At 59.3% G+C, this 115,343-nt stretch carries 91 protein-coding genes, 1 tRNA gene and 1 pseudogene (2 of these 93 running past the window's edge); 46 read left to right on the forward strand and 47 right to left on the reverse strand.

Going from position 1 to position 115,343, the window contains the following annotated elements; all coding sequences use genetic code 11:
- Positions 1–235 carry the 5' portion of an OsmC family protein gene (locus tag HDF12_RS02465; RefSeq protein WP_179580966.1) on the reverse strand. The gene continues 188 nt to the left of window position 1, outside the view, so only the first 235 of its 423 coding nucleotides appear in the window; the start codon lies at positions 233–235; its stop codon lies beyond the left edge, outside the window.
- Positions 236–343: 108 nt separating this feature from the next.
- On the opposite strand from HDF12_RS02465, the gene HDF12_RS02470 reads away from it, so the two are divergent.
- The gene (locus HDF12_RS02470) at positions 344–526 is read left to right on the forward strand and encodes a hypothetical protein (RefSeq protein ID WP_179580969.1); all 183 of its coding nucleotides are present in this window, start codon (positions 344–346) and stop codon (positions 524–526) included.
- Positions 527–564: 38 nt separating this feature from the next.
- Here HDF12_RS02470 and HDF12_RS02475 read toward each other — a convergent pair whose 3' ends face one another.
- Positions 565–2,253 (reverse strand): M28 family peptidase, encoded by a 1,689-nt coding sequence (locus tag HDF12_RS02475; protein WP_179580971.1) that lies wholly within the window; start codon positions 2,251–2,253, stop codon positions 565–567.
- Positions 2,254–2,391: 138 nt separating this feature from the next.
- Here HDF12_RS02475 and HDF12_RS02480 point away from each other — a divergent pair, with 138 nt between their 5' ends.
- Positions 2,392–3,756 (forward strand): glycoside hydrolase family 27 protein, encoded by a 1,365-nt coding sequence (locus tag HDF12_RS02480; RefSeq protein ID WP_179580974.1) that lies wholly within the window; start codon positions 2,392–2,394, stop codon positions 3,754–3,756.
- 268 nt (positions 3,757–4,024) lie between these two features.
- Entirely contained in the window at positions 4,025–4,396 is a 372-nt protein-coding gene (locus HDF12_RS22745; RefSeq protein ID WP_218892284.1) for a nuclear transport factor 2 family protein, read from the forward strand.
- 226 nt (positions 4,397–4,622) lie between these two features.
- On the opposite strand, the gene HDF12_RS02490 is transcribed toward HDF12_RS22745, so the two are convergent.
- On the reverse strand, positions 4,623–4,994 hold the full coding sequence (locus tag HDF12_RS02490) for a hypothetical protein (protein ID WP_179580979.1): 372 nt from the start codon (positions 4,992–4,994) through the stop codon (positions 4,623–4,625).
- Positions 4,995–5,089: 95 nt separating this feature from the next.
- Between HDF12_RS02490 and ruvB the strand changes: the two genes are divergently transcribed.
- On the forward strand, positions 5,090–6,139 hold the full coding sequence (ruvB, locus tag HDF12_RS02495; RefSeq protein WP_179580982.1) for a Holliday junction branch migration DNA helicase RuvB: 1,050 nt from the start codon (positions 5,090–5,092) through the stop codon (positions 6,137–6,139).
- A 318-nt stretch (positions 6,140–6,457) separates the two neighbouring features.
- Here ruvB and HDF12_RS02500 read toward each other — a convergent pair whose 3' ends face one another.
- From HDF12_RS02500 to HDF12_RS02520, 5 genes are all read right to left on the reverse strand, one after another.
- Positions 6,458–7,624 (reverse strand): glycerophosphodiester phosphodiesterase family protein, encoded by a 1,167-nt coding sequence (locus HDF12_RS02500; RefSeq protein ID WP_179580985.1) that lies wholly within the window; start codon positions 7,622–7,624, stop codon positions 6,458–6,460.
- 58 nt (positions 7,625–7,682) lie between these two features.
- On the reverse strand, positions 7,683–8,048 hold the full coding sequence (locus HDF12_RS02505; protein WP_179580987.1) for a DUF4440 domain-containing protein: 366 nt from the start codon (positions 8,046–8,048) through the stop codon (positions 7,683–7,685).
- An 81-nt stretch (positions 8,049–8,129) separates the two neighbouring features.
- Positions 8,130–8,615 carry a Holliday junction resolvase RuvX gene (gene ruvX, locus HDF12_RS02510; protein ID WP_179580989.1) on the reverse strand — a complete coding sequence of 162 codons (486 nt, stop codon included), beginning with the start codon at positions 8,613–8,615 and terminating at the stop codon, positions 8,130–8,132.
- Between the two features lie 42 nt (positions 8,616–8,657).
- Positions 8,658–9,566 carry an N-acetylmuramic acid 6-phosphate etherase gene (gene murQ, locus HDF12_RS02515; RefSeq protein WP_179580991.1) on the reverse strand — a complete coding sequence of 303 codons (909 nt, stop codon included), beginning with the start codon at positions 9,564–9,566 and terminating at the stop codon, positions 8,658–8,660.
- 150 nt (positions 9,567–9,716) lie between these two features.
- A complete protein-coding gene (locus HDF12_RS02520; RefSeq protein WP_373563834.1) occupies positions 9,717–10,697 on the reverse strand; it encodes a zinc-dependent alcohol dehydrogenase family protein in 981 nt (326 codons plus the stop codon).
- Positions 10,698–10,906: 209 nt separating this feature from the next.
- Between HDF12_RS02520 and HDF12_RS02525 the strand changes: the two genes are divergently transcribed.
- Positions 10,907–11,542, forward strand: a complete 636-nt coding sequence (locus HDF12_RS02525; protein ID WP_246373684.1) for a hypothetical protein — start codon at positions 10,907–10,909, stop codon at positions 11,540–11,542.
- A 116-nt stretch (positions 11,543–11,658) separates the two neighbouring features.
- Here the strand turns inward: HDF12_RS02525 and HDF12_RS02530 are convergent, their stop codons facing one another.
- Positions 11,659–12,342 (reverse strand): PEP-CTERM sorting domain-containing protein, encoded by a 684-nt coding sequence (locus HDF12_RS02530; RefSeq protein WP_246373683.1) that lies wholly within the window; start codon positions 12,340–12,342, stop codon positions 11,659–11,661.
- Positions 12,343–12,679: 337 nt separating this feature from the next.
- On the opposite strand from HDF12_RS02530, the gene HDF12_RS02535 reads away from it, so the two are divergent.
- The gene (locus HDF12_RS02535) at positions 12,680–13,660 is read left to right on the forward strand and encodes a hypothetical protein (RefSeq protein ID WP_306457989.1); all 981 of its coding nucleotides are present in this window, start codon (positions 12,680–12,682) and stop codon (positions 13,658–13,660) included.
- 116 nt (positions 13,661–13,776) lie between these two features.
- Positions 13,777–14,103 carry a hypothetical protein gene (locus HDF12_RS02540; RefSeq protein WP_179580992.1) on the forward strand — a complete coding sequence of 109 codons (327 nt, stop codon included), beginning with the start codon at positions 13,777–13,779 and terminating at the stop codon, positions 14,101–14,103.
- A gap of 100 nt (positions 14,104–14,203) precedes the next feature.
- Here HDF12_RS02540 and HDF12_RS02545 read toward each other — a convergent pair whose 3' ends face one another.
- The 7 genes from HDF12_RS02545 to dnaG form a co-directional block, all read right to left on the reverse strand.
- Positions 14,204–14,650: an NINE protein gene (locus tag HDF12_RS02545; protein ID WP_179580993.1), complete on the reverse strand. Its 447-nt coding sequence runs from the start codon at positions 14,648–14,650 to the stop codon at positions 14,204–14,206.
- Between the two features lie 499 nt (positions 14,651–15,149).
- The gene (locus HDF12_RS02550; protein WP_218892285.1) at positions 15,150–16,301 is read right to left on the reverse strand and encodes a glycosyltransferase family 2 protein; all 1,152 of its coding nucleotides are present in this window, start codon (positions 16,299–16,301) and stop codon (positions 15,150–15,152) included.
- 41 nt (positions 16,302–16,342) lie between these two features.
- Positions 16,343–18,166 (reverse strand): glycosyltransferase family protein, encoded by a 1,824-nt coding sequence (locus HDF12_RS02555; RefSeq protein ID WP_179580995.1) that lies wholly within the window; start codon positions 18,164–18,166, stop codon positions 16,343–16,345.
- A gap of 242 nt (positions 18,167–18,408) precedes the next feature.
- The gene (rpoD, locus tag HDF12_RS22625) at positions 18,409–20,118 is read right to left on the reverse strand and encodes an RNA polymerase sigma factor RpoD (RefSeq protein ID WP_179580996.1); all 1,710 of its coding nucleotides are present in this window, start codon (positions 20,116–20,118) and stop codon (positions 18,409–18,411) included.
- Positions 20,119–20,325: 207 nt separating this feature from the next.
- Positions 20,326–20,580 (reverse strand): hypothetical protein, encoded by a 255-nt coding sequence (locus HDF12_RS02565; protein ID WP_179580997.1) that lies wholly within the window; start codon positions 20,578–20,580, stop codon positions 20,326–20,328.
- A 91-nt stretch (positions 20,581–20,671) separates the two neighbouring features.
- Positions 20,672–22,072, reverse strand: a complete 1,401-nt coding sequence (locus HDF12_RS02570; protein WP_179580999.1) for a lipopolysaccharide biosynthesis protein — start codon at positions 22,070–22,072, stop codon at positions 20,672–20,674.
- A gap of 104 nt (positions 22,073–22,176) precedes the next feature.
- On the reverse strand, positions 22,177–23,970 hold the full coding sequence (gene dnaG / locus HDF12_RS02575) for a DNA primase (RefSeq protein WP_179581001.1): 1,794 nt from the start codon (positions 23,968–23,970) through the stop codon (positions 22,177–22,179).
- Positions 23,971–24,457: 487 nt separating this feature from the next.
- On the opposite strand from dnaG, the gene HDF12_RS02580 reads away from it, so the two are divergent.
- The 3 genes from HDF12_RS02580 (at position 24,458) to HDF12_RS02590 (ending at position 29,331) form a co-directional block, all read left to right on the forward strand.
- Entirely contained in the window at positions 24,458–25,414 is a 957-nt protein-coding gene (locus HDF12_RS02580; RefSeq protein WP_179581003.1) for a YXWGXW repeat-containing protein, read from the forward strand.
- Positions 25,415–25,818: 404 nt separating this feature from the next.
- Positions 25,819–26,616, forward strand: coding sequence for an RNA methyltransferase (locus HDF12_RS02585; RefSeq protein WP_179581005.1), 798 nt, complete (start codon positions 25,819–25,821; stop codon positions 26,614–26,616).
- Positions 26,617–26,919: 303 nt separating this feature from the next.
- On the forward strand, positions 26,920–29,331 hold the full coding sequence (locus HDF12_RS02590; RefSeq protein ID WP_257025316.1) for a S9 family peptidase: 2,412 nt from the start codon (positions 26,920–26,922) through the stop codon (positions 29,329–29,331).
- 161 nt (positions 29,332–29,492) lie between these two features.
- Here the strand turns inward: HDF12_RS02590 and HDF12_RS02595 are convergent, their stop codons facing one another.
- From HDF12_RS02595 to HDF12_RS02620, 6 genes are all read right to left on the reverse strand, one after another.
- Positions 29,493–30,140 carry a hypothetical protein gene (locus HDF12_RS02595; RefSeq protein ID WP_257025317.1) on the reverse strand — a complete coding sequence of 216 codons (648 nt, stop codon included), beginning with the start codon at positions 30,138–30,140 and terminating at the stop codon, positions 29,493–29,495.
- Positions 30,141–30,392: 252 nt separating this feature from the next.
- Positions 30,393–31,007: a response regulator transcription factor gene (locus tag HDF12_RS02600; RefSeq protein WP_179581007.1), complete on the reverse strand. Its 615-nt coding sequence runs from the start codon at positions 31,005–31,007 to the stop codon at positions 30,393–30,395.
- Positions 31,004–32,173, reverse strand: a complete 1,170-nt coding sequence (locus HDF12_RS02605) for a sensor histidine kinase (protein ID WP_179581009.1) — start codon at positions 32,171–32,173, stop codon at positions 31,004–31,006. Before HDF12_RS02605 ends, HDF12_RS02600 begins: the two co-directional genes overlap by 4 nt.
- A 156-nt stretch (positions 32,174–32,329) precedes the next feature.
- Positions 32,330–32,698, reverse strand: coding sequence for a VOC family protein (locus HDF12_RS02610; protein WP_257025318.1), 369 nt, complete (start codon positions 32,696–32,698; stop codon positions 32,330–32,332).
- A 103-nt stretch (positions 32,699–32,801) separates the two neighbouring features.
- The gene (locus HDF12_RS02615; protein WP_179581011.1) at positions 32,802–33,605 is read right to left on the reverse strand and encodes an ABC transporter permease; all 804 of its coding nucleotides are present in this window, start codon (positions 33,603–33,605) and stop codon (positions 32,802–32,804) included.
- A 76-nt stretch (positions 33,606–33,681) separates the two neighbouring features.
- A complete protein-coding gene (locus HDF12_RS02620; RefSeq protein WP_179581013.1) occupies positions 33,682–34,638 on the reverse strand; it encodes an ABC transporter ATP-binding protein in 957 nt (318 codons plus the stop codon).
- A gap of 178 nt (positions 34,639–34,816) precedes the next feature.
- Between HDF12_RS02620 and HDF12_RS02625 the strand changes: the two genes are divergently transcribed.
- A complete protein-coding gene (locus HDF12_RS02625; RefSeq protein WP_179581015.1) occupies positions 34,817–35,740 on the forward strand; it encodes an EamA family transporter in 924 nt (307 codons plus the stop codon).
- A gap of 83 nt (positions 35,741–35,823) precedes the next feature.
- Here the strand turns inward: HDF12_RS02625 and HDF12_RS02630 are convergent, their stop codons facing one another.
- Both HDF12_RS02630 and HDF12_RS02635 read right to left on the reverse strand, forming a co-directional pair.
- Entirely contained in the window at positions 35,824–37,158 is a 1,335-nt protein-coding gene (locus HDF12_RS02630) for a Y-family DNA polymerase (RefSeq protein WP_179581018.1), read from the reverse strand.
- A gap of 44 nt (positions 37,159–37,202) precedes the next feature.
- A complete protein-coding gene (locus HDF12_RS02635; RefSeq protein ID WP_179581020.1) occupies positions 37,203–37,517 on the reverse strand; it encodes a VOC family protein in 315 nt (104 codons plus the stop codon).
- Between the two features lie 116 nt (positions 37,518–37,633).
- Here HDF12_RS02635 and HDF12_RS02640 point away from each other — a divergent pair, with 116 nt between their 5' ends.
- Positions 37,634–39,295: an acyl-CoA carboxylase subunit beta gene (locus HDF12_RS02640; RefSeq protein ID WP_179581022.1), complete on the forward strand. Its 1,662-nt coding sequence runs from the start codon at positions 37,634–37,636 to the stop codon at positions 39,293–39,295.
- 28 nt (positions 39,296–39,323) lie between these two features.
- Here HDF12_RS02640 and HDF12_RS02645 read toward each other — a convergent pair whose 3' ends face one another.
- Positions 39,324–39,845, reverse strand: a complete 522-nt coding sequence (locus tag HDF12_RS02645; protein ID WP_179581026.1) for a hypothetical protein — start codon at positions 39,843–39,845, stop codon at positions 39,324–39,326.
- A gap of 98 nt (positions 39,846–39,943) precedes the next feature.
- Complete coding sequence (locus tag HDF12_RS02650; RefSeq protein ID WP_179581029.1) at positions 39,944–41,608, reverse strand: hypothetical protein; 1,665 nt, start codon at positions 41,606–41,608, stop codon at positions 39,944–39,946.
- A 111-nt stretch (positions 41,609–41,719) separates the two neighbouring features.
- Between HDF12_RS02650 and HDF12_RS02655 the strand changes: the two genes are divergently transcribed.
- Complete coding sequence (locus HDF12_RS02655; RefSeq protein WP_179583275.1) at positions 41,720–42,532, forward strand: ATP-binding cassette domain-containing protein; 813 nt, start codon at positions 41,720–41,722, stop codon at positions 42,530–42,532.
- Between the two features lie 88 nt (positions 42,533–42,620).
- A complete protein-coding gene (locus HDF12_RS02660; protein ID WP_179583277.1) occupies positions 42,621–43,373 on the forward strand; it encodes a metallophosphoesterase family protein in 753 nt (250 codons plus the stop codon).
- A gap of 175 nt (positions 43,374–43,548) precedes the next feature.
- Here the strand turns inward: HDF12_RS02660 and HDF12_RS02665 are convergent, their stop codons facing one another.
- The 5 genes from HDF12_RS02665 to HDF12_RS02685 all read right to left on the reverse strand — a co-directional run bounded on the left by HDF12_RS02665 (position 43,549) and on the right by HDF12_RS02685 (position 51,154).
- Entirely contained in the window at positions 43,549–44,199 is a 651-nt protein-coding gene (locus HDF12_RS02665) for a DUF3313 domain-containing protein (protein ID WP_373563905.1), read from the reverse strand.
- 545 nt (positions 44,200–44,744) lie between these two features.
- Positions 44,745–45,938 carry a glycoside hydrolase family 27 protein gene (locus tag HDF12_RS02670; protein WP_179581032.1) on the reverse strand — a complete coding sequence of 398 codons (1,194 nt, stop codon included), beginning with the start codon at positions 45,936–45,938 and terminating at the stop codon, positions 44,745–44,747.
- Between the two features lie 125 nt (positions 45,939–46,063).
- Positions 46,064–46,771, reverse strand: a complete 708-nt coding sequence (locus tag HDF12_RS02675; protein ID WP_179581034.1) for an NF038129 family PEP-CTERM protein — start codon at positions 46,769–46,771, stop codon at positions 46,064–46,066.
- Position 46,772: 1 nt separating this feature from the next.
- The gene (locus HDF12_RS02680) at positions 46,773–48,899 is read right to left on the reverse strand and encodes an FG-GAP repeat domain-containing protein (protein WP_179581036.1); all 2,127 of its coding nucleotides are present in this window, start codon (positions 48,897–48,899) and stop codon (positions 46,773–46,775) included.
- Positions 48,900–49,183: 284 nt separating this feature from the next.
- Positions 49,184–51,154 carry an ABC-F family ATP-binding cassette domain-containing protein gene (locus HDF12_RS02685; protein WP_179581038.1) on the reverse strand — a complete coding sequence of 657 codons (1,971 nt, stop codon included), beginning with the start codon at positions 51,152–51,154 and terminating at the stop codon, positions 49,184–49,186.
- Positions 51,155–51,475: 321 nt separating this feature from the next.
- Between HDF12_RS02685 and HDF12_RS02690 the strand changes: the two genes are divergently transcribed.
- The 7 genes from HDF12_RS02690 (at position 51,476) to HDF12_RS02720 (ending at position 60,166) form a co-directional block, all read left to right on the forward strand.
- Positions 51,476–52,987 (forward strand): DUF4139 domain-containing protein, encoded by a 1,512-nt coding sequence (locus tag HDF12_RS02690; protein ID WP_257025319.1) that lies wholly within the window; start codon positions 51,476–51,478, stop codon positions 52,985–52,987.
- A gap of 116 nt (positions 52,988–53,103) precedes the next feature.
- On the forward strand, positions 53,104–54,897 hold the full coding sequence (locus HDF12_RS02695; protein WP_179581040.1) for a DUF255 domain-containing protein: 1,794 nt from the start codon (positions 53,104–53,106) through the stop codon (positions 54,895–54,897).
- A 298-nt stretch (positions 54,898–55,195) separates the two neighbouring features.
- Positions 55,196–55,651 (forward strand): recombinase family protein, encoded by a 456-nt coding sequence (locus HDF12_RS02700; RefSeq protein WP_179581042.1) that lies wholly within the window; start codon positions 55,196–55,198, stop codon positions 55,649–55,651.
- 133 nt (positions 55,652–55,784) lie between these two features.
- Positions 55,785–56,879: a hypothetical protein gene (locus tag HDF12_RS02705; protein ID WP_179581044.1), complete on the forward strand. Its 1,095-nt coding sequence runs from the start codon at positions 55,785–55,787 to the stop codon at positions 56,877–56,879.
- Positions 56,880–57,034: 155 nt separating this feature from the next.
- Positions 57,035–58,696, forward strand: a complete 1,662-nt coding sequence (locus tag HDF12_RS02710; protein WP_179581046.1) for an AsmA family protein — start codon at positions 57,035–57,037, stop codon at positions 58,694–58,696.
- Positions 58,697–58,819: 123 nt separating this feature from the next.
- The gene (locus HDF12_RS02715; protein ID WP_179581048.1) at positions 58,820–59,155 is read left to right on the forward strand and encodes a hypothetical protein; all 336 of its coding nucleotides are present in this window, start codon (positions 58,820–58,822) and stop codon (positions 59,153–59,155) included.
- Positions 59,156–59,179: 24 nt separating this feature from the next.
- Positions 59,180–60,166, forward strand: a complete 987-nt coding sequence (locus HDF12_RS02720; protein ID WP_179581050.1) for an LOG family protein — start codon at positions 59,180–59,182, stop codon at positions 60,164–60,166.
- Positions 60,167–60,203: 37 nt separating this feature from the next.
- On the opposite strand, the gene HDF12_RS02725 is transcribed toward HDF12_RS02720, so the two are convergent.
- Together HDF12_RS02725 and HDF12_RS02730 are read right to left on the reverse strand one after the other, a co-directional pair.
- On the reverse strand, positions 60,204–61,121 hold the full coding sequence (locus HDF12_RS02725) for an alpha/beta fold hydrolase (RefSeq protein WP_218892286.1): 918 nt from the start codon (positions 61,119–61,121) through the stop codon (positions 60,204–60,206).
- Between the two features lie 119 nt (positions 61,122–61,240).
- Positions 61,241–62,113: a helix-turn-helix domain-containing protein gene (locus tag HDF12_RS02730; RefSeq protein ID WP_179581052.1), complete on the reverse strand. Its 873-nt coding sequence runs from the start codon at positions 62,111–62,113 to the stop codon at positions 61,241–61,243.
- Positions 62,114–62,351: 238 nt separating this feature from the next.
- On the opposite strand from HDF12_RS02730, the gene HDF12_RS02735 reads away from it, so the two are divergent.
- The 3 genes from HDF12_RS02735 (at position 62,352) to HDF12_RS02745 (ending at position 65,961) form a co-directional block, all read left to right on the forward strand.
- Positions 62,352–63,524 carry a hypothetical protein gene (locus HDF12_RS02735; protein ID WP_246373679.1) on the forward strand — a complete coding sequence of 391 codons (1,173 nt, stop codon included), beginning with the start codon at positions 62,352–62,354 and terminating at the stop codon, positions 63,522–63,524.
- 203 nt (positions 63,525–63,727) lie between these two features.
- Complete coding sequence (locus HDF12_RS02740) at positions 63,728–64,930, forward strand: glycosyltransferase (RefSeq protein WP_179581054.1); 1,203 nt, start codon at positions 63,728–63,730, stop codon at positions 64,928–64,930.
- A 137-nt stretch (positions 64,931–65,067) separates the two neighbouring features.
- Entirely contained in the window at positions 65,068–65,961 is an 894-nt protein-coding gene (locus tag HDF12_RS02745) for a DUF4097 family beta strand repeat-containing protein (RefSeq protein ID WP_179581056.1), read from the forward strand.
- Here HDF12_RS02745 and HDF12_RS02750 read toward each other — a convergent pair.
- Entirely contained in the window at positions 65,958–67,442 is a 1,485-nt protein-coding gene (locus tag HDF12_RS02750; protein ID WP_179581058.1) for an alpha-amylase family glycosyl hydrolase, read from the reverse strand. The two genes, HDF12_RS02745 and HDF12_RS02750, sit on opposite strands and share 4 nt — an antisense overlap.
- Positions 67,443–67,608: 166 nt before the next feature.
- Here HDF12_RS02750 and HDF12_RS02755 point away from each other — a divergent pair, with 166 nt between their 5' ends.
- The gene (locus HDF12_RS02755) at positions 67,609–69,099 is read left to right on the forward strand and encodes a M20/M25/M40 family metallo-hydrolase (RefSeq protein WP_179581060.1); all 1,491 of its coding nucleotides are present in this window, start codon (positions 67,609–67,611) and stop codon (positions 69,097–69,099) included.
- Between the two features lie 56 nt (positions 69,100–69,155).
- Here HDF12_RS02755 and HDF12_RS02760 read toward each other — a convergent pair whose 3' ends face one another.
- Positions 69,156–70,103: a VOC family protein gene (locus HDF12_RS02760; RefSeq protein WP_179581062.1), complete on the reverse strand. Its 948-nt coding sequence runs from the start codon at positions 70,101–70,103 to the stop codon at positions 69,156–69,158.
- 223 nt (positions 70,104–70,326) lie between these two features.
- On the opposite strand from HDF12_RS02760, the gene HDF12_RS02765 reads away from it, so the two are divergent.
- Positions 70,327–70,806, forward strand: coding sequence for a hypothetical protein (locus HDF12_RS02765; protein WP_179581064.1), 480 nt, complete (start codon positions 70,327–70,329; stop codon positions 70,804–70,806).
- A gap of 21 nt (positions 70,807–70,827) precedes the next feature.
- Here the strand turns inward: HDF12_RS02765 and amaB are convergent, their stop codons facing one another.
- The 3 genes from amaB to HDF12_RS02780 form a co-directional block, all read right to left on the reverse strand.
- Positions 70,828–72,342: an L-piperidine-6-carboxylate dehydrogenase gene (amaB, locus tag HDF12_RS02770; RefSeq protein ID WP_179581066.1), complete on the reverse strand. Its 1,515-nt coding sequence runs from the start codon at positions 72,340–72,342 to the stop codon at positions 70,828–70,830.
- A gap of 356 nt (positions 72,343–72,698) precedes the next feature.
- Entirely contained in the window at positions 72,699–73,877 is a 1,179-nt protein-coding gene (locus HDF12_RS02775; RefSeq protein WP_179581068.1) for a vWA domain-containing protein, read from the reverse strand.
- A gap of 83 nt (positions 73,878–73,960) precedes the next feature.
- Positions 73,961–74,632 (reverse strand): hypothetical protein, encoded by a 672-nt coding sequence (locus HDF12_RS02780; protein ID WP_373563835.1) that lies wholly within the window; start codon positions 74,630–74,632, stop codon positions 73,961–73,963.
- 259 nt (positions 74,633–74,891) lie between these two features.
- On the opposite strand from HDF12_RS02780, the gene HDF12_RS02785 reads away from it, so the two are divergent.
- Positions 74,892–75,332, forward strand: coding sequence for a hypothetical protein (locus HDF12_RS02785; protein WP_179581070.1), 441 nt, complete (start codon positions 74,892–74,894; stop codon positions 75,330–75,332).
- A gap of 11 nt (positions 75,333–75,343) precedes the next feature.
- Here HDF12_RS02785 and HDF12_RS02790 read toward each other — a convergent pair whose 3' ends face one another.
- Complete coding sequence (locus HDF12_RS02790; RefSeq protein WP_179583287.1) at positions 75,344–78,298, reverse strand: FAD-binding and (Fe-S)-binding domain-containing protein; 2,955 nt, start codon at positions 78,296–78,298, stop codon at positions 75,344–75,346.
- A 135-nt stretch (positions 78,299–78,433) separates the two neighbouring features.
- Between HDF12_RS02790 and HDF12_RS02795 the strand changes: the two genes are divergently transcribed.
- On the forward strand, positions 78,434–78,847 hold the full coding sequence (locus tag HDF12_RS02795; protein ID WP_179581072.1) for a nuclear transport factor 2 family protein: 414 nt from the start codon (positions 78,434–78,436) through the stop codon (positions 78,845–78,847).
- 251 nt (positions 78,848–79,098) lie between these two features.
- On the opposite strand, the gene HDF12_RS02800 is transcribed toward HDF12_RS02795, so the two are convergent.
- The 5 genes from HDF12_RS02800 to HDF12_RS02820 form a co-directional block, all read right to left on the reverse strand.
- Complete coding sequence (locus tag HDF12_RS02800) at positions 79,099–80,130, reverse strand: DUF1338 domain-containing protein (protein ID WP_179581074.1); 1,032 nt, start codon at positions 80,128–80,130, stop codon at positions 79,099–79,101.
- A 108-nt stretch (positions 80,131–80,238) separates the two neighbouring features.
- Positions 80,239–81,534 (reverse strand): amidase, encoded by a 1,296-nt coding sequence (locus tag HDF12_RS02805; RefSeq protein WP_179581076.1) that lies wholly within the window; start codon positions 81,532–81,534, stop codon positions 80,239–80,241.
- Positions 81,535–81,573: 39 nt separating this feature from the next.
- Positions 81,574–82,455: a hypothetical protein gene (locus HDF12_RS02810; protein WP_179581078.1), complete on the reverse strand. Its 882-nt coding sequence runs from the start codon at positions 82,453–82,455 to the stop codon at positions 81,574–81,576.
- Positions 82,456–82,536: 81 nt separating this feature from the next.
- Positions 82,537–85,851, reverse strand: a complete 3,315-nt coding sequence (gene treS / locus HDF12_RS02815) for a maltose alpha-D-glucosyltransferase (protein WP_179581079.1) — start codon at positions 85,849–85,851, stop codon at positions 82,537–82,539.
- Between the two features lie 42 nt (positions 85,852–85,893).
- Entirely contained in the window at positions 85,894–87,912 is a 2,019-nt protein-coding gene (locus HDF12_RS02820) for an alpha-1,4-glucan--maltose-1-phosphate maltosyltransferase (protein WP_179581080.1), read from the reverse strand.
- Positions 87,913–88,444: 532 nt separating this feature from the next.
- Here HDF12_RS02820 and HDF12_RS02825 point away from each other — a divergent pair.
- The 3 genes from HDF12_RS02825 (at position 88,445) to HDF12_RS02835 (ending at position 97,674) form a co-directional block, all read left to right on the forward strand.
- Entirely contained in the window at positions 88,445–91,729 is a 3,285-nt protein-coding gene (locus HDF12_RS02825; protein WP_179581081.1) for a TonB-dependent receptor, read from the forward strand.
- Between the two features lie 130 nt (positions 91,730–91,859).
- Complete coding sequence (locus HDF12_RS02830; protein WP_179581082.1) at positions 91,860–94,325, forward strand: beta-L-arabinofuranosidase domain-containing protein; 2,466 nt, start codon at positions 91,860–91,862, stop codon at positions 94,323–94,325.
- Positions 94,326–94,440: 115 nt separating this feature from the next.
- On the forward strand, positions 94,441–97,674 hold the full coding sequence (locus HDF12_RS02835) for an alpha-L-rhamnosidase (RefSeq protein WP_179581083.1): 3,234 nt from the start codon (positions 94,441–94,443) through the stop codon (positions 97,672–97,674).
- 47 nt (positions 97,675–97,721) lie between these two features.
- On the opposite strand, the gene ggt is transcribed toward HDF12_RS02835, so the two are convergent.
- Positions 97,722–99,500 carry a gamma-glutamyltransferase gene (gene ggt, locus HDF12_RS02840; protein ID WP_179581084.1) on the reverse strand — a complete coding sequence of 593 codons (1,779 nt, stop codon included), beginning with the start codon at positions 99,498–99,500 and terminating at the stop codon, positions 97,722–97,724.
- A gap of 151 nt (positions 99,501–99,651) precedes the next feature.
- Between ggt and HDF12_RS02845 the strand changes: the two genes are divergently transcribed.
- The 8 genes and pseudogenes from HDF12_RS02845 (at position 99,652) to rplI (ending at position 105,617) form a co-directional block, all read left to right on the forward strand.
- Entirely contained in the window at positions 99,652–100,911 is a 1,260-nt protein-coding gene (locus HDF12_RS02845; RefSeq protein WP_179581085.1) for a 4-(cytidine 5'-diphospho)-2-C-methyl-D-erythritol kinase, read from the forward strand.
- A gap of 42 nt (positions 100,912–100,953) precedes the next feature.
- Positions 100,954–101,027: transfer RNA gene (locus tag HDF12_RS02850), tRNA-Gln, on the forward strand.
- Between the two features lie 422 nt (positions 101,028–101,449).
- Positions 101,450–102,415: pseudogene (locus HDF12_RS02855) on the forward strand (ribose-phosphate diphosphokinase); the annotation flags it as partial.
- A 102-nt stretch (positions 102,416–102,517) separates the two neighbouring features.
- Positions 102,518–103,219, forward strand: coding sequence for a 50S ribosomal protein L25 (locus HDF12_RS02860; RefSeq protein ID WP_179581087.1), 702 nt, complete (start codon positions 102,518–102,520; stop codon positions 103,217–103,219).
- A gap of 67 nt (positions 103,220–103,286) precedes the next feature.
- Positions 103,287–103,916, forward strand: coding sequence for an aminoacyl-tRNA hydrolase (gene pth, locus HDF12_RS02865; protein WP_179581089.1), 630 nt, complete (start codon positions 103,287–103,289; stop codon positions 103,914–103,916).
- 143 nt (positions 103,917–104,059) lie between these two features.
- Positions 104,060–104,548: a 30S ribosomal protein S6 gene (gene rpsF, locus HDF12_RS02870; protein ID WP_179581091.1), complete on the forward strand. Its 489-nt coding sequence runs from the start codon at positions 104,060–104,062 to the stop codon at positions 104,546–104,548.
- 164 nt (positions 104,549–104,712) lie between these two features.
- Positions 104,713–105,063, forward strand: a complete 351-nt coding sequence (gene rpsR, locus HDF12_RS02875) for a 30S ribosomal protein S18 (protein WP_179581098.1) — start codon at positions 104,713–104,715, stop codon at positions 105,061–105,063.
- A gap of 80 nt (positions 105,064–105,143) precedes the next feature.
- Complete coding sequence (gene rplI, locus HDF12_RS02880) at positions 105,144–105,617, forward strand: 50S ribosomal protein L9 (RefSeq protein WP_179581100.1); 474 nt, start codon at positions 105,144–105,146, stop codon at positions 105,615–105,617.
- 101 nt (positions 105,618–105,718) lie between these two features.
- Here rplI and HDF12_RS02885 read toward each other — a convergent pair whose 3' ends face one another.
- Positions 105,719–106,993, reverse strand: a complete 1,275-nt coding sequence (locus tag HDF12_RS02885) for an ABC transporter permease (RefSeq protein ID WP_179581102.1) — start codon at positions 106,991–106,993, stop codon at positions 105,719–105,721.
- 235 nt (positions 106,994–107,228) lie between these two features.
- Between HDF12_RS02885 and HDF12_RS02890 the strand changes: the two genes are divergently transcribed.
- Positions 107,229–109,301 (forward strand): beta-N-acetylhexosaminidase, encoded by a 2,073-nt coding sequence (locus HDF12_RS02890; protein ID WP_179581104.1) that lies wholly within the window; start codon positions 107,229–107,231, stop codon positions 109,299–109,301.
- A gap of 46 nt (positions 109,302–109,347) precedes the next feature.
- Entirely contained in the window at positions 109,348–110,088 is a 741-nt protein-coding gene (locus HDF12_RS02895) for a DUF72 domain-containing protein (RefSeq protein WP_179581106.1), read from the forward strand.
- Positions 110,089–110,106: 18 nt separating this feature from the next.
- On the opposite strand, the gene HDF12_RS02900 is transcribed toward HDF12_RS02895, so the two are convergent.
- Entirely contained in the window at positions 110,107–110,940 is an 834-nt protein-coding gene (locus HDF12_RS02900) for an SGNH/GDSL hydrolase family protein (protein ID WP_179581108.1), read from the reverse strand.
- A 91-nt stretch (positions 110,941–111,031) separates the two neighbouring features.
- Here HDF12_RS02900 and HDF12_RS02905 point away from each other — a divergent pair, with 91 nt between their 5' ends.
- From HDF12_RS02905 to HDF12_RS02925, 5 genes are all read left to right on the forward strand, one after another.
- Entirely contained in the window at positions 111,032–111,901 is an 870-nt protein-coding gene (locus HDF12_RS02905) for a sugar phosphate isomerase/epimerase family protein (protein WP_306457991.1), read from the forward strand.
- 52 nt (positions 111,902–111,953) lie between these two features.
- Positions 111,954–113,312 carry an asparagine--tRNA ligase gene (gene asnS, locus HDF12_RS02910; RefSeq protein ID WP_179581110.1) on the forward strand — a complete coding sequence of 453 codons (1,359 nt, stop codon included), beginning with the start codon at positions 111,954–111,956 and terminating at the stop codon, positions 113,310–113,312.
- A 46-nt stretch (positions 113,313–113,358) separates the two neighbouring features.
- A complete protein-coding gene (locus HDF12_RS02915) occupies positions 113,359–113,811 on the forward strand; it encodes a hypothetical protein (protein ID WP_179581112.1) in 453 nt (150 codons plus the stop codon).
- Between the two features lie 179 nt (positions 113,812–113,990).
- Positions 113,991–115,073, forward strand: a complete 1,083-nt coding sequence (locus tag HDF12_RS02920) for a DNA topoisomerase IB (protein WP_179581114.1) — start codon at positions 113,991–113,993, stop codon at positions 115,071–115,073.
- A gap of 143 nt (positions 115,074–115,216) precedes the next feature.
- On the forward strand, positions 115,217–115,343 hold the 5' portion of the coding sequence (locus tag HDF12_RS02925) for a Tat pathway signal sequence domain protein (RefSeq protein ID WP_179581116.1). It continues 1,295 nt past the right edge of the window; the window shows 127 of its 1,422 coding nt (coding positions 1–127); it begins with the start codon at positions 115,217–115,219; the stop codon falls past the right edge of the window.

Consider the following 115,343-nt stretch of genomic DNA (forward strand, 5'->3'; position numbering starts at 1 on the left):
TCGTCTCAATGGTATCGGGAGTAAAGCCCGCCTCCGTAAGCTGTCCGCTAAGCGCCATCGTGAAGCAGCCAGCGTGCGCCGCCGCAATCAGCTCTTCGGGATTAGTCCCCACACCGTCGGCAAACCGCGTCTTGAAGCTGTACTGCGTGTCCTTCAACGTGCCGCTCTGCGTGGAAATGGTGCCGGTGCCGTCCATAATCTTGCCGTGCCAAACTGCGCTGCCAGTGCGATCCATCTTGTTTCTCCTTTTGTTCTTAATTGGTACCTTTCAACAGTACCTTCTTCGATGCGCGGCTTGAACCAAAGGACCTTGAAAAAATCCCGCATGCGATAGCATTTCGAGATGTCCTCAACCCCAGCGCCCGCCCCCGCCGATCACGCAGCAAAAACCTGCCAGATCTCCTCGCTCGCGCCCGAACACCACTCCCGTTTCTGCCCCACCTGCTCTTCTCGGCTCGAAGACAGCCGCTGCAAGCTCGTCTGCCGAACCTGCGGCTACTTCCTCAGCTGCGCCGACTTCTACTAGTCCGCAGATTCTTCCCGCGCCGTCCACCCCACGCGACCCTATCTCGTTCCCTGGCTAGCCTTCCGCGCCGCTTCGAACTCATCCTTCGGCTTCCACTGAATGATCGTCGGCGCGCTCAAAGCCTCCCAGCCCAGCTCCATGCCAAAGCGATCGAGTTTCGCGTTCCCGCTGAAGTCCCAGTCCTCATGAAAGTTGTCGCTGAAGTTGTGATAGTCATGTGCGGTGAAATCTTCATGCTGTTTATGTCCCCAGGCCGCATCATGCCCTTCATAAAGATTTCCCGTCTCAATCGAGAACGCCGGAATCCCCACCCGCGACAGACTGAAGTGATCCGACCGATAGTAGCTCCCCGCCGAAGGCTTCGGGTCTGGCACAATCTCCAGATTGAACCTCTTCGCCGTAGCCTCGACCGTCGGGAAGAACGTAGTCCTCTGCGCTCCATTCACATTCGTCTCCAGCGGCACACCGATCGGCAAAATCATGTCGTAATTAATATCCAGCGCAATCTGCCCCACAGGAATCGGCGGATGCTGCCCCAGATACTCCGACCCCAGCAGCCCCTGCTCCTCCGCCGTCACCGAAGCGAAGATCAGCGAGTGCGGCAACTTCACGCCCGACTGCGCCCAAGCCCGCGCCATCTCCAGCAGCATCCCGCAGCCCGTGCCATTATCCGCCGCGCCGTTGTAGATATTGTCCCCAGCCATCCCCGGCACAAATCCCAGATGATCGTAGTGAGCCGTATACATCACCGCCTGGTCTTTGCCGCCAGCATTCGCCCCAGGCAAAATCCCCACCACATTCGGCGACTGAAACGGCCGCACCGTGCTCTCCACATGCGCCTTCAGCTTCACCGGAAGCTCCACCGCCTTAAAGCCGCGCTTCCCCGCCGCAACGATCTCCGCATCCGCATCCAGCCCACTCGCCGCAAAGATCTTCTTTGCCACATCCAGCTGTATCCAGCTAGCCGCCTCCAGCTGCGGATTCTTATCGTCCCTCAAATAAGTCTTCTCACTCGTATTCGAGTTCTTCACCACATCCCAGCCGTAGCTCGCCAGGTCGGTGCGATGAATAATCAGCGCGCCCACCGCGCCCCTCCGCGCCGCCTCTTCAAACTTGTACGTCCAGCGCCCGTAGTAAGTCAGTGCATCGCCGCCAAAGAAGTTCGGATCCGTCGAAGGCGGATCTCCCACAATGCACAGAATCACCTTCCCCTTCACATCCACGCCCGCATAGTCATCCCACTGAAACTCCGGAGCAATCGCGCCATAACCAACAAACACAATCGGCGCATCGATATCCACGCTCGGCGTCAGCATCCGATTGCTCACCGTATAGTCGTCCGCATACTTCAGGTCGATCGAGTAAAGATCAATCGAATTGCCCGCAGGCTTCGCAGGAATCAGCGACATCGTCGTCTTCTCAGGAATCGCCTTCATCCCAACAAAGTTGATCTGCTGCAGATACGTTCCATTATCCCCGCCCGGCTTCAGCCCATACAGCGCGAACTGCGTCGCAATATACTTCGCTGCAATCTCGCTCCCCCGCAATCCCGGCCCGCGTCCCTCCAGCAGATCGTCCGAAAGGAAGCGCACCTGCGCGCGAATCTTTTCGCCGTCAATGGATGCCTCCGCTGCCTTCACGGCAGGCGGAATCGACTGAGCAATCAGAGCTGTGGAGAGAGAAATAACGAAGGCTGCAACACGGACGGCCGAGCGAATCTGGATCACGTTCCTACTCCTGGCGTAAGTCTTCTAAGACTTCCTGTAAGACTTTACGGATGCGTCCAGTCTAATCGCAACTTAGCGCAGCCTTCGCCTCCATCGCAGAGTTCCGCTCCCGACCGAACGGAGCACGCTGACTTTGATATGTTTATTCGCATGGTGATGAAGCGTTTTAGCGTGGCTCTGGCACTTCTGCTCACAGTCTCCGCAACAGCACAGGACAAAGCGCTAGCTCCTACACCACCCATGGGATGGAACAGTTGGGACGCCTACGGCCCCACTGTGAACGAGGCCCAGTTTCGCGCCAACATGGTCGTTCTTGCAGCGCAGCTCAAGGAGTTCGGCTGGGAGTACGTCGTCATCGATGAAGGCTGGTATCTGCAGAACCCCGAAAACATGTCCATGCCGCAGGCTCTGCACTACACCGTCAACCTCCGCGGCCAGTACGAGCCCGCTCCCAACCGCTTCCCCTCTTCCGCCACCGGCAGCGGCTTCAAACCACTCAGCGATGCCGTCCACGACGACGGCCTCAGGTTCGGAATCCACATGCTCCGGGGCATCCCTAAAAAGACTGTCTTCGCCAACACCTACATCGGCGCCACGAAATATCGCGCCAGCATGGCGGCTGACACCACCGACACCTGCTCCTGGAACCCGGACAACTTCGGCGTCAAAGCCAACCTCGCCGGACAAGCCTGGTACGACGCCTTGATGAAGCAGTACGCCTCCTGGGGCGTCGACTTCCTAAAGGTGGACTGCATCGCGCACCCCTACAAGAGTGCCGAGATTCGCATGATTCGCAAAGCCATTGAGCGATCTGGCCGCCCCATCGTGCTCAGCCTCTCGCCCGGGCCCACGCCAATCGAGCACGCCGGCGAAGTGGCAAAGAACGCGCAGATGTGGCGCATCTCGAGCGACGTCTGGGATCACTGGGATAAGGACCCCGACGCCACGTGGTCGCAGGGCGTAAAGGATCAGTTTTCTATCCTCGCGAAGTGGGCCGATCAGGCAAAGCCAGGAAGCTGGCCCGATGCGGATATGCTCCCCCTCGGCCAGCTCCGTCCCAACCCCGGCGAAGGCAAACCACGCAACTCAAGGCTCACTGAAGATGAGCAGCGTACCATGATCACCCTCTGGGCCATCGCGCGAGCACCCCTCTTCGTTGGAGGCAATCTCACCGAGATGGACGATGCTCTCAAGTCGCTTCTCACCAATCAGGCCGTCATCGAGATGGACCACGACTCCACCGCCAGCGAAATGAATACAGAGGACGGTCCCCTCGTCACCTGGACCTCGCGCTCCATTCGCGGAGACAAGCAGTACCTCGCCATCTTCAACGTCAGCGACGCGCCCGTCCACGTCGCGAAGACCTTCGCCGAGTACGGCTACATCGACAAGGCCCAGTACAAGGTCCGCGACCTCTGGCAGAGACAAGAGCTAGGCCTCCTCAACTCCTTCCAGGTCGATCTCCCTCCGCACGGCTCAGCCGTCTACTCCCTCCACGACTAACCTCATCATCTCGACCACCCCAAACACTCGTCATCTCGACCGAAGCGACGGACAGCTTTAGCGTCCGTCGCGCAGTGGAGAGCCCCCCGCATTTGCTGTTGTCCTCATCCCCGCGTCGCACCCAAAGCCCCGGACGGAACAGCCGGGTGCCGGGTGCCCCATCCATCGCGCACTTGCGATGGGTGGGAAGGTATAACTCATCCCAGCCGGCTCTTGCCGTTGTTTGTTTTTGCAAGCCTATGAGAAGAGATAAAGGAGAAGCGTGAAAATGACTATAGAAGCGCAAATCTTAGACGCAGAAGATCGCCTTAGAATCGCTATGCTTTGTGCCGATGTTGTAGTCCTAAGCGAGCTGTTGGCCCCTGAACTGATCTTTACGAACCATCTTGGTCAGCTACAAGGAAGGGAGAGTGATCTAGCCGCCTATCGTTCCGGCGTGCTCAAAATCGAACAATTAGTCCCTTCAGAGCAACATATCTTGGTAGCTCATGAGGTAGGCATTGTCTCAGTGCGTGTTCAATTGACAGGTACATACAATGGGACTCCGGCCAACGGGTCCTTTCGCTTCACTCGTGTTTGGTCACTCTCCCCCGATAGATCGTGGCACGTTGTAGCCGCTCATTCTGGCTTAGTGGTCTGATCCGCTGAAACTGCCGGGTGCCCATCCATCGCGCACTTTGCGATGGGTGGGAAGGTATAAGTCATCCCAGCCCACACTCTCACCGTTGTTTGTTTCCCTCTCCACCGGCACCCAAAAACGATAACGTTTGCGTCCGAAACAGTCTTCGCTGCACCATCGCCGCTCAAGCGGAACCTCTCAAAAGCAAGTCCAAGGTCGATCTCACTCACACGATTCTCTTCACGATCTAACAGATCGCCAAACCCGCCAGCGTAATCACGATCAGCGCAAGCGGCACATAGTAAGGCGAGCCCACGCGAAACATCCCAAATGCATTCGCTCCCTCCGACGGCAGCACCAGCAGGAATATCAGCAACTTCAAGAGCGCTCTATCTGCCGCTCCCAATCTGCTGGCAAGCACCACCACACTCACGCCGATCCCAACCAGCGCTCCACCCAATGCACGCAGCAGCTCCCGAACCAATTTTGAGCTACGAGGATCTCCTGCGCACACAACCGCCAGATTCGCAGGCAAGCGAGGAACAACGACGTCGTACAAACCGCCAAGAGCAATCAGGCTCCCGGCTCCTTCCAGAACGGCTTGTCCGATCGTTAGCATAGCTGCGAAACCTCTCGGACCGAACATCCCAAAAGCATATCCAGGGGCTCCCAGTTGCTTCCGGCCGCCCTTCGCCTTAGTATCGCCCTCAGGGCATGGCGAAGATAGACCTCAATCAAGCAAGATCCACCGAAGCGGAACGTCTGGTCTCTGCCGGCAAAGCCGACGACGATGACGCCTTCGAGCTCAAGCTGCGCCCAACCCGCCTCGCCGAGTTCATCGGTCAGGAAAAGGCCAAAGAACAGCTCGCCATCGCACTCGAAGCGGCAAAGTCACGCGGCGAAGCCCTCGACCACGTCCTCCTCTTCGGCCCTCCCGGCCTCGGCAAGACCACGCTGGCGACCATCATCGCGAACGAGCTGGGCGTCGGCTACCAGCAGACCTCCGGGCCCGCGCTGCAGATTCAAGGCGACCTCACCGCCATCCTCACCAACCTGCGCGAGAAGCAGGTCCTCTTCCTCGACGAGATCCACCGCCTCCAGCCCGTCCTCGAAGAAAAGCTCTACACCGCCCTCGAAGACTACAAACTCGACATCATCATTGGCCAGGGCCCGGCCGCTCGCACCCACGTGATGGAAATCCGGCCCTTCACCTTCGTCGCCGCCACCACGCGCCCCGGCCTGCTCTCCTCGCCGCTGCGCAGCCGCTTTGGCATCCTTCTCCGCCTCGAGTTCTACACCGACGATCAGCTCCGCTTCGTAGTCGAGCGCTCCGCGGAGGTCCTCGGCGTTCCCATCGACCAGGACGGCGCCGCCGAGATTGCGATGCGTTCCCGAGGCACCCCGCGTATCGCCAACCGACTCCTACGCCGCGTCCGCGACTACGCCCAAGTACGAGCTAAGGGCATCATCGACCGGCCCACAGCGCAGGCCGCCTTGTCCCTGCTCGAGGTAGACGCCCACGGCTTCGACGAACTCGACCGCCGCCTCCTCCGCACCATCATCGAGAAGTACGATGGCGGCCCCGTAGGCCTCAACACGCTAGCCGCAGCGTTAGCCGAGGAGCAGGACGCCCTTGAAGAGGTCTACGAGCCCTTCCTCATCCAAATTGGCTTCCTGGACCGCACCCCCCGCGGTCGGGTAGCGACGCGCCTGGCCTACGAGCACCTCGGCATAGAGATGCCCCGCAAACTAAGCCTCTTCTAGACCCGACCAACGGGAGGACCCAGGCGCTCCACTCACCAAGACCGGTACACGAGTCACGAAGTGACCGCTCTCCGCGCAGGAGGCCCGTCCGGGCAGGACACATCTTCTGGAGCCGTCTGTTGCCCAAAAAATAAAGTTGAAAAACGTGGCGTATTTTTCGTCGCAAAAATTTGTGGTGTTTCCAGCCACACATTCACCACGATCTACACCACGTTTACCATGCCAAAACACCACGTTACGCAACCACAATTTGCGAAAAACCCCTGCAAAACACCACAACCACCGCGCCAGAAAAAAACCCTGCAACAGAACACCAAATTATTGCCGCAAAGCAGCCGGGACGAACTCCGAACTCAGCATCTTTGGCGATTCGGTCAGGTAGTAGGTGGGGATCTTCGGAAACTGCTCCTCGACCAGAATCAGCGTGCGAAAATCAAAGCTCTGCACCTCCGCCCTCGACTCCATGTGGTTACGCACAATCGTCCCGCACAGCGTATTGACAAAGGTTTGCGGGTCTACTGTGTGATTGCTGGCCGGTTCGGCATGGGAGTTGGCCAATAGCGGGTTCGGCCCAACGGGATCATTGGGCAGAGGCAGGATCTTCGTCTCAAGGTTGAAACGAACTCTCTCCGCGTTAGCCGCGCGCGCAGCCGCGTCCGGATGCGACTTGCCCGCTCCGCTGCGATAGTAGGCGGCGTAGAAGCGTGTAAACCGGAAGAGTTGCTCGGCGTGTGTTGGGACATAGGGGCTGATGAGATGCTCCTGTGCCGCGAAGGCTACAGCGACGGGCGAGAGCGCGAGATCGTTCTTCTGGTCGGGGAACTGCGGATGCAGCTTGTCGCAGATGAACGTGCTCTGCGCCTCGGCAAGCGAGATATCGCGAGTGTAGACGCGGTTTTCGAGGGTGTAAGGAGTACCGTCCACCCGACGGCACGACTCCGGGCTGAGGAACTGATCGTGCCAGATGAGCGAGACGTGATCCGTCGTAACGCCAGTGTCGGTCTCGAGCGTTGTACTCAGATGATCAAGGCCGTCCTCAAAAGAGGGGAGCGTGTTTTCAGGGCGCAGGCCGCGGCCTCCACGATGGGCCGACACGTCGAAGCTTTTGAAGTAAGCGGCTTCGTCGGGGTGAGCTGCGGCCTCCTCCTTCACGACTTGTTGAAGAAGGTCGGGTCGGTCGGAGATGATGCCGTCGACGCGGAGGTCGATGAGAGAGCGCATCTTGGCAGGGTCGTTGGTGGTCCAGGGGATGACCTTGAAGCCGGCTTTGTGGAGTTGGGCGACGTCGACGGAGGGGTTTGGGCCGATGAGGGTAGCGTCGACGGACGAGAGGACGGGCGTCTGCGCGCCGTGGGCCTTCGCGTGGGCATTGGCAGCGGTCATGAGGGCGAGGAAGGGATTTTGCATGGGAGCCTGCTGGGCGGTGAGGGTTCCGGTGGTGAGGAGGGCCGTGATCAGGATTCGTGTTCGGATGGAAGCTAACATAACCGATGATGATAGCGGGTTGAGGTTGCTCCGGTGTGAATGCGAATGGGTTGGAGAATCACGGTTCGTGGTCCCACGACGACCAGCTTATGAGATGGATGGTCCATGGGCCGGACCGAGTTCGTAGTATCCACAGGTGGCTGCCGAGGAGTTGTCGCGGAGTGGAGTCTTCTGCGGAGGAGAGGGTGGTTTTGTAGTTCGCGGTCAGGTAAGAGATGTCGCTGGAACCTCGAATGCGACGATCGGTGATCTCGATGGAGTGGATTTTTGTGGTTCCGGTCGCTATCTTCGCTGCGACTGCGGCGCGTCCGAGCACGGGCTCGGCGTCAGGCGGCCACAGTTCGATGTCGTCGGCGCACAATGCGATCAATTTGTGAGCTTCTCCGGCGACTTCGTGAGCGATCCAGTCTGAATGGATCCGCACGATCTCTTGAATGGCGTCGCTTGTGAGTTCGCCCATATACCGAACAAGGGATAGCAGATGCAGCTCTAACCGTGCAAGGCGTTACTTGCCTTCGCCACGATCTTCATCGCTCATGTCGCTCTGTTGCAGCGCTGCCTTTGCTGCGGCCTGTGCTGTGGCCTCCATCCAACCTTGCAGGATGACGACTGCGGCGACCTGATCGATGACGTACTTGCGCTCGCGGCGGCCGTGCCCTGCTTCGTTGAGGATCTCGTGTGCTGCGACCGAGCTGAGGCGTTCATCCCAGAGCTGCACGGGAAGGCCAGAGCGCTTATGCAATTCGTCGGCGAACTCATGCACCTTCGCGGCCCAGGGGCTTACGTCGCCTGACATGTGCAGCGGATTGCCCACCACGATTTTGACTACTTCATGCTTTCGAATTAGGCGTAGCAGGCTGCGCAGATCCTCGCCCCTGGTCTTGCGCCACAGTGTTAGTAGGGGTTGCGCGGTGTAACCGAGTGGGTCGGATAGGGCCACGCCCACACGAATCTTTCCCACGTCCAACGCCATCACGCGGCCGGTCTTCATCCCCTCAGTCTACCGCTGCCTCTCGCCGCAAGACTGTGCGGTTCAGGACTTCTGATTCAGGAGCGCGGAGAGATTGCCGCGGTGGGCTTTCAGTTTTGCTTCGGCGCTGGTGCGGTCGATGGAGAGCTTCTGCATGACGATGGCGGTCTTCACGCTGCCGGCTTCATCGAGGATCTTCGCGGCGGTGGGTTGGTCGATGCCTGTGGTAGCCATGATGATGCGCTGGGCGCGGTCTATGAGTTTTACGTTGCTGGCCTGCATGTTGACCATGAGGTTTCCGTAGACTGCGCCTGTCCTGATCATGACGCCGGTGGAGATCATGTTGAGGACGAGCTTGGTGGCGGTGCCGGCCTTCATGCGGGTGCTGCCAGTGAGGATCTCGGGGCCGGTGATGGGAGCGATGGAGATGTCGGCGTTTGCAGCCATCTGCGAGTCTGGTACGCAGGCGAGGGCGATGGTGAGAGCGCCGAGTTTACGGGCGTGGGCGAGGGCGCCGAGGACGTAGGGGGTGCGTCCGCTGGCGGCGATGCCGAGTACGGTGTCGTTGACGGTGAGTGCGTGAGCGGCGATGTCTGTGGCGCCTTGTTCGGGAGAGTCTTCTGATTGTTCGCTGGACTTGCGGAGGGCGCCGTCGCCGCCGGCGATGATGCCCTGGAAGAGAGTTGGGGGGACGGAGAAGGTTGGGGGACACTCGCTGGCATCGAGGACGCCGAGACGGCCGCTGGTGCCTGCGCCGATGTAGAAAAGGCGGCCGCCGGCGGCGAAGCGTTCGGCAATGGCATCAACGGCGCAGGCGACCTCTGTAAGAACGGCAGCCACGGCGGCGGCGACCTTGGCGTCCTCCTCGTTGATGAGGCGGAGCATGTCCAGGGTGGAGAGTTCGTCGATGTGTTCTGTGAGGGAGTTGCGGGCTTCGGTGGCGAGATGAGCGAGGGTCGACTTAGTTTCCATGCGTTAGCGGTTCACTTTCCTAACTGCAAGTATGCCTCAGTCGCCTGGAGTGCGTTGACGCGGAGGAGAACAGCGGGTTTTTCCACTTCGCAACTCGCAAACTGCGCGAGTGGCTTCGGTCGAAATGAGTTCGCAGTCAGGTCAAGACTGCTAAGGGACGATGACGCAGGAGCCGTTGGCGGTCTCATCTTTGACGGCTATCAAAGCGTCGTTGGCTTTCTCCAGCGGGAAGGTTTGGATCTGCGGCCTAAGGCCGATCTCGGCCGCTAGTTTGAGGAAGTCGGTTGCGTCCTGGCGGGTCATGTTGGCGACGCTGCGTATCTGGCGTTCGCCCCATAAGAGCTTGTCGTAGTCGAAGGCGGGCATCTGGTCGAGGTGGATGGCGTTGATGGCGACTACGCCGCCTTTGCGGAGGCTGGAGAGTGCGCTGACGACGACAGCACCGCTGGGCGCGAAGGTGATGGCGCGATCGAGCTGGACGGGCGGCTTGTCGTTTTCGGTGCCAACCCAGTGTGCACCTGCGGCTGTGGCTTGCTGGCGGTGGGCTTCGCCTCGGGTGGAGACGTAGACCTCGCAGTTCCAGTGGCGCAGGACGTTGATGGCGAGCGAGGCGGAGGAGCCGAAGCCGAAGAGACCGACGCGCTCTCCGGGCTGAGTGCCGGCGACGCGAAGGCTGCGAAAGCCGATGATGCCGGCGCAGAGGAGGGGAGCGACGTGGGTGTCGTCGAGGGCGTTGGGGAGTGGGTAGGTGAAGTCGGAGCGGACGAGGACGTACTCGGCGTAGCCGCCGTTGATGGTGTAGCCGGTGAAGACGGGGTTGTCGCAGAGGTTTTCTTCGCCGCGGAGGCAGAAGGGGCAGGTGCCGTCAGCTCCGCCGATCCAGGAGACGCCGACGCGCATGTCGTTGGGGCGATTTGGTGTGGCGCCGTCGACGACTTTGCCGACGATTTGATGGCCTAGGATAAGCGGCCGATGGAGGAGACAGAGGTCGCCCTCTGCGATATGGAGATCGGTGCGGCAGACTCCGCAGGCGAGAACGCGGAGGAGGAGATGGCCCTCGGCGAGGATGGGGATGGCGACCTCTTCCATGGAAAGAGGCTGACTGGCAGATCGTAGAACGGCGGCTCTCACTGGACACCTTCGCGGATGGACTGGATTAGATTAGGATAGGCGTCGCTGATCCTTGTTGATGCTTGCTGATTTTTGTCGTTCGATGCTGAATTGAGGGCTGGGGTGCCTGGAATCAATTCGCTTCAGCAGGCGTCGGCGGCTTCCATCGAGCCGTCCACGTGGTCTTGGCGCCGGCGGCGTAAAATCTTGCCGAGTATGAAGGAGGGGATATGCCGAGGCGAATGTTTGTGGCTCTGATCGCGGGCTTGTTGATGGCGACCTTTGCGGGTGCGAAGAACAAGGCTGAGAAGAGCTTACCTGACTACATTCTCAGCGCGAAGACTGTTGCCGTGATTATCGATCCTCAAGCAGGAATTGACGTTGACGACCCGCGCGCCAATCAAGTAGCGCAAAAGGACGTTGAGACGGCGCTGTTGAATTGGGGAAGATTTCAGCCAACGATCAGCACTCAGCGCGCGGACCTGATTATCGTGATTCGCAAGGGGCACAAGGGCGTGGTCGACACGACGATCAGCGATCCGCGGCAGAACAACCGAGTGGGAGTGATCGACCCAACGGCGAATGGGGTGTCGGTGGGGGCTCAGCACGGCAGGCAGCCGGAGATGTCCGGGGCAGGCGTTCCTGAGGCGAGTGAGCAGGGAACGCCGCATCCACAGACGGAGATTGGGGGCGTAGGCGATTCGTTCACTGTTTACAACGGCGATACGAATCTTCCTCTGGACAGCCCGGCGGGCTGGAGGTATGTAGCAAAGGATGGGCTTCGTTCGCATAACGTTCCTGCGGTGGATGAGTTTAAGAAGGCCGTGGCTGCGGCTGATAAGGCTGCCGCGGCAAAACATCCGTAGCGAAGATCTGTTTTCTTTCACTTGCGACAAGGCTCTAGCCGCAGGGGACCCATGATCTTTTCAGCCGGCGAAGTTGGAAAGGCGATGTTGTGGCACATCTCCAATTTTGAGGTCGATTACTTTCCTGCGATACAGCGTCGTGTCACTCCGACGATGCCAAGCAGACCTGTACCAAACAGCATCAGCGAGGCGGGTTCGGGTACGGAGGAGATGGTGCCAGCGAAGTCGAGACCTTCGTCGACTCCGGCGACCTGTTTGACATCGAAGGTGAGGTCGTTCATTCCCTGGTCGAATCCAGTAAAGCTGAAGGTGAGCGGCGTAACGCAGTTAGGACCTACGTCAGAGCAATGAGAGTAATCATTGCTTGCGCTCAGGGGACCTGCGGCCTCCAGGATGAGTTTGCCGTTGAGGTAGATCGAAACCGTGTCATCGGCGAGCACGCTGAGAGAGCCAACGTAGTTTGAAGCAGAAGACCCAAGGTTGAACTGCGTGTTGTAGAGGTAATCGCCATTAGGGACGACCAAGCCAGAGGTTGGTCCGGTGAGAGCGTTGAAGGAGACCCAACTTGAGCTGCCCAAGGCTGAATGCCAAACAGAACCTGAAGCGATGTCGAAGGTAGAGGTGGAACCGCTGTTAACGATGGAGGCGGCCGAGTTGTAGGTCGTCGCGGTGTTGGCTACATCGGGTGCGGAAGAAGATCCGGAGTAACTGGCCAGTGACAGCGTGTCAGCATGAGCGGCGAAAAAGGTCCCGAAGACAAGGGCAACCAGGGCAGTGAGATACTTACGATTTTTTTTCAAGAAGCTTCTCCAATGGGCCTAAATACAAGCGGTTACGGGTTACTTAAGTGCAGGTTGATGGCCATCGAAAGGCTCTAGTCGTCACTGAGTAGTCGTTTGAATCGCCGTGGTTACCTTTTGAAGAGGGAAGGTTGCTCGGTGCGATGTGCAAATAATTGCAGAAAAAGGGAATTGATTTGCTCTTAAAGAATTGTCGTAAGTCGGCATCTATCAGCACTTACCGTTTACGGACAAAAGGCTGTCCGCATCGGATTGGTGCTTAGGCAAAAATGGGCGAAATGCTGGATAGGTCGTAAAATGGAGAGATATAAGAAAAAACTGATTGGGGCAAATGGTAATGGGGACGCAAGAAGTACTGGCTGGACAGGTAGATGCTGCGGCGAAGGTAGCCGGACTGGTAGTGGTTTCGAGTGCGATTGGACAGGATTTTTCCGGTAATCCGACGACGCGGTTCTTGCTAGCGCTGGTTGCGGATAAGGCGAAGACGCAGGTGCCGACGCATAGCGAGCTTCCTGGCACCTCCGCTCCGATGACGAAGACGCAGGTGCTGGAGCTGAGCGATAAATTCGACTTCAGCCGTGCCGATATGTTGGCCGAAATTGGGGTTTATCTGGCAGAGGCTGCGAAGCGGTTGAAGAATCCGAGGCCGGATTGCTACCTGACGCTGCATGGGCTGCCGCTGAGCTTCGAGAAGTTTACGTGGCCGTTCCATGAGTCGACCTCGGGCGCGGATACGTTCCTGGTGCATGGCGAGGTTCGGCTGCAGGATGGTGAGGAGAATCCGCTTCACGCAAAGGTTGCGGCGTCGATGACGGTGACGTTTGCGGAGATCGTGAAGGCTCCGGAGCAGCCGTTTGCCGAGGGATTTATCTACAACGCAGTGCGGAAGACGATGGATCAGGGGCAGCTGGAGCTGGTGAAGAGCGGCAATCGGCAGCCTGTTCCGGTGACGACGCGGTTCTACAGCCCGTGGAAGAAGCGCTTCAACTTCAACGACACGACGGATGGGCAGCGGCAGGAGTATCTGGCGGCGAAGGTGTTCTGGTTGTCGGGAGTGCTGGGCGGCGGACAGCCGGTTTGGCTGCTGGATCCTCGGGATGCGCAGTATCTGAACTCGACCGTTGAGGAGCTGAAAAAGACGGCAGCGGCATTGGCGGGTGAGGGGCTGATTCATCTTGCATCGGATACTGAATATGCGACGCCGACCGAGGCTCTGATGGGGCATCGTGCGCAGTATCAGGCGGAACTGGTGCATGCGCTGGCGTTCATCAAGCCCACGTTCAATGAAGAGATGCGCGGCGGCCACACAAATATGTAGTGTTCACAGGGCTGAGGCAGCATCCGAGCGTGAATTTGCCAGTAATTACTGGGTTATGGTAAGTTCCCTCTGGCCTCCAGGTGCATCTATTGACCTGGAAGGAAAGAGGAAACACGATGAAGCGAACTCGAATTGCAACACCACTGATCGCAGTGGCACTTATGAGCGGTGCAACATTTTTCGCACACGCCCAGACGAACCAGGCACCCACGACAGAGAGCCGGAGTTGGAATACGCCTCCTCCGGGCACGGAGCAGGCGCAGTCAGCCTACCGCGACGGGGTTGAAGCAGCCCAGCTGGACATGACGGCGAAGCGGAAGATCGACGCGAAGGCGTCTCACCTGTATGTTCACCCACCGGTGAAGGGTGCGGCTCGCGATGAGTACCGCTCGAACTTTACCGCTGGGTATGAAGCTGCGGTGAAGCACAGCACTGGCGCGTAGTTACGGCGCAGCGATTAAATTCCGATGTTGAGAAAGAGAGGGCTCCTGATGGAGCCCTTTTCCTTGCGCTGGGATCGTGGGTTGGGTCGTGTCGATGGGTTTAGGTCGCGGCCTGTGTGGTCTGGTGATTGTGGGTGATTGTGGCTCCGCAGTGGGGGCAGAAGGATGCGGAAGGGTCGATGGGGCTGCTGCAGTCGGGACAGTGCGAGGTTGCAGGTGCCGGTTCGCTGTGGGGGGTCGAACTGGCGAGGATCTGGTTGGAGATGTAGAGCGCCAGAGCAGCGTTGTACTGGCGGACTCGGCCTGGCATGAAGAAGCATTCGATAATGCCGAGAATTGCGGGGATGCCGGTCCAGAAGAAGATGAGATAGATGATGCCGGCAGTGTTTCGGCGGAGGTAAAAGTGGTGAATACCGAAGTCGCCGAGGAAGAGCGCGAGGAGAAAGCCGACAACCTCGTCCTTGTGGGCGCGTTCGTACTCGGCGTAAAACCAGGCGCGCTGCTGGTCGGTCATGCTGGCGGTGTAGAGGGGGTCGGTGATCTGCATGATTTTGCTCCTCTTGATGACTTCGAGGAGAGGTACGCTGCGACAGGCATGATGGTTCCCAATCCAGGGAGGGACCGGGCAGAGTTCGACGTCTGATTAGGGCTGCACAGTTGCAATTTACATAGGGTTTTATGCGGCGTAGAGTTGCAGCAAATCATGATGTGCGAATCAACGGCGCGACGCGTTCGTGACTCTGATCTAAAGAAAGCAGGATGTTGTTATGCAGCCGGTTCACAACGGATAGTGCGGACTTTGCAATCACTTTGGCGAGCATCACGCGAAGAGTTCGGTGTTTGGTCACTATACTTAGCAGCAAAAAAGCAGATGCGGACCTGCTGGATGAGTGCGGTCATCCGAAGCATGCGGCGCTGCACCTGAAGGTTTCACCCATCAGCGATGCGATGGATTTGTACCGGCTGCAGAGGCCTAAATCTGCATTGAAAGTGACCGGCTGGGCATCAGACTCGGCTGTGTCGCGTTACGTTCGAACAGAGCTTTCTCACCGGCGGTTCATTCCGAGCAGACTTAAAAAGAAGCTGCCGAAGATGGCTTCTACCCCCAACATGAAGCAGGTTGCCGACGGTAAGGTGAGGCGAAGCATGCGCTGGGCGGAGAGATTTCCGAATCCGGCGCTATGCCATATATGAATGGCGTAGCCGAGGATTCCGAGGCCGACCAACAGGAGAGCACTTCCGAAGAGCAGGCCAACTTCGAGATTGATGTAGTTGAAGATGCGCTCGAACTTTGGATTGGGCGGCAGGAAGCCCTCCTGCGTGCCGAAGACGCGTGCGCTGACGGCGAAGACGGAGATGTGGGCTCCAATGAGGACGAGGCCGAGCGCGTAGGTGAGGGTGTCGACGTCGAAGGTCCATCGGCCGACGGTTTGGGGGCCTGGGATGAGCCAGAGCGAAAGGATGATGCCGACGAAGAAGGTGACGACGCCGGGGATCAGGAAGAGCCAGCGGGGACTGAACAGAAGGAGGAAGCGCAGATGACGCCAGCCGTCGCGCCATGAGCGAAGGTGGGGCGGGCGGCTGCGGCCATCGGGCGAGAGGGTAGTGGGCACCTCGGTCATCCGAAGGCCGGCGAGGGAGGATTTCACGACCATCTCTGAGGCGAACTCCATGCCGGTGGTGCGGAGGTTGAGCGCGAGGATGGGGTCGCGGCGGAAGGCACGGAGTCCGCAGTGGAAGTCGCGGACGGGAATGCCGAAGAAGATGCGGCCGATGGAAGAGAGAACCGGATTGCCGAGATAACGGTGGAGCGGTGGCATGGCGCCGGGCTCGATGGTGCCGGAGAAGCGATTGCCCATAACGAGGTCGTAGCCTTCGTCGAGTTTTGGGAGGAAGCGGGGAAGATGTTCGAAGTGATAGCTGGCGTCGGCGTCGGCCATCAAGATGTATTTGCCGCGCGCGGCCTCGATACCGGCGATGAGGGCTGCCCCATAGCCACGGACGGGGACGTTGACGACGCGAGCGCCTTCATCGGTGGCGATCTTTTGCGAACCATCGGTGCTGCCGTTGTCGGCGACGACGACTTCGCCGGCGACGTTGTTGTCGCGGAGAGCGGCGACCGCCTGGCGAACGCAGAAAGCGAGCGTCTCTGCTTCGTTGAGGCATGGCATAAGGATGGTTACGGTCAGATCGCTCATTGTTTGCATGCTACCAAAGTGATGGTGTGGGACTTGCGGCGTCAGGGCTGAATCCCTTCCGTGGAAGTCGTCGCAGGAAGGTTGAGGGGGAGAGCGTAAAAGGGGGAGCTGTCCAGTTCGTGCCAGCCCGCAGAGATAGGGTTGGTGCCGGTCATCAGGCCGGGGGTGAAGTAACCGACGAGGACCTTGTCTCCTTGACGGCGTACGACATCGAAGGCCTCGGCGCGGTTGGGCATGGCGGCGAAGGAGGGATAGAGAGGAGTGTTGGGCTCGTAGATCTCGGTGAGGACGCGGACGCCAGCCAGACGAGCCCAGTAGGGATCATAGAGGCAGGCTATGGTTCCGATGCAGGCAACGGTGTCGCCAGGGCCTAGGCCGAGGTCGTTGAGTGCGTGGGCGGCTCCGAAGATGCTTGGGTTGTACCAGCCGACCGGCAACCCGGCAAAGGGAAGTTCACGGCGGAGTTCTCCGACGGTTCGGGCGGACTCTGCCACGGCCAGCAGGGCGAGGAGAACGACGGCGGCTGAAACTGCGGTGCGGGCGGCAACGGTTTGAACGGACGGGGGTAGACGGAGCGACGCGAAGAGCGGTAGCAGGATGGCGAGGAGGCCGACGGTGATGTAGCGGTCTTCGATGTTCACCATGCCGTAGATGCCTAAGATGCCGAGGCCGAGGAGCATCGGCGCGAGCCAGAAGGCGTTGGCAGCAGGTTGCCAGTCGCGCTGAAGTCGCGCGCCCAGAAGGAACGTGACAATGAGGAGAATCCAGGCCTCGGGGTGGTTCGCGATGTAACGAATGATACGGACCATGCACTGGCCGATGACGACGACTTCGAGACGCGGATTCATGTGCGCCTTGACCTGATCGTTCCAGTAGGAGTTGTCGAACCAGTCAGGATAGGTGCCGTAGGGTAGTTCTTTGTAACTGAAGATGGCGGGCGCTTGCAGAAGCTGCTTCTCGGGATGTTTAAGATGTACCTCGGAGGCGCCGAAGAGCGAGGTCTGGTTGCGCTGGAGGTGCATCTTTTCTGTGCCGCTGATGAACCAGGCGTAGTTAAGGCTGCCAGAGTCGCCGAAGTCGAAGCGGCCTTTTTGTTTGGAGAGCGCGGCGATGAAGGGACCGGCGACGAGAGAGAAGCAGATGAGAGCGAGTGCGGCGGAGGCGGCGATGCGGGCGGTAGCGTGTCGTTGCCAGAAGGCACGGAAGAGGATCAGTGCCAGGATGCAGAGGAGAGTGAAGAGGAAGGCGAAGGATTTGGTGAGGTAGGCGAGGCCGAGCGAGATGCCCATTAGTGCGGCGTAACGGAGGTGGCTGGTAGCGAGGTGCTTCAGGAGTGCTGCTACACCTAAGAGGAGGAAGGCCTGGAGGAGCGCGTCGGGGCGGACCTTGCCCATGCTGAGTTCGCGCTGGGTGGAGATGACGAGGAGGGCGACGCCGAGGTAGCGGAGGGTGTAGCGGTCAAGGAGGAAGGATGCCGCGGTTGATGTAGCTGCTTTGCGGAGGTCGCGGAGCTGGATGAGCGAGTCGGTGAAGGCGACGATGGCCAACATCTCCAACAGGAAGATGGCGAAGTTGACCATGTAGTAGGCGTGGAGTTCGGTGTAGCGGGTGGAGTGGAAGAGGGTGTGGCCGAGGGCAAGGAAGGCGGGATAGAGGGGGTTCCAGTAGCCGTTGATGACGGCGTGCCAGTTGTGAGCGCGGATGAGGTCGCCGATATCCATGTAGGAGACTGCGTCGCCGTCGATCTGGTAGGGATCGTAGAGAGCGTAGCCGAAGGTGACGAGGGCGGCGAGGAAGCAGTAGATGGGCCAGAGACGACGCAGCCAATAGGGGAGACGGTTGGGCTCCGACGAGGGGAGTGTCATGCGGGGGCGGGGTCCTCCGTGTTGCTGATCGATCTTTCTTATCATCTCAGAAGAAAAGAAAGAACCTGTAAATCTTTTGTCCTGCCGGAAGTGCCCGCTCCGCGCGGGGCGGGCACTTCGTGACTTATATACTCCTTCGGTTGGCCCTCCCGCTGGTCGAGAGATGGCGTTTGTTTGCTGCAAAGGAAAGGCGCCAGCTTTCGTTGGCGCCCGTCGTCCGTGTTGAATTGTGATGAATGGAGTTACATGTCCTTGACGCCGTCGACGAAGGCCTTCAGCTTGCGGCTGCGGCTGGGGTGACGGAGCTTGCGGAGTGCCTTTGCCTCTATCTGGCGGATGCGCTCGCGGGTGACCTGGAAGGACTGGCCGACCTCTTCGAGGGTGTGCTCGGAGCCGTCTTCGAGGCCGAAGCGCATCTTGATCACACGCTCTTCGCGGGGGGTCAGGGTGCGGAGGACCTGCGAGGTGTATTCCTTGAGGTTGACGCTGATGACGGCGTCAGCCGGGGAGACGGCCATGCGGTCTTCAATAAAGTCTCCGAGGTGCGAGTCTTCCTCTTCTCCGATGGGGGTCTCGAGGGAGATGGGCTCCTGGGCGATCTTGAGGACCTTGCGGACCTTCGCGACCGGGATGTCCATGCGGCGGGCTATTTCTTCTGAGGAGGCTTCGCGGCCAAGCTCCTGCACCAGCTGACGCGATGTGCGGATGAGCTTATTGATGGTCTCGATCATGTGCACCGGGATACGGATGGTGCGGGCCTGGTCCGCGATGGCGCGGGTGATGGCCTGACGGATCCACCAGGTGGCGTAGGTCGAGAATTTGTAACCGCGACGGTACTCGAACTTGTCGACGGCCTTCATGAGGCCAATGTTGCCCTCCTGGATGAGGTCGAGGAACTGGAGGCCGCGGTTGGTGTACTTCTTGGCGATGGAGACGACGAGGCGAAGGTTGGCCTCGATGAGCTCGCGCTTGGCGCGCTCCGCGTCCATGTCGCCCTGGATCATCTCGCGCTGGGTGCGCTTGAGGTCGACCAGCGAGATACCGGCGTCAGCTTCGACGCGTTCGAGATCGGTGCGGCAGTTCTTCTGCTGGCGGCGGTACTCTTTGCGCAGCTCTTCGGACTTCGAGGCTTCGTGCTTGACCTCGAGAGTCTTGATCTGACGCTCCAGGGTGCGCATGGCGTCGACGGTCTTGTTGACCTTGTCGAGCAGGCGTTTCTTCTCGCCGTTGGTGTACTTCAGCTCGCGAACGATGCGATTGATGTAGACGTGCTCGCGGCCGATGAGCCAGCGGGTCTTGCGGGTCTCTTTGGCTTTGGCCTTGGCGTCTTTACCTGCGGGCGCTTCGAGTTTTTCTTCAAGGCCGTGAAGCTTCTTCTGGTGCTTGACGATGACGTCGATGCGGCCGGCGGTTGCGCGAACGCGGGCTTGCAGGATCTCTTCGGTGAGCTCTTCTTCATCGAAGGTAACGACTTCCTTGATGTTGCGGACGCCGCGACGGAGGTCTTCGCCCAGGCCTACGATCTCGCGGATCACGATGGGCGAGCGCGAGATGGCCTTCATGACGCGGAGCTGTCCGCGCTCGATGCGCTTGGCGATCTCGACTTCTCCCTCACGGGTGAGCAGGGGAACGGTTCCCATCTCGCGGAGATACATGCGGACGGGGTCGTTGGTCTTCTCGAGGGTTCCGGGCGAGAGGTCGAGTTCTACGTCGTCGGACTCTTCGCCGGCTTCCGGTTCGTATTTGTCGCGGCCACTGGCGCGCTCTTCCCCTGAAAGGACGTCGATGCCCTGGGTGTTGATTGTGGTGAGAAGGTCATCGAGATCGTCGGGGGTGGTGATATCGCCTGGGAGGAGGTCGTTGACCTCGCCGTAGGTGAGATATCCCTTTTCTTTCCCTGTGTCGATGAGCTTGTCTATATCGTCTTCGTACTTGTCAATTTCTTCAGCCACGGCTGTGCGCACTCCTGCGAAAGATTCTGATAACTGGGATGCCGCTGGTGTCGATTGTGGTATTCAGGCGGACATGTCCCTTGGTTGTAACGTAATGGGCAGGGAGCAGATTGCGGTTTAGACCGCGTTGGCAAGCCCGATGACCCTAAAGAGAGTCTGGGCATTCGAAGGCACACGTCCCCAGCGAATCACAGGATACCACATAAGTTAGACGCTTTCCGAGGGAAAAAGATTCAGGGCAGCGGCGCGAAGTGATTCGCCTTGGGTGCCATTCTGGTGGCGGGGACAGCGGCGGAGGTGAATATCTTTGCCAGCCGAGCCGTAATCGTGGTGGCAATGGGTACAACGTAAGTGGTAGATGGTCTGGCCGGGGAAGGATTCTGAGGGAAATCCGGTCCGGGAGATGACGATCTGGCCGTGTTTGTTCTTGTATCCGGGGGTAGTGCTCTGGAAGTTGGTCATTTTTGCAGGGTTTCGTGTGTTTGATGAATCGGTGGTTCGCTCGCGATCACCCGCTACTGTAAGCCGATCAGAGCGATTTGCGGGTGTGATTTCAGCTTTCGAAGCCGGGTTTTGAGCGACGGATCCTGGCTAACAGGGATGTAGGGCGGAGGGAGGATGGGTAGTGGAGCATGCTGGCCAGGAAGGCGGGCAGGGTATCGTGGGCGATGCGCAGGCAGGCAGGGACGACGTAAAGATTCATGACGATCTCTGAGATCAGGAGTGAGGCCGCCGCTCCATAAAGCCCGTAGGCTCGCGCCAGGACGTAGCAGAGAACGCAGGCGACGCTGGTGCCAAGGATATAGTAGGTGGCCAGGCGCTGGTGCTGGTTGGTGGAGGTCATCAGCGTGCCGCTGGTGGACCACAACGCGTAGAGGACGACTACGGCGAGAAGGATGCTGAGGAGGGGACGGCTGGGTGGGACGTGGCCACCGGTCCAATGAACCAGAAACCATGGGCCGAAGCTGAGCATGACGATAACCAGGATCAGGGCTACGAGCAGGGCCAGCTGGCAGGCGCGGCGGAGCAGAGTTCGAGTGAGTTCGTAGTTTCCGGCTCCGAAGGCGATCGACATCTCCGGTTCGAAGGTGTTGTTGACCATTTGGACCATCTGCAGGGCTACCCGCGAGACAGTGCGGGCAGTGCTGAAGATAACGACGTCGGTGGGCCCGAGAGCGTATCCGACGGCGAGCAGGCTGCCTTGCAGGCTGAGGGCGTTACCGAGGGGGAATCCCATGTAGGCGAAGGCCGGTCGGGCGAGCTTGCGAATCTCGGCGAAGCTCGCGTGTTGCCACCCATATTCGATCCAGGGGATGTCGCGCCGGACGAGAATGCAGAAGAAGATGGTGATGGCCACGTTAACCGAGGCAAAGACCAACGCTGTCGTGCGTGCGCCTGCGCCCAGTGTGACTGCGGCGATCATGCAGCCAAAGGCGAAGAGGGAGAACATGTTTTTGAGGAAGGTGCCGTAGGGGTAGCGGCCGATGGCTCGGTAAGCAGATTGAAGGAGCTGCTCTAATTGCCCGAGCAGGACGGAGACGCCGAGATAAAAGATGATCCACTTGGTGTCGGCCTCACTCAGCGTGGTGAGCTTGAGGAGGCGGGAGGCGGGAAGATAGTAGAGGGTTCCGGAGAGCAGTACGATCGTCGCTGTGCAGATGATGGCGATGAGCCACCAACAGCTCTGGAAGACGCGGAGAGCGGCAGCACGGTCATCGCGGGCGACCAGCATCGTCATCTCGTTGCCCGCGACAGAGCCGAAGCCCACATTGCTGAAGCTGAGATAGGCGGGGATGGAGTTGACGATCATCCATTCGCCGTAGAGGGGCACGCTCCAGAAGTGGAGGAAGACCGGGATCTGGACGAACTGAATCACGGTAGAGGAGAGTTTCCCTACCCAGTTGGTCAAGAAGCCAAGCATCAGCCTTCGCTTTGTAGAGATGTCCATGCTCATGAGTGAGATTTGCTTCCTAAATATTTTCCCGGATACAGGGCAAGTCTACTTTCTTATAACCCGTTGGTTTGGAGGATGTTCACGAGAAATCGACGATCGCTGCGTTATTGCTCCCGCAGCTTACGGTCGATTTGAAGCTTTTCTGCGGTGAGCTTAGTCAGCATCTCATGGTCGCCATGGCGGTCTGCCTCGGCGATGAGGGTGCGGAGCTCACGTTGGCGGCGTTCGAGCTGGCGGCACTTGAGGGTTTCGAGCGCGTTTTCGACAAGCTCGGTCATGGATTGCGCGTTGGTGGAGGCAGAATCAGGGTTCTCGGCGTTTTGAAGGGTGCGTGCTAGAAGAATTCGGCTGGGCTCGTCGGGCGCCGCGTCGAGAGGGTTGGGGGGTGCTGGCGCGTTCGCGAGTGACTCAAGTAAAGCGGCGGACGAAAGGCTGTCGTACCATTCCGGATGCTGTGTGAGCTGCTCGACGGCCAGGATGCGCGCAGGGTCGTTCTCCGGGAGAACGAGGACGCGCAAGAGGATTTCCTCGTTCCGATCGATCGGTTCGAGCCGATGAGCACTAACGCTTTCAACTTTTTTCGACGCTGCGTCACTCAATTCTTTAGAGTGAACAAACGAAATTCCAAGCTTCTGCGCCGCGTCAACTGCAAATTCTTCTCGCTGTCGAACTGAAGGCATACGGCGGATGTGCGGCAGTAAGAAATTCATCGCTTTGACCTTCCCTTCGGGAGTACGAGTGGGGAATTGTTCGCGGGCTCGGTCGATGAGGTAATCGGAGTGGCGCTTCGCATTGCGCAGGGCTGCCATGTACTGCTGGACGCCCTGCTCGCGGATGAAGCGGTCGGGATCAAGACCGCCTTCGAGGGTGACGATCTTTACTTCGAAGTCTTCTTCGGTGAGGAGGGCGATAGATTTTTCCGTCGCGGCGGTGCCGGCGGTGTCCGGGTCGAAGTTGACGATGACGCGCTTGGTGAAGCGGCTGAGGAGACGGATCTGCATCTCTGTGAAGGCGGTGCCGGAGGTTGCGAGAACGCCTTTGATGCCGGCCATGTAGACAGAGATGCAGTCCATCTGGCCCTCGACCAGCAGCGCGAAGCCGAGGGCGCGGATGTCGGCTTTAGCTTTATCGAGGTTGAAGAGGACCTGGCCTTTGCTGTAGAGAGCGGTTTCGGGTGAGTTAAGATACTTCGCGATGGGGCGGCCCTTCTCATCTTCAGCGTCGAGGGCGCGGGCTGTGAAGGCGATGGTTTTGCCTTGTTCGTTGGCGATGGGGAAGGTGATGCGCTTGCGGAAGCGTGCGTAGAGCTGGCCTTGGCTGCCGTCGTTTTGTTCTTTGGCGCTGAAGAGGCCGCTGGCGCGGAGGACTTCGTCGGGGAAGTGTTTGGCGAGCTGCTCGCGCATGTGGTTGAAGTCGTCGGGGGCGTAGCCGATGCGGAATTTCGCGATGGTCTCGGCGGTGACGCCGCGGCCGGTGAGGTATTCGCGGGCGCGTGCGGCTTCGGGAGCTTTGAGTGCGGCTTCGAAGTACTGCGTGGCGGCTTCGTGAATGTCGGTGAGTTGGCGGCGAATGCCGGCTTCGCGAACCTCATCGGGGGAGTTGAATTCGCGCTTGGGGAGGGGGATTCCGCACTTGGTGGCCACTACGCGGATGGCCTCGGGAAAGCTGATGTTTTCGAGCTTCATGACGAAGGTGAAGACGTCGCCTTTTTCGTGGCAGCCGAAGCAATAGAAGTAGTTATGGGTGGCGTTTACGGAGAACGATCCCGTTTTTTCTTTGTGAAAGGGGCAGAGGCCGGTGTAGTTCTGAGCGCCGGATTTGCGCAGCTTGATGTAGTCGCCGATGATGCGGACGATATCGGCCTGCTGCTTGACGGTTTGTGCGAAGTTGTCGGACATGGGAGTTGGAGAGATCAGATCAACGGGCTTAGGTTTTTTTGGGCCTGTTTATGAGTTTAGACGGAGATTTTTTTCTGGCCGTGGTGCGGCTTGGATCTTTGAGGATTTGCTGGGCTTTTTGGAGGGGGTTGGGCCAGATTGGGGTGTTTGACCATGGTTTTTTGCTGGTCACAACGTGGTGTTCTGCATGGTGAACGTGGAAAAAAAGCAGTGCACTTTTGAGGTCAAAAAAATGCGTCACGAATTCGAACTTTATTTTGCTCCTTTCCTGTTCAGGGAGAACTGGGTGGTCGGAGTCGGTTTGCATACAACGATTGAGGGATATCTTCGTGAATTCGCATGGGCCTACGGTACAGGTGCGGAACTTCCGTCGAAGGCGTGTGTTTGTACGGAGGGAAGAGAGCGAATGGCCAGCTGAGATATATGGCTATTCAACAACTTGAGTGCCGCGGCCAAGGCGCCGTTAGGCCAACCAAAGGATGAATGTATGAGATTAACGAATTTAGTCCGTAAGTTTGTGGTGGGCGCGGCTCTTGCGCTTTTGCCTGCGGCTTCTTTTGCGGGAGTGTTTATTTCGGTGGGCTTTGCGCCGCCGGTGTTGCCGGTTTATACGCAGCCGATCTGCCCGGGTGATGGATATCTGTGGAATCCCGGCTACTGGGCGTATGGCGATGAGGGGTACTACTGGGTTCCGGGTGTGTGGGTTCGTCCGCCGCAGGTTGGACTACTGTGGACGCCGGGCTACTGGGGATGGGGTGGTGGCGCTTACCTCTTCCACGCTGGTTATTGGGGGCCGCACGTCGGCTTCTACGGCGGCGTGAACTATGGGTTCGGCTACGGCGGCGTAGGTTTTGGGGGCGGACGCTGGGTGGGCAACAGCTTTGCGTATAACACCGCGGTCGTCAATGTGAATCGGACGGTGATTCACAACACGTACATCGATAACACGGTGATCAACCACACGACGATCAACAATCGTACGAGTTTCAACGGCGGGACCGGCGGCCTTCAGGCTCGTCCATCGGCACAGGAGGCTTCGTTCGCGCGGGAGAACCATATTGCACCGACGGCGGAGCAGCAGAGCCATGTGCAGATGGCACATGCCGACCGGAGCAACTTCGCTTCGGTCAACGGCGGCCGTCCGCAGAATGCAGCCTACTCACGGCCTGGCGTACGTGCGGCGAATCAGCAGCAGCGTATCGGGCAGGGAGTTCAGTCGGGCCAGCTGACGGCGCATGAGACGGGCAACCTGGAGAATCGCGAGGCGAGCATCAATCATCAGGCTGCGGCTGACCGGGCGGCGAACGGCGGACATCTGACGGCGCAGGAGCACCAGCAGATCAACCAACGGCAGAATAACGTCAGCAAGTCGATCTACAACGATAAGCACAATGCGAACACGCAGGAACATCCGCATGCCGAGGCACATGAAGGGCATCGGTAGGCGGTTTTAGAACGAAGAGAGAGCGGCCGGCGGAGGTTTCGCCGGCCGCTCTTTTTTGTGCCTAGGTCGCACCGACATTGAGAAAGGCCCGGCAACGGAAGAAGATTCCGAGACGGTGTAAAGAGCTTTGGCGGCGAAAAGAAATGGAGGTCCCTTCGACTACGCCTGTCGCGATAAAACTGCGACAGGCTTCGCTCAGGATGACACCTTTGGCGTGGTGGGTTCAAGAGAACAAGAAACTGCAAAGCAAATGCAGAGACAATACCAAATCCCGTTCGGGGACGACGACAAGACAAGCGACGGGCATGCATGCCGCGAGTAACCCAGTTCAGAATGACACCTTCTACAAGAGATCAACAGCCTACGACTCACATATAAATCGATGCAGCCTAGAATCATTAGGAATGGGAAATGAGTTGCTGGATCGGGTGGTTGTGGTGCTGGTACGGGCACGCAACCCGAATAACATCGGCGCGGTGGCGCGGGCGATGCATGATTTTGGATTTCGGCATCTGCGGATTGTGAATGAGTATGCGGTGCCGTTCGAGAGCGCGCGGTCGGCGGTGGATGCTTCGGCGGTGCTGGCGGGGGCGGAGGTGTTTGCCAGCGTTGGCGAAGCGGTTGCGGATTGCACGCTGGTAGTGGGGACGACGGCGGTGGGCGAGCGGGTGTTGCAGCATCCCTTACATGCGCTTGCGGACGCGGGCGGGAAGATCGGTTCCGAGTTGGCGGGCGAGGGGCGAGTTGCGATGCTGTTCGGTTCGGAGAAGACGGGGCTGAGCAACGATGAGTTGAGTTACTGTCATTGGCTGCTGACGATTCCGATGGAGGAGCAGGAGGAGATTCGGCATCCTTCGATGAACCTTGGGCAGGCGGTGGCGGTTTGTTTGTATGAACTGGTGCGCGGGCGGAGTGCGGTTGCTGCGGGTGGTGCGGATGAGGTGGCTAGTGCGGGTGAGGTGGAGCGGTTGACGGCACTGTTGACTGAGGTGCTGGAGGCGACTGGATATACGAAGCGGCATCCTGCGAATTGCGATGAAGCCCAGGTGCGGCGGCTGGTTTTGAGGATGGGTTTGACGGCTAGTGATGCGCCGATTTGGATGGGGATCTTGCGGCAGGTGTTGTGGAAGGTGCGTGGGGGTGGATCGGATGTGGAAGGGAAGGGAGTGAAAACGCAGCTCCCCTCCGGGAATGACAGCTAGAAAAGCAAATGCAAAAGCAGATCCCTATGGGATGACAACCTGAAAGACAACTGCACCAGCAACAGCAAATGCGGGGGTCTCTCCACTGCGCCGTTCACGGAGAGACTGTGAACGGCTTCGGTCGAGACGACGAATTTCTATGAGTGAGCAAATGCGAATACAAGGGCCCTCTCTTTTAGATAAAGCCTAAGGCAAGTAACGCTGGGAGGGGATGCAACTTCATATATCACCGGAACGGGTCGGGCTGTAGACTAAGCGTCATTCGTACATTTTGAAGGGCGGGAACGTCCGGAGGCTTTAAGTATGCTTTTGAAGCAGCGTTTGTCGGCTGTTGTGGGAGTTGTGGTGGGGTGTTGTTTCACGGCGAGTGGAATGGCGCAGGGCAAGCAGCTTACGACCGAGGACTATGCGCGGGCAGAGAAGTTCATGGGTTACAACGTCAGTTCGCTGGTGTATCACGGTGTGGCGCGGCCGATGTGGATGGGGGACGGACGGTTCTGGTATCGCGACAATGGGCCTGATGGAATCACGTTTATGGTGGTCGATCCAGTGAAGGGGACGAAGGTGCCGGGGTTCGATCAGGCGAAGCTGGCGGCAGCGCTGACGAAGGCGACGGACGGCAAGATGAAGGCGGACGCGCAGCATCTGGTGATCTCGGAGATTGAGTTTTCGGATGGGGACAAGACGGTTGTGGTGGGGAACGGTTCGAGGAAGTTTCGTTGTGATCTTAGTGGTGTGGGCGTTTGCACCGAGGTGATTGCGCCGGGAGCGAAGGCGTCTCATGGCGAGCAGGCGAACGGTGCGCATGGAGAACTTTCGCCGGATAAGACGAAGGCTGCATTTATTCGTGATTGGAATCTTTGGGTGCGTGAGGTTGCGACCGGCAAAGAAACGCAGCTGACGACCGATGGTGTGAAGGACTATGGCTATGCGACCGATAACGCCGGGTGGACAATGAGCGATAACCCGATCCTGGTTTGGTCGCCGGATGGAAAGAAGATCGCGACATTTCAGCAGGATCAGCGGAAGACCGGCGAGATGTACATGGTTCCGGTGACGAATGGGCATCCGGAGCTGAAGGCGTGGAAGTACCCGCTGGTGGGAGATACAGATGTGACGATGATTGAACGGGTGATCATCGACGTGGGTAAGGCGAAGGTGATCCGGTTGAAGATGCCGCCTGATCAGCACCGCTCGACGTTGTGCGATGACGTGAGTTGCCGCGGTGGGAGTGGGTGGGATGATGTGCAGTGGAGCGACGATGGGGAGCAGCTGATGTTTGTTTCGACCTCCCGCGATCACAAACAGGAGTGGGTGCGGATTGCGGATGCTGCGAGTGGCGAAGTGCTGGGTGTGATGAGCGAGACGGCATCGAAGTTCTTCGAGAGCGGCAACGGAAAGGTGAACTGGAAGTATCTTTCGAAGACGAACGAGCTGTTGTGGTTCAGCGAGCGAGATGGCTGGGGGCAGATGTATTTGTACGATGCCGCTACGGGCAGTCTAAAGAACAAGATTACGCGCGGCGATGGAAATGTGACGCAAGTGCTGCATGTGGACGAGAAGACGCGGACGATTTATTTTCTCGCGGTGGCCAAAGAGGCTGGGCGCGATCCTTATTTTTCTCACTTCTACAGCGTGAAGTTTACCGGGAAGGATATGAAGTTGCTGACGCCGGAGAATGCGGATCATGCGGTGACGGTGTCGCAGGATGGGCGGTACTTTGTCGATGTGTACTCGACTGCGACCGAGCCACAGACGACGGTGGTGCGGGATGAGAGCGGCAAGGTTGTGGTCGAGGTGGCGAAGCAGGATATCTCGAAGCTGGTGGCGGCGGGGTGGGTGGCTCCGGAGCCGATTGTGGTGAAGGCGCGGGACGGGAAGACGGACTTGTACGGTTACATGTTCAAGCCGACGAACCTGGATGCGTCGAAGAAGTATCCGATTGTGAACCACGTTTATCCTGGGCCGCAGACGGGCTCGTGCGGTGGCCGGGGCTTCGCGGCGGCGCACGGCGATATGCAGTCGTTGGCGGAGCTTGGGTTTGTGGTGGTGTGTATCGATGGGATGGGGACGTCGTTCCGGTCGAAGGCGTTTCATGAGTTTTACTTTGGCGATCTTGGTGACAACACGATTCCGGATCAGGTGGCGGGGATGAAGGAGCTGGCGGCGAAGTATCCGTGGATCGATATTGATAAAGCGGGGATGTATGGTCACTCGGGCGGTGGGAATGCCACGGCCGCGGCAATGTTTCATTATCCTGACTTCTTCAAGGTGGGGATTGCGGAGAGTGGAAATCATGACCAGAGGGACTATGAAGATGACTGGGCGGAGAAGTGGAATGGGCTGCTGGTGAAGAATGCCGATGGGACGACGAACTATGACAGCCAGGCGAATCAGAGTGTGGCGAAGAATCTGAAGGGCAAGCTGCTGCTGGCGCATGGTTCGATGGATAACAATGTGCCGCTGAACAACACGCTGCTGGTGGTGGACGCGCTGATCAGGGCGAATAAGGACTTTGATCTGCTGATCATTCCGAATGTCGCTCATGGGTATGGGGAGGCGAGTCAATACATGACGCGGCGGCGGTGGGATTATTTCGTGAAGAATCTTGCGGGGGATGTGCCGCCGCATGAGTACGAGATGAAGTCGTATGCGGCGGCGATGGCGGCGATGCGGTCGGGGCCTGGGGATGCGGAGGAGGATTTCGATCGGTAGTGCGTGAAAGGCCCGCTGCGCTCAGTCACCCCGCAAACGAAGACCTGTTTGCGGGGACCCCGATTCGCGCGGCCACTTCGTGGCTTGTGTACCGGTCCTGGCCGGGCGGGAGTGGGACCCTCCCGCTGGTCGGCTTTAGATTCTTGATTCAGGAAGGCTGCTTATTCGACGATCTTTCCGTCGTTGCTGGAGGAGTTGGTGGATTTGGCTGAGGAGACCTGCCAGCCGTTGCTGGTGTTGGTGAGGGTGGCCTGGGCGTTCTGGGGGGCTGCCAGTTCTGTCTGGAGTTGCGGATAGGCGTTTTGAGTTTCGGCGGCGGTGGCCCAGGCGGGGGCGTCGGGGATGTTGTAGTGGTAGGTGACCTGAGTGGTGGCGCCGGGGTCGCTTGTGGTGGGGGTGGAGCTGTCGATGCTGGAGACTTTGCGATGGCCGTAGCAGAAGTTTCCGTAGCCGGGTTGGGTAGTGTCGGCGGTCCAGGCGGCGCGGCCCTTGTCGGAGAGATCGTAGTTGTTGACCTGCTTGCTGGCGATGATGAGGACCTTCTTTTCGGCGGTGGTGCGGACGAGGAGGCCCTGATCGACGAGGGCGTCGTAGTTGGAGGTCTTGCTGTTATTCGAGGTGTCTGCCTGGACGGGGAATTTGATGGGCTCGGACCAGAGGCATGCAGGGTGAGCGGAGTAGTAGGTGTTGATGGCGCTGGTGAAGTTGAGGGTGTTGTCAGCCTTTTTGTTGCAGCCGGTGGCGAGTGCGACGAGTGCGCCGCAGAGGGCGGCTGTGCGGAGGGTGATGCGGATGGAAAGCATATTCATGTGTATCTCCTGTTCAGATTGTGGGATGCAGGAGAGGTGGTTCGCGGCTTACCGGGGAAAGGTTGCCTTGGGTGTGGCAATTTGAGTGGGATTTTGATGGGAGAGTAGAGACGCAGATCCCCTTCGGGGATGACAACAAGAAAAGCAACGACAACTGCAATGGCAACCGGAACCCAAACTGAAGGTGCAACTGAAACTTCAACGCAACAACAGCAAGAACGGCTACTGCATGCGCAAGGAATTAGGGAGTTGCTAGAGCCAGCCCTTGGTGCGGGCGATGCGGGCGGCGTCGACGCGATTGGAGGCGCCGAGCTTGGCGATGGCTTCGGAGAGGTAGTTGCGTACTGTGCCTTCGGAGAGGTGGAGTTCAGTGGCGATTTCGGTGCTGCTGCGGCCGTCGCCGGCGCGCTGGAGGATCTGGCGTTCGCGGTCGGTGAGGGGGTCGAGCTCGGCGTTCCAGGCTTCGGCGGCGAGGGCGGGGTCGACGACGCGCATGCCTCGGTGGACGCGGCGAACGGCGTCGGCGAGTTCTTTGGCTGGGCGGTCCTTGAGGAGATAGCCGCGGGCTCCGGCGTCGAGGGCGCGGCGGAGGTAGCCGGGGCGGGCGAAGGTGGTGAGGATGATGGTGCGGACGTTGGGTTGGCTGGTGCGCAGGTTCGCGGCCAGTTCGAGGCCGGTCATGTGAGGCATCTCGATGTCGGTGACGAGGACGTCGGGTTTCAGGCGGCCGACGGCTTCGAAGGCGTCGCGTCCGTTGGCGGTGGTGGCGACGACGGAGATGTCGGTTTCGAGCTCGAGGAGGGCGGAGAGAGCACCCAGGACCATGGCCTGATCTTCGGCTAGGATGACGCGGATGGCCGTGCTCATGTGGTCACAAAGGGAGCTTTGATTTCACTCGAATGTGTCGACGGTGTCAGGTCGTTTTGGGTGTCAGTAGTGTGAGGCAGCTCGATGAGGATCGTGACGCCTGGGCTGGTTGTGATGGAGAGGCGGCCGCCGAGCGATTGGACGCGCTCTCGCATTCCGCGGAGGCCGTTGCCTTCTCTGATCCTGGGCTGGTTTCCGTCGTCGGTGATGAGGAGGGAGTGATAGCCGTCTTCGGAGCGGGCGAAGCGGATGCGACACTGCGTGGCCTTGGCGTGTCGCACGATGTTGGTGACGGCTTCGCGAACGGTGAGGCACAGAACGGTCTCTTCCGAGGCGTTGAGTTGGGGGACTGGAGATTCGCAGGAGAGCGCGACACCGGCGGATTGGAGGGTTTTGCGGGTTCGCTCCATTTCGGCGGTGAGGCCCTGAGAGCGGTAGCCGCCGATGGCCTCGCGTACTTCGCTAAGGGCTGTTCGGGCGGTAGTTTCAACGTCGGCGATCTCGCGGACTGCACGTTGCGGGTCGCTCTCGATGAGTCGGCCGGCGAGCTCTGCCTTGAGAACGATGACAGAGAGGGTGTGGCCGAGGACGTCGTGGAGATCGCGGGCGATGCGTTCTCGTTCGGCGACGGCGGCGAGGGCCACGTTCTCTTCCTGGGCCGCGCGTAGTTTGCATTCCGCTCGTTTCTGCTCGGCGAAGAAGATGTTGCCACCGCCGATGATGATGAGGAGGAAGATTCCGATGATAGCGTTCGGCCATCCGATCTGTAGTGGGCCCGGTGCGCGGAAGAGATAGGTTTCGCCGAGAATGGCGAGGGACTCAACGAAGAAGAGAGCGAGAACGCGGCGCTTCGATTCGACGCTGAAGGGAAGAAAGCCGGCGACGTAGACGAAGAAAGTTATGGCGCCGGAGTTCCATGGGAAGGTAACGAGGCCGAGGAGAAAGGTGGCGCCGATCATCCAGAAACGGAGGGGGCGGCCCTCGTCGGTTGCGCGAACGTAGCCGAAGAAGAGCGCAAGAAAGGTGACGAAGACTGCGATGGTGCCGAGCCAGATATGCCGGTTCGGCTCCAGGATGGGATCGATGAAGAGAAAGCCAGTGTATGCCAACCAAATCCATGGCCACTTGCTTTCGCGCGCGCTCGAGATGTTGTCGTTGCCGGTCATGGATTGCTCCAGAGCAGTTTACGCCGCTGTGGTCTTGTGCCTCTGCTGTTTATTCGTTCTGTTCTTTGCGATGGAAGAGGAGTCGCTTGAATCCGAGAATCGGTCGATCTTTGTGGTCTTTCGCTCATGTTGGTCCGTTGGTTTCGGTGGCTTAGATTACGGTCGTGCGTCAGTCGGAAAGATCGCTGAAGGCTGTTGGATGTTTGGGTTGATAGAGGCCGACCTCGCCTCCGCCAGGAAGGCGGATTCTGACGATAGAACCCCACCGCTCTTCGTGCACTTCGGAACATTGGACAGCTTTGTTCGCGAGTGCGGAGATCTCGCCCTGAGGTCGTTGCACATGAGATAGAGCTCGTGCCGGCCATTCGCTTCGGCTGGATGAATGGCGACCTCTGCGGGAGGCAATGCGAAGATCAGCCATCCATGGCCTGCGTCCACCGAGGCGAGCCCCAGGACATCGCGCAGGAAGGCTCGGTCGGCGGCTGGGTCCGTGCTGTATAAGACTACGTGCGCGCCAAAGATCATCGGGGATGCCTTCTGTCGTTCCTTTGGTTGTTTGTGCTCATCGTGTGCTCGACGTGAAGCTCATCTACGTACGTCCGATGCCGAAAGTGTATCGCTTTACGCGCTATGCGTTCTGTTCCTTTCGGTGGAAGAGGAGGCGGCTGATTCCCAGCATTAGGAGGGTGAAGCCGATGAGTGCGTTCCAGTGAGTGGTGAGGGACATCGAGTCTCCGTAGTGGAAGATGCTGAGCATGAGCTGGGAGAGATGGTAGGTGGGTAGAAGTGGCGCTATGCCCTGCAGCCAGTGAGGCATGAAGCGAATAGGCACCCACAGGCCGCTGAGGAAGGACATGGGCAGGTAGATGAGATTGATGATGCCGGGTGCGGCGTTTGCGGGGACGAGGAGCGCGATGAGGAGGCCCATGCTGGCGAAGCTGATGGAACCGACGGCGGTCATGCCGAGCATCTTGAACAGTTCGGCGGCGGAGAGGTGGACGTCTCCGAAGGAGATTCCGATGATGGTGAGGATGCTGACGATGATGAGACCGAAGGCTACGGCGGAGGCGCATTTGGCAAAGAGGTAGGCCGAGACGGGCATTGGGCTTGCGCGTTTGAGTTCGAGCCAGCCGGCGGCGAGATCGGAGGAGAGGCCGACGCCTATGCCGAAGAGTGCCGCTCCGATAAGGCCGAAGCAGGCGTAACCGGCCAGCATATATTTTGCCAGGTGTATGCCGCCTTCGTAGGCGTGGCGGTTGGCGACGCCGAAGAGGACGTAGAACATAACCGGGAAGCCGATGGTGGCAAGAGAGAAGGAGCGGGTGCGGATGAGTTTTACGAACTCGTATTTTGATTCTTTGCGAAAGATGCGAATGGTGCGGGTGGAGTTCGTTGCAGTCGGGAGAGGATGGGTGATGGCGGAGGTGGACATTGGATGCTCCTTGGCAAATCTATTTGGCTGCGACTTAAGTTCGAACAGCAAAGGCGGGATAGAGTCTGCGTCGTCATTAGCTTCTTGTCAGGGCGAGGAAGGCGTCTTCGAGTGCGGGGCTGGCGATCTCCAGACCGGTGAGAGTCTCGTCGCGCAGGAGCATTTCGCGGACTACGTCTTCTGCGTTGACGGCTGTGACGATGGTCGTCTCTCCGTTGCGCTCGACGCTGGTTACAGAGGGGAGAGCTTGCAGGAGTTCGCTCGAGAGAGTTGTGTGGCAGCGGATGCGGCGTCCGCCGCTGTTGCGTTTGATCTCGGCTGGGGTGCCTTCGCAGATGACGCGGCCTTTGTTGATGACGATGATGCGGTCGGCGAGGGCGTCGGCCTCTTCGAGATAGTGCGTGGTGAGGAGGACGGTTTTTCCCAGTGCGGAGAGGACGCGGATCTCTGCCCAGAGGCCGCGGCGGGCTTCGATGTCCATGCCTACTGTGGGCTCGTCGAGGAAGATGAGGTCGGGGTTGCCGCAGAGGGCGAGGGCGAAGAGGACACGCTGCTTCTGGCCGCCGCTGAGTTGGCCGAAGAGGCGATCTTCGATGCCCTGGAGGTGGGCGATGCGGAGGATGTCGGGGATGGGCAGGGGATTGGGGTAGTAGCTGCGAAAGAGGTCGAGGTGCTCACGGACTTTGAGCATCTCGGTGATGCGCGAGACCTGCAGCATGGCTCCGACGCGGGTGCGGGTGGCAGCTTCGCGGGGATCGCTGCCGAAGACGCGGACGGAGCCGGAGGTGGGGGCGATGAGGCCGAGAAGGAGTTTGATGGCGGTGGATTTTCCGGCGCCGTTGGGGCCGAGGAGAGCGACGATCTCGCCGGGGCGGAGGGCGAGGTTGAGGCGGTCCAACGCGAAGGTGGGGGCCGAGGCGTTGCCGTAGCGCTTGGTGACGCCGGTGAGGGTGGCGATGGGCTGTCGGTGCGCGATATGAGGTCCGTTGGCCGGCGGTGTTTCGGTCTCGTAAGCGATGGAGGTCAAGGGCATGATCGGTCTCCTGTCTGGTTTACAGGATGATGATGCGATGGTTTGCGCGGCGGCAGTAGTGTGGGACGTCAGGAGTTGTGGGTGACAGATGTCATGTTCCGAGTCACAAAAGGGCGGATGAACGGTTGCCGGAAGACTGGTGACAGTTTTGGGCACGACCGCGTGGTAGAAATTGGCAATGGAAGCCGTGACTGATCGTCCTGCGTGGAAGACCTTGTTGGCTTTCGCGATTATCTATTTTGTGTGGGGATCGACGTTTCTTGCGATTCGGGTGAGCGTGCATGAGGTACCCCCTTTTCTCTGTGCGGCGATGCGGTTTGTGGTCGCGGGGCTTGTGCTCTTTGGGTGGATGCTTGCAAAAGGAGAGAGCCTGCCGAATGTGCGGCAGTGGGGTTCGATATCGCTGATCGCTCTGTTGATCTTCGTGGTCGACTATGGGCTGTTGTTCTGGGCTGAGCAGCGTGTGGCTTCGGGAGTTGCGGCGGTAATGATGGCCACGATTCCGGTGTTCATGGCGCTGTCGGAGATTGTGTTTCTGCGGACGCAGAGGCTTACGGTTCGTCTGGCGTTTGCGCTGCTGATCGGGGTTGGCGGGGTGGCTGTGCTGATGAGCCACTCGCTGAACCTTGGTGGGGCCGCGATTGAGACTACTGGCGCGGTGGCTCTGATTGTGGGATCACTGAGTTGGTCGGTGGCTTCGGTGTTGTCGCGTGTGCTGCCGCTGCCTGAGTCGAAGGTGATGAGCTCGGGGGCGCAGATGTTGACAGGGGGATTGCTGCTTGCGGTTGTGGCGGCTGGTGTGGGCGAGTTTCGAAACTTTCATCCGGGAGATGTTTCGCGTGGGGCGTGGTTCGCTTTGGTGTATCTGATTGTTGCTGGGTCGATCGTTGGGTTTACGGCTTATGTGTGGCTGATTCATCATGAGTCGCCTACGAAGGTTGGGACTTATGCGTATGTGAATCCAGTGGTGGCCGTGGTGCTGGGATATTTTGTGGGTGGTGAAGGACTTGGAATGCGGACTGTTTTGGGGACTGCGTTTGTTTTGGTTAGCGTGGTGTTGATTACTACTGCTAAGAAGCAGAGGGTTGATGCGGATGGTTAGGAGATTAAAGGCGTGCTGCGCGCACGGCGCGATCTGCCATCGAGGCTGACGCGCCTTCGGCGCCTTTTTTGTGGTGATCGAGGCTACATGTAGTCGACGCCGTACTGGACGGGAATCTGGGTGAAGGCGATGCGGGTGGGGGCGGATTCGCGGGCGGGGAGCATGCCGGCGAAGTGCAGGGTGGTGTGGCCGTACTTGAGGTTGAGCTTGTCCATGGTGGCGGAGAGGTCGGCGCGGTTGTTGGGGTTGGCGAAGAGCTCGGGCTGGTGCTCGTCTTCGGGGATGAGGTCGCGGAGGGTGATGCCGACGAAGAAGGGTTTCTGAAACTCGGCGCCTTGCGGTCGCTGGGCCCAGAGAGAGCGCAGGATTTCGAGCAGGGTGAGGGTGTCCTGGCAGTCGCGAAAGCGGGCTTCCATGCCCCAGCCGGAGTTTTTGATGCCGGAGTAGTGCTGCTTGACTTTGCCGTGCGCGGCCCTGGCTTCGGCTTGTTCGCGCGTGAGCTGGTAGCGGATGGTGACGGAGAGGGAGCCGGTGTAGAAGTGCTCCATGCGGAGGCGCATGGCGGCTTTGTGGAGGAGCTTGTGCGCGACGGCCCAGGAGCCTTCGGGGGAGCGGTGTTCGGGTGCGAGGACGTGGGAGTGGCCGAGGGACTTCTGGACGGCCTGGGCGACGTTGTTGCCTGTGGTGTCTTCGGTCTGGACGCCGCGCAGCCAGTGGTACATGCGATCGCCCCAGACGGAGTCGAAGAGGGTGCGCATGCCGTTGCGGTCGAGCGCGAGGAGCTGCTCCATGGTGGTGATGCCTTTTTTGTTCAGGCGGAGTTCGGTGCGGGCACCTACGCCGGGGAGGTCGCGGAGTTCGAGGTGCGCGATGGCGCGGGGTAGTTGAGAGGGGAGCAGACCGATGAGACCGTCGGGCTTCTGCATGTCGCTGGCGATCTTGGCGAGGTAGCGGTTGGGCGCCATGCCGATGGAGCAGCGCAGGGCGACGCCGACATTTTTATAGATGGACTGCTTGATCTCGAGGGCGATCTTGCGGGCGCGCGGGGGTTCCTGTTCGCGGCCGATGAGCTGGCAGACCATCTCGTCAATGGAAGGGTTGTGGGCGACGGGGCAGGCTAGTTCGACGGCCTTGGTGATGTCGTGGGAGTATTTGGCGTAGTCGGCGTGGTCGCCGGCGATGAGGATGATGCCGGGGCAGAGCTTTTTGGCTTCGCCGACCTGGGTGCCGGTTTTGACCTTGAAGGCTTTGGCTTCATAGCTGGCGGCGATGCAGCAGGTGGTGTCGGCCATGGTGGGGACGACGGCGAGAGGTTTGCCGCGGTACTCCGGGTGGAGCTGCTGTTCGACGGACGCGAAGAAGCTGTTGAGGTCGATATGGAGGAAGTGGAAGCGGTCGGGTTGGACGTGGGCGGACACGGCTCGTACTGAGGATTATATTCGCCTTTTATTTGCTCCCGTTCTCACGCCTGGACGATGGCATAGGTGATGCCGAAGGGGTCGCTGAAGTTGAGACAGTTATGGCTTTCACGAAGAATCACGCAGCCGTTTGCGACCAGGCCTGTCTTTACTTTGCCGATGTCCGGAACGGTGAAGTTCGGGAGTGGTGGCCGAGCATTGAGCTCCCGATCGACGCAGAGGCGGAAGAGTCCGGTGTCGTATTCGAGGTGGCTTTCGGAGCGATTAACGAGGGTGAACTTCATCACGTTGGTGTAGAAGTTCTCGGCTGCCGTGATGTCCTGCAGGTGAATTGCGACGCAGTCGGATGACTTGAACATTCCGGCATCCTCCCTTCGAGGTAGGGTGTCGATGTAATCACTTCGGGATGGAAGCTGTCCAGTCTATTTCTCGATAGAAGGACTGCACTGGCGGCTCGCTGCTAGAATTCCGTTCTATGGCAGCAGCTGAGCATCCGGTTCAAGCAGACATCCCTGTGGCAAAGTCACTCAATCATCAACGTAAACTCGCGGAGCTTGCCGCGCGCCATGCCATCGCGGAAGAGGGCGGCGGCGAGGAACGACGCGAGCGAGAGAGGAAGTCGGGCAAGCTTTCGGCGAGGGAGCGGATCGATTTTCTGTTGGATGAGGGCACGTTCGAGGAGACAGATAAGTTCGTCACGCATCGGGCGACTGATTTTGGCATGGCTGAGCAGCGCGTGCCGGGGGATGGATTTATTACCGGCTACGGACGGGTGCATGGGCGAGTGGTGTTTGTGTTTGCGCAGGACTTTACGGTGTTTGGTGGGTCGCTCTCGGAGGCGAATGCCGCAAAGATCGTGAAGATTATGGATATGGCGATGCGGGTGGGCGCGCCGGTAGTGGGATTGAATGACTCGGGTGGTGCGCGTATTCAGGAGGGCGTGGTTTCGCTGGCTGGGTATACGGATATCTTTCTGAGGAACACGCTGGCTAGTGGAGTTGTACCGCAGATCTCGGCGATTCTGGGGCCTTGTGCCGGGGGCGCGGTTTATTCGCCGGCGATTACTGACTTTACGGTGATGACGGAGAAGACGAGTTACATGTTCGTGACCGGGCCGGACGTGATCAAGACGGTGACGCACGAGGATGTGACCAAGGAGGCGCTTGGCGGTGCGGTGACGCACAACGAGATCTCCGGCGTCGCGCACTTTATGGCGCACGACGATCAGGAGTGCTTGGCTACGGTGAGGGAGTTGTTGAGTTTTCTGCCTTCGAACAATCTCGACGACGCGCCGAGGAGGCCGACGCAGGATGATCCGGCGCGTGCGGATGCTGCGTTGGACACGATCATTCCGGAGGAGAGCAACCAGCCCTACGACATGGTGGATGTGATCTCGCATGTGGTGGATGATGGCTACTTCTTTCAGGTGCACGAGCACTTCGCGCGGAATATTGTGGTGGGGTTTGCGCGGATGGCGGGGCGGCCGGTGGGGATCGTTGCAAATCAGCCTGCGTTTCTCGCGGGCGTCCTGGACATCAACGCGAGTGTGAAGGGTGCGCGGTTTGTGCGATTCTGCGACGCGTTCAATATTCCGCTGATTACGTTTGAAGATGTGCCGGGGTTCATGCCGGGAATTCAGCAGGAGCATGGCGGCATCATTCGTCATGGAGCGAAGCTGCTGTATGCGTTCGCAGAGGCGACGGTTCCGAAGCTTACAGTGATTACGCGCAAGGCCTATGGTGGGGCTTACTGTGTGATGAGCTCGAAGCATCTGCGGACGGATTTAAATCTGGCTTGGCCTACGGCGGAGATCGCGGTGATGGGGCCGGAGGGCGCGGTGAATATCGTCTACAAGCGGGAGCTTGATTCGACTGTGCGCCGGGCGGAGGCGATGTGGCCGCAGGGGAAGGCGTTTACGGAAGAGGAGAAGCTGGCGGTTCTCGCTGAGGCTCGGAAGGATAAGGTGGAGGAGTTTCGCGAGCGGTTTGCGAACCCTTATGTGGCGGCGGAGCGAGGATACATCGATGCGGTGGTTCGGCCTAGTGAGACGCGCAGGCGGTTGAACTCGGCGCTCGATATGCTGGCTACGAAGCGGGAGAAGAATCCTGCCAAGAAGCATGGCAATATTCCGCTGTAAATTTTCATCTGCGGACTCTTCACGGCCGTTATTGCTTATTGCCTACCAGGACGAAGCTGGAGGGGATGGCCCGGCACTCGGATTTGCTTGAGGCGTGCCAACTTGTGCCATTGGAGTAGGCGATGGAAGTGACATCGAGCCAGCGCAGAGAGCCCACCCCTGGCATAGACACGTCGAAGCTGGTGAGGTCATTTTTGCCGGGTGCGAGCTGAATCTGGAAGGTCTTCGTGAGGTCGCTGGGGTCCGCGCCAATTGGAAGGATCCTTGGGTCGGACGGAACAGCGTGGAGCGTGACTTCCAGAGAGAGGACTGAGGGTCCTCCGTAGTGCTTTATGGCGACGTGGAGGGCCTCGGACGATAGATCGTGGCGGCGCTCGTCTCCTGCGCTGCGTATGGTGGCTATCGATTGGCGTTGGGCGATGAACTGGACGGGACAAAGGTACTTTGGATCGAAGTTGACTGAGCTGGGGTCGAACGAGATGATCCGGTTTTGACCGAGAACAGGGACAGAAGCGAATAGGAGCATGATTGAGGCGGAAAGGTTTCGCATGGAGACCTCCTAAGCTGAAACCGGTACAGGGTTAGGCTACTCCTGTGACGAGTGGGGCTCAAGCCTGTTGGACAAGATGCGTTGGTGGACTGCTGAATTTATTGTGTCGTGCCGGTGAGGAAGATCTGCTCGGAGTGCGAGGCGATGACGCGATAGAGGCCGAACTGGCGAGCGTTCTGGCCGCGCAGCTCGAAGAGCAGGCTGGCTCGGTTGCTGGCCTCGGCGTCGACGACATCGACGAAACGCATGAGAGGGGTGCGGTCGAGGTGGGCTGCGTCGGTGACACTTTGGATGGCTGGCTTGAGTTCGCCGAGGCCGTTGTCCTGAGCGACAATGGTGACGTAGCGGAGAGCTGCTCCGCTGCCCGCGGTGTGGGCGGAGTATACGTAGGTTGCGGCGCCGCCGTAGCTGAGGGTGTAGGCCTTGAGCTCTTCGTCAGAGAGAAGGATCGATGGGGGAGTGGGTGTAGCTCGGTGGGTGCGCGTGGTGGTTGTCGTCTTCTTTACTGCGGCGGCGGGGGGCGCAGCGGGAGGTTTGGTGCCCGGTGAGGCGTATGCGGCGAGTTGAGCTTGGGCCATGGCCTGCATCTTGGCGAGAACGGTTTTGTGCTGGGCGTCGTCCTCCCATTCGAGAGTGAAGGGGTGGGGGTCTCGGTTGGCGGCGTCGGAGACTGCTACCATCTGGTGCAGATTTTGGGGGATGCCGACGAGCTTTGGTAGATCGGTTTCGGTCATGGCGCTGGTGGGCTTGCCGCGATGGAGGTTGGGGCGGCTGGGATCGTCGTTGAGGTTGCCAGTTCCGGCGACGGAGTTGGTGTCGTGTGCTCTCTTTGCATCTTCGGCGGAGTGGCGCTTGAGGGTGGGACGGTCGGGGTCGTCGGATGGAGTAGGGGCGCTGGCGGTTGTCGATCCGGTGTCGGTGGTGGGGGTGTCCGAGGTTTGACGCTTCATGGTGGGACGGTCTGGATCGCCGGAAGTGGTGTTGGGAGTGCTGGATGTTGTGGTCGAGGTGTCGGTGCTGCCAGACCCGCGTTTCATTGTTGGACGGTCTGGGTCGTCGGCGGGAGTGCTGCCGGTTGATGCGGTTGTGGTGTCGGAGGTCGAGCTGTCGGAGCGGCGCTTCATGGTGGGACGATCTGGGTCGTCCGCAGAGGTTGAGCCTGTAGAGGTTGTTGAAGCGGAGGGAGTGCCTGAGTTGGAGGCGTCTGCGGCTGAGTTGTCGGATCGGCGCTTCATCGTTGGGCGATTCGGGTCGTCGTTGTTGCTCGCGTCGGTACTGATTTTAGCGTCGGCTTGATGGCTGGTGTCGCCTTTGGAGCCGGTGAGGACGGGCAGGGTCTTCGAGGGCTTGAGGGCTGCGGCTTTCTTTGGCGCGGCGAGGGGCTTGACGCTGCCGTAGCCGAACCAGCCGTCGTCGTAGGCGAGATCGCCGGTGGCCTCGACGGCTTGCAGGTGTTTTGCATAGGCGAGATCGAGATAACCTTTGTCGATGCCGGCGGTCTGGAGTTCGTAGACGTTGCCGCTGAGGAGGGCGAAGGGTACGGGGCGAGCGACGTAAATGCCGGCGTCTTCGAGCTTGCCATCGATGAAGAGAGAGACGGGAATAAGGCGGCTGGCCGTGGGCTTGGCGAAGTCGCCGGTCCACTCATAGACGCCGACTGCGCGGACGACCTGTTCGGGCTTGGCGACCTTGTGCATCTGTGCCCAGATGGGGCCGGTGAGAATCAAGGCGGCAAAGAGGATGCGATGGGGGATGTGTCTCATAGGCCTGTCATCGAGATTAGACGCTATCTGAGGGTCAAAGTCCTACCTGATTGCGGGAGGCATATTGAAGTTGCGCGACCGGTGGTGAGGATGTTCGCTACCATGCATGGTATGGGGTCTGCGATGTTGCTGGCGGTCAGAGAGTTGTCAGTGGGGTTTGGACGGCATGAGGCTGTTAAAGGGATTTCGTTCGAGATAAATGCCGGTGAGACGCTGGGATTGGTGGGGGAGTCGGGGTCGGGGAAGTCGGCGACCTCGCTGGCGGTGCTGAGGTTGTTGCCGGAGAGTGCGCGGGTGAGCGGGGCGATTCGATTCGATGGGGAGGAGCTGCTCTCGCTGTCTGAAGAGGCGATGCGGAGGCGTCGTGGGCGGGAGATTGCGATGATCTTTCAGGAGCCGATGACGGCGCTGAATCCGGTGATGCCGGTGGGTGCTCAGATTGGCGAGGCGGTGGCGGCGCATCATCCGGAGATGGGGCGGAGAGCAGTGAGGGCGCGGGTTCTGGAGGCGATGGATGAGGTTGGGTTGCCTGATGTTGAGCGGAGATCGAAGGACTATCCGCACCAGTTTTCGGGAGGGCAGAGGCAGAGGATTCTGATTGCTATGGCGATTGTGAACCGGCCGAGACTGCTGATCGCAGATGAGCCTACGACGGCACTGGATGTGACGGTGCAGGCGCAGATTCTGGAGCTGTTGAAGGCGTTACGCAGGGAGCATGAGCTGGCGATGCTGTTTATCTCTCATGATCTGGCCGTAGTGTCGCAGGTGGCCGATCGGGTTGCGGTGATGCAGCATGGCGAGATTGTGGAGCAGGCGGAGGCGGCGAAGTTATTTCTGAATCCGCAGCATGCTTATACGCGTAGGCTGCTGGCTTCGGCTCCGATGATGAAGACGGACCGGTCGAAGCCGCTGGCTTCGGTTTGACGGACGGAGTTGGGTGATTTCCCTGAACGGGTGAATGTCTATAGACTTGAGAATTGTGCCTTATGTGGTTTGGGGCCAATTTGACTGTATGCGCGCGCTGGTGATTTCAGACATTCACGGGAACCTCGAAGCATTGAACGCAGTTCTTGCCGCAGCAGAGCCGTATGACGTGCTGTGGAATTTGGGCGATGTGGTCGGGTATGGCGGAAGTCCGAATGAAGTGGTGGCGCTGATGCGGGCGAAGGCACAGGTGAATGTGCGCGGAAACCATGATCGGGTGTGCTGCGGGCTGACCTCGGCGGTGGGGTTTAACCCTGTGGCTAGAGCGGCTGCGGAGTGGACTAAGGCTGAGTTGACGGAGGAGAATCTGGCGTGGCTGAAGGCGATGCCGCAGGGTCCGGTAGTGCCGGAGCAGCTGGGTGTGACGTGTGTGCATGGGTCGCCATTGAATGAGGATCAGTACATTTTGAGCATGCGGGATGCGTGGGCTCCGTTGCAGCAGGCGGCGACGACGATCACGTTCTTTGGGCATACGCATCTGCAGGGTGGGTTTTCGCAGAAGGGTCATGAATGGCACGAGATCAGGGCGCAGTTCAGGACGAGGAACGCGGCGGAGAGCTGGAAGATGCTGATTCCAGAGGGGACGCGGCATCTGATCAATCCGGGATCGGTTGGGCAGCCGAGGGATTCGGACTGGCGGGCGGCGTTTGTGATTTATGACTCGGAGGCGCGGGAGATTATCTATCATCGCGTTCCGTATGACCTGACGGCGGCGCAGGGAAGGATATTGATGGCTGGGTTGCCGGAGCGGCTGGCGGCTCGGCTGCGCGAGGGAAGATAATTTTCTTGAGGTGGTTTTTGGTGGGGTTTTGCGAAAATGTGGGCGCAAAACGTGGTTTTTGGGTGGTAGGAACGTGGTTTTTTGCTGGTGAAACGTGGTGAGCGGATGGCTGTTTTGGGGTGGTTTAAAAACACGCCAACTTTTCGAGATTTTTTTTGACTTCTTTTTCCCGGCTTCAGGAGGAGTGGGCTTTATCCAGTCTCTGGCGGAAGTTCTTGGCCCAGGAGCGGAAGGCAGCGTCGATGTCGCCCCACTTCTCGAAGGCCTTGAGGCCGCTGAAGAACCTCCGACCGCTCTTGCTGGTCATGAAGGCCATCTCCACCTCTCCGGAAGCGGAGTCGACCATCTCGCCTTCGATGGAGACCTTGCCGACTTTTAGTCGCGGCACCAGTTCGCCTGCGCCGGGCGCGACCGCATGGGTCGCCACGGCAGTGGTTCCGGTTATGGCTGCGTTGGTCTTGGCGCCGTTGGGCTCCACGTTGGTGATGGCGAAGCGTAAGACCATGACGCCCGGCCCGGGCTCGGTTACGAGGTTGTAGCGGCCGGCCTCGAGTTCGTCCCTGATGGCCTTTGTGAAGTATTCCTCTAGCTTGGTCTGGTCTGCCGGGTTGATGTCTTTCTGCTGGACTTCGGGGACGAAGAAGACTTTGACGGGATCGAGGACGAAGGTGTCGGAGTTCATTAAGACGTCCGGGTTTTTGAAGTAGATCAGCCAGTCGGCGTTTGTCCGGTCGGGCTGAAGTCTGGAGTAGGTCTCGTCGGTCAGAAAGCCTGACTCGTGGGTGAGGAGCTTGTCCTGCTTCTTCGACGCTTCCTGCGCGTGGATGGGCGACGCGGCAAGAAGGCAGGCGGCCAGGACGGTAAGAGTTACGGCAGGTTTCAGGAGTTTCGATAGCGGGTCATTGGTTGGAATGGCTAAGCCTCGTCGATCTCGCTTGTCTTCAGAGGGTTGGATTCTGAATTGGATCTTCGAGTGGCCCGGCTACAATTGCGGCGCGGGCTATTCGGTCTGAGAGTGCGTCATGATTTTGAGGAATTTCGGATTTCCATTTGGTGCGAAATTGCGACGGGGCATTCGTGCAGTGGAGGTAAGAACAAAGGCAACGACGAATGCGGGGATCCTTCGCTGCGCTCAGGATGACGGCCCTTTTAAGGTGGGGTCCCTTTGGGGACGGGATGACGGCCTTTTGGGGCAGCATGGCGGTCCCTTGTGGGGACATGCATGGCGGCCCTTTGGATCAGAATGAAAGCCCCATGGGGGTAGGATGAAGGCCCTTGGGCCGGACGAAGGCCCCACGGGCAGATGACTGCCCCGTTTGGGAACGGATGAGGCGCGATTGCTGGGCTGGATGGGCGGACTGAGGCCAGCCTTTATTTGCTCAGGATGAGTAGGGCGACGCCGTGCTTTGGGATATTGCGGGAGTAGATGCCGGTGCGTTTCCCCAGATCTTTGTTCTCCCAGACGTCGTGGAGGGTCGCTCCTTGAGCGAAGCCGATTTGAGTCAGGTCGAGAGCTATGTCGCGTGAGTCTCCGGCGGTGTTGAACAGGCCGACAGCTACTCTTCCGTCGGCGAGGGGTTTGGTCCAGACGGAGAAGTCTCCGCGCTGGTAGAGGCGGGTGGCTTGCTTGCCGAGGGAGTCCTGATCGATTGCGATTGCCTCTTTGTTGAGGAGGATGCTTTTGTCTTCGGGGGTCATTTTGCTGAGATCGTTGCCGGCGAGCAGAGGCGCGGCGAGGAGTGCCCAGAGGCTCATGTGGGTTCGGTACTCGTCTGTGGTCATGTGGCCGTTGCCGACTTCGAGCATGTCGGGATCGTTCCAGTGACCGGGGCCGGCGAAGGGGGCGAGATCAGCTTGTTCGAGGCCGATGATGGTCATGCGGCCGTAGGTGTCGTTGATGTCGTCGGTGGTTCGCCACATCTGTGCGCCGACTTCCGGACCCCACTTCCAGACTTCTGCTACGCCGTACTGGCAGAGGCTGTAGAAGATCGGGCGGTTGGTTGCTTTGAGGGCGTCGCCCATCTTGCGGTAGGCGTCGATCATCATCTTGAAGGCGGCATCGGTGTTGCCGTTGTTCTTTGCGGTGAGCTCGCGCATGGGGTCCTGCATGGAGCAGAGGTCGTACTTGAGAAAGTCGACGCCCCATCCGGCGTACATCTTTGCGTCCTGGACCTCGTGGCCGAGGCTGCCTTCGAAACCTCCACAGGTCTTGGGGCCGGGCGAGGAGTAGATGCCGAACTTGAGACCCTTGGAATGGATGTAGTCGCCGAGTTTCTTCATGTCGGGAAAACGATCGTTGGGATGGAGTTCTCCGTTGGCGTCGCGGGTGCCCTGCCAGGTGTCGTCGACGTTGACGTAGATGTACCCGGCGTCGCGCATGCCGGTGGAGACGATGAGATCAGCTGCGGTTCGGACGTCCGCGTCGGTGACATGCTCTGCGAAGTGGTTCCAGCTATTCCAGCCCATTGGTGGGGTTGCGGCGAGAGTGGACTGGCCGCGCAGAGTTGGAGACTGGCCGATACAGAGAAGAACGAACGGGATCAGGACTGCTTTGCGAAGAACCATCGGTTGCCTCCGAGAACTAGAGAAGCATATACCGCCGGACGGTTTTCTCTTGCACAGACAGTCTTTGGTTGTCGGGATCTCGATGGGTCTTTGGCGAATTGAGCTTCGGGTGATGAGGTCGAAGGTCAGCTTCGGAGTCTTCTGCGGACGAGTGTGAGAGTTCCCGTGAGTCCGGTCGCGAGTAGGACGAGAGTGCTGGGCTCCGGCACCGCAGGCGGCGGGGTGAGATCGGTGATGGTGATGGCGGATGGGCCGCCGGTTGCGTCGAGGAAGGTCTGGGTGGTGACGGTGCCGTTGGTGTTCAGATTGAGGAGGCCGAGGAAGCCGTCGGGATTTGCGGTGAGGATGGGCGCCATATTGTCGTCGAAGAGGCTGATGGCGAAGGTGCTGCCAGAGAGTGAGGTGCCGTTGGGGGAGTCGACTGCGGGACCGCTGAGCCCGACGGTGAAGGTGATGGGAACACCGGCTGAGGGCAGGTAGATGCTGCCGAAGGCGTCGTTGTACGGGGTCTGGTTGTCGAAGCTGATATCGGTAGGGCCGCCTCCGAAGCCGTCGGAGACGTCTCCGGTGAGGGAAAAGCCGTAGTTGATGCAGCAGGTGGGCACGGAGGCGTCTGCGTAGGCGAGTTGCGTGCCGGGAAGCTGGCCGGGGTTGAACTGCAGATCGAGGAAGTACTCGAACTGGTCGCCGCTGGGGAGGGTTGAGGTGTCGATGGAGATGGAGTAGGTGTCCGCGTGAGCCGAAGGGGCGCAAGAGAGGATGAGGACGGCAAGGAGAGCGGCTGTATGGGCGAGGAAGCTGCGTGGGGTCTTGGTGGCTGAGGCGGTTTTCATGTCAGAGCGCTCCCGTGTAAGCGACGAGGGTGTAGGTGATGCTGGCGTTGAAGGGGTTGTTGAAACGGACGAGGATCTGCGCGGATTTGCCCGGGAGGAGTCCGCCGGGGATGGTGAAGAAGCCTTCGTTCTTTGGAACTGTGGGATTGGCGAGTGTGATGGTTGCGGGCAGGTTGGTGAATCCGATCTGGAGGGGGCCCGCGATGGCAGAGCTGCCGGTATTTGTGACGGTGAGGGTTCCGCTGTAGGTGTTGGTGACGCGGCTATAGACGAAGCCGGTGCTGGTGAAGTGGAGCTTTGCGGTGACGTTGGGGAAGGTGATGAGATCGAAGGGCGGGGAGGTGCTGGGCTTGTAGTCGGTCGATCCGGAGTAGTGGGCTGTCACGACGTGATCGGTGTCGGGCTGGAGGGGGATGTTGTCGATGGTGGCTTGTTTGGTGTGCTCGACGAGCTGAGTGAAGACGGTGGTAGAGAGGTTGTTGGTGTAGAGAAGGGACGCTACGTCGGGGATGCCGTCGCCGTTGTAGTCTCCGAGGGTGAAGCCCTGATAGGACAAGGTGTTTTGCGAGATGGGCGGCGAGGCGAAGCTGCCGTTGCCGTTGCCGAGGAGGATCTTCAGATTTGCGGGGCCGTTGGGTGCGGTTGCCGTGGAGGCGATGAGGACGTCCTCTTTTCCGTCGCCATTGAAGTCGGCTGCGGCTATCTGATAGGGCAGGGCGCCGGGCAGCGAGACAGGAGGTTTGAGCGCGAAGGTGCCGTCGCCGTTGCCGGTGAGGAGGTCGAGGGTGCTGTCGCTGTTGGCGACGATGAGATCGGGGATGCCGTCGTCGGTGAAGTCGGCTACGTCAAGCGAGTTGACGTAGTGCGGGTAGGGAATGGAGGACTTGAGAGTGAAGGTGCCGTCGCCGTCGCCGTTGCCGGTGTAGATGAGGATGGGATAGATGCCGGGCGAGGTGTAGTTCTCGGAGGTGGTGATGAGGTCAGGGATGCCGTCGCCGTTGAGGTCGCGAAGTACGGTGGGGGGCCAGGTGATGATGCTGGATGCAGGGACGGTGAGGGTGAAGGTGCCATCGCCTTTGCCGAGGAGAATAGCCGGATTGCTGAAGCTCTGGCTTCCGGAGAGCATGAGGTCGGGGATGCCGTCGCCATTGATGTCGGCTACAAGAACGGGTGGGCCGACGCAGGAGGGGATGGAAGTTGGGGTCTGGGCGGTGAAGGTGCCGTCGCCTTTGCCGAGCATGGGAGTGATGCTGCAGGAGAAGGCGTCGTAGACGGCGAGGTCGAGGATGCCGTCGCCGTTGAAGTCTCCGGAGGCGAAGGCGGGGGGGAACTCGGTGGTAAGGGGGACGGTGGTGGAGCGGAAGGTGCCGTCGCCGTTGCTGAGGAGGGTGACGAGGTTGCTGGTGCCGAGATTCTGGTCCTGGTTGTTGTCGTCGTAGGCAAGGGCGGCGAGGTCGGCGAGGCCGTCGTTGTTGAAGTCGCCGGAGAGGACCTGGAGGAAGCTGTTGGCGTAGGTGGCGAGGGTGAAGGGGGAGAGCTGCGCCTTGGTGGGCAGGGCATTGATAGAGGCTGTGCCGAGGGTGAGTGGGGTTCCGTTGTGGACAACGTCGGAGAAGGAGACTGTGCCGGTGAGAGGTGAGGTCCCGAGACCACCGACGATGGCGGAGAGGTTGGAGCGGCCGCTGGAGGCAGTGGTTGCTGTGACTGGGCCGACGGAGGATTCGCTGAGGCCGGTGATGGTGAGGGACTGCGTGGCAGAGGTGCTGGGTTGGCGGGGGACGGGGCTGTGAGGCGTTCCCTGAAAGACAGCTTTGAGGCTGTAGGTGTTGGGACTGAGGCGGAGGTGCAGCTTTGCGGTGCCGGCGGAGGTGAGCTGGGCGGTGCCGAGGATGGCGGCGTCCTCGCAGTGGGCGGCGTTGGCGTTACAGAAGAGGACGAGGCCGGGATGGACGGGAGAGCCGGCGGAGGTGACTCTCGCGGTGAGGACGATGGCTGTGTTGGTTCCGGCGGTGGAAGGGGAGATGGTGAGGGCGGTTTGGGTGGGTGTGGGCGCCTGTGCATGGAGCGTGGCCAGGAGAGCGAGGGTGATGGCGGATGTGCGAGAGAGCGACTTCCAGAGTGGTCTCATGATGACTCCTCGGCAACAGCAGACGAGCGAAGGAGATGCAGGTGGAATAGGACGGTTGCTGCTTTGGGCCGGTCTTCATGGCCGGTCTTTAGAGCCGGTCGATGATTCCGATCGGAATGCGTGTCTGCTGGATTACGTTTAGCTCCTCGAGACGGCGGGCCTCGAATTCTGGAGTTGCAGACACGGTAGCACGGGATGGCTTGGTTGGGTCATGCTCTTTGGATTAAGTTCTGAGCGTGTGGTGGGCGGGTGGGTTTGTCTGCTTGGGAAGAGAGAGGTGGCACTCAGGCCAGCTGCTGCTCTTCGAGGGTGAGGGAGAGGTCCTCCCATTCGGCGAGGAGGATGGTGCGTTTTGTGCGGAGGTCGTCGAGCTCGGCGGCGTCTCTCTGGGATTGATCGGCGGAGGTGAAGTTTCCTAGACGCTCCTCGGCGGCAGCGATGAGGGACTCGAGGCGGGGAATCTCTTCTTCGGCGTGGTGGAGGCGGTCTTCGAGCTGCTTGAGCTTGATTGGGTTGAGGCGTTTGATGTTTGCGTTTAGTACGGGTTCGGTGGTTGGCGCTGGGATTTCGACTACAGGCGGAGGTGTGGGTGTTGCGGCGAGCAAATTTGTGATCTGTTCGGTTACTTTTTCGGGGCCGCCCTGTTTGCGCCAGAGGTAGTCCTCGTAGTTGCCGGGGTAGATGTGGAGGCGGCGGTCTTCGACCTCGAAGACGCGAGTGGCCAGGCCGTCGATGAAGTAGCGGTCGTGCGAGACGAAGAGGACGGTGCCGGTGAAGTTGCGGATGGCGTCGAGGAGGACGTCTTTGGCGCGGAGATCGAGGTGGTTGGTGGGCTCGTCGAGGAGCAGGAAGTTGGAGGGCGAGACGAGCATCTTGGCCATCGCGTAACGGTTGCGTTCGCCGCCGGAGAGGACGCCGAGTTTCTTGAAGACGTCGTCGCCGGAGAACATGAAGCAGCCGAGGAGGGAGCGGAGTTCGACGACGGGGACTTTGGGGGCGGCGCCGCTGATGTCGTCGAGCATGCCGGCGGCGGGGTCGAGGACTTTGTACTGATCTTGCGCGAAGAAGTCGGAGAGGACGTTGTGGCCTTCGCGGATGGTGCCTGCGGTGGGTTCTTCCTGTCGGCTGAGTAGGCGGATGAGGGTGGATTTGCCTGCGCCGTTGGCGCCTACGAGAGCGATGCGGTCGCCGCGTTCGATGGTGAAGCTGAGGTCGTCGAGGATTAGTTTTTCGCCGCCGGTTGGCGTGGGGTAGATCTTTTTGAGGTTGTTGACTTCAAGGACGGTGCGGCCGCTTGCCGGGGGCTGCGGGATGGAGAAGTGAATGGTGGACTCGTCTTCGGGGACTTCGATGCGTTCGATCTTTTCGAGTTCCTTGATGCGGGACTGAACTTGCTTGGCCTTGGTGGCCTGGTAGCGGAAGCGATTGATGAAGGCTTCGAGGGCGTCGATGCGGTCGCGCTGATTCTTGTACGCATTCATCAGTTGCGTGCGGCGCTCTTCTTTTTGCGCGACGTACTTCTCGTAGTTGCCGTGGTAGGTGTGCATGCGCTTGTTCCAGAGTTCGACGGTTTTGTTGACGGTGACGTCGAGGAAGTAGCGGTCGTGCGAGATGAGGATGTAGGCGTTGGGATAGTCGTGGAGATAGGTTTCGAGCCAGTTGCGGGATTCGATGTCGAGGTGGTTGGTGGGCTCGTCGAGAAGGAGGAGGGAGGGTTTTTGGAGCAGGAGCTTGGCGAGCGCGATGCGCATCTGCCAGCCGCCGGAGAACTCTTCGGTGTTGCGGTCCCAGTCTTCTTTGGCGAAGCCGAGGCCGCCGAGGACGGCGCCTACCTGCGAGTCGAGGTTGTAGATGTCGTGGACGTGGAGCTGGTCGGCGATGTCGGAGTAGCGCTCGGCGGCGGTGGCGTACTCTTTCGATTTTGGGTCGGCCTCGGAGAGGGTGGTGGTGAGTTCGATGGACTCGCGCTCGAGCTCGTGGAGGTGGTCGAAGACGGAGAGGCATTCGGAGAAGACGGTGCGGCCGCGGAGGGCGAGGCCGTCCTGCGGGAGATAGCCGAGGGTGACGCCTTTGTTGCGGGTGATGGTGCCGTAGTCGAGGGACTCGATGCCGCCGATGATCTTGAGGAGGGTGGATTTGCCGGTGCCGTTGCCGCCGACCAGACCTGTGCGCTCGTCTGGGTTGATGAGCCAGTTCGCGTCTTCGAAGAGGAGTTTTTGGCCGAAGCGTTTGCCGGCTGCTGAGAGTTGGAGCATTCTGCTTCTATTTTCTCATTGGAGCGTGAAACGCGTGTGTGTCCTGCGGACGGGCGCCCTGCGCGGGCGGCGGTCACTTCGTGACTTGTGTACCGGTCTTGGCGGGTCATCTGCACAGGGCCTCCCGTTGGTCGGCACGGAATTTAGTTTGCGACCAGCGGGAGCACCTCGCGAAGCAATTGTGGGTCACGAAGTGACCGCTGCCCGCGCAGGGCGCTCGTCCGGCAGGACAGGATTTAGATGAGCTTGTTGTCCATGTTTGCTGTTCTTCTCCGTCTAACAGTGTGTTTTCATACTCATGCTGTGCTCCAGGGATATCTCATGATCCGATGTTTCGCTTTTCTGCCTCTGCTTGCCTTCTCTTATGTCGTGGCGCAGGAGCCCACGACCGCGCCGACCCGGCTCACCATCTACAACCAGGACTTTGCCGTCGCTCGCACGACGGTTCCGCTCGATCTTCACGCGGGATCGAACGAAGTTCTGACGACGAATGTGACAAGGCAACTTGAGCCGGATTCGGTGGTGCTTCGCGACCCGAGTGGTCGCAATCTAGTGCGTGTGGCCGAGCAGAACTATGACGCGGCGGTGGTGGACCAGCAGTGGATGATGGAGAAGTACGAGGGCAAGACGATCGATTTTCAGATTCAAGGACCGCAGGTGAGGGAGAGTGCAACGGGTGAGCGGCAGGTGGTTCCGGCGACAACTGTGGAGGGCCGGATCATTCGAGCGGGCGGGCAGGCGGCGAATGGATATCCGTATAACCAACCGTTGATCGAAGTTGGCGGGAAGATGCAGTTCTCCATGCCTGGAACTCCGGTGTTTCCGGCGACGACGGACGGCCTGTTGTTGAAGCCTACGCTGCGGTGGCAGATTGATGCCGAGAAGGCTGCGCGGTTCTCTGCGGAGCTTGATTACATTACACATGGGATGAACTGGCAGGCCACCTACAACGTGGTGGTGCCGGAGACAGCCGATACGACGGGGCCGGAGCTGGCTGAGATTATCGGCTGGGTGACCATCGAGAACAAGACGGGTAGCGACTTTCCTGAAGCGACGATTCAGTTGATGGCGGGGGATGTGGCGAAGATCCAGGAGTTGCAGGGCCGATATCGTACTTGGGCGAATGTCAACCAGAGCGTCGCGGTTCTGGCTTCGGCAGGTCCCCAAGTGACTCAGAAGGCGTTTGACGATTTCCATCTGTACGATCTTCATCGCACGGTCTCGCTTCGTAATGAGGAGACGAAGCAGGTGCAGTTTCTCGAGGCCTCGAATGTGACCGTTCGGCGGACGTATCAGTTTGAAGGAAACGGCACTGTTGAGCAGGTTTTTTATCCTGGATACCATAACGATCAGATCGGATTTTCGCACTCCGGCAACACACGCGTTTCGATCTTTGAGGAGATCAAGAACTCTGAGTCGAACCATCTCGGGATGCCTTTGCCCGCAGGCCGTCTGCGTCTTTATCGGCGCGATACCGGTGGCCAGATGCAGTTTGTGGGAGAGAACATGATCATGCACACGCCGGCGGAGCAGACAGTAAAAGTGACTAGTGGGAGCGCCTTCGACCTGACTGCGGCGCGGCGTCAGACCGACTTCAAAGTGGACAATATGAGGCGGGAGATGGATGAGAGCTTTGAGATCAAGCTCTCGAATCAGAAGGCCCAGCCGGTGACGATTCACGCCGTGGAACACATGGGTCGCGGAGAGAACTGGGAGATCGTCGGGAAGTCTGCTGAGTTCACCAAACGTGACAGCTCCACGATCGACTTCCCCGTGACGGTGCCAGCGAAAGGCGAAGCGATCCTCAGCTACACGGTGCACTATAGCTGGTAGAGCGACATTCCATGGGTGAAGGGTGGTTTGTGGGAGGTCGGCGGGATAGTGTGGATGGGATGCGTGGCTAGAGTCAGGGAATCCGCTTTAGGGCTGCGGTTCGTACTTAGAGTGACATGCGATTCCGTTCGGCAGTGCTTATCTCGGTGATGGCGATTACAGTTTCGGGCGGGGCTTCGGGTCCGACTCCGCAAGCGGCTTTGCATTGGCAGGCCTGGTCGGATGGAGCGTTTGTACAGGCTCGGGCAGAGCATAAGTTAGTGCTGCTGGATCTGGAGGCGGTGTGGTGCCACTGGTGCCACGTGATGGATGATGTGACGTATCGCGATCCGGCGGTGGTGCGGCTGCTGAATCAGAAGTATGTGCTGGTGAAGGTGGATCAGGACTCGCGGCCGGATATCTCGAATCGGTATCAGGACTATGGATGGCCGGCCACGGTGGTGTTCGCGGCGGATGGCTCGGAGATTGTGAAGCGGCAGGGGTATCTGCCGCCGCGGCTGATGTCGTCGATGTTGCAGGCGATCATTGATGATCCTTCGCCGGGGCCGAGTGTCGAGAGGGAGGCAGCGTTTCGGCCTGCTTCGGGATCGGCGATCAGTGCGGGGTTGTTGACGCGAATTGAAACGCTGTATGAGAAGCAGTATGACAAGCCCATCGGAGGGTGGGGGTTTGTTCATAAGTATCTGGATGAAGAGTCGGTGGAGTATGCGATGCGTCAGGGCGCGCGGGGGAACGCGGAGTATGCGAAGCGCGCGGCCGACACGCTGCATGATGCGACGAACCTGCTGGACCCGGTGTGGGGCGGGATGTACCAGTACTCGGTGGGGCGGCATTGGACGGAGCCGCACTTTGAGAAGCTGATCTCAATCCAGGCGGATGCGTTGCGGGAGTATTCGCTGGCTTATGCGGAGACGCAGAATCCGGAGGATTTGAAGGCGGCACAATCTGTGCATCGTTACGTTACAAATTTTCTAACTGCGCCTTCGGCGGGTGTGTTCTTCGTGTCGCAGGATGCGGATCTGCATGATGGGCAGGAGAATGAGGCTTACTTCAAACTGCAGGATGCGGGCCGGCGCGCGCAGGGGATGCCGCGGGTGGATACGCATGTTTATTCTCGTGAGAATGGGTGGATGATCGCTGCGTTGTGCGACTACTACGCTGCGAGTGGCGATGGGTCGGCGTTGTTGCAGGCTCAGCGTGCGGCGGCTTGGATCGTGGTGCATCGTAGCTTGCCTGGCGGGGGATTTCGGCATGACGATGTGGATGCGGGTGGGCCTTATCTCGGCGATACGCTGGCGATGGGGCAGGCTTTTCTGGCGCTCTATAACGTTACGGGGGATCGAGGCGATTTGAAGGCTGCGGCTGCGACGGGGCAGTATATTGCGGCACACTTTGCTCCTGCGGTGGCGGGTGGGGGATTTGTTACGGCACAGAAGCCTACGGATGCTGCGTATCGGCCGCATCCTGATCGTGATGAAAATGTTGCGCTGGTGAGGTTTGCTTCGGCGCTTGCGGTGGCGTCCGGGGAGGAAAGGTTTCGGGCTACCGCGGCGGAGGCGATGCGGTATCTTGCGGCAGAGTCGGTTGCGCTGCAGCCGCTGTCGGCAGGGGTGCTGCTTGCCAATGAGGATATGACGGAGGCTCCGATTCATGTGACCGTGGTTGGCTCGGCTGCCAGTGCTGAGGTGATGGCACTGCATGCAGCTGCGTTGCGCTCGATTACGTCGCATGAGTTGATTGAGATACGCGACCCGGCGGACCCCGCTCCGCTGCCGACGAGTGTTACGTATCCTCCGTTGAAGCGGGCTGCGTTGTTTCTTTGTACGGCGCAGGCTTGTTCGTCGCCGATCTTTCGCGGGGAGGATGTTCGGGCGAAGATTCAACGGGCAGAGCTTCAGGTGGCACGTTAGGCGAGCTTCGGGAGGCCGAAGTTTTGGGTGGGAGATCGGGGATTGCCTGCGCGTAGTTGCGACTCCTGCCGTGTTTTGGCTTGGTGGGATGCTGAACCCGGGTTTCGGATAGAGAGCTGGAGGAGTTCGAAAACGAACAGTATTTTGTGAGTTTGGACAGTGCCGGGTCGGTTGGGTGTTGGTTAGCTTGTCGTTATGTTTTGCTGGGGCCGCAGGTTACGGGTTTTGATCGGAGCCGGAGCTTTGGTTGAGGAATTGCATGATTACCTTTGCGGAGTTTCGCTTGCGGAGGCTGGGGATGTCTTATTTCGAACGGGTTCGCGATGTGGTCTCGGGGCCCTTTAGCCCTGAGATTATGAGGCAGCGTATGGCTGCCGGCTGGCAATTGGTGTCGATCGAGTGGAGGCGGGAGCTGCCGGATCAGGAGGCTCCGAGGGCGGGAGTGTTTGGTGAAGAGATTCCCTACGGTCTGCGGATCTCGGAGGACTGTCAGAGGCTGGAGGTCCATCCGAGAGAGAACCAGACGCTGATGCTGATGATGGAGCTGCTGGGGCAGGACTTCTCGTATGCGAGCATCGTCAGCGACCTGAATGAGAAGGGGTTTCGGATGAGGAACGGCGGGCCGTGGAACCGGGTGGCGGTGTTCAACATGATGCCGCGGTTGATCGAGGCGGGGCCGAGGCTGTTTTCGTCGCAGGAGTGGAAGGGGCGGGAGAAGAGGTTGTCTCAGCTAAAGAGTCCTGAGGGGCTTTAGCTGTGCTGCCGGGTTCTATCGTTGATTCTGTGCCACTCGTCGAAGCTCGACTCAAAGTCGGTGCCCGGAGCGTGATTTCTATAGGAGATACAGAGACGAGGGATTAGAGTGGACGGCCAGAGGCGCGTCCCGAGTGAAAGATCTAATCGACAAGCTGGTTGGAGCTCTTCCGTTCTTTGGTCGGAGGTTGGTGGCGCTGCTTCCCGCTCCGAAGAGCGCTGTTCTGGCATTGGATCTCGAGTCGGACTCGGCGCTGGAAGAGGCTTTTACGTTCGTTGCTGTGTGTTTCGGGATAGCTTTTCTTGCGCAGATTCCGTTTTTCTTTGGCAAGGAGAACAGGGAGGTGCTGTTCGGCATACTCGCTGTGCAGTCCGCGTTGGCGTTTGCGCTGAACGTTGTGCTGGCCGTCGTGGTTTGGAAGGTGGTGGGGGGAAGGCTTGCCTGGAAGAAGGTTGTTGCCGCTACCTGTTATTTTTCGGGGGTGTCGACGCTGCTATTTCTGTTCTTCTCGCTGGTGGGGGCGGGAGCTTTCAAGGTGCTGGATGGGGTTGGATATCAACAGGTGATGAGCGGAAACGCTACAGATGCGGCGGCCCTGTCGGCAAGCAGTGGCTTCAGGATCTTTCTTATCTTCCTGGGGTTGGGGTTCGTGGCTACCTATGTGTGGATCTTCTGCGTCTGGGGAGCCTATCGCGAGCTGATGCAGGTGTCGAAGGGGCGCTCTACGGTTGCGTTGATTCTCTTTGTGCTTCTTAGCCCGGTGTTGTTCCTGGTGCAGATGGCGATGTCGGCAACGTTGGCGCAGTCGGGTGGTCCAGCGTTGCCTGACGATCTGCTTGGACAGTGGCAGTTGGTTCAGCAGTCTGACAGTGAGGGAGTGCATTCGGCACGCTCGGTGCTGTATACGTTTTCTCCTCCGCGGTGGAAGATGATGCGAGCCGGGGAGTACTTTTTGACAGATATTCATGGTTCGTCTAACGGCAAGTGTCTGATCACGACGATGAAACAGGAGTTTGGACAGGTCTCGGTGCAGGGTTCGACCATGGATCTTATGCCGGCGAGACGAACGGAGACGAAAAAGGATCAATGTGCGGGCGTGACCGTTGAGGCGGCCACGGATCTCAGTAAGACGGAGTACCACTACAAGATCGATCAAGAGCCAAGTGGGTGGACGCTGTGCTTGAACGATCGATTCGGACAGACCTGTTTGACTCCTAAGAAGCATTAGCCACCCCGCTGCGAGGCGTGCTAAAGCTGAAGCTGGTGGTAGAGCTTTGCGGGATTATGGCGCTCGACTGTCGCGAAAACTCCATCTCCGCGGTATTTTTCGGGTGGGCTCCGGCTTTTGGCGGTCTATGAGCGTCCAAACAGCAGAGGAACAATTTGAGCGAGACAGATACGGAGACCGTGGTGCCGGTGGAGCGTCAGCGCTGGTGGGGGTGGCGTTGGGTGCTGTGGACTGGTGCGGTGTTTGTGCTGGTGGCGATTGCGGGTGCTCTGGCGGTGGAGTGGGGTCTGAGGCAGGTGCAGCCGATGCTGCGGAAGAAGGTGGTCGAGACGCTTTCGGCGCGGTTTCATAGCCCGGTGGAGCTGGACCGGCTTGAGCTTGCGATGAGCAGGGACATGATTGTTACTGGTGGAGGGCTGCGGATTCTTTACCTGGCGGGACCGACGAAGCCGGATGCGAGTCCGAATGCGCCGCCGATGCTGGTAGTCGATCGATTTGAGTTCAGGACAGGATGGCGCGAGTTGCTGCGGCCTACGACTCGATTAGTCACGGTGAAGGTGCAGGGGCTTCGGGTGAATATTCCACCGAAGGGAGATCGAGGACAGGGGCCTGATGATCCGAGGCGGAAGGGGCAGTCGGCTCTGGGGATTGCGGTCGACCGGATCGAGTGCACGGATGCAAAGGTGACTCTGGAGACGAGCAAGCCGGGGAAGAAGCCCTTGGAGTTTGCTATTAAGAGCCTGGTGCTGACCGATGTGGGGTCGAAGAAGCCGTTGAACTATACGGCGCTACTGGTGAATCCGAAGCCAGTGGGGGATGTGCAGTCGACGGGGCACTTTGGGCCATGGCAGGACGACAATCCGCGGGATACGCCGCTTGACGGGGATTACACGTTCAGTCATGCGGACCTGTCTTCGATTCATGGGTTGGGTGGGGTCTTGTCTTCGACGGGAAGGTTTGGCGGAACGCTGGGGAACTTGACGGCGGATGGGACTACGGAGACTGCGGACTTTCGACTGGATATCAGCGACCATCCGGTGCCTCTGCATACGGAGTTTCATGCGGTGGTGGATGGGACGACGGGAGATACGTGGCTGGATCCGGTGCGGGCGCGGCTTGGCAGGACCGAGATTACGGCACGAGGTGCTGTGACGAGGGCGGTGGGGGTGCAGGGGCATAACACCGATCTCAATGTGGTGATCGGGAAGGGGCGGCTTGAGGATATTTTTAACCTCGTGTTGAAGTCGAATCCGCCGCTGATGCGTGGGGAGTTGGCGGCAAAGGTGCATTTTCTCGATACTGCGGGGCCGGTGAGCGTGTCGCGAAAGATGAGGTTGGAGGGTACGTTCGCGATCAGCGATGCCATGATGAACAATCCCGAGATGCAGGCGAAGATGGACGCGCTGAGTATGAGGGCGCAGGGGAAGCCGAAGCAGGCAAACCCGCAGGATGCGGAGGTAGTGGGTTCGGCGCTGAGCGGAAAGTTTACGATTGCGAATGCGGTGTTGGAGGTGAAGGATCTGAACTACCAGATGCCTGGGGCGCAGATGCTGGCGGACGGGCAGATGCAACTGGTTGCGAGCACGTTTGAGTTTCATGGGACGGTGAAGACGCAGGCGACAGCGTCGCAGATGACGACGGGGTGGAAGAGCATGCTGCTGACTCCATTCGACAAACTGCTGAAGAAAAATGGTGCGGGGGTTGAGCTGCCGGTCAAGGTGACGGGTACTCGGTCGACGTATGATCTGCGGCTGGATTTTCCTCATGACACCCATGCTCCTGCTGCGCTGCCAACTCCCGCAAAATCAGCGAAGTGAAGGAAGGGGAGCCTCGCATGATCCTTCCGTTGGAGAGACAAGGACGAGGCGCTCTGCTAGTGTCAGACTTGAGAGTTATTCGAGCGGAAGAGGTTTTGCGCAGAACGTTTGATGCGGAGTTTGATGTCCGGACAGCCACAACTATTTCCGAATCCTGAGCCGACTGTGGAAGAACCGACGGTAAGCCAGGGAGAACCTGCAAAGAGATCAGCGCCGGTGTGGCTGCAACGGCTGTCGCTGTTTGTGCTGGTGTTGTTCTGCGTGTACCTGGGCGTGCTGGTGATGGTGCTTCCGTGGTGGACGCGGATATGGGACCGGAACGAGTTCATTCTGGCGAGGCCGTGGCTGACGGCGGTGTTGCATAACGGCGCGGTGCGGGGGATGATCTCCGGGCTGGGACTGCTGGATATCTGGATCGGTATCTCTGAGGCGGTGCATTACCGCGACTACCGGGGATGAGCGATTTCAAATGAGTGAGAGAGTATGAACCCAAAGGTACCGGACGCGCTGGAGCAGGCTCCGCTGGCGTATGAGAATGCGGAGTTTTTGAGCTCGCCGGATGGGCGGATGCTGCGGATACTGGCGGAGTATCAGGAGCCGATGGCGCGGTTTCGGCGGGAGCGGATTCAGGATACGGTGGTGTTCTTTGGGTCGGCTCGGTTTCGAGCGCTGGACGTGGCGAGCTCCGAGCTGGAGCTGCTGGCGAACACGGGTTCGAGCGAGCCTGCACCCAAGGCGGAGCAGCCCGCAAGTCCTGAGGAGATAGCGAGCGGAGAGGCCAGCGCTCAGAAGCTACGGCTGGCGGAGGCTGCGGTGGAGATGGCTCATTATTACGAAGACGCGCGGCGGCTGGCGGGGTTGGTCGCTTCCTGGTCGAAGACGCTGCCCGGGCGGCGGCACAGATTTGTGGTTACTTCGGGCGGCGGGCCGGGGATTATGGAGGCGGCCAATCGTGGGGCGTATGAGGCTGGATGCAAGACGATTGGTTTGAATATCAAGCTGCCGTTCGAGCAGCATCCGAATCCGTACATTACGCCGGCGCTTAGCTTTGACTTTCATTATTTTTTTATGCGGAAGTACTGGTTCGCTTATCTGGCAAAGGCCTTGGTGGTTTTTCCGGGCGGCTTCGGAACGCTGGATGAGATGTTCGAGCTGCTGACGCTGGCGCAGACCAGAAAACTGGCGAAGAAGATCACGGTGGTGGTCTACGGGTCTAGCTATTGGAAGAATGTGATCAATATGGAGCTGTTGGCGGCGAAGGGTGCGATTGCGCAGGCGGACCTTGAGCTGTTTCAGTTTGCGGATACGCCGGAGCAGGCGTTTGCGTTGCTGAAGACGGGGCTGACGGAGAATCATCTCGAGTCGGACTATGAACGTGAGCAGGCGAGGATGGAGAAGCAGGAGATTCCTGATGATCCGGCGCCGAGCGTGCAGGAGATGATGGGGCCAGATATCGCGAAGACGCGGTAGGGAGTGACTTGCAACCCCCTGCGCGAGCTTGTCTCCGTTAGCCGACCTGCCACAACTTTGTCGCTTCCTCGGCGATGAGATCCGGCATCTCTTCCGGGAAGAACAGATTTGCTCCTTCAACCCGTCGCACGCCGCGGGATCCCGGCAGGGTACGGTCGAGCCACTCGGCCCACTCTACTCCAAAGAGGGTATCCTTCAGCCCCCAGACCATTCGAGCCGGTCCCTTCCATTGCCTGAGGTCTTCGCGAATCGGCACCAGGACGTTTGTTGCGAGGGAGATCGCGTATTGATTGACTTGTGATTTTCGCAATGGAGATTCGACCAGTGGACGCAGGTAGGTCTCGATTGTTTCATCGGAGAAGCGCTCGGGATAGGTATAGGTCAGGCCGCCAAGCCCCTTTGCAGAACGAGCGAGTTCTTTGTCGTTCAACTCTGGAACGAGGACGCGGTCGACAAATGTTCCCTTTTTGGCCAGTGCGACGAACGGCAGGAAGCCGGGTGGCGGGTTGTTCTCGTCGACGTCGCAGTTGGTGAGCAAAAGTGTTCGCACGCGTTGGGGATGCCGGGCCAGAAAGAGCTGGGAGACGAGGCCGCCGCTATCGTTTGCCACCAGATCGACCGTGTCGATGTGCAGGGAGTCGAGCAGCGCTGCGAGCATGGCCACCTGAGACTCCGGCGTGATGACCTGACCCTCAGGGGTCTCGGTGTAGCCAAGTCCCATCACGTCGGGTGCAATGCAACGGCGATGCTTATGCAGCCGCTCAAGGGCTCCACGCCACTGAAAGCCGTTCAACGGATATCCATGGACGAAGAGGGCAGCTGGGCCGCGACCGTGCTCGACATAAGCGACACGGCTCATGGGCAGCGAGGCATAGCGGCGCGAACGGAGGTACCAGGCGGCATCGATGTGCTCGGACTGTCTTGCAAACGCTTGTGATTCCAGTATGGTGGCCATGATCATCCCCGATGTATTTTTCAAAAACTCTCTGCGTCTCATGAGAGGAGTATGGCGTGCCGGTGCGGTTGGGTGCGCGCACGTTTCGATGCTTTCGAGCACAATCGGCGGACAAAAGATCAGTTGTAGTTGGGAGACTCTGCCAACAGCCGCTTCATCGCCTTTGGTGGAACTCCGAGAACGCGCCGCATATGTTTCGCCATGTGGCTTTGATGGGCAAAACCTACGGTCTGCGCGATCTCTTCCATGGAAAGATTGTCTTGCGTCAGCAGTGTCTTCGCGCGCTCGACGCGACGCTGGATGACGTACTGATGGATGGGCAGTCCGGTGGACTTGCGGAAGAGCGTGTTCATGTGGGAGGCACTGACTCCTGCGACGGTGGCGATCTGGTCGAGCGAAAGATTCTCAGCAAGCTGATCTTCGATGAAGGAGAGAATCCGCTTCAGCTTGTGGCCGCTTAGCCCCTGGTTCTTTTCAGGCGCTGACTTTGCCAGAGAGCTGTGTCGAGTCACCAGGCGTGAAGCCACTGCCAGCGCGAGTCCGTCGAGATAAAAGCGACCTGACGGACACCCCGACTCCATCTCCCGCTTCATCGCCCAGCTGAGTGCCTCCAATTCGCGGTCGCGCACCTGGAAGCGGTTGCGAATCTCCAACTTTGAGCTGTCCACTCCGGACTCGTTCGCGATGCGGTGGAGGAATTGTTGCGGCAGGCTGAGAAGGAGGGCCGTGTCATTTTCATCGTGCATCACCCAGCGGCTCGGAGTGTGTGCCGGAATGATGTCGATATCCCCGTGTACTGCGGTTCCAGTGAAGTGCCTGTTATTCCGTCGGCAGGAGACCCTGGTTGGTGAGCCAACGTGGATGCTCAGGAGAACGTTGTTCAGCTCCGAGACCTCAAGCGTCCCCGGGGGGTCTTTGCGTAACTGGAAGGCGACGCCATCGGCCATTCTTACGTGTGCCAGAACCTGCGGTGATGTGGGGTGTCGCGGCATAGATTCTCTCCCTACGGGCTCTGGGTATGATACGGGTTCTATCTTTCCGAAGTTCAGAGGGCTGAAGCCGGAGTTGAGAAGGGTTGGAGCGCCGCTACAACCTTTGGGGAATCATTGTAGATACGGGGTTTAGTGATTTTGAAGCTGCATTATTGGTGCAGTCACACCCTCGTCACATGGCGGCTCCATACTGTGGTCGTAAGCAGCCTGAGGGCCTAAGAACCTGGGGGGTCACCCGATGAGCCAGTCGAGCGTTTCATACCTGTGGCGGGAACCGGAGGCGGCGAAGGGCTTCATGACGGGCGTATCGCTGCATAGCCATACGAATCAATCGAAGGAGACGCTGGATTTCATCTCGGAGCTGTCAAAGGACTGGAGTTTTCTGCAGCCGGTCATTCGGTGGGGCGAGCGGCGGAGCAAACGGCTGACGGGAATCGATGCAGATTATGCGCGTGCTTACTGGACGCCACCGTTGACGCCCAGCCTGGCGTTTGATCTGGAGCGAAAGCAGATCGAGGACAAGCTGCAGATTCAGGGACTGGTTTCGATTACGGATCATGACGATATCAATGCGCCGATGCTGCTGCGAACTGTGCCTTCGTCGCGGCATATTCCGGTGTCAGTGGAGTGGACGGTGCCGTTTGGGGCCACCGCGTTTCACCTGGGGATTCACAATCTGCCGAGTGCGACTGGGGCGCAGTGGATGGAACGGATGGCAGTGTTTACGGCCATTCCGGTGGCGACGAGAGCGCCGAAGCTGCTGACGGAGATGCTGGCGGAGCTCGATGAGCTGCCAGGAGTGCTGATTGTGTTCAACCACCCGCTGTGGGATCTGTACCGGGTGGGGATGGAGAAACACGAGGTATTGGTGAACGAGTTTCTGGCGGTGAATGGGCAGTTCGTTCATGCGCTGGAACTGAACGGCCTGCGCTCCTGGAAGGAGAACCGCGAGACCTCCACGCTGGCGGGAAAGTGGAACCAGTTGGTGATCAGCGGCGGCGACCGGCATGGTGTTGAGCCGAATGCCAATGTAAACCTGACGCGGGCGACGAGCTTCAACGAGTTTGTGCACGAGGTAAGGCGCGAGCGGGAGAGTCATGTGCTCTTTATGCCGCAGTATGCCGAACCATGGAAGCACAGGATTCTGCAGTCCACGCTGGATGCGATCAGGAACTATCCGGATTTTCCCGAAGGGTCCAGATTGTGGGATGAGCGGGTCTATCACCCCGACGCCGAGGGGGTGATGCAGCCGATGACGCGGCTCTGGACGACCGGTCATGCTCCTGCGTTCTTCCGGGCGGTGCTGGTGTTGGTTCGGATGATGGGCGCAGGGCCGGTTTCGAGCGGCCTGCGGATGGCGTGGAACGACAGTGGCGAGATGCGGACTACTTTGGCGAAGCTGGACGCCTAGGGTAGAGGCTGCTGTCCTGCCGGACGGGCCTCCTGCGCGGAGGGCGGCCACTTCGTGGCGGGTGTACCGGTTTGGGGAGCGCCATCGTCCCTGGGGCCTCCCGTTGGTCGGCTTTATTTTTCATGCGAGGGAAGACCCTGGCTTCTCGTTGTAGCTTAGCAAGATTGTTACGGACTGCGGAGCACGAGAGGTAGTCTAAAGCGATGCGTGTGCCGCGTGTTGCCTACTTTCCGGACTCGTTTCATGAAGTGAATGGGGTCGCGCATACAAGCCGCAACTTTGTGGCTTATGCCCAGAGACGCGGGTTTCCGTTTCTGTGTGTTCGAGCGGGTGCACGAGAGATTTCGTTTGAGCAGGTGGATGAGCTTCGCACGCTGGAGTTGGAGCGCAGTCGGGGCTCGGTGCGAATGGAGAAGGATCTCGAGTTCGACACGCTGTTCTGGCGGCACGGCGGAGCGATTCGACGGGAGCTGGAGCGCTTTCGGCCAGATGTGATCCACATTACGGGGCCGAGCGAGCTGGGGATGTTTGGAGCGTACTTTGCGTGGGAGATGGCGATTCCGCTGGCGGCTTCCTGGCATACGAATGTGCATGAGTATGCGTCGCGGCGGATGGGGTGGTTGACGGGCAGGCTCTCGTCGCGGGCGCGCGCTGCGACGGAGCAGGGCGTGGAGGCTGGGGCGTGGTGGGCTACTTCGCGGTTTTACCAGTTGGCGAAAGTTTTGTTTGCGCCGAATGAAGAGCTTTGCCGCATGTTGAAGAGAGCGACGGGAAGGCCATGCTATCTGATGCAGCGTGGTGTGGATACGGAGTGGTTTTCGCCGGCGCACCGTACGCGCGATGTGGGCGACAGGCGGGTGGTGCTGGGATACGTGGGAAGGCTCTCGATCGAGAAGAATGTGAAGCTGTTGGCGCGTGTACAGAGAGAACTCGCGGCGATGGGAGTGGGTGGGGTCAGGTTTTTGATCGTCGGGCATGGCAGCGACGAGGCGGAGCTGCGGCGAGAGATGGCGGATGCTGAGTTCGCGGGAGTGCTGCGGGGGGTCGCCTTGGCACAGGCTTATGCGAATATGGATGTCCTCATATTTCCTTCACATACGGATACGTTTGGGAATGTGGTGCTGGAGGCGCTGGCGAGTGGGGTACCGGCAGTGGTGACCCCTGATGGCGGACCGAAGTTTATTGTGCAGAACGGCGAGACGGGATTTGTAACGGAGGATGATCAGTTCGCAGCGGCTGTTGCGGATCTTGTGAGAGACAGGGCGCGGCTGGATGGAATGCGGCTGAAGGCGCGGGAGTATGCGCTGGGGTGCAGCTGGGATGCGGTGTTTGACCGCGTCTATGCGGGATACGAGACGCTGCTGCCGGTCGGCCGTGCCGGACTGACGGTTCGGGAACTGGCGTAAGCGATAGGCCCGTCGGTGTGACAGCAGATTCCTTCGCTGCGCTACGGAATGACAACAAAAAAACAAAACAGGCGTGGAACCGTGCGGGCCTCCTCCGCGTACTCCTCTTTGCCCTTTCTTGCGGCCAGGAGATCACTATGCCGTCTTTCGCTGTGCGTTCCATCGGATTCGTCGCTACGGTCGCGGCGATTATTCTCGCTTCCTCATCTTCTGCGGTGTTTGCTCAGAGCTCAGACCACGATTGGCAGAAGGTCTATGCCGTGGGTGGAGGATCTGCCTCGCTTACGGTGGAGACGGGCGATAGCGGACTTGAGATTCACTCCTGCGGCGATTGCAAAGAGATCCGAGTTCATGTGGAGTCCACTCAAAAGCTGAGCGAGTATTCCATAGAGGAGCACCAGGAGGGAGATCACGTCTTCATCGGAATCAAAGAGAAACCGCACAGCTTTCGCGTTCTCTGGAACGAGAGCCGAAGGACGAAGGTGACGGTGGAGACTCCGGCGAAGCTGGATCTGGATGCCAAAGTGGCGGACGGTAATTTGTCCGCGCGCGACCTGACGGGCAGGGTTCAGATTCATGCTGGCGACGGGTCTGTTGAGCTCGACAACATCAAAGGGGATGTGCACCTGGTTGCTTCAGACGGCAGTGTCAGCCTCCACAACGCGGTTGGGACCATTGACGCTAGAGGCTCTGATGGCAACATGAAGATCGATGGTCAGTTCACGATGGTTCAGCTTGAGACGAGCGATGGAAACCTCGACTTTACGCTTGCGCCAGGTTCGCCGCTTACGGGTGCTTCGCGAATCAAGAGTTCTGATGGACGGGTTTCCATTCGGCTGCCGCAGGCTCTCTCTGCGGATATGGATGTGGCTACCGGCGATGGGCATCTGAACTGCACTCTTCCGCTCACGATGGATCACTACGACAGCAGAGAGTCGGGCGGACACCATCTCCACGGACATTTGAATAATGGTGGCGTTCCGTTCAGCATTCACGCCTCTGATGGAAACGTCAGCATTACGACGCTCTAGTAGCGGAGTTCGCCGATGTAGGCCCCGTAGGGCGGGAGCGTCATCTCGTCGAGATGCATGGTGCCTATCCCGTCATAGGAGCGCAGAACTGTCCGAAGAAAGCTGCCGCGCAGGCCGAGTTTCGTTGTGTCGGCTTTGAGCGAGAGCTGTACCGGCTGTGGGGTGAGATTGAACAGCAGGACCAGGACGGGAGAGTTGGCGGAGACCACCTTCGGTTTGCGGATCAGGACGAGAACATTCTGGTCGTCGCGGTTTACGGTGAGGCTGGTGCCCGAGGCCAGAGTGGTGTTGCCGTGGTGAAGCGTGCTGAGCTGGCGATACCAGTTGAGGAGAGAGTTCGGGTCGGCGTCTTCCAGTGCGGCGTTGGGCGCGGCATCGGGAGGAGTACTCGCGGCGGTCGTGGGGGGCTTGTACGGGACATATGTTTCGGTGGCGGGTGCCGGTTTTGCAGGCGGTGGTGGTGCATCCCACTGGATCAACGGTGTGGCTGCGTCAGGTGAAGACGAGGTGCGGACACCGAGCTCCTGCCCGTAGTAGAGGAGCGATTCGGCGCGGGTGGTGAAGAGGAGGGTGGCGAGAAGCTTGGCGATCGCGAGATCGTGGTGGCCGTCGGCGTAGCGGCTCATGCTCCGGGTGAAGGAGGGGCCGTCGGTGGCGAGAAGCGGGAGGCTGTGTCCGGCTTGCTGGATCTCCTGGAGGTGGTCGATGATCGGACGAATGGCAGCGGCGTTGAGAGTGGTGATGGCACCCGGGCGGTCGTCGAGGAGGAGTTGCGGGGATTGGGTGTCGAGTGCGGTGTAGGCGTGGGTTGTAGTGCCGGTGCTTGATTGTTTTCGAGAGCGTGAGTGCGCGTGATGACGGCCGCGTGTGGAGGGTTGTGGCTCAGGCTGAGGTCGGGCAGTTGCGGTCAAGGTGGGGTCGGCATCCGCGATCAGGATGCGTTGGCCGAGATAACTGCTGGCCGTGGTGCGGAGAGTTGAAGCCTGAGCGCGGGCGGTGTCGTTGGTGCCGATGACATGAAAACCCGCGATGCCGCGATTGAGCCAGAAGCGGGCGACATTGGGCAGATCGGCTGCGAGAATGGCGGGGTCGAGGTCGAGCAGGACGCGGAGGTGGCGGCTGCTGGCTTCGCGGAGGAGGTCATCGAAGTCGTCCAGGGTGCCGAGGGTGGGGTCGATGGTTTCGGCGTGAGTGGGATCGGGCTGTAAGTGCGTGAGGAGGATGGCGTCGGTGCCGAGAGAGTGAATGTAGTCGAGGCGATGAGCGATGCCGTGGAGGGGGCTGTCTCCGGCGGGGCCGAAGTCGACAGGATTGATCTCATAGATGATGGCGCGTTTCCACCAGAGGTCGGTGGTGATGCCCGAGCCTACCCAGCCGGGGCGGGCGAGGGTTTGGGTTGCGGCGAATGGACTTGCTGCGGTGAGGATGCAGGCGAAGCAGAGGAGGAAAGGTCGGCGGGGCGTTCGATGGAAGGTGATCATGCGCTCGTTATTGAGATGCTACGCGAGATGGCCCTGGCGTGGGGAGATGGAGTGTCAGGTGCTCAGGTGAGCTATGTTGTGCCGGCGATATTTGCTCATTTTCTTGTGTTTGACGATGCGAGGTTTTATGGTCAATGAATCCGTTACAAATAAAAAGGAGATTTGCATGAAAGGTCTTGCCGCTTTTGGTTTGGGGGCTGCGCTGGTTTTTGTTCAGACGGGGACGGCGCAGATGGGTGCACCTGATACGCCGCCACCGGTGTCGATGCAGGCTGTCAGCGGGCCGCTGGCGGCGAAGTACAAGGCGGAGGCGGATAGGATTCTGAAGGCAGGCGAGACCGATGACGATGGATATGTGGCGCTGACGTATCTGTGCGACCACATCGGCAAGCGGCTGAGTGGTTCGCCGCAGCTGAACACCGCGGTGGAATGGGGTGCCGAGTTGATGCGAAAGGCCGGGCTGCAGAATGTGACGGTGCAGCCGGTGATGGTGCCGCATTGGGTGAGGGGGAGCGAGTCGGGTGCCATCGTCGCGCCTGTGACGAAGCCGCTGCATATGCTGGGGCTGGGTATGAGCGTGGGAACACCGAAGGACGGCATTACGGCGGAGGCGGTGTTTGTGCCGAGCTTTGCGGCGCTGGATGCGATGACGCCGGAGCAGGTGAAGGGAAAGATCGTGGTGTTCAATCCGGGCTGGCATGGTTATGGCGTGAACGTGATGTATCGGGCGATTGGACCGTCGAAGGCCGCGGCGAAGGGCGCGGTCGGTGTGCTGGTGCGGTCGGCTACGGGGCTGGCGATGCAGACTCCGCATACGGGTTCGCTTTACTACGACGAGAAGGTGACGAAGATTCCGGCAGCTGCGATCTCGATCGAGGATGCGCTGATGATTGAGCGGTTGTGTAAAGAAGGGCCGGTGAAGGTCCACCTGCAGATGGACGCGCATATGGAGGCCGACGTGAAGGCCGGAAATGCGATGGGTGAGATTGTTGGGAGCGAGCACCCGGAGCAGGTGGTGGTGATTGGCGGGCACATTGATTCTTGGGATGTGGGGCAAGGCGCGCAGGACGATGGGTCTGGCATTATGGGAACGTTTCAAGCGGTGACGCTGATTCATAAGCTGGGCCTGAAGCCGAAGCGGACAATTCGGCTGGTGTTCTGGGTGAACGAAGAGAATGGCGAGGCGGGCGGGAAGGCTTATCGAAAGATGATTGGCGCGAAGATCGGCGAACAGGTGGCGGCGATCGAGATGGACGAAGGAGCGGAAAAGCCGCTGGGGATTGGATATGGCGGGTTCGAGTCGATGATGCCTGGTGCGCCGCCTTTTGACTTGAGCAAGCTGCCGCCGGATCAGCAGCAGTCGTTTGCGACGCTACAGGACATTGCTTCGCTGCTGGGGCCGATTGGTGCGGATAAGGTGCTGCCTGGTGGGGGAGGGTCGGACATCGAGCCGCTTACCGACGACGGCGTCCCCGCGTTGGCTCCGCGGACGGAGGATCTGCACTACTTCGATTGGCACCACACTGAGGCGGATACGCTGGATAAGGTGGATCCGAAGGAGTTTCGGAAGAACGCGGCGATGTTGTCCGTGGTGGCGTATGTGTTGGCCGATATGGATGGGCAGTTGGCAGGGAAGACCGCGGCTCCTGCGAAGTAGCTTTTAGAAAAGGATGGCTGTGGCGAGTGTTCCGCTGCAGCCATTTTTTTGTGAGTTTAGTTTGGCGGCGGAGCCGTGGAGGGTGGGACCGGCTTGCCGTTTGCTGTTTCGGACTCCATCAGTTCGACGCGGGTGCCGTCGGGGTCGAAGAGGTTGACCTGGCGCTTGCCGTTGACGCCGGTGTGAGGAGCCACAGGCTTGCCGTAAGTTTGGAAGGCTGGGCGAGATTCGAGGACGTTGATGGACTTTGCGACGTCGGGCACGAGGAGAGAGATGTGTTCCTGGCCTCCGCGTTTGTCCGGTGGGGGAAGATCGCGGTAGAGCATGAACTCGACGTAGTCGTTGCCGTCGGGTACCTGCATGTCGATCCAGCTTAGTTGCGTGCCGTTGGAGCTGCCGCGCCAGAACTCGTGGAAGCCGAGAAGATCGCCGTAGAACTTGATGGACTTCTCGCTGTTGCCGACGAGAAAGCCGAGGTGGTAGATGGAGTCGGAGATGCGGGAGGCGGGGAGGAATTTGCCGGTGTTGCGCGCTTCCATGCCATCGGGCTGAGGCTCGACGAACTCGATGAGATTGCCGTCGGGATCTTTGATCTCGAAGTTCAGGTCGCCGGTTTTGCCTTTGCTGACCTGATTGCCGACGAGGATGCCGCGAGAGGCGAGATACAGTCGCATCCGCTCGGCGTTCGAGACGATGAAGGCGATGTGGCTGAGGTGACCCGAGCCTGCCGGCGGTTGCTGATTGAAGAGTTCGACGTGCTGGTGGTCGTTGATCTTTATGAAGGCGATGCGGGTGGTGCCGTCGGGGTTCTTGAGATCGTAGGGTTCGTCGTAGCCGAGGAGGCCGTGCCAGAAGTCCAGGGCTTTGGGTAGGTCGGAGACGAAGAAGCCGACGTGCGAGATGCCGAGAATCTTGGGACGAGTTGGTGTGGTTTGGGCCTGGATGGTCAGCGTGCAGGTGAAGAGGGTGGCGCAGATCGCTGCTAGTCGCTTGCTTCGATTCATCTGAAGTTTCAGTCCTCTCGTCGGAGTTATCGTACATGGTTTGAATTCGGGCCGAGGCGCACGTTTTCTTGAAATTCACGGTGCTTCGATTGACAGGGCACAGTCGGCTCGATAGCCTCGAAGTCCGGCAGTGATTGGTGGGCCAATCTTTTTGCTGTCCGAATCCCAAGAGCCCTTGTCGGCGGCGCACGTGATTGCGATGGGGCGGAAGGCTGGACTTTCGATGAGCACAAGAGCAGATTTCAGCGTTGATGAGTGGGACCTCCTGCGTTCCTCTCCGTTTATGGCGAGCATTCTGGTTGTGGCGGCCAGCCCCAGCGGACCTATCGGCCTCGTTCAAGAGTCTACTGCTGCGGGCAAGATGATCTTGCAAGCAGCCGGATCAGCGCAGACGCCGTTGCTGAAAGATCTTGCGCAGGACCTGACTCAGAAGATGTCGATTCCTAGACCACCGGCGGGCGCTACTCCTGTTCAGGTACAGGCGGCGGCAACCGAGATCCTGAAGCGGACCTCCGATCTGCTGGCGCAGAAGGCTACGCCGGAAGAAGCGACTGAGGTAAAGCAGTGGCTGGCCGGAGTTGCGAAGGCGACCGCAGAGGCGACCAAGGAAGGCGGATTTCTCGGCTTCGGAGGGACTCTGGTCTCCGAGGAGGAGAAGGCCGCGCTGGCTACGGTCAACTCGACGCTTGGTCTTGCGGCCTAAACAGCCGCCGTGTGGCTACGTTTAGTCGATGTCGAAGCTGACTCCTTGTGCCAAGGGCAGGTCGGTTCCGTAGTTGATGGTGTTGGTGGCGCGGCGCATGTACGCCTTCCACGCGTCGGAGCCGGACTCGCGGCCTCCGCCGGTCTCCTTTTCGCCGCCGAAAGCTCCGCCGATCTCTGCGCCTGAGGTGCCGATGTTGACGTTGGCGATGCCGCAGTCGGAGCCGGTGGCGGAGAGGAAGAGCTCGGCTTCGCGAAGGTTCATGGTGAAGATCGACGAGGAGAGGCCCTGGGGGACGTCGTTGTGGAGGGCGAGGGCGTCGGCGAAGTCGGAGTATTTGAGGACGTAGAGGATTGGGGCGAAGGTCTCGCGCTTGACGGTGTCGGTTTGCGAGCCGATCTCGACGAGGGCGGGGCGGACGTAGAAGGCTTCGTCGTTCGCGGTTGGGATTCGTTCTCCTCCGGTGACGGCGGCTCCGGCGCTGCGGGCTTCTTCAAGGGATTTCTGCATGGCGGTGTAGGAGCGCTCGTCGATGAGTGGGCCGACGAGGGTGCCCTGTGCGCCGGGGTCCCCGATGACGACGGAGCCGTAGACCTTTTTGAGCTGCGGTATGAGCTTGTCGTAGACGCTTTCATTGACGATGAGGCGGCGGAGGGTCGTGCAGCGCTGGCCGGCGGTGCCCATGGCAGAGAAGGCGATGGCGCGTAGGGTAAGGTCGAGGTCGGCGGTGGGGGCGACGATGGCTGCATTGTTGCCGCCGAGCTCGAGGATGGCTTTGGCGAAGCGTGCGGCGAGCTTTGGAGCTACGGCGCGGCCCATGGTCGTTGATCCGGTGGCGGAGACGAGCGGGATGAGTGGGCTATCAACTAACTGCTCGCCTACTTTTGCGTCGCCGATGAGGAGGGTGGAGAGGCCTTCGGGAACGGGTTCGTATATCTCGGCGAATTTTTCAGCGGCTCGTTCGAAGATAGCCTGCGTGGCGAGGGCGGTGAGGGGGGTCCTTTCGGAGGGCTTCCAGACGACGGCGTTGCCGCAGACGAGCGCGAGGGCGGCGTTCCAGCTCCAGACGGCGACCGGGAAGTTGAAGGCGGAGATGATGCCGACGACACCGAGAGGGTGCCAGGTCTCCATCATGCGGTGTTTGGCGCGCTCGGAGGGGACGGTGAGGCCGGCGAGCTGGCGCGAGAGGCCAGCGGCGAAGGTGCAGATGTCGATCATCTCCTGAACTTCGCCGTGGCCCTCGGAGAGAATCTTGCCGGTTTCGATGGTGACGAGGCGGCCGAGTAGATGGCTTTGGGCGCGAAGCTCCTCGCCGAGGAGGCGGACGAGTTCGCCGCGACGCGGTGCAGGGATGAGGCGCCATTGGAGGAAGGCGGTGTGGGCGAAGGCGATGGCTTTGCTGGCGGCCTCAGGCGTGATCGTGGCGATCTGGGCGATGACCTCGCCGGTGATTGGGGTGCGGACGGTGAGGTTGCCGGTGGTGGCGGGGACGCCGAGGTGCGCGAGGATGTCTTCGACTTCTTTTCTGATCGTCATGGTTTGTCTGGGTTGTCTCGAGGGTTAGCGTAGATGGTTCGGGTCAGGGGTGGCAAGTTGGCGGGGGAGCGCACCCCCCTGGGGGGTATTATCGTATAAGTCGCTTTGAATCATCAGCTTACGTTTGGACCACATTTGCAAAATATTCATAACAAAGGGTTTACAGGCAAATACGTCCAATCAAAGGGGTTACGGTTTGCAATAGAAAAAGCCCTCTTGCGGCGAGGGCTTTTCCAAGTCTGATACCAGTATAGCGGTTGGAGAGTAACTCATACGCCACGCGAATGTGCTGGATTGGCGCGGGTTTTCGCGGTTTCGGGGCTTGACAAGATTTTTGGGTGAGAGCCAGAGGAGGATTACTGGTTGGGGAGGAGCACCCTTCGCGAGCCCTCCACTGGCGCTTGTGATGAATTTATTGGAACGGTGTTCGCACCCTTTTTCTCGTCTTCGCTTGCGACGGGAACAGTGATTCCTGAGGGCGCAATGTATAGATCACGCTTTCTGTAGGAGACGGCTATAGTGTGTTCTCCAGCTTCTTCGGTGGGAGAGCGCGGAAACTCGAGGATGTAGCGCTCCCGCACCATCTGTAGGAACTCCCGCAACCGCCAGCTCACGATTCCATATCTTTGCTGAACTTCGACTCCGCCGCTGAGGCCGCAGATCTGGTTGAATTTGTCTTCGGTAGACCGAAGGGATGAGGAGTCGACCTTGATCTCTCCCAGGTCTCGGCGATTCATCGCGGCGAAGACCGGCGTGGGAAGTAGTCCGAAGACGGCGATCGATTCGAACTGGGCGCGTCGCCTTACCGTCGACCACAGTGTTCTGCTGCCGCTGTCTTCGCCATCGGTTATCGCCAGAAGGACACGTCGTCCGGACTGGGGCGCGAGCTCGTCCAGCACGTTCGCCATGGAGTCCCAAAGGGGTATGGATGGCTTACAGGGTATTGCGGAACCTTTCTTTCGCTGACGGATCTGCCAGGGCGTCAACCCGCGATCGACCGTCTGCCTGAGTACGGCCGCGTTGGCCGGCGCCTCGTAGGCGGTGCGGATGAGGGTGCAATCGAGCACATAAATCGAGACACGATCCTGCGGTTGCAGGTAGTCTGGCGCGAGACCGGCGATTGCCTGGGAGATTCGCGGCAGCATCTGGTTGTCCGGCTTACTCGCATCGATCAGGATCGACAAGGAGATTGGATCCCGGCCTTCCTGACGGACATACGTCGGAGGAAACTGCGGTCCTGAGTCCAGGCTGATGCGGAACTTTGAAGTGTCGAGGGGTTTCATCCGCTGGTAGTCGTCGGTGAGGACGAGGACGGGGACCTGCTTGAGATTGGTGTAGACGTGAAGGGTGGGAGTTGCGTCAGGGGAAGGCGCCTGTTGTGCGGTGGGCGCTGCTTCGGTGCTTGACTGAGCGGTGGCGCCGACGGCAGCGAGGGCGAGGAGGAGGATGGTGCAGGCAGGTATTCGGGTGATCCCCGGCAGCCTGTTTCTCTTCTTCTCTTTCGAGATCCTCCGCTGCAGTTTGGGCATGGTCATTTCGACCTCCGCGATGCCGTCACTCGATAGCGATCATTCTATAAGAGAAGGAGAGGGCTAGAAGAGTTGCTAGGGGGGACGTTTCACGCCGGGCGGGCGGCGAGGAATTTTTTGTACTCGGCATCAAGTCCTTTGACGAGGCTCTCGATAAGGATCAATTGGCCCTGAACGACTTCGAGGTGCTCTTTCATATACTGTGCCTCGCTGGGGTTGGGATTGGTGTTGTCAGGCACGTTCAGGATGGGACCGATGCTGGTGATTGCGTCGCGGGTTCCCTGTAGTTGTGCTTTTTCCAGTTCCTCCTGCAGCGAATAGATACCGGCGTACTTCTCGGCGGTGTCGTAGGACATGTAGGAGAGCGCGCCGGTGGACTGAGCGGTCTTCCAGCTAACGTCGTCGAACTTATTGAAGTGGAAGGCGACGGACATTGTCTTGTGTTGACGCAACTTTGGGTCTTTGATGATGTCGTCAAGCACCTCGACGTCGTTCTTTAGATTCGCCTGCTGCTTGTGAACGTCGTCGAGGATATCCTGCAGGCTGTTGGCGTTGCTCTGGATCTCTGCCCGGAGGCTGGTTTCGGCTTCGTGGACGAGATGGCGGTGGTGCTGCCACTCGACGCACCCTTCGAGGCCGAGGGCAATGAGAAGGCCGATGGTGATGGTCAGGATATGAAGCAGAAAATCGCGCCAGCCATGAACGGGTTCATGCGGGGGATGCACATCGAGCACGGGAGGAACCTCGTCTACAAGTTTCACTGGGCACTAGGGTAGCAAACGTTCGGGCGGGACGCATGTGTTGAAGGCTGGAGGTTGCCGGCCTGGCTTGGTGTTTTGGATGAGTCCGAATAGGACGGTTGATCGTCGTGCGAGGCCCGGATTCGGAGGCGGCTTTCTTCTGCTCGATGGGGCGCGTCTTGATTTGTAACCAAAAAAGTGGTATAATACTAAAGGTCACCTTGTCGCGGACACGGCAGGGGGACGATGAGGAATTTGATCAGCCATTCAAGGAGCCGTGGTGAAAAATATCGATAAAGAGGTAGAAGACTTTCTCAAACGATTCCAGATAAACGCTAACGTAGGGAGTGCTGAAGAGATTGTGGAGCAGTTTGCCGATGTCTTTATGTCGGCCGATCCGAGCGGCGCGCGTGCAGTACCGTCTTCGAAGCTGTTGATGGCGATTCCCCTGCGAAAGAAGCTGTTTGAGGGTGTGGGTGGCGGAGCAACTGCACTGGTCTCGGTAGAGCAGACGATGCTGGATAATCGATACGTTTTGCTTAAGACCGAGTGGCAGATGAAGCTTGATCGAGGAAGCGGGCCTGGCGACGGTCTTACTTTGCGTTCGACGTTTGTGCTGTATCGATCGGATGATGGGTTGAAGATCGTCTTCTATTTGAATCACGAGGATCTGATGTCTCTTCTGCGAGAGAGGGGGTCTCTGCCGCCGGATAAGACTTAGCCCGGCGGTCGTTAGTCCTGCGGGGATTTGGCGAGGACTTCGGCGAGGTGCATGGGTTTGGCTTTGGTGTTCTGAGTGATCTGTTCGGCGCAGCTGAAGCCGTCGGTGACGAGGATGGTGTTGGCCGATTTGGCGCGGACGGCGGGGAGGAGGACGCGGTTGGCGAGAGTTTGCGAGACGGCGAACTTGTCTTTTTCGAAGCCAAAGGGGCCGGCCATGCCGCAGCAGCCGGAGTCGAGGAGCTCTACGTCGGCGCCGGTGAGGCGGAGGAGGGCTATTTCGTCTTGCATGCCCATGGTGGCGCGGTGATGGCAGTGGCCGTGGACGAGGATCTTTTCGTTGAGTTGCGGGGGACGGTAGTGGGGGGCGCGTTTGACGAGGAACTCGCTGAGAAGGAAGGTCTGGTCGCGGAGCTTTTGCGCGCGGGGATCGTGGGGGAGGAGGTTGGTGAGTTCGTCGCGGAAGACGGAGGCGCAGGAGGGTTCGAGGACGACGATGGGGGTGCCGGCTTGTAGCTGCGCGGTGAGGGCGTTGAGAGTTTTGAGGAGATAGTCTTTGGCGGTGTCGAGCATGCCGAAGTCGTAGAGGGGACGGCCGCAGCAGAGGTGTTGCGTGGGGAGCGTGACGCGGAAGCCGGCGGTGGTGAGGACGTTGTGAGCGGCGCGCATGGCGGCGGGGTGGAAGTAGTTGTTGAAGGTGTCGGCCCAGAGGAAGACTTCGGGAGCGTCGGCGGGCAGCGGGATGCGGCGGTCGCGGCGACGTTGAGGGTCGCGGGCGAGACGGCGGTCGGGGGTGAAGGGTTTGGAGAAGCGGGGGAAGGTGCGCTTCGGGTGGATGTGGAGGAGCTTCTTCATGATGGAGCTGATGAGGGGAGTGTGGTTGACGGCGTTGACGAGGTGCGGGGCGTAGGAGGCTAAGCGGGCGAAGACGTCGATGCGGCCGAAGGCGTAGTGCGAGAGCGGACGGGACTCGCCTTCGTAGTGGTGGGCGAGGAACTCGGATTTGTAGGTGGCCATGTCGACAGAGACGGGGCACTCGGACTTGCAGGCTTTGCAGGCGAGGCAGAGGTCGAGGGACTCTTTGACCTGCTTGTTCTTCCATTGGTCGGGGAGGACTTCGCCCTGCATGAGCTCCCATAGGAGATGGGCGCGGCCGCGGGTGGAGTGGAGCTCTTCGCCGGTGGCCATGAAGCTGGGGCACATGGTGCCGGCGTCGGTCTTGCGGCAGGCTCCTACGCCTACGCAGCGGAGATTGGCGGAGGCGAAGGAGCCGTTGTTTTCGGTGTAGGCGAAGTGAGTTTTTGGGTGCCAGGGATTGTAGTCGGCGCCGAGGCGGAGGTCTTCGTGCGGCTCGTGCGCGTCGATGAGCTTGTTGGGGTTGAGGCGATTGGTGGGGTCGAAGAGGCTCTTGAAGGTGCGGAAGGCCTGCATGAGCTCGGGGCCGAACATCTTGGGGAGGAGAGCGCCGCGGGCCTGGCCGTCGCCGTGTTCTCCGGAGAGAGAGCCGCCGTGGGCGAGGGCGATGTCGGTGGCGCGGTCCATGAACTGGCGGAACTTGAGGATGCCTTCGGGGGTTTCGAGGTCGAAGTTGTGGCGCATGTGGACGCAGCCCTGGCCGAAGTGACCGTACATGGGGCTGCGGTAGCCGTACTCGTTCATGAGGGCGAAGATGGCGCGGAGGTAGCTGCCGAGTTGATGGGGATCGACGGCGGCATCCTCCCAACCCTCCCAGCCGGTGCCGACGCCGGGGATGAAGGCGGTGGCGCCGAGGGCGGACTCGCGGACGCGCCAGACGCTCTTGGCTTCGACGGAGGTGTAGATGCGCGTGGTGGCGTCTGGTGCGATGGTTTTGAGTGAGGCGACGAGGGCGCGGGCTTTGGTGTTGGCCTCGGCCTGGGTGTCGCCGCCGAACTCGATGATGAGGAAGCCGTTGCCATCTGGGAGGAGCGTGAGCTCTTCGGCGAACTTCTGCTTGCGGCGCATGGCGTCGAGGAGGAGACCGTCCATGCCTTCGAAGCCGATGGGTTTGTGCTCGAGGATCTGGGGGACGTGGTCGGCGGCGAGGAAGATGTCGGGGAAGCCGACGCCGACGAGGGTGCGGCAGGGTGGAGATTGAACGAGCTGCAGGGTTGCGCCGAGGATGATGGCGCAGGTGCCTTCGCTGCCGACTAAGGCGCGGGCCACGTTGAAGGAGTTTTCGGGGAGGAGCTCGTCAAGGTTGAAGCCGGAGACGCGGCGTGGGATGTTGGGGAATTTCTCACGGACCTTAGTGGAGTAGGTGTCTCGGAGGGATTTGAGGGTGGAGTAGATTTCGCCGGTGCGGCCGCCGGCTGCGATGTGGGCGGCGAGTTCGGCTTCGGTCGTGGGGCCTACGGTTAGGCGGGTGCCGTCGTAGAGGAGGAGGTCGAGTGTGGCGATGTTGTCCACGGTTTTGCCGCCCATGAGGCCGTGCACGCCGCAGGAGTTGTTGCCGATCATGCCGCCGATGGTGCAGCGGCTGTGCGTTGCGGGGTCGGGTGCAAAGGTGAGGTGGAGTTTTTCGGCGGCGTCGCGGACACGGTCGAGGACGATGCCGGGCTGGACTTTGACGGTGCGGTTTTCTACGTCGATCTCGTCCATGCCGTTCATGTATTTCGAGAAGTCGAGGATGACGGCGGCGTTGCAGCCCTGTCCGGCGAGCGAGGTGCCGGCTCCGCGGGTGAGGATGGGTGCGTTGAAGCGGCGGCAGAGGGTGACGGTGGTGATGACGTCGGCTTCGTCGCGTGGGATGACGACGCCGATGGGGATGTGGCGGTAGTTCGAGGCGTCGGTGGAGTAGAGGGCTTTGGAGGCGGGATCGAAGCGGACTTCGCCGCGGATCTGCTCGCGGAGGAGTGAGGCGAGCTCGTCGGCGTCGGAGAAGGTGTCGTGTGCGCGGGCGTGGGAGCTCGGCAGGATGACGAAGGGCAGGGTGGGAGGAGCAGCCATGAGGTTGATGGTACGGTTATTTGTGGTCGCGCACCAGATCGTGGAGTTTAGCATTGTCCAAATGATGTGCGGGAGTGGCAATGAGTGCGCCGGGAATCAAATTCGTCACCACGCGCCTCTAAGCAGATAGGAGCAATGATGTCGATTACGAAGACAGCGGAAGAGTTTCTGGCAGCTTGTGAGACGGGCAAGGGCTGGTCGGTATGCAGCGCATATTGCACCCCCGGGGCTACGTTCTCCGCACAGGCGGAACCGCTCGCCGAGGTGTCGACGGTTGAGCAGTACACCAACTGGATGCAAGGTTTGCTTACGGTTCTTACCGATGGAACGTATGATGTGAAGTCATTCGCGACCGATACAGAACGGAACAACGTCAACATCTACGCGGTTTTCACTGGCACGCACTTGGCAGGCGGCCCGATTTCGCCGACCGGAAAGACCACGAAGTCCGACTATGTTTACTTCCTACAATTCGACGGTGACAAAATCTCCCATTTCACAAAGATCTGGAACTCCGGGTTTGCGATGAAAGAACTCGGCTGGGCCTAATTCCTTCATCCGCCAAACCGATCACGAGGTCGCGGCATCTTGAAGATGGCTGGCACGACACGGGGGCGGTTTGAAAGGGCGAATCTTTTTACAAAATGAGTAGAGACTGCTTGCTGTCAGCAGGAGCCATCTAACTTTTATCAGGCGATGATTCTTCAGGACCGCATCCACAATCCTGCGGTTGTAGGGCTTAGTCGTAAATGCGGACTGCATTGACTTGCGCCGATGCAGTCCGGTGGTTCGCGCAGCAACTAGGACTTGCCGGTGGCGGTCATCTTGAAGATGGCCTGGGCGTTGGAGCTGTCGAAGCCGAGATCGAGTTTCTGCTTGCCGTCTTCTTCGGGGAGCGGCAGGCGAGTGATGAATTCGTAGAAGGAGCCGTTGACCTCTTTGGCGACGAGTGCGCCTTCTGCGGTGTGGAACTTGCGTTGAACCTTAGCGGCCAGAAAGGCTGTCTGGCGAACACGGCCGGACTGCGAGGTTTCGACGGCAGCCTTCATGGGCTGGCCGAGGGCTTTCTGTTCTTCGGCGAGTTGATCGACGTCGGGGACGCGGTCGGTGGCGTGGTTGAAGGCGTTGCCCTCGGTGGAGATCCAGGCCATCTCGGGGGATTCTGCGAGGAGGATTTCGTAGTCGGCGAGCGTGGGTTCGGTGTGCTGACGCTCGAAGACCGAGGCGAGGATGGGCAGCAGAGTTACAGATTCATCGACGCTGAGGGAGCCGGTGGATTCGAGTTTGTCGAGGAGGGACTTCGCCTGCGGGGTGACGGGGTCCTTCGAGCTCGCGGTGACGCGCCGGACGGCGGCCTGGAACTCGGGGGAGAAGCGCTCGGGATGGAGCTCGCTGAGGAAGAACTGCGCGATCGCTTCGGGGTAGTCGGCCTGGGCGTGGGAGCGGCCGGTCATCTTGAGACGCTCGAGCGGGTAGACGCCGTTGAGCGCGTAGCCGAGCGGACGCAGGATGCGGGTGATGGCCTCTTGTCCGGCGGGCAGGCCGCCCATGCCTTCGAGGGCGACGGTACGGACGGCGCCGTGATCGTGCAGGATCTGCCGCCCTTTGCTGAGGGTGTAGTCGGCGTAGGTTTTGGCAGTGGGGACGCGGCGAAGAAGGTCTTCGAAGAGGAGCATGTTGAGTGCTTGCGCGAGGACGGCGCGAGAGACCTGCGGGCCGAGGGCGGCGGCGATCTCGGGATGGATGACCAGGAGCTTGAAGAGGTGTTCGGTGCGTTCGGTACCGATGATGTTGTCGAGTGTTTCGCGTAGTACGCCGTTGCTTGTGCTCATTGTTAGTTCCCCGTGACTGCCGGAGGGTGTGCATCCGGCCCTAACATCATCGTCAATGGGAGCGCATCTGTAAAGTTGATGCGCTTCCGTCGCGTTGTGACTAATTGGCTAGAGAGCCGCCGCGAACGCTAAGAGCGAGGCGTCCTGCATGGGAGCGGCGACTAGCTGCATTCCGGTGCCGAGGGGCGCACCGATTGCTTCGCCAGCGAGAGTGACGACGGGCAAGCCGGCAAGGCTGGCGGGCGTGGTGTAACGCAGGATCGCTTTGCGGATGTGCGACTGGTCTTTGCCGGCGAAGAGTTTGCTGACGGGAGCGCAGGGGAGCAGGAGGAGATCGACTTGTTGGAAGAGCGACGACATCTGGGAGCGGAAGACTTCGAGGCGACGGTGAAAAGCCTGGAGTTGCTCGATGGTGATAGATGCCCCCCAGGCAAGGCGTTCTGCGATCGCGGGCTCGAAGTGTTGATAGTGGCCGCGGTGGAGTTGAGCTGCTTCGCTGGCTTGTATGGACGCGAAGATATCTAAACTGTCGACCCAGAAGGCGGTGTCGATCGGTATCAGGGTTGCGCGGCGTTCGGTGAGGCGCTGCTTCCATGCCGCGAATGCGGCGAGGACATCGGGTTCGCAATCGTGCGTGAACTCGTCGCCAACATAGCCGACGCGGGGTTGAGATGGTGCGGTGATGGAGGGGATGTCGTAGATAGCGCCGGCGAGCGCGGGACCATCGCGTAGATCGCGAAAGAGCAGGCCAAGGGTATCGAAGGATGGAGCAAGGTGAGCTGCGCCGGACCAGCGTTCTTCGCCGCGGCTGACACCGAGGGAGGCGCGGTAGCCGGCGAGCCCGCAGAGTGCAGCAGGGACGCGGACCGAGCCTCCGGTGTCGGTGCCGATGGCTGCGAGGGCAGATCCTTCCTGCACACTCGCAGCTGCGCCGCTCGAGGAGCCGCCGGTGAGCAGAGTTGAGTCGCGTGGCTGGACGGAGTCTCCGTAGTCGGCGTTTTCGCCGGTGATGCCGTAGGCGAGCTGATGGAGATGAGTTTTTCCGGGGATGATCGCGCCCGCATCGAGAAGGCGTTGCGCGACCCATGAGTTTTTTTCGGCGACGGGATGGAGTTGCTGGTAGTAGCGGGAGCCGCAGCTTGTCGTGGTGCCTGTTAGGTCGAAGCAGTCTTTGATCGAGATTGGAACGCCGTAGAGCGGTGGACGATTTTGAGTGTCGGCAAAGAGGTTCGGGAGTCGTTCGGCTCGATGGAGCGATTCGATTGTTGTAAGGGTGAGGAAGGCGTTGTGCGAGTCGTTGCTGTTTGCTTTGCCGGCTGCAGCGACTGCTATCGTGTGGGGATCTGTCTCAGACGACGCGAGCGCGTGATGAAGGGATGTGAGTGGGGATTGGGGGTTTGTCATGGCTTGGACCAGAATGGACGGCGACGCTAAGGTTGAGGATTAGTGGGGTATCGTGGCAAAGGTCTGGAAGTAGGTTTGGAGGGCCTTCGCAGTGGACTCATCGAGTTGTGGATTAGGTGACATGGCCGACTTCGGGTCGATGGATTTTGGATTGCGGAGGTAGCGTTCGAAGGTCGATGGCGATGAGGCGGCGTAGTTGCCTAGTGTCTGCCACGACCTGCCTGCCTTCGTGCCGCCGTATCTGCCCATATTATGGCAGCGGTAACAGTGTTGCTGGGCGATGCGAAAACCGTCGATGACCTGCGGATTGGACGCATCTTTTTGGTGAGGTGCGATGGCCCCGTAGACCTGCTGCGCTGTGCCGAACTCGAGGCGGGTTATCTTCGCAGGGATCTTGGGGAGCTCCGGAAAGGAGAGGACGCTGAAGGACGGCGTGAAGTCTTCGTGGGTGATGAAGTAGGGGCCGGGGTCGTCGATGTGCGTCTGGGCCGCCCAGGTTTTGACTGGCAGGCCGTCAATCTTCAACGCGAGGATGGGACGGTGCGTCTTCATATATTCGCGAGTGTAGGTTGCACGATAGCCGTCGGAACATAGGGCGGTCAGTAGATCCGATCCGGGAAGGACGCCGAGGGAGCTCTCGAGGACGTCGAGATAGACGCCGGTGACGGTTAGCTTTTGCTGAGGGAGTTCGCGGAAATTGTCATCGCCTGTGACTGTGACGGTTGTCTGGGGAAGTGTCGCGAGTTGGCCGTAGGAGATGTAGCGGACTGTGCCGGGTGCGATATCTGCGGCTATGCCGGCGATCTCGAGGTCGGATGCGGCACCGCGCTCTGTCAAGAGGAAATGTCCAGTTGACGATGAGTTGGCCGGCAACCACGCGAGGCATGCGGCAAAGACAACGATCAGCTTCACTGGAGCCATGATTCAGACTATCGTGGAATTTTTTTTCGACAAGACAAAAGAATGGAATTTGTATCGCAGGAAAGATAGCCAAGAAAATATTTATGAATGCAGGGACAGGATGCCTGAGAGGGGTATTCTGACCCACGCGGGGCGGTTGTTGAGCTCATAAAGAAGCTCGTAGAGGGATTTCTCCAGCAGGTATGCGTTGAGCAGGAGCTGTGCCTGCGCGGGCTCGGGGATCAGGCCCGGATCTTTGGCGTGGATCGTGGCATGGTAGGCGTGGAGAAACTCGGTGGAGACGGAGTTCTGCCAGAGCGTGGCCCACGGCTCGAGATACTTTGCGTCGTCTGGGCGACGCTGCGCGAAGGCGTTGTGTGCGGCGTGCGCGGCGTAGCTGAAGGAGCGGAGCATGCCTGCTACATCCCGGAGAGGCGATTGTTTGGCGCGGCGTTCGGCGAGGCTGCGCGCGGGCTCGCCTTCGAAGTCGAGGATGACGTAGTCGCTGCGGGAACGAAGGACCTGGCCGAGATGATAGTCCCCGTGAATGCGGATGCGCTGGCCGGCTGCGGTGGGCGTTGCGGAGGCTATGGCGCGGGCGCGGGCGAATAGGTTGATGCGACGGCTGAGAACGAGAGCGGCGTTATCGGCGGTTGTCTCGGTAAGGTGCGACATGCCGCGCTTGAGAGCATCGAGGGTGAGGGACAGCTGTGCGTCGATACGGTCGGCGTCGGCGACGAGATCGGCGGTCGTGAAGTCTTCTGCTGAGAAGGCTGGGTCGTGAGTGGGAGTGGCGAGCGCAAGATGCATCTCGGCGGTGCGACGGCCGAGCAGCGCGGCAGCGTCGAGATAGAGGCCGGCGTGTTCGTGGGCGAGGGCGGGAGATTCGTTCTTTCCAAGGAAGGACGCCGGAGTGCCGAGGTCATGAAGAGCGGGCAGGATGGCGACGCTCTCGTAGTAGTGCGAGAGCTCGTCGAGGGTCCATTGCCAGCCATCTCCTTCGTTTTCGACCAGGCCCTGGAGCATCGCGATGGTGGTGGGGTCGCCGGTTTTGGAGTGGAGTGTGATATCCCCAAGAAACGGAGCGATGCGGGGAAAGTGTGCTGTCTCGGTGAGAAAACGGCCGATCTCGGTGTCGGGATTTTCACCGGGCTGGAGCCGGCGAAAGAGCTTCATGATGAGCTTCGCGTCGTAAAGGATGGAGGTGTTGGATTGTTCGGCTGAACCCGTGCGAGCCGGAAGCGGACCGCTGCCGCGAGCTTCGGCGAAGGCGCTGCTGCTGCGTCCACGCAGGCTCCCGTTGCGGGTGGGGAGTTCACCGTTCGTCTCGATGAGGCGAAGGATCGCCTGACGAACGTCTTCGCGCGCAACCGCATCGTGGAGGACTGCGGGACCGTCAGAGGTTGAAACGGTTGCGACAATGCACGCCGGGTCTGAAGCGCGGACTATCTCTGCAACCTCGCCTGTGCTGATGGTGAGCGCGAGCTGATAGACATCGGTGCTGTCGTCTTCGTAGGTCAAATGCAGGAAGAGAACCATTGCGTTGAGGCCAGGAAGATCCGCAGAGTCGAGAATTTCGACGGTCTTGATGGTTCTTGATTTCGCTCCAAACCAGCGCTGGTGCGGAAGGTAGCTGGCCAACAAATTCTGCAGAAGAGTTAGGCCTTCTCCTGTCAGAACGCCTTCGATGCCGCGGCTGAGCATGTGCACGATAGGCTCGTCTACGGGTACCTCTACCGGCTCGGGCGCTGCCGGCGCGGATTGCAGTTCGAGCCAGAGGAAGGAATATGGCGAAAGCGTGAGTGGGTATGGCTGCGCAGTGATAGTGGGGAAGTTGACGTACCCCAGCATCTCGACGGGAACCATGCCGGAAAATTTAGAGAGGTCGAGCGAGACGGGCTGCGAAAAACGCGATAGGTTCGCGACGCAAAGGACGGTTTCGCAGTTGCCGTTCTCTTCGTACTGGCGAATGTAGGCGAGGATCTTTCGGTTTTCTGGACTGAGGAACTCCTGCGTCCCACGCCCGAAGACGTGGAAGAGTTTGCGCAGGGCGATCATGTTGCGTGTCCAATGCAACAGGGACGATTGATCGGACTGCTGGGCCTCGACGTTAATCGATTGATAGCCCCAGATCGGATCGGTGATGACGGGAAAATAAAGCCGCGCGGGGATCGACGTCGAGAAACCTGCGTTGCGGTCGGAGTTCCATTGCATGGGCGTGCGGACGCCGTTGCGATCGCCCAGATAGATGTTGTCGCCCATGCCGATTTCGTCGCCGTAGTAGAGGATGGGCGTGCCGGGGAAGCTGAGGAGAAGCGAGTTGAGCAGCTCGATGCGGCGGCGATTGTTATCGACCAGAGGCGCGAGGCGTCGGCGGATGCCAACGTTGATGCGCATGCGCGGGTCGGCCGAGTATGCGAAGTACATGTAGTCGCGCTCGTCGTCGGTGACCATCTCGAGGGTGAGTTCGTCGTGATTGCGAAGGAAGAGACCCCACTGGCAGTTGTCCGGAATGGAGGGAGTCTGCGCCATGATGTCGGTGATCGGCAGGCGGTCTTCCTGCCGAAGCGCCATGTAGATGCGCGGCATGAGCGGGAAGTGAAAGGCCATGTTGCACTCGTCGCCGTCGCCAAAGTAGGGGCGGACGTCTGCGGGCCACATGTTGGCTTCGGCGAGCACCAGGCGATTCTCATATTCGGCATCGATCACTGCGCGAATCTGCTTGATCTTTACGTGGGTCTCGGGGACGTTCTCGCAGCTTGTGCCGTCGCGTTCGATGAGATAGGGAATCGCATCCAGGCGCAGCCCGTCGACACCCATGTCCAGCCAGAAGCGCATCGCCGTGAGGACCTCCTCCATCACGCGCGGGTTGTCGAAGTTCAGGTCGGGTTGATGGGAGAAGAAGCGGTGCCAGTAATACTGCTGCGCGACGTCGTCCCAGGTCCAGTTGGACTTCTCCGTGTCGGTGAAGATGATTCTGACGCCCTCGAAGAGCTTGTCCGTGTCACTCCAGACGTACATATCGCGCTCGGGGGAACCTTTGGGAGCGAGTCGCGCAGCTTTGAACCATGGATGCTGATCGCTGGTGTGGTTAATGACGAGCTCGATCATCACCTGCATGCCGCGAAGGTGGGCGGCATCGAGAAACTGCTTGAAGTCGTTGATGGTTCCGTAGCTGGGGTTGACGTCGACGTAGTTCGCAATGTCGTAGCCATCGTCGCGCAGAGGCGACGGGAAGAAGGGAAGCAGCCACAGACACGTGACGCCCAGATCCTGAAGATAGTCGAGCTTCGACATGAGGCCGGGGAAGTCGCCGATGCCGTCCGCATTCGAGTCCATGAACGCTCGAATGTGAATCTCGTAGATGATCGCGTCCTTGTACCAGAGCGGATCGGTCGCACTGCCTACTTTTTTCACTCTTCGTCCTTGTGCTGGAAGCTGTCTTTACGAATCGTATGCCTACGGGGTCTGCGGGGTCTCGACGTTGGGTTTGCGGAGCAGGCGGAAGATGTGCGCGGGCATCACGTCGGGGCGCAGAGCAACATAGTTGCTGCGATCGTGCCATTGGTAATGGGTGCCGGTGAGCAGATCTTCGATATCGAAGGTTTCGTTGTGCGGGATGGCCAGCTCCTTGAGGTCGAGATCGATCCATCCTGCCTGTTCCTGCGTGGGATCGAGGTTGATGGCGACGAGAATCTGATTGTCGCCGCTCCACTTGCTGTAGCAGAGGATGTTTGAGTTGTCGACGTTGTGGAAGTGAAGCGAGCCGTCGCTTTGGAGTGCGGGGTTGGTGCGGCGGATCTGATTGACCTTGGTAATAAGCGGGGCGAGGCTTGTGCTCGCGCTGCGGTCCCAACGGCGGATCTCGTACTTCTCGCTGTTGAGATACTCCTCACTGCCAGGCTTGGCGGGAAGATTTTCGCCGAGTTCGTAGGCAGGGCCGTACATGCCGTAGTTCGCGCCAAGAGTTGCCGCGAGGATCAGGCGCTGCATGAAGGCGGGGCGGCCGCCGTTTTGAAGTGCGGCGTGGAGGATGTCGGGCGTGTTGGGCCAGAGGTTCGGATGAAAGAAGTCGGTTACGGGCGGCTTGGTAATCTCCTCGAAGTACTCCCGAAGCTCGTCCTTCCTATTGCGCCAGGTGAAGTAGGTATAGGACTGGCTGAAGCCAGCCTTGGCCAGCGAGTACATCACGTGCGGGCGCGTGAACGCCTCGGCGAGAAAGATCACATCGGGATATTTTTTATGGATTTCGCCGATGCACCACTCCCAGAACGGAATGGCCTTGGTGTGCGGATTGTCGACACGGAAGATTTTGACGTCGCGCTTGATCCAGTAGGTGAAAACATCGCGCAGAGCCTCCCATAGGCCGCGCCAATCAGGCGACTCGAAGTTGAGCGGGTAGATGTCCTGGTATTTTTTTGGTGGGTTCTCCGCGTATTGGATGGAGCCGTCGGGGCGGATATTGAACCAGTCGGGATGCTCGGCGACCCAGGGATGGTCGGGGGAACACTGGAAGGCGATGTCCAGAGCCAGCTCCATGCCGTGCTCGCGCGTAGCGGCGACAAGAGCGTCGAAGTCTTTCAGGGTGCCGAGTTCAGCGAGGATGGATTTGTGGCCGCCCTCTTTTGCTCCGATCGCCCAGGGGCTGCCCGGATCGTTCTCGGTCGAGGTGACACTGTTGTTCGGGCCTTTGCGAAACGCTTTGCCGATGGGATGAATCGGCGGCATATAGAGCACATCGAAGCCCATCGCGGCGATGGTTGGCAGAAGCGCCTGCACGTCCGCAAAGGTGCCGTGCCGCGCAGGATCGGGCGAGGTGGACCGGGGGAAGAGCTCATACCAGGTCGAGTAGCGTGCCCGTTCGCGGTCAACCCACAGGTGCAGATCCTGAGAATAGCGCGTCGCCAGGGTGAGATCAGGGTATTGTGCGACGAGCGCGAGGATCTCGTCCGTCAAGGGATTATCGTGGGTCTCAGACTTTTCGTTCGCGAGTTCGAGGAGACGCGCAGCCTCGTCTGCTAAACGTTTGCTATCGGGCCCTTTGGCGCGCCCCGCGGCCTGCTCCAGCAGGAGAGCGCCGGAGCGCAGCGCGAGCGGGATATCCTGTGATTCGGCCGAAGAACTCACGCCAGGCTGACCGGGCTGTGCTGCCAGCCGCTTTTGTAGATCGGCAGACCAGGTGTCGAAGTGGTCAACCCACGCCTCGAGGGTATAGAGCCAATCGCCGAGCGCATCCACGGTGAAGCTGGCGGACCAGAGATCATTGGTAAGCGGGGAGAGCGGCGTGGATTGCCAATCCTTCGCGCTCGAGTGGCGATAGAGCAAACGTCCTGAGACATGGTCGTGTCCATCGCCAAAAACCGCCGCAGTTACGGTTACGATGTCGCCCAGAATTCGCTTGGCTGGATAGCGTCCACAATCGACTTGTGGGTTGATCCCTTCAATGACGACTCGCTTACGGCCTTCGATAGGTTTCATATCACTCAGATCTTCAGACTGGCTTTCGTACCTATAGTAGTCCGACAGGCCGCGCTCAAAAATACCGATATCGGTACGAATAAGGACTCCTGCATAAGAAGATGCAGGCTGAGCCGCATATGTTTGCTGGCTGTCGGCACGCGCGGGGGAATCGCGCAGAATTCCAGGCTCATTGTTGAGGCTGGCGAAGCGCAACCGAGGGGTTGCAGGAGGAGGGATTTCTCATCCGGAATCTCGCGTCCAAAGTCCCTCGAAGCCGCCCTCCCAAGGCCACATCGATGCTTTTGTTCGGGCCGCTAGTGTCCGTCATTGTTGGCCTGATTCCCCAGTGGAAACCCTCTCGGCATCGGCGCCGAGGTAACAGCTTGCCTGCCGGTAATTAGGCAGCTTTGTTCCGCGAAAAGGCTGTTTTTTGGGGTGCCTCCAGACTTCTGATTCCGGGTGCTATTTTCCAATTGAAATAATTTTCCCCTTGACAATCGGTTGACGCCTCTGTTCGACTTGCGGGCGTTACAGGGAGGCGGAATCTCGCATGGCACACCTAAGCAAAACCAACGCTCCTTCAGAGCCGATAGATAACGGCAGAACGCATCACATGGGCTTTAACCGGTTGACCGGTTTTCGGAAGACCAGACTCTCTCGGGCGCTCCAAACCGTACTCGTATTACTGATCGCGGCAGGCATAGGTCCGCTGAGGGTCATGTTTGCCCAGACCGATCTCGGCTCACTCTCAGGAACGATTCGCGACAGTGCAGACGCTGTGGTTCCTAATTGTCAGATCGAGATCAAAAACGCCAGAACGTCTACGACGCGCAACGTCACGACGGATCAAAACGGCTATTTCAACGTCCCTTCCCTCACGGTGGGGCCTTACACAGTTTCGGCCACGGCAGCGGGGTTCAAACACCTGGTGACCACTGTGGATGTGACCACGAATGGCGCAACCGCCAACCTGCAACTCTCTGTGGGCAATGTGCAGCAGGAGGTGACGGTTACCTCCGAGTCCGGCTCAGTGAGTTTGCAGACGGACAATCACGAGTTAGTGACTACGGTCTCGCCGACGCAGTTGGTCAATCTGCCGAACAATAGCCGAAGCATCCTAAACATCGCAACGCTTGGGCCGTCATCGCAGGCAGGAACCGATGTTGGAGTTGATGGTGGAGATGAAGGTTTCTACGGACAGACCGCAAACTCGGTCATCATCTCGGGACTCGGCAATGCACACACGGCATTTCTTCAGGACGGCGTCGACAACACGAATCTGCTGACGCAGACCGTGAATATCCTGTCGTCGGTTGAAGCGAGTCAGGAGGTCACGACGATCCTGAACGGCGCTCCTGCGCGCTTCAGTCAGCCGTCGATCATCAACGTCATCACGAAGAGCGGCTCGAACCAGATTCATGGAACGGCGTACGACTTTCTTCAGAATGACGACTTCGATGCTAAGAACTGGTTCGCGACGACCAAGCCTGCAAAACGCTATAACCAGTTTGGAGGCAATATCGGCGCTCCACTTTGGAAGAACAAGCTGTTCGCTTTCTTTGACTACTCGGGTCTGCGGAGCCATACGGCTAACGTCAACCGCGACCGAGTTCCAACCGACGCAGAGCGCAACGGAGACTTCTCAGCAGACGGAGTCACCCTCTACGATCCTTCAACCTACGATCCCACAACCGGAACGAGCCAGCCCTTTGCGGGAAATAAGCTCCCCGCAATTAGTTCGTTTGCTCAGCAGTGGTTGAAGAACTATCCCGCACCCAACACGACACTGGATGCAAACAACGTCAACTACGTTGTGAATCTGCCGCAGATCAGTAACTACGACGAGTACCTTGGCCGTGTCGACTACAACATCTCGCAACGAGATCTTTTGTTCGGCACGGTGGCAAGGCTGGAGAGCCAGTTTGGCAATGACAGCATCACGCCCGGGCTCTTCGGGATCTTCATTGCGCTGAAGGGCACGAATATCTCGGCTGCTGAAACGCACGTGTTCAACTCGAACGTTGTGAACGTCTTCAAGGTCGGCTATAACCGCAGTAATCTCTTCCGCACGCAGCAGGGCGAAGGTGCTGTCAACTATGCAAAACAGTATGGTCTGGCGAACGTTAATCCACAGCCGTCTCAATGGACGCCTCCCGCGATCAACCTCAACACCGGCAACTACACCTCGCTGGGAGATCCCTACTCTCCTCAGGGTGCGATTCAGAACCGCTTCCAGTACACCGACGAAGTAAGCTGGAAGCTAGGCAACCATACCTTCGTCTTCGGCGGCGACTATGTCAGGACGCAGTTCGATGGCAACTGGGTGGTCGGCAACAATGGCATCTACAACTTCGACGGCAGTTCGACCTCGGCTTACGTTGGCGGTGTGCGGAGCGCGACCGATCAGGGTAACTCGCTGGCCGATCTCGAACTCGGATTTCCTCGAACCGCCAATGCTGCCAACGGCGTAACAGTGGGTGCTTTTCGAGGCACGGACGTTTCAGGTTACGTGCAGGATGACTGGAAGGCTTTGCCACGGCTGACCTTCAACATCGGCCTGCGTTATGACTTCGACAATCCCCCGAACGACAAGAATGGACATGGAGGGCAGTTCGACGTGGCTTCCAACCGAGTCATTCCCGGGACGTGGAAGACAAACTACAACGACTGGGCGCCGCGGTTCGGGTTCTCCTATCAAGCAAATGATCGAACTGTAGTTCGCGGGGGATACGGAATCTATTACGCGCCAATTCTCTACAACAATCTTCAATTCCAGCTACTCTATTCGCCGAACTTCGTGAATCAGTCTTACTCGTTCAATGTCGCGGACCCGGTCGATATTCAAAATCTATTTGTTCCTAATCCATCTTTGGCTGGACAGCAGAATTACACACTGACGAAGACGTTGAAGGACACTTCGGTACAAGACTGGAACGTTAACATCCAGCGGTCGCTCAGCAACAACACTCTTCTTACGGTCGGCTATATCGGGAATGTGACTCGTCATCAGTCCGCGCGCGCCGATCTCAACCAGCCGTTCGGACTGACTCCTGGAAACACGAGCGGCATCCTCGACCTGAGACCGAATACGAACGTCGGAACGACAGATGGCCAACTCAACGCGATCTCGGCAAACTACCACGCATTGGCCGTCAAGGTAGAGCGAACGTATACCAACGGTCTGCAGTTTCTTGGGGCTTATACCTACTCCAAGGCGATGGACATCCTGGACGGCGATAACGCGGACATTCAGAATCTTTACAACCCGGGCCTCACCTATGGCCCTGCAGGCTTTGACCGCACGCAGAATTTCATTTTTAGCGCGGTGTATGAGTTGCCCTTCGGTCCTGGAAAGAAGTTTCTGAACTCCAATAATCTGATCAACCGCGAGATCATTGGCGGTTGGCAGCTCTCTGGGGTTCAGCAGTTTGCCACCGGCCAGCCGATCCAGGTTACAGCCAACAACAATGCGGATACCAGTTCGGTGCATAGCGTCTACGCAAACAGGATCTGCACTGGTAATCCGCCTGCAGGCCATCCCCGTCTGCAGTTCTTTGATCCATCCTGCTATGTGCAGCCCGCGACCGGTCAGTATGGAACGGCCAGAAGCGGACCGCGTCAGCCTGGGATCGACACGACGAACCTGAGTCTTCAGAAGGCGTTTGCGATCACCGAGCGTCAGCAACTTCAGTTCCGCGCGGAGGCGTTCAGCGTCTTCAATCACCCTAACTTTTCTACCGGTAGCACCAGCATCACGAACCCCGCTGCGGGCCTGCTCACCCAGGAGACTGTCGGTCAACGAGTGCTGCAACTCGCATTGCGCTACGCCTTCTAATTGCGTTGGCGTCTAACCCACAAAGCGGTCAGAGGCTTTCTTTCTGACCCCTTCGCCTTAGGATTGCTCGCGAAGATTCATTCCTTTTATGCAACCACGGTAACTCGAAACAAAGCACGGGAGATGGGTCATGGCTGTAACACGACGTAAGTTTCTATTGAATTCGACCTATGCTGGAGCGGGATTCGCTGTCATCGGAGCGATGAAACCGGTCGCCCTGCTGGCGCAGACGAGCGATAAGGAGATGGCGACTTATCTAACCGGAATCAGGATGGCCGCGACCCCAGCGACGAACTACCGCGCTTATCGTTCGAAGGTGGTTGCGACGCCCGATGTGACGACGTGGGTCCAGGTAGATCTGAAGAAGGCTGTTCCAATCTCCGCGATTCAGTTATTCCCTGCCTCGGAGCGGATGTATCCGGGCCGCGACCAGTACTACGGAGGCGAGGGATTCCCACTGCGATTCCGGCTGGAAGCCTCCGACGATGCAAACTTCGGAAAGGTTGAGACCATTGCGGACTTCACTCAATCCGACTTTCCGGATCTGAAAGACAACATTACGCAGTACGCGGCGCACGATGTTCATGCTCGCTATGTGCGGCTGACGGCGACGCGGCTTCGCGCTGTCAAGGCAGTTGCTTCAGACAGCACGCCGCTGGGCAAGGAGCCCCAGGATAGCCCCGATTACACGCTGATGGTTGCGAAGATGGCTGTTATCTCCGGCGGACACGATGTTGCCGTGGGTTGCAAGGTGACGGCGGATGAGAAGTATGGAAACAGCGAGCTGGTGGCGCAACTCACGCGGCCACCCCGGCAGGACGGAGAGGGAATTCGCGTCGATAATCCACACGCGGTGACAGACCCTGCCACCTGGAAGCCGGCGAAGTACAAAGCCGAAGCGCCGAAGACGGGAGTGACTTTGGAGGGTGGCGTCTTTCAGGAGGCGATGCAAAACAACATTCAGTATCTGCTGAACTCGTACACGACGGACGATCTTCTGCGTCAGTTTTACGAGCGAACAGGCAAGATCAAAAACTTCAAGCCGACCGGTTCGCAGGTCTTCTGGGAGGAAGATCTTGCAGGTTCGAACGCGGGACGTTTCCTGATGGGTGCCGGCAACACGCTGCGCTGGATTGACGATCCCGAACTGCACCGCCGCCTCAATGTCGTGGTCGATGGCATTGAAGAGTGTCGTCAGCCGAACGGATACATCATGGCGTATCCGGAAGACACGATCTTCTACTCGGAGCGCGCGGCCTACACTCGCGCGTGGCTTACGCACGGACTGCTGGAAGCTGCGTATGGCGGCAACCCCAAGGCTCTGCCGATGCTGCGCGGCTACTACGACTGGTTCAATCAGCAGACCTTCCTGCCGGACATGTTGCGCGGTGCGATTCAAGGCGGCCAGGGGATGGTCGCGAACACGCGCATGTGTACGAGTCCACTTGGAAAGCCGGCCGACGCGCAGGTCATTCAGCGCTACTACCAGGAAGACGGTTGGATGGAGGGTTTGGCAAAGCAGGAGAAGGAGCAGGTGTGGCAGTACCCCTACGATCGTCCGCATTGCTATCTGCTGACTAATCTCGAAGCGTATCTGGATATGTATCTCGCCACTGGCGACGTGCGCTATCGTGACGGGGTTCTCGGAGCATGGGAGCTCTATCGTGCGCACTGGCAGCAGGCCGGCGGAAGCATCTCCATCATCGAGTTCGAAAAGGATCCGCCGAACAGCAACTATCTCCGCCAGAAACTGGGAGAGCTCTGCGGCAGCAGCTTCTGGGTCTTTCTAAGTCAGCGCTTCCAACTCCTGAATCCCGATGAGGAGCGCTACGCAACGGAGATCGAGAAATCGATCTACAACGTCGGCATGGCGAACCAGGATGGCGGCGTCGGCCTGCGTTATCACACCGTCATGGAGGGCAAGAAAGAAAAATCCACGCACGAGAATACGTGTTGCGAAGGTCAGGGGACCAGGCTGCTTGGAACTCTTCCGGAGCACATCTACTCCATCGCGCCCGATGGAATCTATGTGAACCTCTACGAGCCTTCAACGATTCGTTGGCAGCAGGCAGGTCAGCCGATGGAGTTGAAGATGAAGACTCGCTTCCCCTACGACACGCATGTGAGTGGCGCGGTGAAGGTATCGACCCCCACCGAGGCTAATCTCAGGATCCGCATTCCGTCCTGGGCGGCAAAGGAGATGGCGGTTTCGGTCAACGGTAAAGGAGTTGCTTCGGGCAAACCGGGCAGTTATCTTGCGATCAATCGTAAGTGGAGCGACGGAGATGTCATCGAGTTTGTGCTTCCCGCAGAGATTCGCGTGCGCCGTTACAACGGCGATGATCAGATTGCGGGCAAGAAAAGATACTCGGTCGAGTACGGTCCTATTCTGCTGGCCGCTGTCGGATCTCCGACCGCCAGTCTCTCTGTGGACAAGGGACACGAAGCCGAGCATCTAGCGAATCATCTGGAGCCGGTTGATGGGTCGCCGCTTCACTTCACTGTCCGAGGCAACGACGGTCAGAAGTTTGTGCCGTACTGGAAGATCTCGGAAGAGGAGTTCACCTGCTACCCGCAGGTCACTGCGATGACTTGATGAGTCTGGACAGACTGCTGGAGGTTGGCAGTCTGTCCAACGTACGGTAGGCAAATGATGCGAAGTTGTTATTTAATCTCGCTTGCAACTCAAAGTGTTCCGGACAGTCAAACTCATGAAAATTTCGCGCCACGCAACCCCTCTGTTCGCCTCGCCGGCGCAACGTGCTTCCTTCGTAGCGGCTTTATCTCTTTGTGCTGCGACAGCCTCTGCCGCGCCAGTCCATCTTCGCGTTGATCAGCGGATCAATCCGCTCGGTATCGATTCAGCGCGTCCAACGCTGTCGTGGCAGAGTGATGCGACCACACGCAACTGGAGCCAGTCAGCTTACCGGATTCTTGTTGCCAGCTCAGCCACCACACTGCGCCAAGGGCGCGCCGATGTCTGGGACAGCGGAAAGCAGATGTCCTCAGAGTCTGTGAATGTGGCCTATGCCGGACCAGCGTTGACGTCTCACCAGCGCTGCTATTGGACGGTTCAAACCTGGGATTCTCAGGGAAAAGAGGAACGGTCTTCCGAGGTCGCATGGTGGGAGATGGGTCTGCTTCAACCCTCAGACTGGAAGGCCCAGTGGATTCGGCGCGACAATCATGACGAGGCAGAGGTGTTGAAGGCGATCTCGTGGATCTGGCTTCAAGAAGGTGATTCCGAGCGTGTCCCGCAGGGCATGGAGGCGGAGTTTCAGTACAACCTGCATCTCGACAAACTTCCGAGCGCAGCTGTTCTTCACATTTTGGCGGGTGGAATTTTTACCGCGCAGGTCAACGGCATCGTCACAGGGCATAAGGATCAATGGGGCGCCTTCGATCGTGAAGATATTCGCGATCAACTCCACGTTGGAGACAACCAGATCGTTGTGCACATAAAGAGCCCAAAATCGAGTGAATCCAATAGAACCTTTCGCGTTGCTTTAGCTGCTGCCCTAAAGCTCACCGACGATGAAGGCGAAACAAAGTGGATTGAAAGCGACGACACTTGGCAGGCTCGGTCGATCAAGCCAGTTGAAGCAAAGGAGTGGTCTGCTGCGAAAAAGCTCGGCGCGTTTTCCGATCTCAACTTCGGCGTCGGCACAGATCGCGAATCGCGCGGACAGAATCCTACGGTGATCGACTCGAGCACCGCACTATTCCGGAAGCAGTTCACGCCGTCTCGCAAGGTAGTATCTGCCCGGCTCTATGTAACGGCTCTTGGTAGCTACCAAAGTTATGTGAATGGTAAAGAAGTGAGCAAGTTCAGGCTCACACCAGGATTTACTGACTATCGCAAGCGCGTCTTGTATCAGACCTACGACGTCACCTCTTTGCTCGTCCCTGGACACAATACGATCGCGGCGATCCTTGGGGCAGGATGGCATGGCAGTCCGCTCCTGTGGTCGGGCTCGCGCTTGTTTCCTGGTCCGGATCGTCTGCGCGCCCAGCTCGAGTTGACCTTTGCCGACGGCACTCATCAGGTCATTGCGACGGACTCCAGCTGGGAGACGGCCGCTTCTCCGATTGTCTCTTCAGAGATCTACGGCGGAGAGGCCTACGACGCGCGGCTTGAAGTTCCGGGATGGAACACGTCGGCATCTCCCAACTCCGCTCACTGGATGCCAGTGGTCGTCGATGATGCGAACACTGGTCTTCTCGTCACTGCCCAGCCTGATACACCAGTGCAGCCTGCGCAGACGGTCTCGCCCGTCGCCGTTACGACGGTTGGTTCTGGCAAGGAGCAGGATGCGGTCTTCGACATGGGCCAGAACATGGTCGGCGTGGCCCGCCTGCATGTGCACGGGGCGCGGGGAAGCACCGTGAAGCTCCGCTTTGCGGAACGGCTCAATCCGGACGGTACGGTGTACACAGAAAATCTGCGTGACGCCGATGCAACGGACTACTACACCCTCAGCGGACATGGAGACGAGGACTGGACTCCCGCCTTCACCTTTCATGGTTTTCGTTATGTGCAGGTGTCCGGCTACGGCGGCAAGCCCCCTCTGTCTGCACTGCAAGGTCAGGTGCTCAACAGCCTTCCCGCTTCCCCAGCAATTCGCTTTGACAGCTCCAGCCCGCTGCTGAACAAGATGAGCGAGCTTGGGCTGTGGGGACAGCGCGGCAACTTTGTTTCCATCCCCACCGACTGCCCGCAGCGCGACGAACGCATGGGATGGATGGGCGATGCTGGCGCCTTCTGGCGTACCGGCTCGTACAACTTCGACATCGACGCCTTCTCCCATAAGTTCATGCTCGATGTTACCGATGCGCAAAGCCCCGACGGGGCCTTCGCCAACATCTCGCCAAATCTTTTGCAAGGGAGGGACGGCCACCCCGGTGCTCCCGGCTGGGGTGACGCGGGCGTGCTCGTTCCATACGCAACATGGCTGCAATATGGAGACGCTTCAGTGATCGAGCAAAGCTGGCCGGACATGGAGCGGTGGATGGACTTCATCCTGCGCACGAATCCCAACTATGTTCGTGAAAAGGAGCTGGGAGCGAACTTTGCTGACTGGCTCGCGCCCGATCCGCATACTCCCTCTGACCTCGTCGCGACGGCCTATTGGGTCATCATCGCACGCCAGATGCAGACGATGGCTACCGCACTCGGCCGGACCGCAGACGCAGACAAGTACGCGACACTGATCTCTCACATCCAGGATGCGTATCAGCAGAAATATGTTCAAGCCGACGGATCGGTCGCGGGCGACACCCAGACATCGTATGTTTTGACGATGTATGCCGGACTCGCTCCGAAAGCGATGGAGAAGTCGATGACCGATCGCCTGGTGCGCGACATTCAGGCCCATCAGACCCATCTGACGACCGGATTCCTTGGCACGCCCTTTCTGCTCTCCGTGCTTGAAGCGCAAGGCCGCTCGGATGTTGCGTACAACCTGCTCCTGACCACCACTTATCCATCGTGGGGATACATGGTCGATAAGGGTGCAACGACGTGGTGGGAGCGCTGGAACGGAGACACAGGCGACCCTGCGATGAACTCCTATAACCACTATGCGTTCGGCTCAGTCATGGCATGGGTCTTTCGGCGCGTGGGTGGTGTCGATGCAGACCCTGCGATGCCAGGGTTCCATCATGTTCTGATCAGCCCGCATGTAGAGCCGGGTTTGTCGCATATGCACACCGAGTATGACTCCGTGTATGGAACGATCGTGACGGACTGGACGAAGAAGCCAGATGGCCAGCTTCAGTTGAGCGTCAAGATACCCGCAAATACGACGGCCACCGTCTTTCTCCCCGCCACACCGACGAGCATCGCAAAGCAGGACGGCGACCGCATCACGACACCTTACAAAGAAGGGTCGATGGTCCGTGAGATCGGCTCAGGGAGTTACACCTTTTCGGTTGATGGCAACTGAGACGCTGTTGAAATAAGAGACGCGCGGTTGTCGTTGGCAACCGCTCCTCAATAGCCCGCGGCCTTGCCGTAGTCGCGTCGGTTATCGTGGCCACCGAGTAGTTCGTGAGTCTTCGGGTCGACTGCGATGAGCTCGCTATCGCCCCACGTGCCGGGGTTGTGTTCATCGGCGACGGCGAGGCGGTTCACGTTGTAGCCCATTGCCTTCAGCTGCTCGGCGACCTCAGGGGAGAACTTCTTTTCCAGATCGAGACGATCCGGCAGATATTGATGATGAAAGCGCGGCGCGTCGGCGGCCTGCTGAATGTTCAGGCCATTGTCGACGCAACTGATCAAGTTATTCGCAACGGTTGTGATGATGGTGGATCCGCCGGGGGTGCCAAGGACATAGGCCACTCTGGCGTGTCGGAAGACGCCGCCCTTCGTTGTGACAATTGTGGGAGTCATCGCTGAGAGAGGACGCTTGCCTGGAGCGATCGAATTGGCAGGGCCTTGGATCAATCCATACATGTTGGGCACGCCCATCTTGGAGGCGAAGTCGTCCATCTCATTATTCATAAGGAAGCCAAGGCCCTCCACCGTGACACCCGATCCAAAGGTGCCGTTGAGTGTGTAAGTGTTGGAGACGGCGTTGCCGTCGGCGTCAATGATCGAGAAGTGGGTCGTCTGGGTCGATTCGTGCACCGCAGGCTGAGGTTGCGGAGGAGGCGGCATGAAGCCTGCCGGACGGATCAGATCCTTGGACGGCGTTGGGGACGCGGGTTGAATGGAGCTTCGCCACGCGGCCGCGTAGGCAGGGTTTGCCATCTCTTTGAGCGGCTGCGGCGTAAAGTCTGGATCCCCAAGATAGTCCGCGCGATCCATATAGGCGCGGCGAAAGGCTTCCGTGATGATGTGAACCTGGGGCGCAGAACGGTCGGGGCCTAGTTTTGGAAGATTGTAGGTGGAGAGGATGTTGAGGATCTCCATCAGAACGATGCCGCCGGATGAGGGTGGAGGCGCGGTGATAATTTTGTAACCGTGGTAGGTACCTTTTATGGGTTCGCGATCCTTCACCTGATAGGCCGCGAGGTCATCAGCAGTGATGAGACCACCACCAGACTGTTCAAACGAGGCGATCTGTTTCGCCATCTCACCTTTGTAGAATTCGTCCGGATTCGCCGCGATGCGAGTGAGTGTTGCGGCAAGCAGAGGCTGCTTGAAGGTATCGCCTTCCTTATAGAAGTCGCCGTCGCGCTGGAAGATGTGGGCGGAGGTGGGAAAGCCAGAGAGCATCCTGCTATGAAGGTTTTGCGCCTCCTCTGCAGAGAGCACATAGCCATCTGTGGCGAGGTGTATGGCTGGCGCCATGTCTTGTTGCAGGGTCAGCTTGCCGAAGTGGCTCTGCGCATAGACGAGTCCCGCGACGGTCCCGGGGACGCCGGACGCTTTGTACCCAATCGTGGAGAGGCCCGGAACGACGTTCTTTTGCTCGTCCAGGTACATGTCGCGCGTCGCAGCAGCGGGGGCCTTCTCGCGATAGTCGAGGAAGTGGGTCTGACCGTGCTTTGTCCGGATCAGCATGAAACCGCCGCCGCCGAGGTTTCCCGCCTGCGGATAAACCACGGCAAGAGTAAAGGCGACGGCGACGGCTGCGTCGATCGCGTTGCCGCCCTGCTTCAGAATGGCGACGCCGGCATCGGTAGCGTCATGGTGAATCGTGACGACCATGGCGTGTTTTGCGCGGACAGGCTCTTCGCTTGCTGGACCGCCCGTTTGCGCTGCCAGCGGATTTGCGAAGAGGGCTAGTCCGACGGTAGCTGCGAAGACGCGGGTGCCAGCGGGCATTCAGGGCTCCAGAAAATTTGTGGATGGGTGCTGAGTTTCAGCATAGCTGGTTCGGGATGAAGGGCGTCCGAAATAATGGCGCTCGAGTTTGACGGTTGAGATCTCAAACGAGGCGGTTCTTCGCTTTTCCGGTTGGGTAGAATCAGAGGTCATGTCTACACGTGTTCGTTCGTATTCGAAGATCAATCTGGGGCTTGCGATCGGTCCGGTCCGATCCGATGGATTTCACGGCCTTACGACGCTGTACCAGACGCTGGATCTGCATGATTTAGTCACGGTCAAGGCCAGGCGAGCGTCCGCAACCAGGATCTCGCTGACGACCAATCATCCGTTTGTCCCTCGCGATGGCCGCAACACAGCCTGGCGAATGGTGGAACGGGCGCTCGCGCGCCTGGGGATAACTGCCGAGGTCGAGATCAATATAGAGAAGAGACTGCCCGTTCAGGGGGGAATGGGAGCTGGCTCAGCCAATGCCGCGGCGGCGCTGCTTGGGCTGGAGCGGGAGCTTGGCGAAGCTCTCCCGGGAGTCGAGAGGCTGAAGCTGGCAGCCGAGATCGGGTCGGATGTGCCTTTGTTTCTGCTGGGGGGGGCCGTTCTTGGGCTCGGTAGGGGAGAGCAGGTGGTGCCCCTGCCGGACCTCCCAAAGACCTGGTGCGTTGTGGCGGTGCCTTCGGTGGGCGTTTCGACCCCTGCAGCGTTCAGGGAGTGGGATGCGCGACGGGCAGCGGAGGCGGCTGAAGCAAGGGAGAAGCCTTTGTCTCGGCTGGGTGAGTTACATCCGCATACCGCTGATGATAGGCCGGATAACCAAGCTGCCGAGGGCGAATTGGGGGAGGGGCATGGGGTGACGCGAGCCGTTGAGTTGACGTCCAGACCCCAAGTTGATAAGCTACAAGAGTTGAGTCTTGCTTACTCATCCCTCTCTGCCCCAACAGGCGTAAGCCTAGCGGGAAGGACAGACGATAGTAGGCCCGGCACCTCCGGTATCGTTCGCGATCCTAGTCCCGAGAAAAAACGGGATTTGCCTGGTGAAAATCAGGCTGACGCGATGAACGATCTGGCCGAGAATACCCTTCTCGCGCTTGTCCGCACCGGGATTGGAAGCGATGGTCTTCAGAATGATTTTGAAGAGGTCGTCTTTCCTCAGTATCCCTCCTTGCGAATAACCAAGCGTCAATTGATGGGTAGTGATTTGGGTAGTTCTGATGTGAATCGTCCTGCGATTTACGCGGCTCTATCAGGTTCTGGCTCTGCTCTGTTTGGACTTTACCGGTCCGAGCGGGATGCTAAGGCAGCTCAACTGCGCGTCCAGTCCGCCGCGGCTTCGGCTGAAGCGGGGATTGCGGTACAGGTCTTCTTGACGGAGACCTTACCCCGGTCAGAGTACTGGAACAGAATGTTCGCGGAGTGACCTCGCCGGTCAAGTAAAATCAAACTGCATCCGGCGATGTACTGGGCGATCGACTAACGGTAGGTCAAGTGCCTTTGGAGCACTTTGTCTAGGTTCGAATCCTAGTCGCCCAACCAACAAGTCGACGCCAGATGCGACGGGACAGATTAGGGAGTCTTGTAGAGATGTTAGGCGGCAGCAACAACTTGCCGCAGGATGAAGACGGTTTTGGACTCCGCGGAAAACAGCGCGGAGAAAGAAGTGCGAAGTTTGAAGAACCGAAGTCTTTTAGTTTTTTTGAGCAGTCCGCAACAAGGATTTCAGAAGAAGTAACGGGGCCGCAACAAGGCCTCGCAAGACAGTGCAGCAGGAACATTCAAGGTCAACCAGCCTCGGAGGGTTTCACGTGAACGAACGAAACACGACTGCGGTTCTTTCCCCTATTTCAGAGCAGGCTGAAGAGACAGAAACAATCTCTCAGCCTGCGCTAGCGCTCTCCTCTACGGCCATTCTGGACGGAAAGCAAAAAGCATCTGGAACCGACAAGACGGCCCCGGAAAAAAAGCGCTCCGGCCGGCTGGCAGATGACAAGCGCATCAAGATTTTTTGCGGGTCTTCCAACAAGCCTTTGGCCGAGGAGATCTGCAAGTTCGTCGGTGTGCCGCTGGGCGAGACCCGGTTGCAGAGATTCTCCGACGGCGAGGTTCATTTTCAGCTGCTCGAGAACGTTCGCGGTGCGGATGTCTTTCTCGTGCAGCCTACGTGTTTCCCGGTCGATCAGCACCTTGTCGAACTGCTGATCATGATGGATGCGCTGAAGCGCGCCTCAGCCGGACGAATCACGGTTGTCATTCCCTACTATGGCTACGCCCGGCAGGACAGAAAAGACCGTCCGCGCGTCGCCATTACGTCGAAGCTGGTTGCCGATCTTCTGACCACCGCCGGTGCAAACCGTGCTTTGCTCGTCGATCTGCATGCAGCCCAGATTCAGGGATTCTTCAATATTCCGGTGGATCACCTGTTCGCCAGCCCGGTGCTGGTGAGCTACTTCCGGGAGCTTGACCTGCCCAATCTGACGGTAGTTTCGCCGGACGCAGGCGGCGTGGAGAGGGCGAGATTCTTCGCCAAGAAACTGGATGTACCGTTGGCCATCGTCGACAAGCGGCGGACCGACATCAATGTCACCGAGGTGATGAACGTGATCGGCGATGTACAGGGCCGAACGTGCTTGATCCTCGACGACATCATCGACACCGCCGGAACGCTGGTGAAGACGGTGGATGCGCTGCTGGCCGAGGGCGCCGAAAAAGTTTATGCGTGCGCGACGCATCCGGTGCTCTCGGGCCCGGCGGTCGAGCGCATCGCAGCCTCACGATTGGAGCAGCTGATCGTGACCAATACCATCCCTCTGCGCGAAGACGCGTTGAAGGTGGAGAAGATTAAAGTGCTCTCGATTGCCGGTCTGCTTGGCCGCGCGATCGAGAGTATTCACATGGAGACCAGCGTCAGTACGCTGTTCAACTAGGTCGCTGTAGCACTGGATCGCGGTATGAAACAGGGCGGCTTGGATTAACCCAAGTAGCAAAGGGAGCAGAGCTCAACTCTGTGCCCGAAAGGAAGATTCATCATGGCATCATCCACTATGGAAGCAGTCGTCGCGACGCCTCGCGAGGGCAAGTTTAACAAGAACGCCGCTCGTCGCGTCCGTGTCGCCGGCAAGATTCCCGCAGTCGTCTATGGCGCGGGCCAGGATGCCGTCGCCGTCGCGGTCGACCCCAAGGTCATCACCAGAATTCTGCACTCCGACTCCGGTCATAACACGATCTTCGACCTTAACGTCGAGGGCTCCGCTGTCGTGAAGGCCATGATCGTCGACTGGCAGAACGAGCCGATCAAAGGCACTCTCCTGCATATCGACCTGAAGCGCATCGCGATGGACAAGACAATGATCGTTTCGGTGCCGATCCAACTCGTTGGTGTTCCTGTTGGCGTCAAGTCGCAGGGTGGCATCCTCGAGCACGTAATGCGTGAAGTTGAGATCGAGTGCTTGCCCAACGATATTCCGAGCCACCTCGATGTCGATGTCTCCAACCTCGAGCTGCACGGCATCATCCACGTCTCCGATCTACCGCACTCCGGCAGCATCAAGTTCCTCGGTGACGAAAACGGAACCGTGGCGCACGTCACGATCATCAAGGAAGAGGTTGTGGCTGTCGATGCAGTGGTTGCCGCACCGGCTGAGCCAGAGGTTGCCAAGAAGGGCAAGACAGATGCAGCTGCCCCGGCCGCTGCGCCTGCTGCCGATGCCAAGGACGCGAAGAAGAAGTAGTTTTGCGCGGCCTGCCGATTCTTTGGATCTGCGGGCCGCCTGAGTTTGCTGGAAAGGGAAACAAAGCGTGAAGTTGATTGTCGGTCTCGGCAACCCCGGTATCGAATATCAGTTCACGCCGCACAACGCTGGCTTTCTCGCAGTGGATCGCATCGCGGACGACTGCGGCGTGGTCCTCTCCAATCGCCGGGGACGGGCTCTCACGGCAAAGGCGAGGCTTGCAGGACACGAAGTTCTGCTAGCCAAGCCTGAGACGTATATGAATCTGAGCGGGCTTTCGGTAGCCGCGCTGGTTCAGGAGCTTGAAATTCCAATCCCGTCGGAGGACCTGATCGTCCTCTATGACGAGCTGGCATTCCCGCTGGGCAGACTACGCATCAGCGCGAACGGCCGGGCAAACGGGCACAACGGAGTGATGTCGATCTCCGGTGCGCTCGGCACGGAAGAGTGGTTGCGCATTCGCATTGGTGTTGGGAAACCAGCGCTGGTGGATGGCAGAGAGATCAAAGCCGGCGGCAGGGATTATCTGCTGTCGCAGTTTCGCAAGCAGGAGCTTGCGGTGTTGGATGAAGTGCTCGACAGAGTGGAAGACGCTGTCGAGGCGGTGCTAACCGAAGGGGTCAGCGCTGCGATGAACAGATTCAACCGTCGGCCAGACGATCCGGAGAATGGATCGGATGCGTCGAAGGAGAAGTAAAGAAGCAATCGGTAGGTTGTTGTTTCGAGAAGCAGCAGCAAAGTGTTGTTACGGAAACTAGACGCAGTCGAAATTCCAAACCGGGTTGGCAGAACAGACGTCAGCACGGTGCGAAGCAGAACTTCGCAGAAAGAAGTAATCGAATGAATCGTACCTACGAAATCATGTTCATCGTCCGTCCGGATGTTGAAGAAGCCGAACTCGACAAGCTGATTGAAGGTTTCTCCGCGAACGTCACCAACGGTGGCGGCGAAATCAAAAGCGTCGAGAAGATGGGCCGCCGCAGGCTCGCCTACACCGTGCGCAAGTTCAACGATGGCTTCTACGTCCTGCTGAACGTCGCCGCAGCCGGTTCGCTGATCGCCGAGGTCGAGCGTCGCCTCCGCGTCTCCGAGCAGGTCATCAAGTTCATCACCGTCCGCATGGACGAAGAAGAGAAGCGTCTCGCCAAGGTCAAGGCCATTCGCGACACCAAGGTCAAGCGCAGCGCACAGCCGATCGCAGCTCCTGTACAGGCGCCAGCAGCGCCTTCCGATGCCGAGACCGAGGAAGAGAAGAAGCCAGTTGCGGCAGCTCCAGTCGAGCACGTCGCATCCGACGCGCCGCCCGAGACTGTCTCCACCGCGGTCTAACTTGTGCTTCGCCTGAACATTCGCGATGGATTTCCAATTGCATCGCACAACGCACTACGATCACCGATCTTCGCTTCCAATTGACTGCACTTCGTCAGTTGTTCAGAGGCTCCAACGCGAACCTGGAGCGAGGAGAGGCACAACGTACCTGAGAGGGAAATATCATGGCTGACGAAACCAGCACGCAACCCACTGAGCACCACGCACCCACACCCCGCCCGGCACACTCTGGCCCTGGCGCCGGTCCTCGCACCCCACGCCCCGCAGGCGCACCCGGCGGCGGTCCTGGCGGTCGCAAGTTCTTCCGTCGCAAGAAGGTCTGCAAGTTCTGCACCGAGAAGATCGACGCCATCTCCTACCGCGACGTTCGCCTGCTTCAGGGCTTCGTTGCCGAGCGCGGCAAGATCGTCCCGCGTCGCCTGACCGGCGTTTGCACTCGCCACCAGCGCAAGCTCAGCCTGGCCATCAAGCAGTCGCGCAACATCGCTCTGCTCGCCTTCGCTGCACGCTTCTAACTTCTTCCGCTGCGGCGGGACTTTACGGGATACGCAAGACTGGCGGCACCGCGAGCCAGAGACGAAATCGGAGAAATGCAATGGAAGTCATTCTGAAGGAAGACGTAAACAAGCTCGGACATCGCGGCGACGTGGTCAAGGTCGCTGACGGCTACGGGCGCAACTACCTGCTGCCGGAGAAGCTCGCCATCGAGGCGACCCTCGCGAACAAGGCAGTCATTGACCAGATGAAGGCATCTGCGGTTCGCAAGTCCGCCAAGGAGAAGGCCGGGGCCGAGCAGCTGGCCACCCAGCTCTCCGAGGTTGAGCTTGTGTTCGAGCGCAAGGTCGGCGAGAACGAGCATCTCTTCGGCTCGGTCACCTCGGGCGACATCGCGCACCAGCTTGAGGCCAAGGGCTTCACCATCGACCGTCGCAAGATCTCCCTCGAGGAGCCGCTGAAGACGATCGGCGAGTACCACGTTCCCGTGAAGCTGCACCGCGAGGTCACCAGCCACGTCAAGGTAACGGTCAAGGGCGATCAGCCCGAAGCCGAAACAGCCACCACTGCATAATTTACGAACCACGAAGCATAAAACGCGTCGCCCTGCGCAGATCTTGCTAGGGGCGATGCGTTTTTATTTTTGTAACTATCAACGGTCAGCCACAAAAAAAGCTATTCGTACTTGAGTGTCTGAACCGGATCGAGCCGTGCTGCACGATTCGCCGGAAGTGTCCCGAAGAGCACACCCACCATCACCGAGCTGCCAAGTGAAAATACGACTGACCATGGATTGATCGGGATTTTGAACGGTGTGAGCAGGCCAAGAGTGAAGGGAATCGCGAGGCCAAGCATAGTCCCGATGATCCCACCGCTCAGCGAAAGAAAGATCGCTTCGGTAAGAAACTGCAGTCGAATCTCACGACTTGTCGCCCCCAGCGCCTTACGGATCCCGATCTCCTTCAATCGGGACTGAACGTTCGCCAGCATGCTGTTCATAATGCCGACGCCGCTGACGATCATCGTGATGCCCGCCCCGAGAGTGAGAACGATGGTAAGCATATCCGCGATCTTCGCCATGCTGCTGAGAAGATCGGTGAGCGTCGCGGCTGTGTAAACCGAGCCAGCATAGTGACGAGACCGGACGATCGCCAGAATACGCTCACTCGCCGGCACCACCAGCGAAGCGCTGCGCATCGTGAAAAATAACTCTTTCAGAGAGTTGCTTCCAGTGAAGTAGCGTATGACAGGGTAGGGCACGAGCATCGTGTGATCACTGATCTCCGACTGCCCGTAGGTATCGAATGCCTCTTTGAATACTCCGATGACGACAAACGGAATGCCTTTGATGCTGATCGTTTTGCCCACGGCCTCGTTCACGTTTCCATACAGCTCTTCTGCGAACGGCTTGACCATCACGGCAACCTTCTCGTGGGCCAGCTCGTCCTGATCGTCGAAAAAGCGCCCCGACACCACAACGAGATTGCGCACGATCCGATACTGCGGAGAGACGCCAAGCAGGGTCGTCTGCTTCGTGATGCCGCCGCCCAGACTCACATTGTCGTAAAACTCCAACATCGGAGATGATGCAACGATTCCGGGCACCTGATCGAGGACTTCACGCATGTCGTCGAGCGTCATGTAGTCGGGCGTGCTCGTGTTCTCCGGGCCGCTGATGTTACCACCGCCATATTGCAGTTCCACCTTGTTAGGCCCGATGCTGGTCAACTGGTCCAAGGCGTACTGCTTGCCGGTCGACCCGAGAGTTGCAACCAAAATAATCGACATAGAGCCGATGACCATACCCAGCATGGTGAGCAGAAACCGCGTCTTGCTTGCACGGAAGCTGTCGACGGCTAGCCTCGCGACCTCACTGAACATCATGGTCGAGCGCGCGCTGGCCAGCGTACGGTCGAATGAGCTCGGTTTGGGAAGGTTCGTCGTCGCCATTGGCTTAAACCATTAGACGCCTAACAGTATCGCAGCGGTGCATGCTTTCCTGCTAACCGAACTAACGTGGCGTCTCGAGCTATAAACTATCCTAGTTTGACCCAGTTTGACTGGAGTTGGAATCGGCGACGTCGATCGACAGCTCAGCCATCAGGATCTGATTGGGCGGCCGAGATCGCAGGGAAGTTCAAGCCTGCACAGTGACGGTACTCGCCGTAGCTTACAAGGAGCAGGAATGAATCACGCATCGACTCTGGAGCTTCTTCACGCCAGAGGAATCAGCCTCGGGACACTCTGCCTTCTCGTTTCGCTTATGTCCACTGCACAGTCCCAAACCCTCCAAAACACGCTCCTTCCGGCGCCGTCGAATATCACCGCCGGAAATGGCTCCATCGCCATCACGAAAGACTTCACAGTCTCCCTCCGCGGCGCGCACAACCCCATCCTCGAGGCAGCCACCCGTCGCACCCTCGAGAGCCTCGAAAGAAACACCGGCATTCCAATCGGCAAAGATCTCCAGTCCCCAAGCCCCACCCTGACCATTCAGGTGCAAGACTCCACTGGCACGCGCCCCACGCTTGAAACCGACGAAGACTACTCCCTCAGCGCAACCTCCAGCAAAATTGTCCTCTGGGCCCAAACTATCTTCGGAGCCCTGCACGGTCTCGAAACCATTCAGCAACTCGTACAGGCCGAAGACGGCCACTACGTCATCCCCGCAGTGGAGATCAACGACTCCCCCCGGTTCCCCTGGCGCGGTTTCATGCTCGACGTCAGCCGACACTTCATGCCTCTTCCGGTTGTCTATCGCACGCTCGACGCCATGGCCGCCGTCAAACTCAACGTCTTCCACTGGCACCTCACCGACGACCAGGGCTTCCGCATCGAAAGCAGACGCTTCCCCCTGCTCACTGCCAAGGGCTCCGACGGCCTCTTCTACACCCAGGATCAAGTTCGCGACGTCATCGCCTACGCGAGCGCCCACGGCATCCGCGTCGTTCCCGAGTTCGACATTCCCGGCCACGTCACCAGCTGGCTCGTCGGAATGCCGCAGCTAGGCAGCGTCCAGCGCCCCTACGAGATCTCCCGCACCTTCGGTATCTGGGACGGCGCACTCGACCCCACCAGCGATAGCACCTACAAGTTCCTCGACGCCTTCATCGGCGAGATGTCCTCCCTCTTTCCCGACGAATATCTCCACCTCGGTGGTGACGAGAGCAACGGAGCCGATTGGAAGGCCAACCCCTCCATCGTTGCCTTCATGCACGCACACAACATGAAGTCCACCGACGACCTGCAAAACTACTTCAGCACCCGCGTCCTCGCGCTCGTCCACCAACACCACAAGCAGATGGTCGGCTGGGACGAGATCCTCACCCCCGGCACTCCGAAAGACGCCGTCATCCAGAGCTGGCGAGGCGTTGAGTCGCTCGCCGTCGCCGCCAAACAAGGCAACCGCGGCATCCTCTCCGCGCCCTACTATCTCGACGGCATGAAGACCGCCGAGCAGATGTATCTAGACGATCCCATCCCCGACAACTCCACCCTCACCCCCGACCAGCAGAAGCTCATCCTCGGTGGCGAAGTCTGCATGTGGGCCGAACAAATCACCGCGCAGACCGTTGACTCCCGCGTCTGGCCTCGCACCGCCGCGCTCGCCGAACGCTTCTGGTCAACGCGCCAAACCCGCGATGTCGCCGACATGTATCGCCGCCTCGAGATCGAATCCATCCGGCTCGACGGCCTCGGCCTCACCCACATCTCTGGCCCAGAATCCGGCTTGCGACAGCTCGCAGGAAGCGAAGACGCCGCCGCCCAACTCGCCGTGCTCATCTCCACGCTCTCTCCAGTCTCCTTCCACGAACGCTACGAGCAGCAGAAGACTTCACAGCTTACTCCCATGGGCAACGCCGTCGACTACACCCGCCCCGACCCACCCCTCCGCGAAGACCTGCGCCTCCTCGTCGACCGCTACCTCCACAGCAGCGCGCCGGCCGACCGCGCCGCCGCCCACCAGCAACTTCAAATTCTCTTCCAGTCATGGATTGCCTCTGGCCCAGCGCTTGACGCCCTCGCCCCCGAGCACCCGAAGCTCAATCAACTCACCCTTCGCCGCACCCAGTTGACTCAGCTCGGCCAACTCGGAATCCAATCACTCGCATCCATCGAGTCCCACACGCCACCAACGACAACCTGGATCGAAGCGCAGAACACCCTCCTGAAGACAGCCGCAGACCACTCCGAACTAACCGACTTCGTCATCCTCCTACCCTTGCAACAACTGGTCGATACCGCCGGAAAGCATTAGTCCGGAGGTATCGCCGGCTCTGGACAGCTAGACGAAAGTAAGGTCAATGGCATCGAACCGAAGCATGAATCATCTGCGCATCGGCACGGCCGGCTGGAGCATCCCGAAGCAATACCTGGACGTCCCGCCGCAAGGAACCCATCTCAACCGCTACTCGCAAATCTTCAACTGCGCCGAGATCAACTCTTCCTTCTACCGCTCCCATCGCCTCTCCACCTGGGCCAAGTGGGCAGACTCAGTCCCCGAAGACTTCCAGTTCTCCGTCAAAGCTCCAAAGGCCATCACGCACGATGCGAAACTGGCCTGCGAACCCGCACAGTTACAAATCTTCCTCGCCGAAGCAAATACCCTTGCTCAAAGATTAGGCCCCATCCTCTTTCAACTCCCGCCCAGCTCCGCCTTCAACCCCGCTGTTGCCAAAGCCTTCTTCGCCAGGTTACGCGATCTCCACCAGGGAGCAATCGTCTTCGAACCTAGGCACTCCACCTGGTTCGTCTCTGAAGCCGATTACCTTCTCAATAGCTTCAGTATCTCAAGAGTAGCCGCCGATCCCGCCCGCGTCCCCGCAGCCGCCCAGGCCGCCGGTTGGAGTCAACTCCTCTACTGCCGTCTCCACGGCAGCCCTCATACCTACTACTCCGCCTACCCGGAATCCTATCTTCGCTCGCTCGCCGCAGCCATCGCCGCCCATAAGACAAGAGAGACGTGGTGCGTCTTCGACAACACAGCCTCAGGCGCAGCGTTTGGAGACGCCCAGATCCTCCAGCGCCTTCTCTCAGCCGCCTGACTCGCCGGACCAATCAGCCTACCTACTCAGAGTCTTATCGATCGCCGCCTGCGCCAACGGCCCCATAATCGCGTACCCCTGCGCATTCGGATGCACGCCATCGAAGCTGAGGCCAGGCTTCATCCCGCCATCCTGCGTCACCATCGCAGAGTAGTAATCGAGATAAGTCACCGAGTGGTTCACGCAGTACCCTTTCAGCCAGTCATTCAGAGTCTTGATCTTCGGCGCGGGTGCGAGGCCCGTCCTCCACGGGTAGTCCGCCACTGGAAGAATGGACGCGGCAATCACCCGAATCCCGTTCGCCTTCGCCAGATCGATCATCGACCGAAAGTTATCCTCAGTCATCTGCGGCGTCATCGGCCCCGTATTCCCGGCGACGTCATTGGTTCCCGCCAGAATCACCACCACCGCCGGATGCAGATCGATCACATCCTGCCGGAACCGCACCACCATCTGCGGCGTGGTCTGTCCGCTGATCCCCCGATTCACATACCGCTTCTCCGGAAAGAACTCCCCCGTACCCGCCTGCCGGCCCCAGCTATCCGTGATCGAGTCCCCATAAAACACCACCCGCTGCTCCCCCGCCGCCACCGGAGCCAACGCTGCGTTCTCCGCCCGATATCGTCCCAACTGCGGCCAGTCCGCCAGCTTCGCCTCCATCTCGGCGATCTGCTTCGCCGTCTCATCCGGTGGCGAAACCGGGGGCACCGGAGCCGAAGTCTGCACAACCGCCGGAGTTTGAGCCGGCGTAGGAGTCCCCTCAGTCGTGCCTGTACCACCAACCTGACCATGCGCCTTCCCACTGCCCCAGGCTACACACCCCGCTAAAACCACCCACACAGCAAGCCTCATCTAAACCCTCCAGTCGTCTCAAATTCTAGCCGAACACCCACCGAACCCCTTCCGTTACACCACCAACCCTCCCGCTGCTGTACCTTAAGACATGATGCAAACCGGACTCTCTACCCACGTCTTCCTCCCGCAACGCCTGCACCCCGGCCTGCTCGACGCTCTCCACAAATCCGGCGCTCAGGTCATCGAGCTCTTCGCCGCCCGCCATCACTTCGACTACGCCGACCGCGCCGCCGTCCGCGACATCGCCACCTGGTTCCGCAACACCGGCGTTGGAGCCACACTTCACCAGCCGCTCTACATCGCCGATCGCGCCGACGCCCAGTGGTCCCGCCACGTCGCCCCCAACCTCAACCTCATCGACCCCGAGAAGTCCCGCCGCATCTCCGCCATGGACGAGGTCAAGCGCGCCCTCGAGTCCGCCGAGCAGATTCCTATCTCTGCCTGCACTCTCCATCTCGGCCACAAGGACGACGCCTGGAACCTCCGCGCCCTCGAGAACTCCCTCACCGCCATCGAGCACCTCAAGGCCTTCGCGCACCCACTCGGCGTCCGCATCCTGCTCGAAAACCTCCAGAACGAGATCACCACCCCCGAGCATCTCCTCGAAATCCTCAAGGTCGGCCACTTCGACCGCGTCGGCGTTACCCTCGACATCGGTCACGCCCACCTCGCTGCCCCCGAGAACAGCAAGGGAATCGACGAAGCCTTCGAGCTCCTCAAGCCCCGCATCGCCGAACTCCACCTCCACGACAACCTCGGCCAAAAAGACGACCACCTCTGGCCCGGCACCGCAGGCATCGACTGGAAGAACATCGCGAAGCACATCGCGACGCTGCCGGCCAACACCCCCGGCATCCTCGAGATCGCCCACGAACTAGAAGAAACTCCCGAATCCGCCACTACCAAAGCTACCCAAGCTTTCGACCTCCTCAAGCGAGCCGCTGAAGCCGCTGTATAGAAAAAGTCAGTCCCGATAATTAGCACCTGTCACAGGCACAAACAAGGAACCAATGAGCGAATATGTAACCCCCACCAGCAAAACCTCCGCACCCATCACCACTATCTCCTCACTCTCCGCGCACGAAGGCCAGACCATCACCCTCCGCGGCTGGCTGTACAACCTCCGCGCCTCGGGCAAGCTCCTCTTCCCCATCTTCCGCGACGGCACCGGCACGATCCAGGGCATCGTCCCCAAAGCCGCAGTCTCGGAAGAGGTCTTCAACACACTGAAAGAATTAACCCTCGAATCTTCCCTCACCGTCACCGGCAAGGTCCGCGCCGACGCGAGGGCCCCCTCCGGCTACGAGCTCGACGTCGAGAGCATCGAAGTCCTCCAACGCGTCCCCGAAGACACCCCATTCCCCATCTCTCTCAAAGAGCACGGCGTCGACTTCCTCATGGAGCACCGCCACCTCTGGCTCCGCACCCCGCGCCAGTCCGCCATCCTTCGCGTCAGGGCCACCATCATGCGCGCGGCTTCAGAGTATTTTGATACCAACGGCTTCATCCGCACCGACCCACCCATCCTCACCCCCAACGCCTGCGAAGGCACCTCCGAGCTCTTCGAGATGGACTACTTCGACGACGACAAGGCCTACCTCACCCAGTCCGGCCAGCTCTACATCGAAGCGACTGCACTCGCTCTCGGCAAGGTCTACAGCTTCGGTCCCACCTTCCGCGCTGAAAAATCCAAGACTCGCCGCCACCTCACCGAGTTCTGGATGATCGAACCCGAGGTTGCCTTCCTCGAGCTCGACGGCCTCATGAACCTCGCCGAAGGCTTCATCACCCACATCGTCACCCGCGTCCTTGAGTCGCACCGCGCCGACCTCAAGGTCATCGGCAAAGACATTGCCAAGCTCGAAGCCGTCGTAGGAACCTTCCCCCGCCTAAGTTACGACGAAGCCCACGCCATGCTCGACGAAGCCTTCAAAGCCGGCAAGCTCGAAGCTCCTCACAAATACGGCGACGACTTCGGCAGCCCAGACGAGACCTACATCTCCTCTCAGTTCGACAAGCCCGTCATGATCCACCGCTACCCCGCTGCCTTCAAGGCCTTCTACATGCAGCCCGACCCGCTCGACCCCACCAAGGCCCTCTGCGTCGACGTCCTCGCCCCCGAGGGCTACGGCGAGATCATCGGCGGCTCCCAGCGCATCGACAGCTACGACCTCCTCAAGTCCCGCATCGAAGAGCACAACCTCCCGCTCGACGCCTTCCAGTGGTATCTCGACCTGCGCAAGTACGGCAGCGTCCCTCACGCCGGCTTCGGCATGGGCATCGAGCGCGCCGTAGCCTGGATCTGCGGCCTCGACCACGTCCGCGAGACCATCCCCTTCGCCCGCACCCTCAACCGTATCTATCCGTAGACGAGCCTCGCTTTTGCTGTCATCCTGAGCGCAGCGAGGGATCCCGATGAGTTCAGCACCACCGCCACCGATTCAGGCTTTCAGCCAAGAAGTTCAGAGCGTCCGAATTCCAGTCGGTGGCTGGCTGCTTTACTTCTGTATTTCACTAACGATTTTGGGCCCGATCACTATGGTCGGATGGATGCAAAAGACCTCATCGCCCATATTGATCGCCGTTTACGGCAGCCTTGCTTTGACGAGCTTCGTGGCTGGACTGGTCACATGGGCGAGAATATCTTCCGCTTTCCTGTGGCTCCGAATTGCTCTCACTGCGCGCTTGCTGTACGCAATTTTTCAGGTCTATTTCGCCGCAAGAGCAGCTCGTGGCCCGTCGACCAACTCAGATTTTGTGAAACAAGAAATTACGAGCGCGACAATCAATATTTTTCTAGTTGCGATTTTGTTCTTCTATTTCCGCTTCTCCTCGCGCGTTCAGAAAACGTTTGGGCGAAATATCTGAATAAGAAAAGAGGCGGCCTCGACCACGTCCGCGAAACCATCCCTTTCGCCCGCACCCTCAACAGAATCTACCCTTAGTGGCCGTATCTTCCGTACCATCAAAATCTCTACCAAGCTTGCAAGCTCTCACCGTCCGCAAACTGCATCCAACGATCTCAGGAAAAAACCTGGGACCATCAGATGCCTCGAAAGAAACAACTACAATCCGTCACCGATCCTGCGGAGTCCGCGAAAGCCGCAGGACTGCGCTACGTCACTGACACGAAACCTGGAATCCAGCGCAGACCATGGCGCAAGACTTTCCGCTACTTCGACGCCGAGAGAACGCCTGTGCGTGATGTCGAAACCTTAGCTCGAATCAAATCCCTCGTCATCCCTCCGGCATGGACAGAGGTGTGGATCTGCCCCAGTCCAAAAGGACATCTCCAGGTCACCGGCCGCGACGCAAGAGGGAGAAAGCAGAGCCGCTATCATCCTCGCTGGCGCGAAGTCCGTGACGAAACCAAGTACGAGCGCATGGTCATCTTCGGAGCAGCTCTACCAGCTATCCGAGAGCGCGTAGAACAAGATCTCTCAATCCCAGGGCTGCCTCGTCCAAAGGTACTCGCCACCATCGTTCGTCTCATGGAGACAACGCTCATCCGCGTCGGCAACGAGGAGTACGCCCGACAAAACCACTCCTACGGCCTAACGACGATGCGAAATAAACACGTCGACATCGAAGGTTCGACCGTGACCTTCAACTTCCAGGGAAAGAGCGGAGTCAAACACACGGTCGACATCACCGACCGTCGCATCGCAAAGATCGTGGAGCGCTGCCAGGACATACCCGGATACGAGCTATTCCAATACGTCGACAAAGACGGCACACAACACTCGATTGACTCATCCGACGTCAATGAATACTTGCGTGAGATCTCAGGACAGGACTTCACCGCCAAGGACTTTCGCACCTGGGCCGGAACCGTTCTCGCCTGCGAGCTGCTCTATGAGTTCGAGGCATTCGATTCCGAAACCCAGGCCAAACGAAACGTAGTTCAGGCAATTAAATCCGTAGCCGCGCGACTCGGCAACACACCATCCGTCTGCAGAAAATGCTACGTGCACCCCGCAGTGCTCGACTCCTACATGAGCGGAGCGATGCTGCAAAGAGTGAAGCGCCGCGTTCAAGAGACAGACGCCGACCTTCCCAGGGCGCTTCAGCAGCAGGAACTCGACTTGCTCAATCTTTTGCGCCATCAAGTTGATCTGGCAGTTGCCTAAAGCACCGACTTCCGCTCGCCGCCATCCAGTTGAAATCCATACATTGGACGTGCTGAAAATCTCCGTCAAAAAAGAATTCACAATCTTGCGTGTCTTCCGAAGCCGAGCGTAGAGTGGCGATGCCCAAAAGGAGGGCTCCCCACATGTCTGCAAACAGCATCACGCGCCGTAGTCTCCTCGGCATGGTCTCCACAGCCGCAGTGGCTGGCGCAGTGCCACCCATCTTCGCCTCGCAGTCGGCTCAAGCACAACTCCGCCAGTCCAACCCCC

The sequence above is a fragment of the Tunturiibacter gelidiferens genome, assembly GCF_013410115.1.
GTDB classification, from domain to species: Bacteria; Acidobacteriota; Terriglobia; order Terriglobales; family Acidobacteriaceae; genus Edaphobacter; species Edaphobacter gelidiferens.

What these genes read in the sequence shown, in the direction of transcription:
- HDF12_RS02845 (WP_179581085.1), top strand. Translation starts at nt 99,652, where the DNA reads ATGTCTACACGTGTTCGTTCGTATTCGAAGATCAATCTGGGGCTTGCG.
- HDF12_RS02725 (WP_218892286.1), bottom strand. Translation starts at nt 61,121, where the DNA reads ATGGCCACCATACTGGAATCACAAGCGTTTGCAAGACAGTCCGAGCAC.
- HDF12_RS02600 (WP_179581007.1), bottom strand. Translation starts at nt 31,007, where the DNA reads ATGAGCACGGCCATCCGCGTCATCCTAGCCGAAGATCAGGCCATGGTC.
- rpsF (WP_179581091.1), top strand. Translation starts at nt 104,060, where the DNA reads ATGAATCGTACCTACGAAATCATGTTCATCGTCCGTCCGGATGTTGAA.
- HDF12_RS02805 (WP_179581076.1), bottom strand. Translation starts at nt 81,534, where the DNA reads ATGACAAACCCCCAATCCCCACTCACATCCCTTCATCACGCGCTCGCG.
- HDF12_RS02690 (WP_257025319.1), top strand. Translation starts at nt 51,476, where the DNA reads ATGATCCGATGTTTCGCTTTTCTGCCTCTGCTTGCCTTCTCTTATGTC.
- HDF12_RS02750 (WP_179581058.1), bottom strand. Translation starts at nt 67,442, where the DNA reads ATGATCACCTTCCATCGAACGCCCCGCCGACCTTTCCTCCTCTGCTTC.
- HDF12_RS02480 (WP_179580974.1), top strand. Translation starts at nt 2,392, where the DNA reads ATGTTTATTCGCATGGTGATGAAGCGTTTTAGCGTGGCTCTGGCACTT.
- HDF12_RS02740 (WP_179581054.1), top strand. Translation starts at nt 63,728, where the DNA reads ATGCGTGTGCCGCGTGTTGCCTACTTTCCGGACTCGTTTCATGAAGTG.
- HDF12_RS02645 (WP_179581026.1), bottom strand. Translation starts at nt 39,845, where the DNA reads ATGCGAAACCTTTCCGCCTCAATCATGCTCCTATTCGCTTCTGTCCCT.
- HDF12_RS02860 (WP_179581087.1), top strand. Translation starts at nt 102,518, where the DNA reads ATGGCATCATCCACTATGGAAGCAGTCGTCGCGACGCCTCGCGAGGGC.
- HDF12_RS02890 (WP_179581104.1), top strand. Translation starts at nt 107,229, where the DNA reads ATGAATCACGCATCGACTCTGGAGCTTCTTCACGCCAGAGGAATCAGC.
- HDF12_RS02660 (WP_179583277.1), top strand. Translation starts at nt 42,621, where the DNA reads ATGCGCGCGCTGGTGATTTCAGACATTCACGGGAACCTCGAAGCATTG.
- rplI (WP_179581100.1), top strand. Translation starts at nt 105,144, where the DNA reads ATGGAAGTCATTCTGAAGGAAGACGTAAACAAGCTCGGACATCGCGGC.
- HDF12_RS02535 (WP_306457989.1), top strand. Translation starts at nt 12,680, where the DNA reads ATGGGGACGCAAGAAGTACTGGCTGGACAGGTAGATGCTGCGGCGAAG.
- HDF12_RS02640 (WP_179581022.1), top strand. Translation starts at nt 37,634, where the DNA reads ATGGCAGCAGCTGAGCATCCGGTTCAAGCAGACATCCCTGTGGCAAAG.
- HDF12_RS02590 (WP_257025316.1), top strand. Translation starts at nt 26,920, where the DNA reads ATGCTTTTGAAGCAGCGTTTGTCGGCTGTTGTGGGAGTTGTGGTGGGG.
- HDF12_RS02800 (WP_179581074.1), bottom strand. Translation starts at nt 80,130, where the DNA reads ATGAGCACAAGCAACGGCGTACTACGCGAAACACTCGACAACATCATC.
- HDF12_RS02635 (WP_179581020.1), bottom strand. Translation starts at nt 37,517, where the DNA reads ATGTTCAAGTCATCCGACTGCGTCGCAATTCACCTGCAGGACATCACG.
- HDF12_RS02905 (WP_306457991.1), top strand. Translation starts at nt 111,032, where the DNA reads ATGATGCAAACCGGACTCTCTACCCACGTCTTCCTCCCGCAACGCCTG.
- HDF12_RS02680 (WP_179581036.1), bottom strand. Translation starts at nt 48,899, where the DNA reads ATGAGACCACTCTGGAAGTCGCTCTCTCGCACATCCGCCATCACCCTC.
- HDF12_RS02810 (WP_179581078.1), bottom strand. Translation starts at nt 82,455, where the DNA reads ATGGCTCCAGTGAAGCTGATCGTTGTCTTTGCCGCATGCCTCGCGTGG.
- HDF12_RS02700 (WP_179581042.1), top strand. Translation starts at nt 55,196, where the DNA reads ATGTCTTATTTCGAACGGGTTCGCGATGTGGTCTCGGGGCCCTTTAGC.
- HDF12_RS02540 (WP_179580992.1), top strand. Translation starts at nt 13,777, where the DNA reads ATGAAGCGAACTCGAATTGCAACACCACTGATCGCAGTGGCACTTATG.
- HDF12_RS02500 (WP_179580985.1), bottom strand. Translation starts at nt 7,624, where the DNA reads ATGTTAGCTTCCATCCGAACACGAATCCTGATCACGGCCCTCCTCACC.
- HDF12_RS02790 (WP_179583287.1), bottom strand. Translation starts at nt 78,298, where the DNA reads ATGGCTGCTCCTCCCACCCTGCCCTTCGTCATCCTGCCGAGCTCCCAC.
- HDF12_RS02775 (WP_179581068.1), bottom strand. Translation starts at nt 73,877, where the DNA reads ATGACCATGCCCAAACTGCAGCGGAGGATCTCGAAAGAGAAGAAGAGA.
- murQ (WP_179580991.1), bottom strand. Translation starts at nt 9,566, where the DNA reads ATGGAAACTAAGTCGACCCTCGCTCATCTCGCCACCGAAGCCCGCAAC.
- HDF12_RS02755 (WP_179581060.1), top strand. Translation starts at nt 67,609, where the DNA reads ATGAAAGGTCTTGCCGCTTTTGGTTTGGGGGCTGCGCTGGTTTTTGTT.
- dnaG (WP_179581001.1), bottom strand. Translation starts at nt 23,970, where the DNA reads ATGTCCGACAACTTCGCACAAACCGTCAAGCAGCAGGCCGATATCGTC.
- HDF12_RS02655 (WP_179583275.1), top strand. Translation starts at nt 41,720, where the DNA reads ATGGGGTCTGCGATGTTGCTGGCGGTCAGAGAGTTGTCAGTGGGGTTT.
- asnS (WP_179581110.1), top strand. Translation starts at nt 111,954, where the DNA reads ATGAGCGAATATGTAACCCCCACCAGCAAAACCTCCGCACCCATCACC.
- HDF12_RS02595 (WP_257025317.1), bottom strand. Translation starts at nt 30,140, where the DNA reads ATGAATATGCTTTCCATCCGCATCACCCTCCGCACAGCCGCCCTCTGC.
- HDF12_RS02525 (WP_246373684.1), top strand. Translation starts at nt 10,907, where the DNA reads ATGCCGAGGCGAATGTTTGTGGCTCTGATCGCGGGCTTGTTGATGGCG.
- HDF12_RS02720 (WP_179581050.1), top strand. Translation starts at nt 59,180, where the DNA reads ATGAACCCAAAGGTACCGGACGCGCTGGAGCAGGCTCCGCTGGCGTAT.
- HDF12_RS02685 (WP_179581038.1), bottom strand. Translation starts at nt 51,154, where the DNA reads ATGCTCCAACTCTCAGCAGCCGGCAAACGCTTCGGCCAAAAACTCCTC.
- HDF12_RS22745 (WP_218892284.1), top strand. Translation starts at nt 4,025, where the DNA reads ATGACTATAGAAGCGCAAATCTTAGACGCAGAAGATCGCCTTAGAATC.
- HDF12_RS02620 (WP_179581013.1), bottom strand. Translation starts at nt 34,638, where the DNA reads ATGCCCTTGACCTCCATCGCTTACGAGACCGAAACACCGCCGGCCAAC.
- HDF12_RS02715 (WP_179581048.1), top strand. Translation starts at nt 58,820, where the DNA reads ATGTCCGGACAGCCACAACTATTTCCGAATCCTGAGCCGACTGTGGAA.
- HDF12_RS02675 (WP_179581034.1), bottom strand. Translation starts at nt 46,771, where the DNA reads ATGAAAACCGCCTCAGCCACCAAGACCCCACGCAGCTTCCTCGCCCAT.
- HDF12_RS02695 (WP_179581040.1), top strand. Translation starts at nt 53,104, where the DNA reads ATGCGATTCCGTTCGGCAGTGCTTATCTCGGTGATGGCGATTACAGTT.
- HDF12_RS02650 (WP_179581029.1), bottom strand. Translation starts at nt 41,608, where the DNA reads ATGAGACACATCCCCCATCGCATCCTCTTTGCCGCCTTGATTCTCACC.
- HDF12_RS02895 (WP_179581106.1), top strand. Translation starts at nt 109,348, where the DNA reads ATGGCATCGAACCGAAGCATGAATCATCTGCGCATCGGCACGGCCGGC.
- HDF12_RS02900 (WP_179581108.1), bottom strand. Translation starts at nt 110,940, where the DNA reads ATGAGGCTTGCTGTGTGGGTGGTTTTAGCGGGGTGTGTAGCCTGGGGC.
- HDF12_RS02915 (WP_179581112.1), top strand. Translation starts at nt 113,359, where the DNA reads ATGAGTTCAGCACCACCGCCACCGATTCAGGCTTTCAGCCAAGAAGTT.
- HDF12_RS02820 (WP_179581080.1), bottom strand. Translation starts at nt 87,912, where the DNA reads ATGAAACCTATCGAAGGCCGTAAGCGAGTCGTCATTGAAGGGATCAAC.
- HDF12_RS02730 (WP_179581052.1), bottom strand. Translation starts at nt 62,113, where the DNA reads ATGCCGCGACACCCCACATCACCGCAGGTTCTGGCACACGTAAGAATG.
- HDF12_RS02885 (WP_179581102.1), bottom strand. Translation starts at nt 106,993, where the DNA reads ATGGCGACGACGAACCTTCCCAAACCGAGCTCATTCGACCGTACGCTG.
- HDF12_RS02580 (WP_179581003.1), top strand. Translation starts at nt 24,458, where the DNA reads ATGAGATTAACGAATTTAGTCCGTAAGTTTGTGGTGGGCGCGGCTCTT.
- HDF12_RS02745 (WP_179581056.1), top strand. Translation starts at nt 65,068, where the DNA reads ATGCCGTCTTTCGCTGTGCGTTCCATCGGATTCGTCGCTACGGTCGCG.
- ggt (WP_179581084.1), bottom strand. Translation starts at nt 99,500, where the DNA reads ATGCCCGCTGGCACCCGCGTCTTCGCAGCTACCGTCGGACTAGCCCTC.
- HDF12_RS02760 (WP_179581062.1), bottom strand. Translation starts at nt 70,103, where the DNA reads ATGAATCGAAGCAAGCGACTAGCAGCGATCTGCGCCACCCTCTTCACC.
- HDF12_RS02735 (WP_246373679.1), top strand. Translation starts at nt 62,352, where the DNA reads ATGAGCCAGTCGAGCGTTTCATACCTGTGGCGGGAACCGGAGGCGGCG.
- HDF12_RS02570 (WP_179580999.1), bottom strand. Translation starts at nt 22,072, where the DNA reads ATGAGCATGGACATCTCTACAAAGCGAAGGCTGATGCTTGGCTTCTTG.
- rpsR (WP_179581098.1), top strand. Translation starts at nt 104,713, where the DNA reads ATGGCTGACGAAACCAGCACGCAACCCACTGAGCACCACGCACCCACA.
- HDF12_RS02470 (WP_179580969.1), top strand. Translation starts at nt 344, where the DNA reads ATGTCCTCAACCCCAGCGCCCGCCCCCGCCGATCACGCAGCAAAAACC.
- ruvB (WP_179580982.1), top strand. Translation starts at nt 5,090, where the DNA reads ATGGCGAAGATAGACCTCAATCAAGCAAGATCCACCGAAGCGGAACGT.
- HDF12_RS02555 (WP_179580995.1), bottom strand. Translation starts at nt 18,166, where the DNA reads ATGACACTCCCCTCGTCGGAGCCCAACCGTCTCCCCTATTGGCTGCGT.
- HDF12_RS02625 (WP_179581015.1), top strand. Translation starts at nt 34,817, where the DNA reads ATGGAAGCCGTGACTGATCGTCCTGCGTGGAAGACCTTGTTGGCTTTC.
- HDF12_RS02795 (WP_179581072.1), top strand. Translation starts at nt 78,434, where the DNA reads ATGATGTCGATTACGAAGACAGCGGAAGAGTTTCTGGCAGCTTGTGAG.
- HDF12_RS02585 (WP_179581005.1), top strand. Translation starts at nt 25,819, where the DNA reads ATGGGAAATGAGTTGCTGGATCGGGTGGTTGTGGTGCTGGTACGGGCA.
- HDF12_RS02830 (WP_179581082.1), top strand. Translation starts at nt 91,860, where the DNA reads ATGGCTGTAACACGACGTAAGTTTCTATTGAATTCGACCTATGCTGGA.
- HDF12_RS02565 (WP_179580997.1), bottom strand. Translation starts at nt 20,580, where the DNA reads ATGACCAACTTCCAGAGCACTACCCCCGGATACAAGAACAAACACGGC.
- HDF12_RS02615 (WP_179581011.1), bottom strand. Translation starts at nt 33,605, where the DNA reads ATGTCCACCTCCGCCATCACCCATCCTCTCCCGACTGCAACGAACTCC.
- HDF12_RS02765 (WP_179581064.1), top strand. Translation starts at nt 70,327, where the DNA reads ATGAGCACAAGAGCAGATTTCAGCGTTGATGAGTGGGACCTCCTGCGT.
- HDF12_RS02825 (WP_179581081.1), top strand. Translation starts at nt 88,445, where the DNA reads ATGGCACACCTAAGCAAAACCAACGCTCCTTCAGAGCCGATAGATAAC.
- HDF12_RS02920 (WP_179581114.1), top strand. Translation starts at nt 113,991, where the DNA reads ATGCCTCGAAAGAAACAACTACAATCCGTCACCGATCCTGCGGAGTCC.
- HDF12_RS02835 (WP_179581083.1), top strand. Translation starts at nt 94,441, where the DNA reads ATGAAAATTTCGCGCCACGCAACCCCTCTGTTCGCCTCGCCGGCGCAA.
- HDF12_RS02610 (WP_257025318.1), bottom strand. Translation starts at nt 32,698, where the DNA reads ATGATCTTTGGCGCGCACGTAGTCTTATACAGCACGGACCCAGCCGCC.
- HDF12_RS02490 (WP_179580979.1), bottom strand. Translation starts at nt 4,994, where the DNA reads ATGCTAACGATCGGACAAGCCGTTCTGGAAGGAGCCGGGAGCCTGATT.
- HDF12_RS02550 (WP_218892285.1), bottom strand. Translation starts at nt 16,301, where the DNA reads ATGAGCGATCTGACCGTAACCATCCTTATGCCATGCCTCAACGAAGCA.
- ruvX (WP_179580989.1), bottom strand. Translation starts at nt 8,615, where the DNA reads ATGAAGACCGGCCGCGTGATGGCGTTGGACGTGGGAAAGATTCGTGTG.
- HDF12_RS02605 (WP_179581009.1), bottom strand. Translation starts at nt 32,173, where the DNA reads ATGACCGGCAACGACAACATCTCGAGCGCGCGCGAAAGCAAGTGGCCA.
- HDF12_RS02670 (WP_179581032.1), bottom strand. Translation starts at nt 45,938, where the DNA reads ATGGTTCTTCGCAAAGCAGTCCTGATCCCGTTCGTTCTTCTCTGTATC.
- amaB (WP_179581066.1), bottom strand. Translation starts at nt 72,342, where the DNA reads ATGACGATCAGAAAAGAAGTCGAAGACATCCTCGCGCACCTCGGCGTC.
- HDF12_RS02545 (WP_179580993.1), bottom strand. Translation starts at nt 14,650, where the DNA reads ATGCAGATCACCGACCCCCTCTACACCGCCAGCATGACCGACCAGCAG.